The following is a 115343-nucleotide window of genomic DNA, read 5'->3' on the forward strand; positions in this document are numbered from 1 at the left end:
GTCAGGTCAATGGACGGCGTCGGGGAGCGTGATCACACCGGTCTGCACGAGCTGGACGTCGCGGACCTCGCGCCCCATCAGACGGTTGGCGAGAGCCGTGAACTCGGCGGTCGAAGCGCCCGTGGCCTCGTAGACGTACGAGGCGGTCGCATCGGCGGGCGCGAGGAGGTCTCCCCGCACGAGCTGGCGGTATACATCGCCGGCGGTCTCGTCGTCACTCGACACCAGCGTCACTCCCTCGCCCATCACGTAGCTGATCGCACCGCGCAGGAACGGGTAGTGCGTGCACCCGAGAACGAGGGTGTCGACGTCGGCCTCCCTGAGCGGGGCGAGGTACTCCTCAGCGGTGGCGAGCACCTCGGGGGTGCCGGTGATGCCGGCCTCGACGAACTCCACGAAGCGGGGGCAGGCGGCGGTGAAGACCTGCAGCCGCTCGTTGACCTCGAGCATGTCCTGGTAGGCACGCGAGCCGATGGTGCCGACCGTGCCGATCACACCGACACGGCCGTTGCGGGTCGTCGAGACGGCTCTGCGCACCGCGGGGCCGATCACCTCGACCACCGGCACGTCGTAGCGCTCGCGGGCGTCGCGCAGCATCGCGGCGGATGCCGTGTTGCAGGCGATCACCAGCATCTTGACGCCCTGATCCACGAGCGTGTCGAGCACCTCGAGCGAGTAGCGGCGCACGTCGGCGATGGGCTTCGGTCCGTACGGCGAGTGGGCCGAGTCGCCGATGTAGACGAACGACTCGCGGGGCAGCTGGGCGCGGATGGCCCTCGCCACCGTGAGCCCGCCGACACCGGAGTCGAAGATTCCGATCGGCGCGTCGTTCATGACTCCCCAGCCTAGTCCGGCGCACCGACATGCGCGGCGTTCCCTGCGTCGGCCGTCACTAAGCTGAGCGCATGACGACGTCCACGGCGCTTCTGACCGATCGTTACGAGCTGACCATGCTCGCCGCCGCCCTGCGCGACGGGACGGCCGCACGGCCGAGCGTCTTCGAGTTGTTCTCGAGAAGACTCTCCGGTGGGCGTCGCTTCGGCGTCGTCGCAGGCACCGGACGCCTGCTGACGCTCCTGCGCGACTTCCGTTTCGGCGACGACGAGCTGCGATTCCTGCGCGACGGCCAGGTCGTCGATGCCGACTCCCTGAGGTACCTCGAGTCGTACCGCTTCACCGGCAGCATCCGCGGCTACCGCGAGGGCGAGCTCTACTTCCCCGGCTCCCCGATCCTCACCGTCGAGGGCAGCTTCGCGGATGCCGTCGTGCTCGAGACCCTCGCTCTGAGCGTGCTCAACCACGACTCCGCCGTCGCGACCGCGGCATCGCGGATGAGCATCGCCGCAGGAGAGCGTCCGCTCGCCGAGATGGGATCGCGACGAGCGGCGGAGCGTTCGGCCGTCGCCGCCGCGAGGGCCGCGTACATCGCGGGCTTCGGCGCGACGAGCAACCTGGAGGCGGGCCGCCAATGGGGCATCCCCACCATGGGCACCGCCGCGCATTCCTGGACGCTGCTCCACGACAGCGAGGAGGCCGCGTTCCGCTCGCAGATCGAGAGCCTCGGCACCAACACCACCCTGCTGGTCGACACGTACGACATCCGCACCGGCGTCGAGACCGCGATCCGGGTCGCGGGCACCGGACTCGGCGGGGTGCGCATCGACTCGGGCGACCTGCCGATCGTGGCCGCCGAGGTACGGGCGCAGCTCGACGAGCTCGGCGCCACGGCCACCCGCATCACCGTGACGAGCGACCTCGACGAGTACGCGATCGCCGCCCTCGCCGCCTCCCCCGTCGACGCCTACGGCGTCGGCACGTCGGTGGTCACCGGGTCGGGGTACCCCACCGCCAGCATGGTCTACAAGCTCGTCGCGCGGCAGGATGCCGACGGCTCCTGGGTGGGTGTCGCGAAGGCCTCGACCGACAAGGCCTCACACGGCGGATGCAAGGCCGCCTTCCGCACGCTGTCCGATGGCGTGGCCACCGCCGAGACCGTCGTCGTGTCTGATGGATTCGAGGAGCTCGGAACCGCCGCGGAGCACCCGGACGGTCGCGCCCTGCAGACGACGTTCGTCGACAACGGCGACATCGACACGGCGTTCGAGGGCGCGGCGGGGACGACGTCGGCGCGACAGCACCACCTGCGGGTCCGCGAAGAGCTGCCGGTACGAGCGCTCGCGCTCAGCAAGTCGGATCCGGCGATCCCGACGGTCTTCGTCGACGCCGAGTGACGGCGGTCGGTCAGCCGACCATCGACTCGTAGATCTCCTTGCAGGTGGGGCAGATCGGGAACTTCTCCGGGTCGCGACCCGGCGTCCACTTCTTGCCGCACAGCGCCCGCACCGGCTTGCCGGTGATCGCGGACTCGAGGATCTTGTCCTTCTTCACGTAGTGCGAGAAGCGCTCGTGGTCGCCCGGTTCGAGATTCTCCTCCCGGAGGAGCTCTTCCAGTTCGCGATCAAGCGTTGCCACGCCGCCCTGATCGGGGCTGTCCAGCGGAGTACTCATGACGAGATTCTAGCCGCGCGTGCACGACGTCGGGCGGGCGTCATGCCGTCTCGACGAACTCCATCAGCCGTTCACCGCCGCGCTCGAAGATCAGACCGCCGACGGTCACGCCGATCGCGAGCACCGCGACGCCCGTGCCGAGCCCCGTCCAGAAGGTCGCAGGCGCGTACTCGGAGCCCTCGAAGACGGTCATCGCGAACAGCCACGCCGTCGGAGCGCTGACGATGATCGCTCCGAGGAACGCCGCCGCCGGGCCGAAGACTCCGCGGGATGCCGCACGCTGCGGCTGCTGGAACGGACTGTCACCCGGGCGTGAGACGGCGTAGGGCGCGACGGCCGAGACGATGCTCGAAAGCCCGAGACCGGCGAGCAGCAGGCTCGCTCCGAGACCCACGAGCGGGAGCAGGAGCCGCCAGTCGTCGATCCACAGCAGGGTGAGCGGCACGGCGATCGCGAGAACCGGCACAGCGACGAGCACGACGGGGACGAGCCGGCCGAGACGGTCCGGAGCGCCGCGTACCCCGCTGGCCACATGCGTCCACAGGGCTGTGGAGTCGTACGCGACGTCGTTGTGCGGCAGCCAGCCGAAGAACAGCGCCATCACCGGCACGGGGAACAGCGCGGCGATCTCGAGCGGCACGCCGGCGACGAGCAGCGGGAGCACCGTGAGGACGCCTGCGATCGGCACGACGATCACGTTCATGATGTAGCGGCGGTCGCGCAGCCAGTACACGAGACTGCGCGCGGCGATCGCGCCGAAGGCGTTCGACGGCAGCAGGCCGAACCACCCGAGGCCCGTGCGCTCACGGGAGGCCGCTGGGCGCTCGGTGGTGGTGAGCAGGCGACGGACGAGCCATGTCCAGAGGACCCAGAGCACGGCGGCGGTGGCTGCAGCGATGAGGCCGCTGATCCACGAGCTGGACGTGTCGCCGGCTGCCGCCGCGAACAGGAACCGCGGGGCGGCCGCGATCGGCGTGAGCCCGACGACCGCCGTGACGTTCGCGACCGAGGCGGGAACCTGTCCCTCCCAGTTGAGCGACGCGAGGAAGACGGCGACGGGGAAGGCGACGACCAGCACGGCGAGCGCGAAGACGGCCGTGAGCTCGCGCGAGCGCCGCTCCGGGAGCAGGAGGGCGTTGAGGGCCATCCCGATGCGGGCCACCACGACGGTCGAGAGCACCGCGAGGACGCTCATCAGCACGGCAGCCGGCCACGGCGCTCCGAGGCGGATGGCGACGATGCACACGCTGCAGTGCACGGCGAGGACGGCGAAGCTCGGCACGCTCACGAGCGACGCGAGCGCGAGGATCCACGGCATCCGACGTTCATCGACGCCGAAGACCGCGAAGCGCCGCGGGTCGAGCTGATCGGTGGCGCCGACGAGCAGCGGGCCCACGAGGAAGCCGAGGAACAGCGCGCCGCTGCCGAGCACGATCACGGTGCGCGCGACCTCGACCGGCGCGTCGTCGAGACTCAGGATCGCCGAGCACACCACCACGGTGAGCGCCACGACGACGACGAACATCAGCAGGGTACGCACCCGTCGTTCGCCGCGCAGCGACCCGATCAGGAGCGCTGCCCTCAGTCGGAGAACGTGTGCAGCCACTCGAGCCCCTCCACCTCGCCGATGCCGCCGGAGAGCTCGACGAACCGCGCCTCGAGCGTCTGGCCGGCCCGCACCTCGTCGATGGTCCCCTCGGCGAGCACGTCGCCGCCGACGATGATCGCCACACGCGAGCACACGCGCTCGACGAGGTCCATGCCGTGGCTGGAGAGGATGACGGTGCCGCCGTGCGCCACGTACGCGCGGAGGATGTCGAGGATCACCGCAGACGACACGGGGTCGACGGCCTCGAACGGCTCATCGAGCACCAGCACCCGGGGCGAGTGGATCATCGCACCCGCGAGCATGATCTTCTTCGTCATACCCGCGGAGTAGTCCGACACCACTCGTCCGAGCGCGTCGCCCAGGTCGAAGGCCCTGGCGAGGTCGCCGACGCGCTTCTCGATCACGTCGGAGGCCAGCCCGCGCAGCAGGCCGTAGTAGTAGAGGAGTTGCCGACCGGTCAGCCGATCGAAAGTGCGGAGCCGGTCGGGGAGCACGCCCATCATGCGTTTCGCCGCCAGGGGCTTGGCCGCCTGGTCGATGCCGCAGATCACGACCTCGCCGCCGTCCGACCGGAGCAGACCGGCCACGATCGACAGGGTCGTCGTCTTGCCTGCGCCGTTGGGGCCGACGATGCCGTAGAACGATCCGGCCGGAACCGTGAGGTCGATGCCGTTCACCGCCGTGTGGTCGCCGAAGTTCTTGACCAGACCGCGGATCCGGATGGCCTCGGTGCCCGGTTCGATCGTGGGCTCGCCCGACGCGCGCTCCTGCGGACTGGTCGATTCCTCTTCGGGATCGAGCGCCCCGTCGACGGTCTCGACGGACGTGTCCGCCGCTTCTGCGGGAGCGTCGGCCGCTGGCACCTGAACGTCCGTCGTCGGCGCGGCCTCATCCTCGGGCGATGCGACCGCGGGCTCGGCCGTGGTCTCTGGCTCGGCCGTGGTCTCCGGCTCGGCGGGGGGCGCCGACTCGACTGCAGGCTCGATCGTGGGCTCCGGCTCACCCGCCGGGTCCGGGTCGAGCGTGGGCTCCGGGTCGACCGCGGGCTCAGGCTCGACGGCGACAGCGCCGACGGGTTCAGGCTCGTCGGCGACAGCCGTCTCGGCGACCGGCTCGGCCGCGGCCTCGCGCTGATCGCGCCCGGTGGCTTCCACGGCCGAGACCTCCTCCTCCGCAGGTCTCCGCTCGGCTGACGCCGCCTCCGCAGTCTTCCGTTCTGCCTCGGCAGCCTCCGCAGCCGCCTTCGCTGCGGCGGCGTTGGCGGCCCTGGTCTGGGCGGCCTTCTTCGCGGCTGCGGACCTGGCCGCGGCCGTGCGCGCCGCGCTCGTGCGGGCTGCCGACTTCGCCGCCGCGCTCTTCTCTGCTGCGGACTTCGCCGCTGCGGTCTTGGGAACCGACCCGGAGGCCGGGGTCTTCGGTGCCCGCGCGGTCGAGGCGGTCGAGCTCTTCGCCGTGGTGGCCGAAGACGGACGCGCAGCGCTCTTCGAGGCGGGAGACCCCTTGGCCGCGGCCGGTTTCCCCGCCGCGCCGGTCCTGGCCGAGTTCTTGGCCGCGGCAGCGCGGGCCGCGGCAGCGGCACTCGGCTTGGCGGGCGTCTCGGAACTGGCGGGACGAGTGACGGGTTCCGCGACCACCTCGACGGTCGGCGCGGCCTTCTCGGCCGCGGAGCGGCTCGGCGCGCGGCGCGCCGGCGTCTTCTTCGCGGGGGTCTTGCGGGCCGGCGTCTTCTTCTCAGACGAGCTCGCGGAGTCAGCCACCTGATCGGTGCGGTCGTCGGGGGAAGCAGTCACCGTCCTACGGTATCAACGGGCACGACATTCTCCACGGCCCACCGCAACATTGCCCAGCGGATCAGACGAAACGCCGTCGCGCAAGGCTCTGGACGAATCTGAGCGTCCGGTGTGTAGTGGGTCACGAAACGGCAACAGGAGTGCCCGACCCCGGGCGTTCCCAGGCTCTATCGCTAGCATGACTCACGGCACGACGAAGTGTCCGGTCGGTGAACCGACCGTGAACACCAATCCTTTAGGAGCACTCGTGACTCTTCAGACCGTCATCCTCGCCGCAGGCATGGGCTCGCGCCTCGGCCGTGCGCTACCCAAGCCGCTCACCGAACTGAGCGACGGCCGCACGATCATGCGTCAGCAGCACGACAACATCCGCGCCGCCTTCGGCTCAGACGCCCGCATCACGACCGTCGTCGGCTACCGCGCCGAGACCATCATCGAGGCGTTCCCGAACGTCAACTACGTGCACAACGAGCGCTACGACGAGACCAACACCTCGAAGAGCCTCCTGCGGGCCCTCGGCGCGACCGGCAAGGCGGGTGTCCTCTGGATGAACGGCGACGTGGTGTTCGACCCGATGATCCTCGGCCGCGCTGCCGCGTACATCGAGCGCGACCAGTCGTTCGTGACCGTCAACACCTCCAAGGTGAGCGATGAGGAGGTCAAGTACACCGTGACCTCCGAGGGCTTCATCAAGGAGCTCTCCAAGACCGTCAAGGGCGGCCTCGGCGAAGCGGTGGGCATCAACTACATCTCGTCCGCTGACAAGAAGGCGTTCATGCGCCAGCTGCAGCGGGTCGAGGACCAGGACTACTTCGAGCGCGGCCTCGAGCTCGCAATCGCCGAGAACGGCCTGCTTCTCGAGCCGATGGACGTCTCCGACCTGTACGCGGTCGAGATCGACTTCGCGGAAGACCTGGAGCGGGCGAACCTCTTCGTCTGACCACTCGGACTCTGCACGAAAGCCCGGCCCCGTCAAGGGAGTCGGGCTTTCGGGTTTTTCGCGGCGGGGATTCCTATGATCGGCTCATGGCTCCGAAGGTGCACAAGATCCACTCCCTTCCCGACGACTCCCCCTGGGACAAAGGGGTGCCGCCGGTCGGTTCGACCGAGCATCCGCTGATGGTGCGCGGTCTCGACCGCGTCCTCGCCATCCAGCGCCCTCTGGTCCTCGCCCACATCCGCAGCATCCGGCTCCGGAACCCCCAGGCGACCCCGGCGGAGATCATCCGCATCCTCGAGCGTCGCTACCTCGCGGCTGTGACGGCGGGCGGCGCCGCCGTCGGCGCGACGGCCGTCGTCCCCGGCATCGGCACCGGGATCACCCTCGCGCTGTCGGGTGTCGAGACGGTCGGCTTCGTCGAGTCGACGGCCCTGTACGCCCAGTCGGTCGCCGAAGTGCACGGCATCCCCGTCTCCAACCCCGACCGCGCCCGAGCGCTGGTCATGACGTTGATGCTCGGCAAGGAGGGCGTCGACCTCGTCGGTCAGCTCGCCGGTCAGGCTGTCGGGCGGGGTGGATCGCGCTCGTCCTACTGGGGTGAGCTCGTGACGAAGTCGCTCCCCCGCGCCGCGGTCGGCCCGCTTGCGGACCGGCTCAAGAGCGCGTTCATCAGGCAGTTCGCAGCCAGGGGTGGTGCGTCGTTCCTCGGCAAGGCCCTGCCGTTCGGCGTGGGCGCTGCCGTCGGCGGCGCGGGGAACCACATCCTCGGCCGCCGCGTTCTCACCACCTCGCACAAGGCGTTCGGGGCGGCGCCGTTGGAGCTGCCCGCGGAACTCGAGCCCGTCCCCGGATCCGAGAGGCTCGAGCAGCGCGTCCTTCGTGGAGCGCGCTTCGGCGGCAGCGCCGTCGCCGGCGCGGCGGGCTCCGCGGCGCGCGGGCTGGGATGGGCCGGTCGACGGCTGGGCGAGATCACCACCCGGAGCGGACGTTCGGGCGACAGCCATGACCCCGAGGAGCTGCGCGGAGGGCACCACCTCCCCGGTGTCGCCTCCTCCGACTCGTCGCCGGCGGGGCAGATCGCGGATCGCTGAGCCTCCTGCTCGGCGATCCGATACCCCGGGCGGATCCTCCCGAAGTCACCAAAGGATCGGGCGTGCCGTTGTGTCGAGCATCCAACGGGCCGCGCCGACCCGACGATAGGGTGGAATCCGTGACGGAACAGCCCGAACTCTCGACCACCGCCGGCAGACTCGCAGACCTCCGCGCTCGCTACAACGAAGCCGTTGTCGACGCCGAGAAGATCGCGCAGGAGAAGCAGCACGCCAAGGGCAAGATGACCGCCCGCGAGCGCATCGAGCTGCTCGTCGACCCGGGCAGCTTCGTCGAGTTCGACGAGTACGTGCGGCACCGCACCACGGCCTTCGGCATGGACCGCAACCGTCCGTACGGCGACTCCGTCGTCACCGGCGTCGGCACGATCCACGGCCGGACCGTCGCCGTGTACTCACAGGACTTCACGACCTTCGGCGGGTCCCTCGGCGAGGTGTCCGGCGACAAGATCATCAAGATCATGGAGTTCGCGCTCACCAACGGCATGCCGATCATCGGCATCCTGGACTCCGGCGGCGCGCGCATCCAGGAGGGCGTGCTCGCCCTCAGCAAGTACGGCGAGATCTTCCGCCTCAACACCCGCTCGTCGGGTGTCATCCCGCAGATCTCGATCATCATGGGTCCGGCGGCCGGCGGCGCCGTCTACGGCCCCGCGCTCACCGACTTCGTCATCATGGTCGACAAGACCAGCCAGATGTTCGTGACCGGCCCCGACGTCATCAAGACCGTCACGGGCGAGGACGTCGGCATGGAGGAGCTCGGCGGCGCGCTCACGCACAACACGCGCTCCGGCGTCGCGCACTACCTCGCGCAGGACGAGGACGACGCGCTCGACTACGCACGCACGCTGCTGAGCTTCCTGCCGGACAACAACATGGCGGAGATCCCCGGCTACGAGAGCGGCTTCGAGTGGGAGACCACGGATGCCGACCGCTCGCTGAACACGATCATCCCCGACTCCCCCAACCAGCCCTACGACATCCACTCGGTCATCGAACACGTGGTCGACGCCGGCGACTTCATCGAGGTGCAGCCGCTGTTCGCGCCGAACATCGTGATCGGCTTCGGCCGCGTCGAGGGCCGCTCCGTGGGCATCATCGCGAACCAGCCGTCGCAGATGGCCGGGACGCTGAACATCGAGGCGGGCGAGAAGGCGAGCCGCTTCGTGCGCTTCTGCGACGCGTTCTCCATCCCGATCGTGACGCTCGTCGACGTCCCCGGCTACCTGCCGGGCACCGACCAGGAGTGGACGGGCGTGATCCGCCGCGGCGCGAAGCTCATCTACGCATACGCCGAGGCCACCGTGCCGATGGTCACCGTCATCCTGCGCAAGGCCTACGGCGGCGCGTACATCGTCATGGGCTCCAAGCAGCTCGGCGCCGACGTGAACCTCGCGTGGCCCACAGCGGAGATCGCCGTGATGGGCGGACAGGGCGCCGTGAACATCCTCTACCGCAACGAGATCCGCAAGGCCGAGGAGGCGGGTGAAGACGTGGCAGCAGTGCGCACTCGGCTCGCGAACGAGTACACCTACAGTGTCACCTCGCCGTTCCTGGCCGCAGAGCGCGGCGAGATCGACGGGATCATCGAACCGGCGAACACGCGCGTGTCGATCGCGAAGGCACTGCGGGCCCTCCGTGGCAAGCGCGCCGAGCTGCCTCCGAAGAAGCACGGGAACATCCCGCTGTGAGCGCGCCATCGGATGCCGTCGCGGCGACGGGCGAACAGCCCCCGACGATCGAGATCACGCGCGGGAACGCCACGGAGGAGGAACTCGCCGCGCTGATCGCCGTGGTCAGCGATGCGTACGCGCAGGAGTCGGCGGAGGCCGTGGCGGAGGAGCCGCAGGTGTCGGCGTGGATGAGGACGCAGCGATCCCTCCGCAAGCCGCTGCGGCGTGATATCCCCTGGGGGCGCTTCTCCGGTTGAGACCGGGCACACGGGCCGAGCCTGCGGGCCCGTGAGCCCCCCAGCTCACGGGCCGCGCAGAGAGTCTCCGCTGTGCACGCGGGGACCCACCCCCCGGATTCACCCCAGTCGGCGCACCGGTTTCGATAGTACATCGACTGGACTTATCCCTCCGACCGCGACACCGATATACCGGTATCTCAGGTGAAGACCGATTCAGTCGTCGAGGTAGAGGTCTGACGCGCGGGGGGTGAGCACGGCATCGAGCACCACACAGGCCGCCCCCACCGCCCCGACGTCCTCGCCTACGACGGTGCCGTCGATGGGGATCGATCGCAGCGCTCGGGTGGCGCTGCGGCGATGCACCATCTCGGGGAGGATCGGCAGATAGAGGTCGCTGAGAATCGCCCAGCACGGCCCGCCGAGCACGACGCGGTCGACGTCGAGCAGGTCTGACAGCACGGCGATGAGGATCGACAGATGCGCGGCCGCGGTCTCGAGCGCCGCCACCGCCGCCGGCTCCCCGTCCGTCGCCCGCTCGCACAGGCGGGTGAACCGTGCTTCGACCGCCTGAACGTCCTCGGGATCGACGGTGTCCGCGAACAGGCCTGCGCGCTCCGCCCGCTCCACGATCGCCTGCGGAGTGCACACCACGTCGACGCACCCGCGCGCGCCGCACGAGCACGCCGGCCCCGCCGGGTCGACGATGATGTGACCGATCTCCCCGAAGTTGCGCGAGCTCCCCCTGATCGCATCCCCGTCCCGCACCAGGGAGGCACCGATGCCGGTGCCGAGGTACACGAAGACGAACGAGCCGTCAGCCGCCCACCGCCCGGTCCACTGCTCCCCCACGGCGGCGGCGACCGTATCCTTCTCCAGCATGACGTCGAAGCCCGACGCCTCGGCCACGACTGCGCGAAGCGGCACCCGACGCCAGCCGCGCAGCTTGGGCGGGTCGATCACCGTACCCCTCTCCGCGTCGAGCGGCCCGGGAACGGCCACGCCCACGCCGGCGACCAGTCGACGGTCGACCGCGGAGTCCTCGACGACCGTCTCCACCGTGTGCGCCATCGCGTCCGCGATGCTCTCGGGTGCCTTGTCTCCTGTCCGCACGGATCGACGCCGCCGAACGGCGCCCGACATGTCGAGCAGCACGACCGTGATGACGGCCGGGTCGAGGTGCACGCCCACGGCGAAGCGGCTCTCGGCGACGAGCCGCAGCGTCACCCGTGGTTTCCCCGGCCCGTTGATCGTGCGGCCGGCTTCGGCGATGAGCCCCTCATCGAGCAGGCGTCGCGTGATGTTCGTCACCGTCTGGGCGGACAGGCCGGTCGCGTCCACGAGCTCGATGCGACTGAGCCCGTCGACGGAGCGGCGGATCGCTTCGAGAATCACCGACTGGTTGAAGTCGCCCATCCGCGGCAGGTTGGTACCCCGGCGCATTGCCATGTCCCATCTTCTCGCACGAAGGCCGATCCGTGTCCCCCAAAATACCTACAGACAACGTCGTCGAGAACCGTGAGACTATAGGGGACGCTTCGCGTTCGGCTGGTCTCTCTGTCCCAGGGTAGATAGACGCAGACCGGTCATCGGCGGACGGTTTTCGGGTAACTGTTCCGCACGGCGAGGGGCTGGCGGTTTCGCCGCCCCTCGCCCATTCTCTTACCGCCCTCGCCTCCGATCACCTCCCCCGGTCGGAGTCGAGGCGCGCGCGTCGAGGCGCGCTCCCGAGTCACGGCGCGGCCGATCAGCGCGGTCGTCCAGTGCGTCCGTCAGCGCGGGATCTCGTGCCAGACGTCGACCGCGTCGTCGTCGCTGGCCCTTCCCGCGCTCGCCCTGCCGACCACGGTCACCGCGGTCCGCGGATCCCTGGCCGCCCGGATGATCCATCTCTCGGCATTCGCCGCGCGCAGCACCTCGGCGAGCTCGTCGCGGATCTCCGCCCGTCTGGCTTCGGTCACGTCGTCGAGCCCGCCCTCGTCGAATACTGTGACGACGGCACCCCTGCGCCTGGCCTCCTCGATGGCATCCCGCACCGCGTCGTTGAGCAGATCCGCCCCTCGGAGCTCGTCCCGGAGCCGGCCCTCGGCGAGGCGGGCCTCCACACGCTCCTCGGGGTCGAGCTCGCCGTGGGTCGCCACAGCGCGGCTCAGCAGTGGACCGGCTACGGCCACCGCGAACTGCGTGCGCAGGCGCCGCTCTTTCTGCCGCACCTGCTGCGTGGCGTGCCACGCCGACACGGCCTGCTGGATGCCCGCGAGGCGCTCGGTGTCGCGGACGGCGCGATCCCAGAACATGACGAGCAGATGCGCGACGGCCACCCACATCACCGAGCCCACCAGACCCAGCGACAGGGCGACGAAGAACCCGAGCGCGGCTGAGGACGCGGCGATCAGCACGACGATGACCAGCCATCCGATCACCAGTCTCCGCCGCACGACGCAGACGATGCCGAGCAGCCCGAGCGCTCCGATGTACCAGGTGGCGAACGGCGCGATGAGCGTGACCGGGTCGAGGGACAGCGTGACGAGCGCGGGTATCGCCGCACTCGAGAGGAGCGCCAGCACCGCCGTCCAGAGCGGCATCCGCACCGACGTCGCGGAATCCCACAGGATGGCGGCGCACACGACGACGAGGTACAGACCGATCGCGGCGACCATGAGCAGGGGCGCCGTCGGCTGTTCGATCCACCACACGCCGCGCGCCACGAAGTACATCGCGAACCCGACGGCCAGCGAGGTCGCGACGCTGCGCACCGTCCTGTTCACGAGCGCTCCCACCCGAGGGTGACCGTCGTGCCCAGTTCCGACGAGTCGATGTCCGCGGTCCCGGCGACTCCCGCCATGCGCGCGAGGATGGAAGCCCGGATGCCGAGACGGTCGGCGCCGATCGCGTCGAGGTCGAAGCCGGGGCCGGTGTCCGAGATCTTCACGGCTATGCGCTCGTCGCCGCCCGCTTCCACCAGGATGTGCACGCCGCGGCCGTGCGCGTGCGTCACGGCGTTCCCCAGCGCCTGCCGCGCGGCGAGCACGAGCGCCCGCGCGACCCTGCCGGGCAGGAGCCCGGTCGCACCGCGCTGCTCGACGATCGCGTCCGCCCCCAGCTCGGAGAGGGCGCGACGCAGCTCGGCGACGATCTGATCGGTCGCCACCGGCTCGTCGCTGCCCTCCTGAGCGACCGCGGCCTCGGTGTTCGCCAGTCGGGTGAGGGCCTCGCGCGCCATGCCGACGGCGAGCTCTCGGGCTCGCTCGCCCTCCGCGCGTTCCACAGCGATGAGTGCGGCCAGCACACTGTCGTGCATGAGGGCCGACATCGCCACCCGCTCCTCCTCCGCGGCGGCTGCGGCTGCGGCATCCGCGTACGACGACACCGCGCGCGCCCTGGCCTCGTCCACTCCCGAGGCCACCGAGCGGAACATCCAGCCGAGCGAGATGATCACGATGCCGAGGATGAGGGTGAACGAGACGTCGAACGCCGTGGTGACCCAGAAGTCGCGCGAGAAGCCTCCCTCGACGAGCCGCACGTATCCGTACACGAGTGGAAGGCCGACGGCCCACGCGAACTGCAGCCACAGGGGGAACGCGAGCATCGCGGCGACCACCCCGACGTTCACGAGGAAGAAGATCCAGGGCTGGGTGGCCGAGCCCGCGGACACGCCGACCAGACTCGGCCATGCGCCGAGAGCGAGCACGTACACGATCGCGAAGAGACCGGATGCCGTGCGCACGCCGCGTCCGACCAGGCACGCGACCAGCATGAGGGCGAACGGGATGTAGACCGCGAGCAGCGTGACCACGCGGGGCGCGTCGCTCCAGGACGTCGTCGGAATGGCGGCGAAGAGGGCTTGGACCCCCAGAACCGAGGACCCGATCGCGACCACGGTCGCGAGGATGCGCTCCATGCGCTTGCCGGTGAAGCGCTCGAACTCGGTCTCCACGCTGCCCGGGGAGGGGATCTGACCCCAGGCCTCGCGGATGCTGAGCGGCTCAGTGGGCACTCGGCGTCCCGTCGGCGGCGACGATCCCGTCCTCCATCGCGCGCCGGAGCAGGTCGACCTTGGTGGGCGCGGGGCGACCGACGTCGACGTATTTCACGCGGATGCGGGTGATGTTCTCCTTGGCGGTCGAGTACGCAACTCCCAGCCGCTCGGCGACGGCCTTGAGCGGCAGACCCGTCGCGTACAGGCGCAGCACCTCACGCTCGCGCGACGACAGCTGCGCGTCGGCGAAGTCGCGGTCCCCATCGACGGCGCTCGCCCACTCGACGTTGTTCAACGCCTCGCCCTGAGCCACGGTGCGGATGGCCTCGAGCACGTCGTCGAGCGCGGAGGACTTGCTCACCACGCCCGCGGCGCCGGCGACGAGCGCCTCTCGGACGGCTGCGGGACGGTCGGCGACGCTGTGGATCACGACGCTCGCTCCGTCGGCCACCAGCGACGACACGTTCTCGGTGACGGTCGTGCCGTCGCCGAGCGTCAGGTCGAGGACGACGACATCGGCGGGGGCCGCGGAGGTCGCCGCACGCCAGTCGAGGTACGCGCCGACGGTGCTGCCGGAGAAGACCACGGTCCCTGCGCCGTCACGCGCACATGCCGCCTCGAGTCCCAGACGGACGGACTCGTGATCATCGATCAGTGCGACCCTGCTCATCCGCCCAGCCTACTGATTAGTCGAGTCGTTGGAGATCGGCGGTCAGCGGGTGAGCAGCGCCACGACCTCGAAGTGGTGCGAGTGCGGGAAGAGATCGAAGGCGCGCAGCCGCGGCACCTGCCAGCCGTGCTCGCGGAACGTACCGAGATCGCGCGCCAGCGCGACAGGGTCGCAGGCCACGTAGGCGATCGCCTCCGGCGCGAGTGCGTTCAGCGCCTCGACGACCTGGCGTCCCGCGCCCGCACGGGGCGGATCGAGCACCACGGCGCCCGCCCCGGCATCCGTCGGCAGAGCTGTCAGGAAGCGGTCGACGCGCGCCGTGACCGCTGTCACGTCCAGCGGGGCGAGGTTCGCCGCCGCATGCGCGGTCGCCCTCGCGTTGGCCTCGACCGTGACGATGTCGGTTCCGCCGAGGTCGGCGAGCGTCGCGGCGAACAGTCCGACTCCGCCGTAGAGGTCGTAGTGGGTGCGGCCCTCGTCGACGTGTCCGTCGAGGATGCCGTACACGGCCGCGTCGAGCACCGAGGCCGCGCGCGGGTGCACCTGCCAGAACCCGCCGGCGTCGAGCTGGAACCGCCGATCGCCGACCTGCTCGAACACGATCTCCGGGTCCGGTCTGCGGCTCGTGCCGCGTCGAGGGCGCTCGGTCCGGGCGTCGCGGCGGATGACGCGGACCTCTCCGTCCGCCGGCTCGACCAGCTCGACGCTCCCCGGACGCGCGCCGTCGAGTCCCCGCGCGGCGTCCGCCACCGCGGGTCGGGCGAGCGGATGTGATTCGACCGGGATGACGCGGTGACTGCGGGCAGCGTAGGGGCCGATCACACCGTCGTCGTCGACGTGGAGTGTGACCCGGGAGCGCCACCCCGTCCCATCGCCGGAATCGACGGCTTCGACCTCGGGCGCTACGAGCCCCGCCCCGGCGAACCTGTCCAGCGCCTCGCTGAGCACCTGACGCTTCACCGTGCGCTGGTGCGCGAGATCGATGTGACCGAGATCGGCGCCGCCGGCCCGCTGCTCGGGCGCCCGCGACACGTCGGCCTCCGCCCAGACATGCGGTCGACGGTGCGGGGAGGCATCGAGCACCTCCACGGTCTCCGCACGCCAAAAGCTCTTGGAGGAGCCCGCCGAGTCGGCGTCGAGGCGTGCCCGGACGCGCTCCCCGGGGATCGCGTCGGAGACGAACACGACGCGCCCCTCGTGGCGGGCGATGAACGTGCCGCCGTGCGCGATTCCCGTGATGTCCAGATCGAGCAGGTCGGGGGAAGAAGTCATCCTTCGAGGATACGGTGGTGCACATGCGCGTCTGCCTGGCCTCCACCTCCCCCGCCCGTCTCATGCTGCTCCGGCAGGCGGGCATCGAGCCGCTGACCGAAGCACCCGGGGTCGACGAGGAGGCACTGGCCGCGTCGGCAGCGGCCACGCGCGGATCCGAGCTCCCTCCTGCCGAGCTCGTGCTGCTGCTCGCCAGGGCCAAGGCCGCGGACGTCGCGCACCGGCTCGCATCCGAGGGGTCGTTCGACGGGATCGTGATCGGCGGCGACTCGATGTTCGCGCTCGGCGGCCGGGTCTACGGCAAGCCCTACACGCCCGAGGAGGCCACTCGGCGGTGGCGGGAGATGCGGGGCGCGACCGGCATCCTGCACTCCGGGCACTCCGTGTTCCGTGTCTCGCCTGGTGTCGATCCGGTGGAGGCGACTGCGACGGCCGAAGCGTCCGTGACGTTCGCCGACGACGTGTCCGATGCCGAGATCGAGGCCTACGTCGCCTCCGGCGAACCCCTGCACGTGGCGGGCGCCTTCACGGTCGACAGCCTGGGCGGCGCGTTCATCACCCGTGTCGACGGCGATCCGTCGACGGTGGTGGGCATGTCGCTGTCGACCGTACGGCGTCTGGCCGCTGAACTCGGCGTCCGCTGGACCGACCTCTGGTCGTAGGGTCCCCTCCACGTTTCTCCGTCTTTCTTGTGGGGAGTCGTCAAAGCGATCGGCCCTCTTCTCGCTAGGCTGGCAACCATGCCTGATATCGCCAAGGTGCTCATCGCCAACCGCGGCGAGATCGCCGTACGCATCATCCGTGCCGCCCGGGATTCCGGAATCGCATCGGTCGCCGTCTACGCCGACCAGGACCGCGATGCGCTGCACACCCGTCTCGCCGACGAAGCCTACGCCCTGGGCGGTGCCACGAGCGCGGAGACCTACCTGCAGATCGAGAAGATCCTCTCGGTCGCCCGACGCGCCGGCGCCGACGCCGTGCACCCGGGCTACGGCTTCCTCGCGGAGAACGCCGACTTCGCGCGGGCCGTCATCGGTGCGGGCATGACCTGGATCGGACCGTCCCCCGAGGCCATCGAAGCGCTCGGCGACAAGGTCACCGCGCGACACGTCGCCGAGAAGGTCGGCGCACCGCTCGCCCCCGGAACGCCCGGCCCCGTCTCCGGCGCCGACGAGGTCGTCGCCTTCGCACAGGAGTACGGCCTGCCCATCGCCATCAAGGCCGCGTACGGCGGCGGCGGACGCGGCCTCAAGGTCGCCCGAGAACTCGACGAGGTCGCCGAGCTGTTCGAATCGGCGACCCGCGAGGCCGTCGCCGCCTTCGGCCGCGGCGAATGCTTCGTGGAGAAGTACCTCGACAAGCCCCGGCACGTCGAGACCCAGTGCCTCGCGGATGCCGCGGGCAACGTCGTCGTCATCTCGACGCGCGACTGCTCGCTGCAGCGCCGTCATCAGAAGCTCGTCGAGGAAGCCCCGGCCCCGTACCTCACCGAGGAGCAGAACGCTCAGCTCTACGCCGCGTCGAAGGCGATCCTCAAAGAGGTCGGCTACGTCGGCGCCGGCACCTGCGAGTTCCTCATCGGCGCAGACGGCACGGTCTCGTTCCTCGAGGTGAACACCCGCCTGCAGGTCGAGCACCCGGTGTCGGAGGAGGTCACGGGGATCGACCTGGTCCGCGAGCAGTTCCGCATCGCAGCCGGCGGCACCATCGACTACGACGACCCCGCACCGACCGGGCACTCCTTCGAGTTCCGCATCAACGGCGAGGACCCTGGTCGCGGCTTCCTTCCCCAGCCCGGACCCATCCACGTCTTCAAGACGTTCGGCGGCCCCGGCATCCGCCTGGACTCCGGCGTCACCGCCGGCGATTCCGTCTCCGGCGCCTTCGACTCGCTGCTCGCGAAGATCATCGTGACCGGCAAGGACCGCGCCGAGGCCCTCGAGCGCTCGCGTCGTGCCCTGGAGGAGTTCGAGGTCGCGGGCCTCCCCACCGTGCTCCCCTTCCACCGCAAGGTCGTCAACGACCCGGCGTTCACGGCGGAGAACGGCGAGTTCGGCGTCTTCACGCGCTGGATCGAGACCGAGTTCCACAACGACATCCCCGCATGGGACGGAGAGCTGGAGTCCCCCGCCGCCGAGTCGGGCCGTCACACGGTCGTCGTCGAGGTCGGAGGCAAGCGCCTCGAGGTCAGCCTCCCCGATCGCGTCGCGGTCGCCGCAGGCACCGTCGGACGCCCGGCCGCCGTGCCGCCGTCTCGTCGCAGCCATGCCACGTCCGTCAGCGCCGGCGCCTCGGGCGATGCCGTGAAGTCGCCGATGCAGGCGACCGTCGTCAAGGTCGCCGTCGAAGAGGGGCAGCAGGTCGTCAAGGGCGACCTCGTCGTGGTCCTCGAGGCGATGAAGATGGAGCAGCCGCTGCAGGCGCACAAGGACGGCGTGATCGGCAACATCAACGCGGATGCCGGTGCCACCGTCTCCGCGGGACATCAGCTGCTCACGATCAGCTGACGGCATCCGCCGACGAGAAGAGCCCCCGCCGCGGCGGGGGCTCTTCTGCGTGCGACGACGCTCGCGCTAGTTGATCTTCGCGTTGACGAGGTGCATCGCGCGGCTGGCGTCGGTGATGCTGCTCGACAGCGACGGGTATGCCGCGAAGACGCGCGAGACCTGGTCGACGGTGAGTCGGCGCTCGACCGCGACGGCGATCGGGTAGATGAGCTCCGAGGCCTTCGGCGCCACGATGACGCCGCCGATGACCGTGCCCGACCCCTTGCGGGCGATGAGCTTCACGAAGCCGTCCTTGATGCCCATCATCTTCGCTCGGGGATTCGCGGCGAGAGGAAGCTTGTAGACGAGGCCGTCGGCCACCCCTTCCTCGACGTCCTTCTGCGAGTACCCGACGGTCGCGATCTCGGGCGCGGTGAAGATGTTGGAGGTGATCTTGATGAGCTCCAACGGGATCACGATGTCGCCCAGGGCGTGGAACACCGCCGTGCGCCCCTGCATCGACGCGACGGAGGCGAGCGGAAAGAAGTTCGTGCAGTCGCCGACCGCGTACACGTTGGGCACCGAGGTGCGAGCGACGCGGTTGACCCGGATGTTGCCCTGCTCGGTGAGCTCGACGCCCGCGTCCTCGAGCCCGATGCCCTTCGTGTTCGGGATCGAGCCGACCGCCATCAAGCAGTGGCTACCCTCGACCGTGCGGCCGTCGGCGAGCGTCACACGGACGCCGTCGTCGATCACCTCGACCTTCTCGGCACGGGCTTTCGACAGCAACTCCATGCCCCCGCGCTTGAAGACCTTCTCGAGCACCTTCGCCGCGTCCTGGTCCTCGCCGGGCAGCACCTGCTCGCGGCTGGAGACGAGAGTCACCTTCGATCCGAGGTTCATGTACGCGGACGCGAACTCGGCACCCGTGACGCCCGACCCGACGACGATGAGGTGCTCGGGGAGCGCCTTCATGTCGTACAGCTGCGTCCAGGTGAGGATGCGCTTGCCGTCGGGCTTCGCGGAATCGAGCTCACGCGGCGACGCTCCGACCGCGACGACGATCGTGTCGGCCTCGATGCGGTCGAAGTCGGTGCCGTCCTGCCCGGTCGAGACGACGATCGCGTTCGGACCCTCGAGGCGCCCGTGCCCGGAGAGGATGCGCACGCCCGCCTCGAGCAGGGTCGAGCGCATGTCCTCGGACTGCTGGCCGGCGAGCGCGATGAGCCGCTTGTTGACGGCGGCGAGGTTGATGGCGATCTCGGGCTTGAGCGGCTTGCCGTGCTCGCCCTTGGCATAGAACTGCACTCCGAGGTCGGAGGCCTCCGAGATCGCGACGGCCGCGTCGGCGGTGGCGATGAGGCTCTTCGACGGGACGACGTCGGTGAGCACGGCCGCTCCCCCGACGCCCACCCGCTCGACGAGCGTCACCTCGGCTCCGAGCTGGGCTGCCGCGAGGGCCGCCTCGTATCCGCCGGGGCCGCCGCCGAGCACGGCGACGCGCTGAGTGCGTTCGAAGGGGGTGGAAGACATGCCTCCCATTCTCCCGCAATCCTGGCACCCGGCCGTCCACCTTCCTAGAGTGGATCCATGCCTGAAAACCACAGCAACCCCCTCGACGACCCGAATGCGAACCCCTTCGAGGTCGCAGCCGCAGCAGCCGCGGACATCGCCCGGCTCACCGGCGTCGAGAAGCACGACATCGCCCTGACGCTCGGCAGCGGGTGGGGCAAGGCGGCCGACATCATCGGCGAGACCGTCGCCACGATCCCGGCGACCGAGGTCACCGGCTTCTCGAAGCCGGCGCTCGAGGGACACGTCGGCACGCTCCGCAGCATCCGCACGCCCGACGGCAAGAACGTCCTCGTGATCGGCGCTCGCACGCACTACTACGAGGGGCACGGTGTCCGTCGTGTCGTCCACTCCGTCCGCACCGCCGCGGCCACGGGGGCGGGGATCATGGTCCTCACGAACGGCGCGGGCGGCGTGCGCGAGACATGGAAGCCGGGCCAGCCGGTGCTCATCAGCGACCACATCAACCTCACGGCCGACTCGCCGCTCGAGGGCGCGACCTTCATCGACCTCACCGATCTGTATTCGTCTCGCCTGCGCGACGTCGCGCGGAGCGTCGACCCGTCCCTCGACGAGGGCGTGTACACGCAGTTCCGCGGACCGCACTACGAGACGCCGGCCGAGGTGCAGATGGCGAAGCACATCGGCGGGCACATCGTCGGCATGTCGACCGCCCTCGAGGCGATCGCCGCGCGCGAGGCGGGGATGGAGATCCTCGGCTTCTCGCTGATCACGAACCTCGCCGCCGGCATCCAGAAGACCCCGCTCAGTCACGCGGAGGTGATCGAGGCGGGCCGTGAGGCCGAGCCCGTCATCTCCGCACTGCTGGCCCGAGTGGTCGAGGCACTGTGAGCGAGCAGCGCCTCGAGCAGGCGCGCGCCTGGCTGCGGCAGGACCCCGATCACGAGACCCGCGACGAGCTTGCCGGAGTGATCACTCGTGCGGCCTCCGGTGACGCAGCGGCGGCCGCCGACCTCGACGATCGGTTCGGCTCGCGCCTGGCGTTCGGCACGGCCGGACTCCGCGGCGCGCTCGGCGCCGGCAGCAACCGGATGAACCGGGTGCTCGTCGCGCAGGCGGCCGCCGGGTTCGCGTCCTACCTCCGCGAGCGCGCGGAGGGCGGCACGCCGACGGTCGTCATCGGGTACGACGGACGCCGCAACTCGCGTGTGTTCGCGACCGACTCCGCCGAGCTGTTCGCGGGGGCGGGACTCCGGGCGATCATCCTCCCCCGCCTGCTCCCGACCCCCGTGCTCGCGTTCGCGGTGCGGCACCTCGGTGCGGACGCCGGTGTCATGGTGACCGCGTCGCACAATCCGCCGAACGACAACGGCTACAAGGTGTACCTCGGTGGAGCGGACCAGGGTTCGCAGATCGTGTCCCCCGCGGATGCCGAGATTGCGGCGCACATCCAGCGCATCGCCGACGCCGGCGATGTCGCGGCGCTCCCGCGCTCGACGGCGTACGAGACGGCCGGCGAAGAGGTCGTCGAGGCGTACGTGACCGCGACGGCGTCCGTCGCACCGGCCCCGGCGTCGGCATCCGAGCTCCGCTGGGTCTACACCGCCATGCACGGCGTGGGATGGGAGACGGTCTCTCGCATCGTGCGCGCCGCCGGATACCCGCAGCCGATGGTCGTCGGCGAACAGCTCGAGCCGGACGCGACCTTCCGCACCGTATCGTTCCCCAACCCGGAGGAGCCGGGCGCGATGGACCTGTCGTTCGCGAAGGCGCGACGGGTGCAGGCCGACTTCATCCTGGCGAACGACCCCGACGCCGACCGCCTCGCGGTGGCGATCCCCGATGCGAACGCCGAGAACGGCTGGCGCAGGCTGTCCGGCAACGAGGTGGGTCTGCTGCTCGGCGCCCGCGCGGCACGCGCTGCCGCAGGGACACCGGGCGCCTCCCTGGCCTGCTCGCTCGTCTCGTCGCCCGGGCTCGGAGCGATCGCCGCGCACCACGGACTCGACTTCCACGAGACCCTCACGGGCTTCAAGTGGATCTCCCGCGCTCCGGGCATCGTGTTCGGCTTCGAGGAGGCCCTCGGCTACCTCGTCAACCCCGGCACCGTGCGGGACAAGGACGGGATCTCGGCCGTCGTCGCGATCCTCGGCCTCGCCGCCGAGGCGCGGGACCGCGGCACCGACCTCGCGGGCCTGCTCAGCGAGCTCGGCGACACCTACGGCCACTACTCCAGCGGTCAGGTGTCCGTGCGCGTGGACGACCTGTCGGTGATCGGGAAGGTCATGTCCTCGCTGCGCGCATCGGCGCCCACCGGCTTCGGGTCGCAGGCGGTCGCGTCGGCGGACGACCTGCTGCGCGCGGCGGAGGGGCAGCCCTCCGGCGACGTCCTGCGCTATCGGCTGGCCGACGGGTCACGCATCATCGTGCGCCCCAGCGGCACCGAGCCCAAGCTCAAGGTCTACATCGACGCGGCGGGCGAATCCGCCGCGCAGGCGGCCGAGCGGGTGCACGAACTCGAGAACGCGGTGCGGGCACTCCTGGCGGAGCGCTCCTAGGACGCCATGCCGAAGAGACACGTGGTCATCAGCGCGCACAACGGCGTGCACGCCCGGCCCGTCGCCGAACTCGTCCGACTCGTGCAGGCGCACCCCCACCCGGTGACGCTCACGACGACGACGGGCTCGGTGGTCGACCTCAGCAGCGTGCTCGCGATCATGGACCTGGGCCTCGCCGAGGGCGACGCCGTCGTGCTCGAGACGGCCGAGTCGACGCGCGCGGATGCCGTGCTCGACACACTCGTCGAGGTGCTCGACCCCCGTCGCTGACCGGACCCGTCGTAGAGGCCGAGCGATCAGCCGTCGATCACGGCCACGAGCTCGTCGAGGAAGGCCTCGTAGGTCGTGCCCCGGCGCACGATGCGCTGCACGCTCTCGCGCTCGCTGAACACCTCGACGAGCTGCTCGAACACGGTCTGGAACGCGGCGCGGTCGCTCTCGCTGAACGCGGCGAGCGCGACGACCTGCACGCGCCCCTCCCCCCATGCCGCCGATCCGTCGGCGACGCCGATCGCGATGGCGGTGCGCGCCGCCGTCATCTGCAGAGCGTGGGGCACGGCGAGAGCATCCGTGAACGCGGTCGAGGACATGCGCTCCCTGGCGATGGTGTTCTCGATGTAGTCCGCGCCGATGAGTCCTGCGTTCGCGAGCAGTCCGCCGAGGCGTCGGATGATCGCCTCCTCGCCCTCGTCGGGGAGCGGATGCACGAACGCCTCGGCGACGAAGTAGCGCGCGAGCTCGGTCCGCAGTCGCGCGAGACGGCGCGCCCGCCGCACACGGGCGGCCGCCTGCTGGATGCGGTCGACATCGGCATCCGTGAGGAAGGGCTGGATGCGCACGAAGCGATCGCCGGTCGCGCCGGGCTCGATCGTGCTGAGCACGAGGTCGGTGTCGAACGACGCCCAGTCTGGATCGACGTTGGTCACGACGCTCGTGACCTCGATCGCCGAGCCGAGCGAACGGTCGACGCTGGACCGCAGCAGCTCGTGCAGCTCGTAGTAGCCGGGGCAGACGATCGTGGCCGTGAGGATCGACTCGGCCTTGCGGCTGCGTTCGAGCCTGCCGCCCACGTGCATGGCGATGTAGGCGATCTCGTCGTCGTGGATCGGTGTGCCGAGCCGGTCGTGGAGGCCGCTCGCGATCGAGACGGCGACCTCGAAGATCATCGGGTAGGAGGTCTTCAGCGACCGCGTGAGCGGATTGCGGGTGAGCGCGCTCTCCTCCGCCCGCCGCAGCAGGTTCTGGACGTGCAGGGCCAGCCGCAGCACGAACGTCTCGTCGAGCAGATCGACCTGGAAGTCGTCGGCGGCGCGGACGATCTCGTCGCGGACGGCGGACTCCACCGCCGGGTCGACGCCGCTGCGCGCGACCTCCCTCGTCGCGTCCTGACCCGGCGCGACGATGCGGGTGAGGACGAGCGACGCCAGGTGCCCACTGTCGCCCTCTCCCAGCGCGACGGCGAAGTGGTCCTGAGCGAGGCGGGCGATGATCGCGCCGACCTCGGGGATCTCGGGACGCGCAGTCGTGGATGCCGATTCGAGGGCGTGCCCGGATGCCACCCGATCGGCGGCGATCGCGATGTGCAGCAGGACGTCGGAGATGGCGAGCTCGTTCACGAAGTAGCCGAGTGCTCCCAGCTCGCGGACGAGCTCCGACTTGAAAGGAGCGACGGCCTGTGCCGATACGGCGCTGCCGGCGAGCGCGCGGCGGAAGGTCTCGGGGTGGAACGACGCGGCATCCATCTCGTCGTGTGCGAGCCTGCTCAGCAGACGGCGCTGTGCCGCTTCGTTGCCCCGCAGCCGGACCACCTCGCGGTCGCGGTCGAGCGCGAGGTCGGTGTCGTCGAGCAGACCGCGCACGCGAGCCAGATCTGACTCGAGCGTCGCCTCGCTGACGTGCAGCCGTTCCGCCATGGCGAAGACGTCGATCCCGGAAGGATCGTCGAGCAGCGCGCGGATGAGCGCGTGCAGACGGTCGCGCGGTGCCGACTCCCCCGCCTGTCGTGCGCGCAGTGCGTCGCGCGCCGCCGGACCCGCACGGTACCCCGCCGGCCCTGATTCGATCGCGTCGGCTCCCGGCGTGCGCGCGTTCACGGCCGAGACGTACGACCGGACGCTCCGCGGCGTCACGCCCAGCTGGTCGGCGAGACTCGCCGCCGTCGCCCACGACGCCTGACGCAGCAGGGTGGAGAGGAGCTGGTCCTGGCGCTGCCGCGACATGATCCTCCCCGCTCCCGTGCTGACTGCACTGTCCGTGACGTGATTCCCATGATGTCAGCTACCGGAGCGGCATGCGTCGGAACGGGCGTTCCGCGGGGGCGGAAAGGAACGTGTTGGCACCTCAGAAGCATCTGTTCCCAGAATGTTCTCAGGAAGGTGGCATCGATGAGGATCCTCGTGGTGTGCGGCGCCGGCGCGTCGAGCACGTTCGTCGCGCAACGATTGCGGCGTGCAGCGGCCGACGCCGGGCTGGAGTGGCAGGCGAAGGCCGGCACCGAGCAGTCCGTGTACGGCGGCGACCACGACCTCGTCCTCCTCGGTCCTCACTTCGCCGACCGTCTCGACAGCATCCGCGACGCCGTCATGGCGCCCGTCGCCGTGCTGCCCGCAGACGTCTTCGCGGACAGGGACGGCACGCGCACGCTCGCGTTCGCCCGCTCGATCATCGACGTCAGGAACACCCCGAAAGGAACACCATGACCGTTTCCCGTACCGTCCGGATCGGCTCGTCGCACGGCCTTCACGCCCGCCCCGCAAAGCTCTTCGCGCAGGCGGCGAAGGAGTCGGGCATCGCCGTCACCATCGCGAAGGACTCGGGTAAGGCCGTCAACGCCGCCAGCATCCTCGGCGTCATCGCCCTCGCGATCGAACACGGCGACTACGTCACGCTCACCGCCGACGGCGACAACGCCGAGAGCGTGCTCGACACGCTCACGGAGCTGCTCACGACCGACCACGACGAGGCGACCGTATGACCGAGCTCCGCGGAGTCGGTATCGGTCTCGGTGTGGCCCTGGGGCCGGTCGTCCGGATGACCGAGGCGCTGCCCGCGCCCGACAGCACGCCGAGCACGCAGGGCGCCGATGCCGAGCGCACCCGCGTCCGCGAGGCGATCGCCGCCGTCGCGGCGGAGCTGAACGCCCGCGGGGAGACCGCCGGCGGATCGGCGCAGGAGGTGCTCGAGGCTCAGGCGATGATCGCCGAGGATCCGACGCTGCAGGACGAGGTCGACGCCCGCATCGACGACGGTGCGACGGCCGAATGGGCCGTGCACGACGCGTTCGCGGGCTTCCGCGCGACCCTCGAGGCCGTCGGCGGGTATCTCGGCGAGCGCGCCGCCGACCTCGACGACATCGCCCAGCGCGTGCTGGCCCGTCTGCGCGGCGTCGACGCGCCCGGTGTCCCCGATCCCGGTCACCCGTTCGTGCTCGTCGCCCGCGACCTCGCGCCGGCCGACACGGCGCTGCTGAACCTCGATCAGGTGCTCGCCCTCGTCACGTTCGACGGCGGTCCCACCTCGCACACCGCGATCCTCGCCCGCGAGAAGGGCATCGTCGCGATCGTCGGCGCGGCCGCCGCATCCGATCTCGCGACCGGCCAGCCGGTCATCGTCGACGCAGCGGCCGGCATCGTCACGGTCGACCCGTCAGACGACGAGAAGGAGCGCGCCGAACAGCGCGCCGCGGCCCGCCGCTCGGCGGACGCCGCACCCCTGACTCCCGGCGCCCTCGCCGACGGCACGCTGATCCCGCTGCTGGCGAACCTGGGGAAGCCTGCAGACGCAGCCGATGCCGTCGAACGCGGGGCCGAGGGCGTCGGGCTGTTCCGCACCGAATTCCTGTTCCTGTCGTCGTCGCAGGCGCCGACGGTCGCGCAGCAACGCGAGGCGTATCGCGAGCTGCTGGCCGCGTTCCCCGGCAAGAAGGTCGTCGTGCGCATGCTCGACGCCGGCGCCGACAAGCCCCTCGCGTTCCTGAACGACGCGCACGAGGAGAACCCGGCTCTCGGACTGCGCGGGCTCCGTGCGCTCCGCGCCAGCGAGGACATCCTCCGCGAGCAGCTCACTGCGCTCGCGGAGGCGGATGCCGAGACCGAGGCCGAGCTGTGGGTCATGGCCCCCATGGTCGCCACCGTCGAGGAGACCGCCTACTTCACCGGTCTCGCGCGCGAGTACGGGCTCAAGACGGCCGGCGTCATGGTCGAGGTGCCGTCCAGCGCTCTCCTCGCCGACCGCGTGCTCGCACACGCCGACTTCGCCTCCATCGGCACCAACGACCTCACGCAGTACACGATGGCCGCCGACCGCCTCCTCGGTTCGGTCGCCGGTTTCCAGGACCCGTGGCACCCCGCTGTGCTGCGCCTGGTCAGGGAGGTCGGTGACGCGGGCGCTCGCCTCGGCAAGCCCGTCGGCATCTGCGGCGAGGCGGCGGCAGACCCGCTGCTCGCCGTCGTGCTCGTCGGCCTCGGCGCGACGAGCCTGTCGATGGCCCCGTCCGCCCTGGCGGACGTGCGCCACACCCTGTCCCAACGAACCCTCGACGAGGCGCGGAGCCTCGCCGAAAAGGCACTGGCGGCCGACGACGCCGCCGGAGCCCGCACCGCGGTGGTCGAAGCCACAGCTACCCTCCCTCACCAGAAAGAGACGACATCATGACGACGACGTCACCGGCCGCCACCAGATCAGGCGGCCTCCGCACAGGCGTGCAGCGCTTCGGCACGTTCCTGTCCGGAATGATCATGCCCAACATCCCCGCGCTGATCGCGTGGGGCATCATCACGGCGTTCTTCATCCCGGTGGGGTGGACACCGAACGAGCAGCTCGCCACGCTGGTCAGCCCCGTCATCCACTACCTGCTGCCGATCATCATCGCGTACACCGGTGGAACCATCGTCTACAAGACCCGAGGCGGCGTGGTCGCCGCGATCGCCGTCATGGGTGCGATCGCCGGTTCCGACTACCTCATCGCCCAGGTGAACGCCGATCTCCCCGCCGACAACCAGCTCGGTCAGATCCACATGTTCATCGGCGCGATGATCATGGCGCCGCTCGCGGCGTACACGATGAAGTGGCTCGACTCCCTCTGGGAGGGCAAGATCAAGGCCGGCTTCGAGATGCTCGTGAACATGTTCTCGGCCGGGATCTGGGGCTTCGTGATGGTCGTCGTCGGGTTCTACCCGATCGCGTGGCTGGTCAACGGCTTGATGAACGTGCTCTCCACGGCGGTCAACTGGCTGGTGGAGACGAACCTCCTGCCCTTGACCAGCATCCTGATCGAGCCGGCCAAGGTCTTCTTCCTCAACAACGCCATCAACCACGGTGTGCTGACCCCGCTCGGCACCCAGCAGGCGGCGGAGAGCGGCAAGTCGATCCTGTTCCTCCTCGAGGCGAACCCGGGTCCGGGTCTCGGTCTGCTCCTCGCGTTCACGATCTTCGGCATCGGCGCCGCCCGGGCGTCCGCACCCGGTGCAGCCGTCATCCAGTTCGTCGGAGGCATCCACGAGGTGTACTTCCCGTTCGCGCTGATGAAGCCCGTGCTGATCGTGGCGCTCATCGCGGGTGGCATGACCGGAGTCACGACGAACATGCTCCTGGGGACGGGCCTCATCGCACCGGCCGCACCGGGAAGCATCATCGCGGTTCTGGGGCAGACGTTCCGCACCGACTACCTGGGGGTGATCCTCTCGGTCGTCCTGTCGGCTGCGGTGACCTTCATCATCTCGATGATCATCCTGCGGGCGAGCCGCAAGAAGGATCTCGCCAAGGAGGACGCGTTCGCGGCCGCCGTCGCGCAGACCGAGGCCAACAAGGGCAAGTCCTCGGACGCGCTGAGCGGTCTCGCGTCGAAGGCCGCGGCGACCACCGCCGTCGCGACGACCCCGATCCAGAACGTGGTGTTCGCGTGCGACGCGGGCATGGGTTCGTCGGCGATGGGTGCGAGCGTGCTGCGCAACAAGCTCAAGAAGGCGGGCATCGAGGGCGTCACGGTCACCAACCAGGCGATCGCCAACCTCGACGGCACGGCCGACCTCGTGATCACGCAGCAGCAGCTCACCGACCGTGCGAAGGCGCAGTCGCCGAACTCCGTGCACGTGTCCGTGGACAACTTCATGAACGCGCCGCAGTATGAAGAAGTCGTCGAGATGGTGCGCGAGCAGCGCGAATCCGGCGAATGACAGACCGGGCGGGGCGGGTGCCACGGCATCCGCCCCGCCCCCATCTCCGCAGAATCCTCGGAAAGGAATCACCATGAGCGTTCTCACCCTCGGCCAGGTCCGCATCCACTCCGGCTCCAGCACTCGGGAGGCCGCGCTGCAGGAGGCGACCGACATCCTCGTCACCGCGGGAGCCGTCACGCCCGCGTACGCAGACGCCATGCGGCAGCGCGAGGAGACGGTGTCGACGTACATGGGCAACGGGCTCGCCATCCCCCACGGCACCAACGACGCCAAGGATGCGATCCTCGGCTCCGCGCTGTCGGTCGTCCGTTACGACGGCGGCGTCGACTGGGCCGGGGAACAGGCGACGTTCGTCATCGGCATCGCCGGCAAGGGTGACGAGCACCTGGAGATCCTCTCGCAGATCGCGATCCTCTTCTCCGACGAGGACGACGTCGCGAAGCTGAACGCCGCGCAGACCCCCGACGAGCTGTTCGCGCTGCTCTCGGCCGTCAACGAGTGATGGGCGACCGTTCGATGAAGGCCGTCCACTTCGGCGCAGGGAACATCGGCCGTGGATTCGTCGGCCTGCTGCTCAATGAGGGCGGGTACGAGGTCGTCTTCTCCGACGTCGCCGATGCGCTGGTCGACGCGATCAACGCCGTCGACTCGTACACGGTGCACGAGGCGGGCCCCGGGGGCACCGACCACGTGGTGACCGGCTTCCGCGCCGTCAACAGCAAGAACGACCCCGAGGGCGTGGCCGACGAGGTCGCGACGGCCGACGTCGTCACCACCGCGGTCGGGCCCACGGTGCTGCGCTTCGTCGCGCCGGCGATCGTGGCAGGGCTCGCCCGCCGCTCCCCCGACGCCGCGCCCCTGCAGGTCATGGCCTGCGAGAACGCCATCGGGGCGACGGACACCCTGCGGGCGGAGGTCGAGAAGGCGGCGGGAGCGGATGCCGCCGAGCTGCTCTCCCGCGCGGTGTTCGCCAACACTGCGGTGGACCGCATCGTCCCGGGCCAACCCGCAGACGGTGGCGTCGACGTCACGGTCGAGCCGTACTACGAGTGGGCCATCGAGGCGGGCGCTTTCGGCGGGAGCCTGCCGAGCATCCCCGGAGCGCACTTCGTCGACGATCTGGCGCCCTACATCGAGCGCAAGCTCTTCACCGTGAACACCGGCCACGCGGCCACGGCGTACTTCGGAGCCCGCGCCGGCATCGAGCGGATCTCGGACGCGCTCGACGATCCCGATATCGCCGCGCGCGTGTCGGCCGCTCTCGAGGAGACCTCGGCTGTCCTGGTGGCCGAGCACGGCCTCGACCCCGCAGAGCTGGCGGACTATCGGGCGAAGATCCTGGAGCGCTTCCGCAACCCGTCGCTCGTCGACACCGTGCAGCGCGTCGGCCGACAGCCGCTGCGCAAGATCTCGCGTCACGAGCGGTTCATCGGCCCGGCGGCGATGGCCGCCGAGCGGGGCCTGCCGACGATCGCCCTCGTCGGGGCGGTCACGGCCGCTCTCGAGTTCGAGGAGCCGGAGGACCAACAGGCCGTCGAACTGCAGGCGTTGCTGCGCACGGAGGATGCCGAGGCGTTCACCACCCGCACGACCGGACTCGACCCCGAGCACCCGCTGTTCCCCGCCGTGCGCGACGCGGTCGCCTCGCGGCAGACGGCGCTGCGCGCCTCCTGATCCGCAGCTCTTCCGGACCACGCCCCCTGCCGCCCCGATCGGCAGGGGCGTTCTGCGCTCCGGCGCCCGCACAACCGACGACACTCGGCGGCGCGCAGGTGCAGGACGTACGGTTGATGCGTGCAGAAGAAACGTCGCCGGGTCCTGAAATCCGTCGTGTGGGGCCTCGTCGGGGTGATCGTGCTCGGCGCAGCGGGCATCGTCGTGTGGAGCCAGGTCGGCGTCATGGCGGCCGAGCCGGAGCCGCTCGCCGACGTCCGCGCCAACAGCGCGATCGACGTGGCCGACGCTCCGCAGGGCATCGTGATGACCCCGGCCGGCGGGGAATCGGACCTCGGGCTCGTGTTCGTCCCGGGCGCGAAGGTCGACCCCTGGGCGTACGCGCCGATCCTGCAGAGCCTCGCCGAGGACGGCGTCACGGTCGTCATCACCCGTCCGTGGCTGAACCTCGCGTTCTTCGACCTGCGCGGACTCGATTCCTTCACCTCCGCCGCCCCCGACATCGACGACTGGGCGGTGGGAGGTCACTCCCTCGGCGGCGTGCGCGCCTGCCAGCTCGCCGCCGACGCCGAGGCGCTGGTGCTGTTCGGCTCGTACTGCGCCGGCGACGTGTCGGCATCCGACCTCCGCGTGCTCAGCATCTCCGGCAGCGAGGACGGTCTGTCGACGCCCGCCAAGATCGAGGACGCCCGGCACCTGCTCCCCGCCGGCGCCGAGATGGTGGAGATCGACGGTGCGTCGCACGCCTCATTCGGGGACTACGGTCCGCAGGCCGGCGACGGCACTGCGACGATCTCGGACGAGGTGATGCACGCACAGGTCGCGGAACTCCTCCGGACGTTCTTCGCCGAACTGCCCGCGGGATGACACACGCGGCTCGTCCTGTCGTCAGCCGATCCGCGTGATCAGCGCCTCGAGTCCCATGCCGTAGTCGATGCGAACCACCGGCAGCGCGAGCTTGTCGGTGCCGATGGTCACGTACCCCGGTTCGATCGTCCTCGCCATCTCGAAACCGGCCATCGCGACGCCCTGCTTGGCCGTGTCGTTGTAATGACCGAACGGGTAGGCCATGACTTGGCGCACGCCCAGGATGTCGCCGGACGCGTTCATGTCGGCCGCGATCTCCTCGGCCGTCCAGTTGACCATGCGGCCCTTGCCGTTCTCGCCGGCCTGATGCATGTCGTTCGTGTGCGAACGACGCTGCACGTAGATCGACGGCGCCGGATCCTGCCCGTACGCGGTGATCATGAACGAGGTCGACAGCAGCTTGTACTTGTCGATCACCGGGACGGCGAGGTCGAACCAGGTCTGATCCGCATCGTCGTCGGTGATGATGACGGAGTGCGCGGGGAGGAAGAGCCGTCCGTCGATGAAGGCGCTCAGCTCGTCCCACGTCGGCAGGTAGAAGCCCGTGGTCGCGATGTGGTTCATCTGCGCCTCGAAGTCGCCGATGTAGGCGTAGTTGCCGCGCAGCCACCCGGACTCCCCATCGGGGTTCGTCGTGAACTGGTGATACATGAGGATCGGGATCTTGGCGTTCTCGGCCGCGTTCGCCTCGGGGGTCGTCCACCCTGCGAAGAGCTCGACCTGCTGGTCGACGCAGACCACGGGATCGGCGCCGTTGACGCGGACCGCCGTCGACAGCGCGGCGGCATCGGCTTCCGTCGGGTACCAGCCCGCGAAGACGCGCCCGTCTTGAGCGGGGATGGGCAATCCTGCGTACAGAGCGTGCTGCCACTGCAGCATCGGGTCGACCGGAGCCCCGTCGCCGAGGAACGTGACCGCACAGGCGAGCGGGTCGTCGGCATCGACCACGAGCTGCTGCGCGGGCGTCAGCGGCCTCTCGATCGGCTGCGCCTCGATGCGCGGGAAATTCACCTCCGGCGGGCGATTCAGCGACGCGAATGCGACAGCGCACGCCCCTGCGACGACCAGCACGGCACTGACTGCGACGACGACGCCGATGCGGCGCCTCTTCTTCCCCCCGGAAGCCACGACCCTCCTCCTCGCGGCTCAGCCGGAGAAGCCCTCGCCGATCATCTCGACGAGCTCTTCGCGTTCCTCGACCGGCAGGAACGCGGCGGAGGCGGCGTTGAACTGGAAGGTCTCGAGGTCGTCGAGGTCGTACTCGAACGCCTCCACGAGCAGCGCGAGCTCACGCGTCAGAGAGGTGGCGCTCATGGTGCGGTTATCGACGTTCACGGTCACCGCGAACCCGAGCTGGTACAGCAGGTCGAACGGGTGGTCGGCGAGAGTCTTGCCCCATGCCGCCACAGCCCCCGTCTGCAGGTTGGAGGAGGGCGAGAGCTCGAGCGGGATCTCCCGGTCGCGCACCCACCGTGCGAGGTCGCCGAACTGCACCTGCACCTCGTCGCCCTCCTGCGTGATCACCTGCAGGTCCTCGGCGATGCGGACGCCGTGTCCGAGACGCAGAGCACGTCCGTCGAGCAGTGCGGAGCGGATCGATGCGAGCCCCGCAGCCTCTCCGGCGTGCACCGTGACGGGGAAGAAGTTCTCGGCGAGATAGTCGAAGGCCGCGCGGTGGCCGGACGGCGGAAAGCCGTCTTCGGGGCCGGCGATGTCGAAGCCCACGGCCCCGCGGCCGCGGTACGACACGGCGAGCTCCGCGATCTCGCGGGCACGGTCGGTCTGGCGCATCGCGGTGATCAGCTGACCGACGCGGATGCTGTGGCCGGAGCGATCCGCGGCATCCTCGCCCTCCTCGATCCCCTGCTGCACCGCCTCGACCGCGTCGTCGAGCGAGAGGCCGCGCGCGAGGTGCTGCTCGGGAGCCCAGCGGACCTCCCCGTAGATGACGCCGTCCTTCGCGAGGTCCTGCACGAACTCCTTGGCGACGCGGGTCAGCCCCTCCTTCGTCTGCATGACGGCGATCGCGAGGTCGAAGGTCTTGAGGTACTCGACGAGTGAGCCGGAGTCGCTCTTCGACGCGAACCACCGCCCCAGCTTGCGGGGGTCTGATTCCGGCACCTCGACGCCGATGGCGTCGGCGAGCTCGATGATCGTCGCGGGGCGCAGCGCGCCGTCGAGATGGTCGTGCAGCGACACCTTCGGCAGGGCGCGCAGAGACGCCCCCTGGATGGTGACGTCGCCGTTCGCGTCGATCGACATGTGTTTCCTCTCGGTCGCGGATCGGTCAGTTCAGGGTAGCGCTCGAAGCAGCGCACCCCCGGACGCCGCTCAGGCGGTGATGCGCTCGCGCACGATGGGACCCGACTGCGGGGCGCTGTCGCCGACCTCCCACGACCCCTCGAGCGCTTCGAGCGCGCGCGAGAAACGAGCCTCGTCGGCGGCGGAGAGCGTGAACAGCGGCTGCCCCTCCGTCACCCGATCGCCGGGCTTCGCGTGCAGGTCGATCCCCGCCTCGAAGATCACCGGGTCCTCGGCGCGAGCGCGTCCCGCGCCCAGACGCCAGGCGGCGATGCCGAACGGCAAGGCGTCCATGCGTGTGACGACGCCGTCGGCCGGGGCTGTGACGACGTGGGTCTCGCGCGCCGTCGGGAGTTCGGCGTCGGGATCGCCGTCCTGCGCGCGGATCATCGCCTTCCAACTGTCCATCGCGCGCCCGTCGTCGAGAGCGGCCTCGACGTCGGCATCCGGCTGTCCGGCGAGCGCCAGCATCTCCCGCCCCAAGGCGATCGTGAGCTCTCGCACGTCGGCGGGACCGCCGCCGGCGAGGACCTCGACCGATTCGCGCACCTCGTTGGCGTTGCCGATCGCGAAACCGAGCGGCACGTTCATGTCGGTCAGCAGCGCGGTCGTCGCGACGCCCGAGTCCGTGCCGAGCGCGACCATCGTCCGGGCGAGCTCGCGGGCGCGGTCGATGTCCTGCATGAAGGCGCCTGAGCCGAACTTCACGTCGAGCACGAGCGCGTCTGTGCCCTCGGCGATCTTCTTCGACATGATGCTGGACGCGATGAGCGGGATCGCCTCGACGGTCCCCGTGACGTCGCGCAGCGCGTAGAGCTTCTTGTCGGCGGGCGCGAGACCGGACCCCGCGGCGCAGATCACGGCGCCGACGTCGCTCTTCATCTGCGCGAACATCTCGTCGTTGCTGAGCGCCGCGCGCCAACCCGGGATCGATTCGAGCTTGTCCAGGGTGCCGCCCGTGTGACCCAGACCTCGACCGGAGAGCTGCGGCACGGCGACGCCGAACACCGCCACGAGCGGAGCGAGCGGCAGCGTGATCTTGTCGCCCACGCCGCCCGTCGAGTGCTTGTCGACGGTCCTCTTGCCGAGGCGTGCGAAGCTCATCCGCTCGCCCGTCGCGATCATGGCGTCCGTGAGGACACGGATCTCGTCGCGCTCCATCCCCCGCTGGAAGACGGCCATCGCGAACGACGCCATCTGCGCGTCGGAGACGTATCCGCGGGTGTAAGCGTCGACCATCCAGCGCAGGGCCGGTTCGGACACCGCTCCCCCGTCGCGCTTCGCGCGGATCACGTCGACGGCGTCGAAGGGCTCAACGCTCATCGGGCGTCCTCCAGGTCTCGGGGGCCGAACGCGTCCGGCAGGACTTCGTCGATCGTGCGGATGCCGGAGACGGTCTCCAGCAGCATCCCCGGCATCGCGTGCTCGAACAGCAGCTGGCGGCAGCGGCCGCACGGCATGATGGTCTGCCCGTCGTTGTTGACGCACACGAAGGCGACGAGCTGACCACCGCCCGACATGTGCAGATCGCCCACCAGCGCGCATTCGGCGCACAGGGTCACGCCGTACGAGGCGTTCTCGACGTTGCAGCCCGCGACGATCCGCCCGTCGCCGACGAGTGCCGCGGCTCCGACCTTGTAGCGCGAATAGGGCGCGTACGCCTTCGTCATCGCGTCGGTCGCGACCTGACGCAGTTCATCCCAGTCGATATCGGTCATGTCTCTCTCGACTCCTCGGGTGTCAGGACTTGATGTACGGGATGCCGTCGGCAGCGGGGGCGCGCGACTTCCCGACCGCGCCGGCCACCACGAAGATGGTCACCAGGTACGGCAGCATCAGCATGAACTCGCTCGGCACCGGCGACCCGACGACCTTCAGCGTGTTCTGCAGGTTCGAGGCGAAGCCGAACAGGAGTGCTGCGAGAGTCGCTCGCAGCGGGTGCCACTGTCCGAAGATCACGGCGGCCAACGCGATGTAACCGGCTCCCGCGGTCATCTCCTGGTTGAAGGCGATTCCATTGCCCACGGTGAAGACCGTGCCACCCGCACCGGCGATCGCGCCGGCGAGGAGGACGTTCCAGAACCGCGTCCGGCCGACGTTGATGCCGACGGTGTCGGCGGCCTTCGGGTGCTCGCCCACCGCGCGCATCCGCAGTCCCCACCGGGTGTGGAACATCGCGAAGTACACGGCGAAGATCGCCACGTACATGATGTAGACGAGGATCGTCTGGCGGAACAGCACCGGTCCCAGCACGGGGATGTCGGACAGCAGCGGGATCGGGATGCGGTCGAAGCGCGGCGGGGTGTTGAGCTGTGCGGCATTGGGCTGCAGCACCTGCGAGTACAGGAAACTCGTCAAGCCCGTCACGAGCACGTTGAGCACGACACCGACGATGACCTGCTCGACGAAGTACACGATCGCGAAGGCCGCCAGCACGGATGCCACGAGGGCGCCGGCCACCATCGCCGCGATGAGACCGAGGAACGGCGACCCCGTGAGCGTGGCGACCACCGCGGCTGTGAACGCGCCGCCGAGCAGCTGGCTCTCGATCGCGATGTTCACCACACCGACCCGCTCGCCGATCACGCCGCCGAGTGCGCCGAAGATCAGCGGCACGGCGAGCGCCAGCGACCCGGCGAGCAGTCCGGGAACGGGGATGGTCTGCCCCGCGGCCGCCCAGGCCAGGAACGCGAAGACGAGAACGACGACGAAGACGGTCGTCAGCCAGAGCGGGACCTTGCGGTGGCGCTGGACGAAGACCGCTGCCAGCCCGGCCAGGGCCGCGGCGATCGCGATGCAGATCCAGACCGCGGCGATGACGGGCACGATCAGATCGGGCAGGACGATCGCATCGCTGCCCGTGGAGATCCGGAACGTCGTCTCGCCGTCGCGTGGGGCGAGCACGACGAGGATCGCGAAGATCACCGTGAAGATGCCCAGCACGATCGGCGCCTTCCAATTGCGCGTGACCAGCCCTGTCTCGACGGCGGGCGGGGTCAATGGCGCGCTCAGCGTGTTGATGCTCACCGGGCGACCTCCTTCGCTGCGAGGGCGGCTTCACGCCGCAGCTCCCGCTTCCGGCGCCGCGCCTCGCGCTTGCGAGTGCGCTCCGGTGAGGGGAGGAAGAAGATCGCGCGCACCAGAGGCGGAGCGGCGATGAACAGGACGATGAACGACTGGACGACTGTCACGATCTCGAGGGGGATCTGCTCTGCGGCCTTCATCGTGAAGCTTCCGGCCTTGAGCGCGCCGAACAGGAGCCCGGCGGCGAAGGTCCCCCACGGGGTGGAGGCACCGAGGAGTGCGACGGTGATGGCGTCGAAACCCACGCCCGCATCCACCCCCGAGGTGACACCCGTGGTCGATGCGCCGAGCACCTGGTTCACACCCGCCAGTCCCACGAGGCCGCCGGCGATGAGCATGCCCACGATGTACATGCGATTCACGTTGATACCGGCGACTCGGGCTGCATTCGGGTTCTCACCGACGGCTCGGAACTGGAAACCGAGGCTCGAGCGGTTCAGGATCCACCAGACGAGGATCGTCGCCAGGACTGCGAGGACGAATCCGAAGTTCAGATTGAACTGATCCCCCAGCAGCTTGGGGAAGACCGCTGTCGTGTCCATCGGCGGCGATTTCGGGTTGTTCGATTTCGGATCCTGAAGGAGTCCCGGCGTCCGCAGCAGGTACGACACGAGGTAGAACGCGACGTAGTTGAGCATGATCGTGACGATCACCTCGTGGGCGCCGGTGCGAGCCTTGAGCAGACCGACGATCCCGCCCCAGAGCGATCCGGCGATGATGCCGACGATCAGGGCGACGAGCATGTGCAGCCCCCAGGGGAGGTCGACCGCGAAGCCGACCCACCCTGCAGCAGCCGCCGCCACGAGCATCTGACCGCGGCCACCGATGTTGAACATGCCGATGCGGAAGGCGAGCGCGACGCCGAGGCCGGCCGCGATCAGAGGCGTGGCGAACGTCAGGGTCTCGGTCAACGGCTTGATCGCCCTGACGAACGTCGGTGCCTCGTAGTTGAAGATCGACCCGCGGAAGAGAGCCGAGTACGCGCCGAAAACGCTGTTCCAGATCGCGGCGATCGTGTCTCCCGGGCGGGCGAAGAAGTACCCGGATGCCGCCTGAACGTCCTTGTCGGTCGCGGCGATCATGATTCCGCCGATGATGAACGAGAGCACGACGGCGAGGAAGATGATCAGGCCGTTGCTGCGCGTGATCTGCTGGAGCAGCGCGTGATAGCGAGGCGGTTCAGGGACCGCCGCGTCGGCCGCCTGCTTGTGCGGTGCGGTGTCGGTCATGCCGCTGTCCCCTCTTCGACGGGGTTCTCGCCCGCCATCATCAGTCCGAGCACGCTGCGAGGCGTGTCGCCGGGCACGATGCCGACGATACGGCCCCGGTACATCACCATGATGCGGTCGGCGAGCGCGCTCACCTCGTCGAGCTCGGTCGACACGACGACCACCGGGACGCCTGCGTCGCGCGTGGCGATGATGCGCTTGTGGATGAACTCGATCGACCCGACGTCTACGCCTCGCGTGGGCTGAGCCGCGACGAACAACTGCAGGTCGCGGCTCAGCTCACGGGCGAGCACGACCTTCTGCTGGTTACCCCCGGAGAGGCGCCCGACCGCGACGTCCACGCTCGAGGCACGCACGTCGAACTCGTCGAACTTCTCCTTGGCGAATGCCTGGAGGACATCGCGACGGATGGTGCCCCGTCGCACGAACGGCTCACCCTTCGTGCGGTCGAGCATGAGGTTCTCGGCGATCGAGAACTCCGCGACGAGCCCGTCGACGTTGCGATCCTCCGGAACGAACCCGACACCGGCGTCGAGGATCTGCCTGACGGTCGCGCCCGTGACCTCGCGGCCGTTCAGCGAGATGCTGCCGAGGACCTTGGGCTGAAGGCCGAGGAGGGCCTCGGTCAGCTCCGTCTGGCCGTTGCCCTGGACACCCGCGATGGCGAGGACCTCGCCGGCACGCACCGCGAAGGACACGTCATCGACGACGGACTGACCGTTCGGGGCGATCACAGTGAGATTCTCGACGGCAAGGGCGACAGCGCCCTCGCGGGGAGGCTCCTTGCTCACCGTGAGCGACACATTGCGCCCCACCATGAGCGTGGCGAGCTCTTCGCTCGACGCAGTCGGGCTCGCCTCGCCCACGACCTTGCCCAGACGGATCACCGTGATCCGATCGGCGACGGCACGGACCTCGCGGAGTTTGTGGGTGATGAAGACGATGGCCGTGCCCTCGTCGCGCAGCTGACGCATGATGCCCATCAGCTCATCGGTCTCCTGCGGGGTGAGGACCGCGGTCGGCTCGTCGAACACGAGGATCTTCGCGTCGCGAGACAGAGCCTTGATGATCTCGACGCGCTGCTGCACCCCCACGGGGAGGTCTTCGACGACGGCATCAGGATCGATGTCGAAACCGAAGCGCGCGGAGATGTCCCGCACGCGAGCACGCGCGGTCGGCAGGTCGAGGAGCACGCCACCCTTCGTCGGCTCGTGACCGAGCATGACGTTCTCGGCGACCGTGAACACAGGCACGAGCATGAAGTGCTGGTGCACCATCCCGATTCCGGCCCGCATGGCGTCGCCGGGTCCGCTGAAGCTCTGAGGGAGGTCATCGAGAAGAATCTCCCCCTCCTCGGCTCGGTAGAGACCGTAGAGAACGTTCATCAGCGTCGATTTGCCGGCCCCGTTCTCGCCGAGGAGGCAGTGGATCTCCCCCGGCTCGACGACGAGGTCGATGTGATCATTCGCTGTGAACGTTCCGAACCTTTTCGTGATGCCACGGAGTTCGAGCTTCATGGGCCGATCCTATTCACTGCAAGAAGTTCTCTGAAAGCGCGAAAGAGGGGCGGGGTCGCCGCGAACGACGCCCCCGCCCCCGGGGTCGGATCACTCCGACAGGTAGGACTTCACCGGGATGGAACCGTCGATGATCCCAGCCGTGATGGTGTCGAGCTGGTCCTGCAGATCTGCGGGGACCTTGGACTCGAAGTCGTGGAACGGAGCGATGCTGACGCCGCCGTTCTCAAGCGTTCCCACGTACGGCGAGCCATCGAAGTCGCCCTTGGCGGCAGCTTCGACGACGTCCTTGACCGAGACGTCCATGCCCTTGCGGACCGAGGTGAGGAGCAGGTCGCCGACCGAGGGGTCGGACTCGAAGACGTCGGCGTCGGCGCCGATGAGCGCGATGTCCTTGCCCGAGTCGCGGATCACCGAAGCAGCGCTCTGGTAGATCGGACCACCAACGGGGAAGAGAACGTCGACGTCCTGGTCGACAATGCCCTGAGCGGCGTTGATCGCGTCCTGGTTGGCGTCGAAGCCGCCCGTGAACACGCCGTCGCTGCCGTCCCATCCGATGACCTGGACGTCACCGCTGTTCTCGGAGTTCCAGTACTCCACACCCTGCTTGTAGCCGTCCATGAAGACGCTCACGGTGGGGATGTTGACGCCGCCGAACGTGCCGACCTTGCCGGTCTTCGTGTAGGCCGCAGCGGAGTAGCCGGCGAGGAAGGCCGCCTGCGCCGTGTCGTACACGAGCGGCTTCACGTTCTCGGAGTCGGTCTTTCCGTCGCCGTCGGTGTCGACCATGTCGTCGATCGAGACGAACTCGACGTCGGGGTTGGCCTTGGCCGCAGTCGCGGCCTCGGGAGCCAGCAGGAAGCCGACCGTGATGATCAGGTTGCAGTTCTGGTCGATGAGGCTGTCGATGTTGCCCTTGTACTCGGACTCGTCCTTCGACTCGACGGTCTTCGGCTCGACGCCCAGATCCTCGCCGGCCTGCATCAGCCCTTCGTAGCCGAGCTGGTTGAACGACTTGTCATCGAAGCCTCCCGCATCGGAGACCATGCAGGGCAGGAAGTCGGATGCAGCGTCGCCGCCTCCGTTGTCGCCCGATTCCGTCGGAGCCTGGCCGCAGCCGGCGAGTGCGAAGACGACGCCCGCGGCGATGGTGGCGCCGAGAAGCTTCTTGGTGGTGGAGATGGTCAACTCATGCCTCCTCAACGAACCCGCGGCCCTCGCGGATCGATCAAAGTTACCTACTGTTTCGCCGATTCCGTATATCGGCGAGCGGGCCGGTAGGGAATGGTTACAAACCTGAAATCAAGCCGACGAGTGAGCACGGATGCGCGCTCATCTGCGCATCAGAGCACGTCTCCGCGCCCCGTGAGCTTGAGCGACTCCACCACGCCCTTCACCCGCTGCGCATGCTCGACCGTCGTCACGAGCAGTGCATCGGGGGTGTCGACGACGACGATGTCCTGTACTCCCACCAGGCTGATCACGCGCGTCGTCTGCGAGACCAGGATGCCGCTCGCGGCATCCGACAGCACTCGCGCCTTCGGACCGAGGACGGCGAGGTCGTTCTTGCGCCCGTTCGTGATGAGTTTGGTCAGCGAGGCGAAGTCGCCGACGTCGTCCCAATCGAAGTGCCCCGGCACGACCGCGAGCCGCCCGCGCCTCGCGGCGGGCTCGGCGACGGCGTAGTCGATGGCGATCTTCTTCAGACGGGGCCAGATACGGTCGACCGCCGGACCGCGGCGCTCACGGTCGTCCCACGCCTCCGCGAGCTCGAGGAGGCCCGCGTGCAGCTCGGGCTCGTTCGCCGCGAGCTCGTCGAGCAGCACGCTCGCTCTGGCGATGAACATGCCGGCGTTCCACAGGTAGTCCCGGCTCGCGAGATAGGCCCTCGCCGTGTCGATGTCGGGCTTCTCGACGAAGCTCTCCACCAGGGCGGCCTCCCGGGCGCCGTCGACGACGAGCTCCGGGCCCCTCTTGATGTAGCCGAAGCCCACCGCCGGCTCGGTCGGAGAGATGCCGATCGTGCAGATGTACCCTTCGCGCGCCACCTCGACGGCATCCCGCACCGCGAACTCGAACACGCGCGTGCCCCGGATCACGTGATCGGCGCTGAACGATCCGATGATGACGTCGGGGTCGCGCCGGTGCAGGATCGCGGCCGCGAGTCCGATCGCGGCCGCGGACTCGCGCGGCTCCGACTCGAGGAACACGTTGAGGTCGGCGATGCCCGGCAGCTGCGCCTCGACGGCCGCGCGATGGGCGCGACCCGTGACCACAGCGATGCGATCGGGACCGGCGAGCGGCTCGAGCCTGTCCCAGGTGTCTCGGAGCAGCGAATGCCCGGATCCGGTGAGGTCGTGCAGGAATTTCGGTGCGTCCGCCCGCGAGAGCGGCCACAGCCTGCTGCCGATGCCTCCGGCAGGGATCACAGCGTAGAAGTTATCGATCGGTCCAGTCACCATGCCAGGGTAGCCCGTCCGGAAATCTCGACATCGAGAGAGTTAGGTTCCCCTTCGTCGCCCGCACCCTCCGTGCGGGAATAGGATGGTCATCGATCGGCCGTGCCTCGCGGTGACGGGATCCTGCCCGGACCACGCAGCGCACGCGACCGAGTCACATCGATCCAGGGAGGACGATCGTGTCCACAAGCGCTCGCTTGACACCGTCGATTTCGGAAACCACGTCAAAGACCCCCCGCGGCACCCTCTACCGGGGTCGCGAAGGCATGTGGTCGTGGGTGCTTCACCGCATCACCGGAGTCGCCATCTTCTTCTTCCTGTTGGTGCACGTGCTCGACACGGCACTCATCAGGGTGTCGCCGGAGGCGTACGACGCCGTCATCGGCACGTACAAGAACCCCGTCATGGCGCTCGGCGAAGTCGTGCTCGTCGCGGGCATCGTCTTCCACGCCATGAACGGTCTGCGCATCATCGCGGTCGACTTCTGGTCGAAGGGCGCCCGCTACCAGCGTCAGCTCTTCTGGGGCGTGCTGCTGGTGTGGGGCATCATCATGGCGGGCTTCGTGCCGCGCCACCTCATGCTCGCGTTCGCCGGCTTCGGAGGAGGACACTGATGACCGCTCAGACCGTCGCCGCCCCCACCCGTGCACGCCGCGGAGTCAACCTCGAGAAGTGGGGCTGGGTCTTCATGCGGGTCTCGGGCATGGTGCTCGTGATCCTCATCTTCGGCCACCTGTTCATCAACCTCATGGTCGGCGAGGGCATCCACGCCCTCGACTTCGCGTTCATCGCGGGCAAGTTCGCCACCCCGTTCTGGCAGTGGTGGGACGTGCTGATGCTGTGGCTGGCGCTGATCCACGGCGCGAACGGCATGCGCACGATCGTCAACGACTACGTCACCAACGCCACCGCGCGCAAGGCGCTGATCTGGGCCCTCGGCCTGTCGGCCGCACTGCTGATCATCCTCGGCACCCTCGTGGTCTTCACGTTCGACCCGTGCCTCGGAGTGACCGAGTCGAGCACGCTGTGGGAACAGTGCCAGACGCTGGGCAAGTAGAAGAGAAGGCATAAGAAGAAGTGACTACAGAGACCCAGGACTCCTTCGTGCGCGACGGCGTGCACTACCACCAGTTCGACATCGTCATCGTCGGCGCCGGCGGCGCGGGAATGCGCGCCGCGATCGAGGCCGGTCCCGGCGCGAAGACCGCCGTGATCTCCAAGCTCTACCCGACGCGGTCGCACACCGGCGCAGCGCAGGGCGGCATGGCGGCGGCCCTCGCGAACGTCGAGGAGGACAGCTGGGAGTGGCACACCTTCGACACGGTCAAGGGCGGCGACTACCTCGTCGACCAGGACGCGGCCGAGATCCTCGCCAAGGAGGCGATCGACGCGGTCATCGACCTGGAGAACATGGGCCTCCCCTTCAACCGCACGCCCGAGGGCAAGATCGACCAGCGCCGCTTCGGCGGGCACACAGCCGAGCACGGCAAGACGCCTGTGCGCCGCGCCTGCTACGCCGCCGACCGCACGGGACACATGATCCTGCAGACGCTGTTCCAGAACTGCGTCAAGCTCGGCATCAACTTCTTCAACGAGTTCTACGTGCTCGACCTCATCACGGTGAAGGATGCCGCGGGCAGGACGCAGGTCGCCGGTGTCGTCGCCTACGACCTGTCGACCGGCGAGCTGCACGTCTTCCAGTCGAAGGCCGTGATCTTCGCCACCGGCGGCTTCGGCAAGATCTTCAAGACCACCTCGAACGCGCACACCCTCACCGGTGACGGCGTCGGCATCGTCTGGCGCAAGGGCCTCCCTCTGGAGGACCTGGAGTTCTTCCAGTTCCACCCGACCGGTCTCGCCGGTCTCGGCATCCTCCTCACCGAGGGCGCGCGCGGCGAGGGCGCGATCCTCCGCAACGCCTCCGGCGAGCGGTTCATGGAGCGCTACGCCCCCACCATCAAGGACCTCGCTCCCCGAGACATCGTGGCGCGCTGCATGGTGCAGGAGGTCGCGGAGGGCCGCGGCGCCGGTCCGCACAAGGACTACGTGCTGCTGGACTGCACGCACCTCGGAGCCGAGGTCCTCGAGACCAAGCTCCCCGACATCACCGAGTTCGCGCGCACCTACCTCGGCGTCGACCCCGTCGTCGAACCGGTGCCGGTGATGCCGACCGCCCACTACGCCATGGGCGGCATCCCCACCAACAACAACGGCGAGGTGCTCGCCGACAACGACACCGTCGTCCCCGGCCTGTACGCAGCCGGCGAGTGCGCGTGCGTCTCGGTGCACGGCGCGAACCGCCTCGGCACGAACTCGCTGCTCGACATCAACGTCTTCGGCAAGCGCTCCGGTCGCAACGCGGTCGAGTACGTCAAGACCGCGGACTTCGTCCCGCTGCCCGAGAACCCCGCGGCGTTCGTCTCCGACATGCTCGAGGGCCTGCGCAACAACCAGGGCACCGAGCGCATCGCCGTGCTGCGCAAGACGCTGCAGGACGAGATGGACAAGGGCGCGCAGGTGTTCCGCACGCACGAGTCGCTGCAGCACGTCCTCGGCGTCATCGCCGAGCTGCGCGAACGCTACAAGAACGTGCACGTCGACGACAAGGGTCAGCGATTCAACACCGACCTCCTCGAGGCGGTCGAGCTGGGCTTCCTGCTCGACATCGCCGAGGTCGTGGTCTACGCGGCGCAGAACCGCGAGGAGAGCCGCGGCGGTCACATGCGCGACGACTTCCCGAAGCGCGACGACGAGAACTACATGCAGCACACGATGGCGTACCTCACGGGCGACCCGCATTCCTCCGACCCGAGCGACCACATCAAGCTCGGCTGGAAGCCCGTCGTCTTCACCAAGAACGAGCAGGGCGAGTTGAACTACCCGCCGATGGAGAGGAAGTACTGAGAATGTCGAACGCACTCGCCGAGGCCCCCGCAGAGGCCACGGAGGACACCGGCATCCAGTCCTTCATCGTCACGTTCAACATCCGCCGCTTCGACCCCGAGGTCGACGCGGAGCCGCACTGGGTCGACTACGACGTGGAGCTCTACTCCACCGACCGTGTGCTCGACGCGCTGCACAAGATCAAGTGGGAGGTCGACGGCTCGCTCACGTTCCGCCGCTCGTGCGCCCACGGCATCTGCGGCTCCGACGCCATGCGCATCAACGGTCGCAACCGCCTCGCCTGCAAGACGCTGATCAAGGACCTCGACATCTCGAAGCCGATCTACGTCGAGGCGATCAAGGGCCTGCCGCTGGAGAAGGATCTCGTCGTCGACATGGAGCCGTTCTTCGCGTCGTACCGCGAGGTCCAGCCGTTCCTCGTCGCGAACTCCGTGCCGGAGAAGGGCAAGGAGCGCACCCAGTCGATCGCCGATCGCGAGATCTTCGACGACACCACGAAGTGCATTCTCTGCGCCGCGTGCACCTCGTCGTGCCCCGTGTTCTGGACCGACGGACAGTACTTCGGCCCGGCCGCGATCGTGAACGCGCACCGCTTCATCTTCGACTCCCGTGACGACAACGCGGACGTCCGCCTCGACATCCTCAACGACAAGGAGGGCGTCTGGCGCTGCCGGACGACCTTCAACTGCTCCGAGGCGTGCCCCCGTGGCATCGAGGTCACCAAGGCCATCGCCGAGGTCAAGCAGGCCGTGCTTCGCGGCCGCCCCTGACGGCTTCCGCTGTCGGGCGGGCGGTCTCCTTCGGGAGGCCGCCCGTCTGCTTTTTCCGCCCGCGTCCGCCGATAGGGTGAAGACGTGTCGGACCGAGATCGAGCAGCAGGCGAGCCCGAGGCGGGGCGGATCGACGCCGCCGTGGAGCGCGCGACGACACTGACCCGACGCACGCTCGGACTGTTCCCGGTGCGGGTCTGGCGGCACTTCCTGCAGCACAACGGCTTTCTGCTCGCCGCGGGCGTCAGCTATCAGGCCCTGTTCGCCATCTTCGCCGCGATCTACCTCGCGTTCGCCGTCGCCGGCCTCTGGCTCGGAGCGAGCGAAGAAGCCGTCGACGCCCTGATCGACGTGATCAACAGCTACATCCCGAACCTCATCCAGGACGAGGGCGGACTCTTCACCCCCGATCAGGCGCAGGAGATCGCCGCGAGCACCACCGGCGTGCTCAGCGTCACCGGCCTCATCGCGCTGGGCACGGTCATCTGGACGGCCATCGGATGGGTGACGTTCTCGCGTCGGGCGACTCGAGACATCTTCGGGCTTCCGCCGGATCTGCGGAGTTACGTGATGCTGAAGGCGCGGGATCTCCTCGCAGCGCTCATCTTCGGTATCGCCCTGCTGGCGGGATCCCTGCTCAGCTCGGCGAGCGCAGCGGCTCTCAGCTGGCTACTCGGTCTCGTCGGGTGGGACACCGGGTCGACCGGACTGACCCTGAGCATCCGTCTCGGCACCGTGGTGGTGTCTTTCGCGCTGCTCTCAGGGGCGCTGGCGGCGATGGTCCGGTTCCTGACAGGTACCTCCCTCGCCTGGCGGACGATCTGGCCGGGTGCCCTCCTCGGCGGAGCGGCGATGACAGTGCTCCAGTACGGAGCCGGGTTCCTGCTGAGCTACACCCCGAGCAACCCCCTGCTGGCCACGTTCGCCATCTTCATCGGCCTCCTGCTGTGGTTCCGCGTCAACGGCGTGGTGATGCTGGTCGCCTCCTCGTGGATCGCCGTCGCCGCGCGGGATCGCGACCTCCCGTTGATGCACGAGACGGATGCCGAGCGGCGCGCCGCCGAGCACCGCACTCTGGTCGCTGCGGCGGAGATCCGCCTGCGCGAGGCCGTCGAGGAGCATGACTCGGCGCCCTGGTTCCGGACCTGGACGACGGCGCACGGCGTCCGCGTCGCCGAGGCGGAGCTGGACGAGCTCCGGGCGGCAGCTCCTCCCCTCCCCGACCCTCCACCGACGTTCGTGCAGCGGCTGCGCGCCGAGCGGGACCGTCCGCCCCGCGATGTCGGAGGCGCTCGTTAGGCTGGGGATCATGCCTCATCTGCGTATCGCCTCTGTCAACGTCAACGGGATCAGGGCGGCGGCCCGCAACGGGATGAGCTCGTGGCTCGATGCCGCAGACGTCGACGTGCTCACCCTCCAAGAGGTGCGCGGGCAGGACGAGCACCTCGAGGCAGCGCTCCCGGGGTGGACCTTCGTGCACGACGAGGCGAGCGCCAAGGGCCGAGCGGGCGTCGCGATCGCGAGTCGTGTTCCCGCTCTCGCCTCCCGCACCGACTTCGGTCCGGCCGAGTTCGATTCGAAGGGCCGGTGGATCGAAGCCGACTTCCTGATCGGCGACCGGCCGCTCACCGTCGTGAGCGCGTACGTGCACTCGGGCGAGGCCGACACTCCGAAGCAGGAGGAGAAGTGGAAGTTCCTCGACGCATTCGGGGTGCGACTCGCCGAGCTCGGACAGGATGACGCCCTCGCCCTCGTGACCGGCGACCTCAACGTCGGGCACCGCGAGCTCGACATCAAGAACTGGCGGGGCAACCGCAAGAAGGCCGGCTTCCTCCCGCGCGAACGCGCGTACTTCGATCGCTTCCTTGGTCCTGCCGGCGAACAGGTCGAGGGAGTCGACGGCACGACCGGCCCCGGGCTCGGGTGGGTCGATGTGGGTCGGCGCTTCCACGGCGAGGTCGAGGGCCCGTACACGTGGTGGTCGATGCGCGGGCAGGCGTTCGACAACGACTCGGGATGGCGCATCGACTACCACCTCGCCACTCCGGCGCTCGCCGAGCGCGTCACCGCCTACCACGTCGCCCGCGCGGCAGCGTACGACCAGCGGTGGAGCGACCACGCGCCCGTCGTCGTCGACTACACCTACTGAACTCTCGGGCGATGCCGTCGCCCATAGGATTGATACCGTGACCAAGCCTCGTCTCTACTCCGGAATGCAGCCCTCAGCCGACTCCCTTCAGATCGGCAACTACATCGGGGCGCTGCTGCAGTGGCGGGACCTGCAGACATCGTTCGACGCGTTCTTCTCCGTCGTCGACCTGCACGCCATCACCGTCGCCCAGGACCCGGCGGAGCTCCGAGAGAAGACCCGGCGGACCGCCGCGCAGTACATCGCTGCCGGCATCGAGCCCTCGCAGTCGACGCTGTACGTGCAGTCGCACGTCCGCGCTCACGCCGAGCTCGCCTGGATCCTCTCGACGATCACCGGCTTCGGTGAAGCGGGCCGGATGACGCAGTTCAAGGACAAGTCGGCTCGCTACGGCGCGGACTCCACGAGTGTCGGCCTGTTCACCTACCCGGTGCTCATGGCCGCGGACATCCTGCTCTACCAGACCGACGTGGTACCCGTCGGCGACGATCAGAAGCAGCACGTCGAGCTCACGCGTGACCTTGCCGAGCGCTTCAACTCTCGCTTCGGCGAGACCTTCGTCGTGCCGAAGCCGGTGATCCAGAAGGACACCGCTCGCATCTACGACCTGCAGAACCCGACGTCGAAGATGTCCAAGTCGGCTGAGAGCGACGCCGGCGTGCTGTGGATGCTCGACGACCCGGCGAAGTCCGCGAAGAAGATCATGCGCGCCGTCACCGACAACGAGGGATCAGTGCGCTTCGACCGCGAGAACAAGCCCGGCGTCTCGAACCTCCTGACCATCTACGCGGCCCTCACGGGTCGCCAGGTGGCGTCGATCGAAGACGAGTACGCCGGCCGCGGCTACGGGGATTTCAAGAAGGGTCTCGCCGAGGTCATCGTGAACGAGTTCGAACCCGTGCGCGCTCGCGCGCTGGAGCTGCTCGACGACCCGGCCGAGCTCGACCGCATCCTCGCCTCGAACGCCGCACGAGCCGACGAGGTCGCCGACGCGACCCTCGCGACCGTGTACGACCGCGTCGGCCTGCTGCGCCGAGTCTGAACCGGGGCGCACCTAGGATGGGGGCGTGAGCGATCCGCAGCAGCCCCCGTACGGTGACGTCCCCCCAGTGCCTCCGGCACCCGCCGCGTACCCTCCGGCGCCTCCCGCATCACAGGCTCCGCCGGCGCCACAGGCTCCGCCGGCACCACAGGCGCCGCCGGCACCACAGGCGCCGCCGGCCTACGCCGCTCCCCCGTCCTACGCGGCACCCGCCGCCTACCCGGCCGCTCCCGCGCAGGCGCCCCTGCCTCCGGGCGTCCCGCCGGCATCCGCCGCGGCCGGTGCTCCGACGTTCCCCGCTCCCGGCGGACCCGGGTTCCCGCAGGTCGCTCCCCCCGGGGCGTATCAGGTACCGGTCGGAGGGTACGCCGCCCCGGCCGGCGCGTACCAGGTGCCTCGCCCGACCGAGAAGAAGTCGGCACTGCTCGGCATCCTGTCGCTGATCTTCGCCGCCGTGTCCTCCGTGGTGACGCCGATCGTGGTCGGCGTCGCCGGCTACGAGATCGGACGCCGCATTCCCAGCGGCCTCGACACCACCGACCCCGACTTCCTGTCGCTGCTGTCCCCCGCCCGCGACCAGGTGCTCTGGGCCGAGATCTCGTTCTGGACCGGGACGATCCTCGGGATCGCGGCGATCGTGGTCGGCATCATCGCCATCCGCCGCAATCAGGGACGCGGCGCCGGCATCGCCGCGCTCGTCGTCGCCGTCCTCGGACCGATCATCTTCTGGGTCGTGCTGCTCTTCGCGGTCTCCACCGGGACCGCTGCGGGCTTCCTGCCGACGACCTGATCGGCGCCCAGCGCCCAGCGACGGGCGCCGCCCGCGGGTCAGCGCGGCGCGTGATGCTTCTGCTGTGCCGCGACGAGTCCCTCTGCGACGAGCAGCTCGACGGCGTCCGCACCGTCCGACACCAGGAGGGGAAGGTTCGCGCGCTCGTCCTTGCCGAACGGCGACAGCACCCAATCCGCCGGGTCCTGTCGACCGGGAGGGCGTCCGATTCCGACCCGCACCCGCGGGAAGTCCGGCGTCGTGATGGCGCTCGCGATGTCGCGCACACCGTTGTGTCCGCCGTGGCCGCCGCCGGTCTTGAGCTTGATCGTGTCGAAGGGGATGTCGAGTTCGTCGTGCACGACGACGACGCGCTCCGGCGGCACGGAGTAGAAGCGCGCGAGGGCGGCGACGGGCGTCCCCGAGACGTTCATGAACGTGTTCGGCTTCGCGAGCACGAGCTTGTCTGCCCCGGGTCGCAGCCACGTCTCGACGACCCGCGCACCGGCCTTGTGCTCGCGGAAGGTCTCGCCGCGTCGCGCGGCGAGCTCGTCGACGACCATCTGCCCGACGTTGTGCCGGGTGACCTCATATCGCGGGCCGGGGTTGCCGAGCCCCACCACGAGCCAGGTGGATGCCATGTCGTCGTCCTCTCGGGGGTTCGGACCGTGCGCTCCGCGGTCCGGATCGGGATACGACGGAGGGGACGCGATGACCTCGCGTCCCCTCCGTTCTGAAGCTGTCGGAGATTACTCCGCGGCGTCCTCCTGGGCGGCCTCTTCCTCGGTCTCGCCCTCGGCGGGCTCCTCCGCGGTGTCGTCCGCCTCGACCTCGAGGACCGGCACCGACACGGCGACGACGAGGACCTCGGGGTCGGTGAGCAGGGTCGAGCCCTTGGGGAGCGTGACGTCGGCGGCCGTGATGTGCGCGCCCTCCTCGAGCCCCTCGACGGAGACCTCGACGTTCTCGGGGATGTGCGTGGCCTCTGCCTCGATCGACAGCGTGGTCGCGTCGAGCGTGGCGATGGTGCCGGCGAAGGGCTCACCTGTGACGACGACGGGAACGTCGATCGTGACCTTCTCGCCCTTCTTCACGACGAGGAGGTCGATGTGCTCGATGATCTGGTGCACCGGGTCCTTCTGGACGTCCTTGACCAGCGCGAGCTGCTCCTTGCCCGCGATGTCGAGCTCGAGCAGTGCGTTGGCGCGACGGATGATCAGCGAGACCTGGTGGCCGGGCAGAGCCACGTGCACGGGCTCGGTGCCGTGACCGTAGATGACGGCGGGGATCTTGCCGGCGGCGCGGAGGCGACGGGCGAAGCCCTTGCCGAAGCTCTCGCGGAGCTCGGCGACGACCTTGGTGTCTTCAGACATAGGGGTTCTCCTTCGGGGCACGCAGCGAGGCTGCGCGGTGGTCTTGGAATTGTTCTCGAACGCAGACACGTGAGGGAAGCCACCGGGCTTGCTTCGCCGCGTCGATAACGGATGTGCTGCGCACGCGCAGAAGCATCCCTCGCCGAGGTACTCCCCTCATGGTAGCAAACGACCCGTTAGGCTGAGGACACCGGTCCCTTCTGCAGAAAACGGAGTCCCCATGTTCGACGGCGCCTTCTTCTCCCACGTGATCGCCTGGGTCATCGGCGCGATGACGGTGTGCGCGGCCGCCGCCACCTTCGGGGCCCTCTTCTCGCTGGGCCGCTCCGGCTACCGCAAGGACTGACGCCGACACAGACGCGGCCGGGCCCCGCGCACCGCGATAATCTGAAGGCATCCCAACCTTCACGATCGAGGAGCCCTCTGTGCCCGAAGCATCAGCCAACATCGGAGTCGTCGGACTCGCCGTCATGGGGTCGAACCTCGCCCGCAACCTCGCGAGCCGCGAAGGCAACACGGTGGCGATCTTCAACCGCAGCTACGAGAAGACCGAGACGCTCGTCTCCGAGCACCCCGAGGCCGGCTTCCTCCCCGCGCAGACCTACCGGGAGTTCGCCGACTCGCTGCAGAAGCCGCGGACCGCGATCATCATGGTCAAGGCCGGTCGTCCGACGGATGCCGTGATCGACTCGCTCCTCGAGGTCTTCGAGCCGGGCGACATCATCGTCGACGGCGGCAACGCCTACTTCCCCGACACGATCCGCCGCGAGAAGGCCGTCCGCGAGACGGGCGTGAACTTCGTCGGCGCCGGCATCTCCGGCGGTGAGGAGGGCGCCCTCACCGGACCGTCGATCATGCCCGGCGGCTCGGACGAGTCGTGGGTCACGCTCGGTCCGATCCTGAAGTCGATCGCCGCGGTCGCGGAGGGTGAGCCCTGCGTCACGCACGTCGGTCACGACGGTGCCGGTCACTTCGTGAAGATGGTGCACAACGGCATCGAGTACGCCGACATGCAGCTCATCGCCGAGGCGTACGACCTCATCCGCCGCGGCACGGGCAAGAGCCCCGCCGAGATCGCCGACATCTTCGCCGAGTGGAACACCGGCGAGCTCGAGTCGTACCTGATCGAGATCACCGCCGAGGTGCTCCGCCAGGTGGACGCCGAGACCGGCAAGCCGCTCGTCGACGTCATCCTCGACCAGGCGGGCGCCAAGGGCACCGGCGCGTGGACCGTGCAGACCGCCCTGTCGCTGGGCGTCCCGGTCTCGGGCATCGCCGAGGCCACCTTCGCCCGCTCGCTCTCCTCGCACCCCGAGCAGCGCGCTGTCGCATCCGCCCTCCCCGGCCCCGACGACGAGTTCACCGTCGCCCCGGAGGACGTCGACGCCTTCATCGAGGACGTGCGCCTCGCCCTGTACGCCTCGAAGATCGTCGCCTACTCGCAGGGCTTCGACGAGATCCGTGCCGGCGCCGCCGAGTACGACTGGAACATCGACCTCGGCGCGATCTCGAAGATCTGGCGCGGCGGCTGCATCATCCGCGCCCAGTTCCTCAACCGCATCGCCGACGCCTACGCGGCCGAGCCCGGTCTGCCGGTGCTGATGACCGCGCCGTACTTCGCCGAGGCGCTGACCCGCGGCCAGGCCGCGTGGCGGCGCGTGGTCGTCACGGCCGCGCAGGCCGGCATCCCCGCCCCGGCGTTCTCGTCGTCGCTGTCGTACTACGACGGCATCCGCGCCGACCGCCTGCCCGCAGCCCTCGTGCAGGGCCAGCGCGACTTCTTCGGCGCCCACACCTACAAGCGCATCGACAAGGAAGGCACCTTCCACACGCAGTGGTCGGGCGACCGCACCGAGATCGAGGCGGAAGACACGCACTGAGCGCACCCGCTGACGAGGGCCCCGGATCGTGGATCCGGGGCCTTCGTCGTTCTCAGCCAACGCATAACGCTCTCCATAGAAATCACATAGGAGATTCCGCAGAATGGAGTCATGAGCACCGACCTGCCCGAACTGCGCCGCCCCGACGGCTCCCCCCTGCGCATCCTCGCCGTCGACGACGAGCAGATGCTCACCGACCTGCTCGCGATGGCCCTGCGGATGGAGGGCTGGGAGGTGCGGACCGCATCGTCAGGACTCGAAGCCCTGCAGGTCGCCCGCGAGTTCGAGCCGGATGCCCTGGTGCTCGACATCATGATGCCCGACCTCGACGGCATGTCGGTGCTGCGGCGACTCCGCGAGGCGGGGAACCTGGTGCCCGTCCTGTTCCTCACCGCGAAGGATGCCGTCGGCGACCGCGTCGCGGGCCTCACCGCCGGCGGCGACGACTACGTCACCAAGCCCTTCAGCCTCGAAGAGGTGATCGCGCGCCTGCGTGCGATCATCCGCCGCACGGGCCACGCCACCGCCGACGACGGCCAGTCGATCCTCCGCGTCGCCGACCTCTCGCTCAACGAGGACAGCCACGAGGTCGTGCGCGACGGCACCGAGATCGAGCTGACCGCCACCGAGTTCGAGCTGCTGCGCTTCCTCATGCGCAACGAACGGCGCGTGCTGTCGAAGGCGCAGATCCTCGACCGGGTGTGGAGCTACGACTTCGGCGGCAAGTCCTCGGTGGTCGAGCTGTACATCTCGTACCTCCGCAAGAAGATCGACGCGGGCCGCACTCCCCTGCTGCACACCGTGCGCGGCGTCGGCTACATGATCAAGGCGCCTCAGTGACCACTCCCCGACTCGCGGCACGGCCGATGAGCCTGCAGACCCGGCTCATGACGGCCGTGATCGGGTTCGTGTCGCTCATCCTCGTGATCGTCTCGATCATCACGAGCGCGATCCTCGGCCGCACCCTGGAGGGACAGCTCGACCAGAAGATCGAGCAGTATGCCGGGCAGCTCACCTACCTGGTCAACAAGTTCCCCTCGAACATCGGCACCGCAGCCGACATCTTCTCAGCCACCACCTCACCCGAGTCGGGGCTACTGGTCGCGGTGTCGAACCAGGCGGGCGTCAGCGGCGTGGTCCTCAACAGTCCACGGGACGAGATGAGCACCGGCCCATCGGTCTTGAGCTCGAGGCAGCTCGACCAGATCGAGACAGGTCTGCACGGCGGCCCCAACGCGACCGTGACGATCGACGGGCTCGGGTCGTATCGACTCGTCGTGGCGACCGCGCCGCAGACCGGGGCGACCGTCGTGACGGGTCTGCCGCGCGACGAGATCCAGAACCAGCTCACGACCCTCCTGACGGTCATCGTGCTCGCGACTCTCGGCGGGCTGATCCTGCTCGCCCTGACAACAGCGATCACGATCAGGGTGAGCCTGCGTCCGCTGCGGGCCGTCGCGGCGACCGCCACCCGCGTCGCGAACCAGCAGCTGGATCGCGGCCAGGTCGAGATCACCGAACGGGTTCCTGCGTACGAGGCCGATCCGCGCACCGAGACCGGTCTCGTCGGCGCATCGTTGAACAAGCTGCTCGATCACGTGAACACGTCGCTGGCCGCACGCCAGAAGAACGAGGAGCGGATGCGACGGTTCGTCGCGGACGCGAGCCACGAGCTGCGGACGCCGCTCGCCAGCATCCGCGGGTACTCCGAACTGTCGCTCAAGGCCCTCAGCCAGCAGCAGGGGCCTGCGGCGATCGAGGGAACCACGACCTCGCTCGAGCGCATCCAGGCGCAGTCGCTGCGCATGTCACGGCTCGTGGAGGATCTGCTGCTCCTCGCGCGGCTCGACGAGGGCCGGGAACTCGTGCACGGCACCGTTGACCTCACCCAGCTCGCCTTGGAGGGCCTCTCTGACGCCCGGCCGACGGCGCCGGAGCACCACTGGAACATCGAGGTGCCCGACGAGCCGCTCGTGATCGTCGGCGATGCCGGCCGGATGCATCAGGTGGTCGCCAACCTGCTCGCGAACGCCCGCACGCACACGCCCGCAGGCACCCACATCACGCTGCGCGTCGACCGCGAGGGCGACGACGCGGTGCTGCGCGTGCACGACGACGGCCCCGGCATCGACCCGAGTGTGCGCGACGAGCTGTTCGCCCGGTTCGCCAGGGCCGACACCTCGCGAGCCAGACAGACCGGCGGCACCGGGCTCGGACTCGCGATCGTGAAGGCGATCGTCGAGGGGCACGGCGGGCAGATCACCGTCGACAGCGAACCCGGCGACACGACCTTCACGGTGCGGATCCCGATGCACCACGAATCACCCGCGGACGACGACTCCTCGGATCAGTAGCCGGCGAACGCGTCGGTCGTGAGCGACCTGGCCTTCTGCAGCGCAGGGGCGAGGTCGGCGATGAGCCGCGGCGGACCGGAGATGTACGCGTGGCGGGAGCCGAGGTCCGGCACCCACTGATCGAGGCCGGCGCCGTCGAGGCGCGCACCCTGCGCCCAGCTCCAGTGCGCGGGCAGGTCGGCTGGTTCGTCGCGGGTGAACACGACCACCCGCGCACCCGTCGCCGCGAGCTCGTCGCGGAAGGCCAGCTCGCCGCTGTCGGCGGCGACGTACACGAGCACCACGTCACGCTGCCGACCGGTCTGGTGCAGCTGCCGCAGTTGCGACACGAACGGCGTCACGCCGATGCCCGCTGCCACCATGAGCACGGGCGCGTCGGAGCGCGGGAGGAGGAAGTCGCCCCAGGTGCCCGTCACAGCGAGTGAGGCGCCCGGCTGGGCCGCCGCGAGGGCGCGCTTGTAGCTCGACGGATGCTGCTGATCGCCGTCCTTGTACGCGATGCGCAGTGTCGGCAGGTCGGCGGGCGCCGAGACGATGCTGAACTCGCGTCGGGTGCCTCGGGCGTCGGGCCGCCGGTGCGGCACGTCGAGTTCGAGGTACTGGCCGGGAAGGAAGCGCACGGTTCCCCGGGCGCGGAAGGTGAGTTCCTGCGCCGTGGGGGTGAGCGACCGCCGCTGCTCGAGCACGAGACGCACCGACCCCCGCAGTGCGAACGCGAAAGCGAGCAGGTTGCCGATCAGGAGGGCCCGTTCCTGACCGAGCGTGAACAGCGACCCGATCGCGATGGGCCACCCGGCGAGAACACCGACCAGGGCGGCCACCGAGAACTGCTGCCAGCGCCTCGGCGGCATCGTCAGGGGCTCCGACAGCATGAACGCGCCGAGGAAGAGGAAGGGCGACTGCAGCACGGCGAACGAGAGCGCGGTGCCGAGGTCGAACGCGATCGCGAATCCCTGCGCCTGCACCGCCTGCCGCAGCACCGACACGGCGATCGCGATCACGAGGAAGGCGAGCACGATGCGCACCTTCTCGGTGCGCCACAGCACCGCGAGACCGAGGACCGCGACGGGGAGGAACAGCGAGGGCGTGCCGACCCACCACGACGACGAGGTGCCCAGCCACTCGAAAGCACCGAACGACCCGAGGATCGACACGACGGACGCGCCGAACGCGGCGGGGTTGAGGATGTGCCGGCCACGCCACGCGATGAGGTACTTCGACAGGCTCGCGAGGGCGCCGGCGATCGCGAGACCCAGCAGTGCGGTGCCCTCGACTCCCGGACGCAGGACGAACAGCAGGATGAGAGCGGTCACCAGCGAGGACTCGAGACGCCACGGGAGGCGGAGCAGACGCTGTACGGCGGCGTCGACGGCCGCGATGACGACCGCGAGCACGGCGAACGACGCGACGATCTCGAGGGGCGTCGGCGAGACGATCACGCCGAGCGCCGAGAGCGCGATCGCGATCACGGCGAGCGCGAGCAGGGCGAACAGCACGAGACGGTACATCGAGATGCCGCCGAGGAATGCCAGCGCGCGCTGCCGCAGTGCGGTGAGGGAGGTGATCACGGTTCTCCTCTTCCCTGATCGATGACGGCGCCGAGGGCCATGCCCCTACGCCTTGACGGTGAACAGCTCGGCCGGGCACCCCGCAGAGCGCTCGGCGCGCCCATCGGTCGACATGCGCACCCACTCGACGCCCCAGTCGGCGGCGAGCTCGGGGCCGCCGTCGAAGAAGAGCGCCGTGGCGACGGCATCCGCTCGCATCGCGTCCGAGGCGATCGCCCAGGTCGCCGCCCAGGTGCGCACGGGGACGCCGGTGCGCGCGTCGAGCACATGGTGCAGGCCGTCTCCCCAGGCGCGGCGGTTGACCGCCGAGGCGCAGAGCGCGGCATCCTGCAGCTCGACGACGCCGATCGCCTTGGTCGGGTCGTACGGGTGCTCGAGGCCGATGCGCACCCCGGCTCCGCGCGCCCGGATGTCGCCGCCGGCGTCGACGACGAGATCGCCGGGCACACGCGACAGCACGTCGACCACGAGGTCCACCAGTCGGCCCTTCCCGAGAGCGCCGACGTCGAGCAGAGCGGGAGCGGATGCCGTGGCCTCGGCCGCCGTCCAGCGCACGAGTCGCTGCCAGTCCGAGGGAGCGACGACCGGCGGGCCGGCCGTGAGAGAGTATGCGGCGTCATAGCCCACGGCTGCGAGGCTGTCGCCGACGAGAGGGTTCACGGCACCGCGCGTCGCGGCCCAGGCGTCGCGGTACGCGTCGAGCATGGGGGCGGCGTCGCGTGAGCGGATCGACCCGCCCTCGCGGCCGACCCGCGTGACGGCCGAGTCGTCGCGGAACCTCGACCACTCCCGGTCGAAGCGCTCGATCTCCGCGCTCACGGCCTGTCGCGACGCGTCGTCGAGGTCGGACGCGCTCTCGATCTCCCACCGCGTGCCGATCGCCTCGAAGCGCCAGATGGCCATGGCGGTCAGGCGCCTCAGGCGGCGGCCTGCTCCTTGATCGACGCGACGGCCTCGTTGAATCCGCCGCTCGTGAGCGAGGAGCCGGCGACGCGGCTCACCGAGATGTCGTCGAGGGACTTGCCCACGACCTCGTCGGAGATGCCGTCGATGAACTGGCCCTGGTACTGCTCGGTCTCGCGGGCCTTGGGGTCGCCCGTGACCTCGACGGATTCGACGACGCCGTCGGCGATCGTCAGCGACACCGAGATCGTCTCGACGGTCTCGGGGGTCTGATACGAGCCCTCGGCCTCGTATGTGCCGTCCTTGTACTCGCCACCGGTGGCGGCCGAGTCCGACGACGGCGTGCTTCCGTTGTCGCCGGTCGAGGGCGACTGCGCGTCACCGGTGCCGGAGCACCCGGCGAGGACGAGGAGTCCGGCGACGCCGAGGAGCGCGGAACCCTTGCGGACAGTGGTCGGTACGGTCGTGCGGATCATGATGGTCCTCCGGCTCTGCTCGAGACAACTGCATGTCGTTGAATCGACCGTAGGGATGCGTCCTATGTACCGGCTGTGCCGTGACGCTGCGTCTCCTACGCGTCGCCGCCGAACATGCTCGTGACCGAGCCGTCCTCGAACACCTCGTGGATGGCGCGGGCCAGCAGCGGCGCGATCGGGAGGATCGTGAGCTTCTCCCAGCGCCGCGACTCCGTGAGCGGGATCGTGTCGGTGATGACGACCTCGTCGATCGAGGCGTCCTGCAGCCGCTCCGACGCCGGGTCGCTGAAGATCGCGTGCGTGGCGGCCACGATCACGCGATGCGCGCCGTTGGCCTTGAGCGCCTGCGCGGCCTTCACGATCGTGCCGCCGGTGTCGATCATGTCGTCGACGAGGAGGCAGGTGCGCCCCTCGACGGCGCCGACGATCTCGTGCACCGAGACCTGGTTCGCGACCTTCGGGTCACGGCGCTTGTGGATGATGGCCAGGGGCGCACCCAGGCTGTCGGACCAGGTGTCGGCGACGCGGACACGGCCCATGTCGGGCGAGACGACCGTGAGGATCTCGCGGTCCTCCGGGCTCAGCGTGCGCTGGAAGTGGTCGAGCAGCACGGGCTTCGCGAACAGGTGGTCGACGGGGCCGTCGAAGAAGCCCTGGATCTGGGCAGCGTGCAGGTCGACGCTCATGACGCGGTCGGCGCCCGCCGTCTTCAGCAGGTCGGCCACGAGACGGGCGCTGATCGGCTCACGACCGCGGCCCTTCTTGTCCTGTCGCGAATACGGATAGTACGGCGCGACGACCGTGATGCGCTTGGCCGACGCGCGCTTCGCGGCGTCGATCATGATGAGCGTCTCCATGAGCCACTCGTTGACCGGCTCGCCGAAGGTCTGGATGAGGAAGAGGTCGCACCCGCGGATCGACACCTCGAACCGCGCGTAGATCTCGCCGGAGGCGAAGGTGCGGTGCTCGACCGGGGCGATCTCGGTGCCGAGCGCCGCAGCGACGGCGGCCGTCAGCTCCGGGTGCGATCGACCACCGGCGACGACGAGCCGCTTCTTGGTCTTCGCGACGAGACCCGGCGCGATGCCGTTGTCCCGGTCCAGGTCGACCGTCTTCTTCTTGCGCGCCATCAGTCCGCCTACTCCGCCGTCCGAGCCCGTGCTGCGGCATCCGCCGCACCCGTGCCTGCCCTGTTGTTCTCGACCCAGCCCTCGATGTTGCGCTGGGGGGCGACGCTCATGGCAAGGGCACCGGCCGGGACGTCCTTGCGGACGACGGCGCCGGCACCTGTCTTGGCGCCAGCACCCAGCCTAACGGGCGCGACCAGGGTCGTGTGCGAGCCCGTGTGCACCTCGTCCTCGACCACGGTGCGGTGCTTGTTCACATCGTCGTAGTTCGCGGTGATGGTGCTCGCGCCGAGGTTCACGCCCCGGCCGATCGTGGCGTCGCCGACGTACGACAGGTGCGGCACCTTGCTGCCCTCGCCGATCTCGGCGTTCTTCGTCTCGACGTAGGCGCCGATCTTGCCCTTGGCGCCGAGCACGGTGCCCGGTCGCAGGAACGAGAACGGCCCGACGGTGGCCTCGGCGCCGATCACGGCGAGGGTCGCGTCGGTGCGGCGCACGGTCGCCCGCTCCCCCACCTCGCAGTCGACGAGGGTGGTGTCGGGGCCGACGGTCGCCCCCTCGGCGATGGTCGTGGCGCGCAGGATGTGCGTGTTCGGGAGGATCGTGACGTCGGGTGCGAGCGTCGCGTCGTCGTCGATCCAGGTGGTGGCCGGATCGATGACGGTGACCCCCTCGAGCTGCCAGCGGCGCACGATGCGCTCGTTCAACAGACGGCCGACGAGCGCGAGCTGCGCGCGGTCGTTGACGCCGAACGTCACGGACACGTCGGAGACGACGGATGCCGCGACGCGGTCGCCTGCGGCGCGCAGCAGACCGGGCACGTCGGTGAGGTACATCTCCCCCTGCGCGTTGTCGACGCCGACCTGGGGCAGGTAGCGGCGCAGCACCTCGGCACGGAACACGTACATGCCCGCGTTGATCTCGCGCACGGCGGCTTCGTCGGCGGTCGCGTCCTTCTGCTCCACGATGCGGTCGACGCCGCCGTCGGCATCGCGGATCACTCGCCCGTATCCGGTCGGGTCGTCGACGACCGCCGTCATCAGGGTCGCCGCGGCTCCGGCATCCCGATGCTCGGCGAGGAACGCGCCGAGGGTGTCGGCGTCGGCCAGAGGGCAGTCGCCGGAGAGCACGAGCACGTCTCCCTGGAAGTCGGGGATCGCGTCGATCGCCACCTGCACGGCACGGCCGGTGCCCGGCACGTCGTCCTGGTCGACGAACACGGCGTCGGGATAGTCCTCGCGCAGCGCGGCGACCACCTGGTCGCGCTCGTGACGCACGACGACCTCGACGTGGTCGGCGGCGAGCCGCGCGGCGGTGGTCAGCACGTGGCCGACGAGGGGTCGTCCACCGATCGGGTGCAGCACCTTCGGAAGGCGGGACTTCATACGCGTGCCCTGTCCTGCGGCGAGAACGATGATGGCGAGGTTGTTCCCTGTCATGCTCCGCCGCCAGGACTCGAACCTAGACCTCACAGCTCCAAAGGCTGTCGTGCTGCCATTACACCACGGCGGACCGCGGCACCCGGGGGGGGCGGCCGCCCGTCAAGTCTGCCACGTCCGCCCGTGTGCCAGCGGCGATCGCGCGCCCACCCGCGATAATGGACGGATGAGCCAGGCGGATGAGGTCGATCGCATCGTCGGTGCCTGGAACGCCCAGCGCCCCGATCTGGACTTCTCTCCCCTGGAGGTGCTGTCGCGCGTCGACCGCCTCACGCGTCTGCTCGACCGCGCCAGGCGCGATGTCTTCCGCCGCAGCGACCTCGAGCCGTGGGAGTGGGACGTGCTCTCCGCCCTGCGCAGGGCCGGCTCGCCGTTCCAGCTCTCACCCAAACAGCTGCTGCAGCAGACGCTCGTCTCCAGCGGCACGATGACCAACCGCATCGACCGTCTCGTCGGGCGGCGGTTCGTGCGTCGAGAGGCCGACCCCGCCGACGGACGCAGCGTGCTCGTCACGCTCACCGACGACGGACGCATCCGCGTGGATGCCGCGATCACGCGTCTCGTCGATGTCGAGGCCGACCTGTTGCAGGGGCTCTCGCGAGGCGACCGCGACCGCCTCGCAGCGCTGCTGCGCAAGCTCAGCCTCAGCTTCGACGTCTGACGGCACTCACACGGCGGTGCGGGCCGGCGGTACCGGCCCGCACCGGGAGGCGCGTCAGATCCCCGGATCGACGATGACGGCGACCTTGCCCGTCGAGCGTCCCGTCTCCACCCGCTCCTGCGCCGCGGCGAGCTCGTCGAGCGGATAGCTCGAGTCGAGGTGCACGCTCACGCGACCCGCTTCGGCGAGCGTCGCGATCTCCGACAGGTCTGCGCCGTCGGCATGGACGAGGATGCGCTGCACGGGCGATGCTCCCCACGCCCCGAGCTGGGCCGTCTGCGCGGCGGACAGGCCGGTGATCGTGATCACCGACGTCCCCTCGCGCACGGCACCGCGTGGCGGCAGCGTCGCGTCGACAGTGACGATCACGGCGTCGACGGGGGCGATGGCGGCGAGGCCCTGCTCGTCGCGGTAGTCGACGACCTCCGCCGCTCCCCAGCCCCGCAGCAGCTCGTGCTTCGCCGGGCTGCCCGTCGTGACGACCTCTGCTCCGCGGGCGACGGCGAGCTGGATCGCCAGGTGACCGACGCCTCCGGCGCCGCCGAGGACGAGGACGCGCTGCCCGTCGCGCACCCCCGCGGCATCCAGCGCCTGCCAGGCCGTGAGAACAGCGAGCGGGGCGGCGCCGGCCTGCGCCGTCGACCACGTGCTCGGGATCGGGGCGAGGTCGCTGGCGGAGACGAGCGCGTACTCCGCCAGCGTGTGCGCGATGTCGGGGAAGGCGGCGAGCGCGTGGACGCGGTCGCCGGGCGCCCAGCCCGCGACCTCGGGGCCGACCTCGGCGATCACGCCGGCGACGTCCCACCCGGGGAGATCGGAGTAGCGGATGACGCCGAAGTCGTGCGCTGCCGCCCGGATCTTCACGTCGACGGGGTTGAGGCCGGCTGCTCCGACCCGGAGGAGGACCTGGCCGGGCCCCGGGGTCGGTGTCTCGACCTCGACGATCGAGATCACGTCGGCGGCCGAGCCGGGGCCTGAGTACTTCGCTGAACGCACTGGTTTGCCTTTCTGGTCTGCGGATCATCTGATCGCAGAGATCAGCATGATCGCCGGGACGGACGGTCACCAGTGACCCGAAGGACAACATGTGTCACGATAGAGCCATGCATCGGATCGCCGTCGTCGCCCTCCCCGGCGTCTTCCCCTACGAGCTCGGGGTGCCCGCCCGCTTCTTCCGCGCGGCTCAGCGCGACGGCGAGCCCCTGTACTCCGTCACCACCTGCACGCTCGACGGCCTCCCCGTCGCGACGAACGCCGACTTCGCGATCACGCCGGCCGCCGACCGTCGGATCCTGGAGACGGCCGACACCATCATCGTGCCGCCCTGGAGCGACGCGGAGATCGCCGGAGACCCCATCGGACTGGCCGAGTACGCCGACCGACGCATCGTGAGCTTCTGCACCGGTGCGTTCACCCTCGCGGCAGCGGGGTTGCTCGACGGCAAGGAGGCGACGACGCACTGGTGCGCGTCCGACGAGTTCGCCCGCCGGTTCCCCCGGGTGCGGCTGCGCGAGGACGAGCTCTTCGTCGACGAGGGTTCCGTGCTCACCGCCGCCGGCGCATCCGCCGCTGTCGACGCGACCATGCACCTCATCGCGAGCGACCACGGCGCGGCCGTCGCCGCTCTCGTCGCGCAGACCACGCTCGCCGCGCCGCACCGCGGCGGAGGTCAGCGGCAGTTCATCGCGCGTCCGCCGGTGCCGCAGACTCCCGTCGGATCGGCGGGCGACATCCAGGCCTGGCTGCTGGCCCACGTCGAGGAGCCGCTGTCGCTGGCAGCGGTCGCCGCGCACTTCGGCATGAGCGTCCGGACCCTCACTCGACGGTTCCGGAGCGAGACGGGCCGCACGGTCGGCGACTGGTTCGCCGACGCCAGGGTCGACCGTGCGCGAGAGCTGCTGGAGACGACCGACCTGCTGATCGACGATGTCGCCCTGCGCTCGGGGTTCGCCACGGCGGCCGCTCTGCGCAAGCACTTCCGTGACCGGCTGGGCCTCGCGCCGCAGCAGTACAGGTCGCGGTTCGCGCGGGCCGCGTAGGCTGATCCGAATGGGCATGCTCTCCCCCCTCCCGATGCGCGACGGCGTCGGGGCGACCCGTCTGCACGTTCCCCTGACGGGCGAGTGGCCCACGATCGCGGCCTACATGATCGAGCGCTTCTTCCACCTCGACCCCGAGCGCCTGCTGGTCCGGTTCGACCGCGGCGAGATCGTGGCGCGCGACGGGAGGGCGCTCCCGCGGGACACCCCGCTCGGGGCGGAAGAGTTCGTCTGGTACTACCGCGAGCCGCCGGAGGAGCGCGAGATCCCGTTCCCGATCGAGGTGCTGCACCAGGACGACGACCTCGTCGTGATCGACAAGCCGCACTTCCTCCCCACCACCCCGGGCGGCAAGTACGTGCAGAACTCGGCCCTCGTGCGGTTGCGCAATCTGCTCGGCATCCCGGAGCTGACACCGATCCATCGCCTCGACCGCGCCACCGCCGGTCTGCTGATGTTCTCCGCGCGGCCGGAGACGCGAGGGGCGTACCAGCTGATGTTCGAGAACCGCGAGGTGCAGAAGACCTACGAGGCGGTGTCCGCACGCCCGGGGAGCTGGGAGCAGGATGCCGCGCGCTTCCCCCTCGTGCACCGCAACCACATCGTGAAGCCGCGGGCGCAGTTGCGCGTCGAGGTCGTGCCGGACAGGGAGCCGAACGCGGAGACGCTGATCGAGATCCAGGATGCCGACGATCGCGTCGTACACACGCTGCTGCGTCCACACAGCGGCAAGATGCACCAGCTGCGCGTGCATCTCGCAGCGGTGGGGCTCGGCATCCTGCACGACCGCTTCTACCCCGTACTGGAGCCCGAGACCCCCGATGACTTCGACCAGCCGCTGCAGCTGCTGGCTCGCGAGCTGCGCTTCGTCGACCCTCTGACCGGCGCCCCGAGGGAGTTCACCACGCGACTCTCGCTCGCCTTCGCCCCGGACGCCCGCGGGCGCTCCGGCGCGAGCGCGGTCAGCGACGCATGATCTTGCGCGCGAGCCTCGTGCCGAGCAGCTGCACCAGGTGCACGAACACGACGATGAGGATGATCGCCGCCCACATCACGACCGGCTCGAACTGCCGGAACCCGTAGACCTGCGCGAAGGCTCCAAGGCCTCCGCCGCCGATCAGACCGGCCATCGCCGTCATGTCGATGAGAGCGACGACGATGAAGGTGTAGCCGAGGATCAGCGGGCCGAGGGATTCGGGGATCGCGACGGTGAAGAGGATGCGCAGCGGGCTCGCGCCCATCGCGCGGGCCGCTTCGATCACGCCGGGCGACACCGAGACGAGGTGCTGCTCGACGATCCGCCCGATCGCGAACGCGGCCGCGATACCGATCAGGAACGCGCCGGCGGTCGTGCCGATACCGGTGCCGACCACGACACGGGCGAACGGCTGCGCGACGGCGACGAACAGCACGAACGGGATCGGGCGGAAGAAGTTCACCGCGAGGTTGGCGATCGCCGAGACGACGGAGTTCTGCATGAGCCCGCCGGGGCGGGTGACGTAGAGCACGACGCCGATCACGAGTCCGAGCACGCCACCGAGCACGAGCGCGAAGGTCGTCATGTAGAGGGTCTCGAGGGCGGCGGACCAGAACTCCGGGCCCAGTTCGATCAGGCGATCCATCAGCGGGTCTCCTCTCCGGCGAGCTCGGTCACTTCGACGCGTTCACCGATCGTCGCGAGCGCCCGGTCGATGGCTGCGGCGTCGCCGCGGATCGCGAGGGTGAGGTGTCCGAACGCGCGACCCCGGATGTCGTTGATGCCGCCGTACACGAGCTCGAAGTCGAGCCCGGCGGTGGCGAGGTCGAGGAACACCTGCGCCTGCGAGGAGTCGCCGTCGCGGAACGAGAACGTGACGATACGTCCGTGGTGCCGGTCCCGCAGCACTGCGAGCTCGGCCGGCGACGGGATGCCTTTGACCACCGTTCCGACGAAGCGCTGGGACGCCGGGTTCTGCGGTGCGGAGAAGACGTCGAACACGTCGCCCTGCTCGATCACCCGTCCGCGCTCCATCACGGCGACCTTCGTGGCGATGGTCTGGATCACATCCATCTCGTGCGTGATGACGACGATCGTGACGCCCTGCTCCCGGTTGACGCGGCCGAGCAGATCGAGCACCTCGTGCGTCGTCTGCGGATCGAGGGCGCTCGTCGCCTCGTCGGCCAGCAGGATCGCGGGCTTCGTCGCGAGGGCGCGCGCGATGCCGACGCGCTGCTTCTGACCGCCCGAGAGCTGCTCGGGATACGCCTTGGCCTTGTCGGACAGACCGACGAACGACAGCAGCTCGGTGACGCGCTCCTCGATGTCGGCCTTCGACCACCCAGCCAGCTTGAGGGGGTAGGCGATGTTCGCATTCACCGACCTCGACGAGAACAGGTTGAACTGCTGGAAGATCATGCCGATTCCGCCGCGGACCTTGCGCAGCGCGCTCTCCGAGAGCGTCGTGATGTCGACGCCGTCGACGAGGATCGTGCCCGCCGTGGCCGGCTCGAGGGCGTTGATGAGTCGTACGAGGGTCGACTTGCCCGCGCCCGAGTACCCGATGATCCCGAAGACGTCGCCCTTCTCGATGTCGAGGGTGACGTCGTCGACCGCGACGATCTCGGCGTCGCGCGAGGTGCGGGAGGGGTAGGCCTTCGACACGTTGGTCAGGCTCACGATCGGCATGGTTGCTCCGGTGATGGGGTGGGTGGCGGAACGACGAATCGGGTGACGCGCGTGGCGCCACCCGATTCTCGCGCATCGGCGTGGGGCGGGTCTCACCCCGGCTGACTCACTTCTGCGCTTCGGTGTCCTTCTCGACCTTCTTGAGGGAGTCGACGAGGTCCTTCACGGGAGTCTGCAGCGGCACAGCGGTGTCGCCCGACGACTCGAGCAGACCGGCCTGCACGTCCTCGTTCGTCTGGAAGATCTCGACGAGCTTGAGGTACGTCTCGTTGTCGGCGTCCTCGGCGCGCGCGGCGAAGACGTTCACGTACGGCAGCGCGTTGGGGTCCTCCGGGTCGTCCTGGGCGATCGCGTCGTCGAACGTCAGGCCCGAGTCCTCGACGAAGTCGTTGTTGATGATCGCCGCGGCCACATCGGGCAGCGACGTCGGGATCAGCGCCGCCTCGAGGGCGGTGACCTTGACCTTCGACTTCTCGGTGTCGACGTCGGCGAGATCCGAGAAGATCGTTCCACCGCTCTTCAGCTCGACGAGGCCGGCGGACTGCAGCACGAGCAGAGCGCGGGCCTGGTTGGACGCGTCATCGGGGACGGCCACCGTCTCGCCCTCGGGGATGCTCTTCACGTCGTCGTACTTCTTCGAATACAGACCGAGCGGGTAGATCGCCGTCGAGCCGATGGGCTGGAGGTCCGAGCCGGAGCTCACGTTGTAGTTCGCGAGGTACACGATGTGCTGGAACTGGTTGAGGTCGATCTCGCCCTCGCTGAGCGCCGGGTTCGGCTGCTCGTAGGAGCCGAAGTCGACGAGCTCGACCGTGATCCCCTCCTCGGCCGCTGCCTCGACGAACGGCGCCCACTGCGGGTCGCCCTTGCCGACGACGCCGATCTTGACGGTCTCGTCGGTCCCGGAGTCACCGCCGGACCCGGCGTCGGAGGATGCTGTCGCGCAGCCCGAGAGGGCGACGAACAGCGGCACCGCGGCGAGCGCGGCGATCAGGGAAGTGGTGCGGCGTGACATGGGAAGGGTTCCTCTCTGGGGGGACTCGAATACGTTAGGCAGCCGCCGCGCCCGCCCGACAATCGAGCGTCACAGAGCGTCACGAGCGCTGTATCGGAACACCAGAGACCGTCGCCCGTGGGCGTCGATGCATCAGTCGAACTCTTCGATCCCCTGCAGACGCACCTGCTCCAGGTCGAGCCGCGCCGAGATCCGCCTCACCACGAGGTCGTCGACCCTGCCCGATCGACGGAGCCCCAGCAGCACCTCGCGCTTGCGATCGATCAGCGCGAGCTTGAGCCGTGTGTGCTCGTCGTGGCGCACGAGCGGCGACCGCTGCATGACGTCGACGTCGGGCGACGTGGCGATCATCTGCAGGGTCCTGACCTCGCCCTCCGCGCCGTCGTCGCCGAGCACGGCGTCGCCGTCGGTGACCGCCGCATTCATGCCCGACGGGGAATCCGCTCCCCCGATCCCCGTGACGACGCGCGCACCACCCGTGCCGCTGCCGCCGAGCGGGTCGGGCTCGTCGAGCATCTCGTCGAGGGCGCGCGCCTCGGCATCCACGATCGCCTGCTCCCTGGCGAGCGCTCGCGCGTTCGAGAACTCGAGCATCTGGTAGCCCTCGGCGCGCACCTTGTCGCGGATCTCCTGCCCGACGCCGTGCTCCGCGGCCAGATCGTCGAGAGCGGCGAGGGCCGCGCCCGAGATGGTGCGCTCGGCGAGCTCGTACTCCTCGTCCTCCGCATGATCGACGGGGAACCGGGCCCACCGCACGATCGCAGGAAGGAGCGGTGCCTGCACCAGCAGGCTGAGCAGGATCACGCCCGCCGTGACGAACACGATCTGGTCGCGACCGGCAAGCTCGCCGCCGGAGGAGCTCGCCGCCGGGACCGAGAGCGCGATCGCCAGAGACACGGCCCCCCGCATGCCCGCCACCGTCGAGACCGCACGCGCGCGGGAGCGCGCCCCGCGGGCCTGCCCGGCTCCGGGCTGCCGCTGGAACACTGCGTTGAGCAGCTGGAAGACATAGCGGACGACGAGCAACGTGACCCACACGGCGAGAGTGACCAGCACGAGGCGCCCGATCGCGGCAGCCGAGATCTCGTGCACCACGAACTGCACCTCGAGCCCGATCAGCACGAACAGGGCGCCGTTGAGCAGGAACACGCCGAACGGCCACGCGGCGTCGGCCTGGCGGCGGGAGGATGCCGTCGTCACCCGCGGCGACACGTAGGCGACGATCAGACCGGCCACCACGACGGACAGCACTCCGGACGCGTGCACGATCTCGGCGAGCAGGAACGAGGTGAACGGGATGAGAAGCAGCGTGACGTTGATCACGACCGTGCGCGACGTGCGCCGCAGCAGCAGATACCCGAGCGCCGCGACCACGACGCCCGCGGCGACCCCTCCGACGTACGAGATGAGCACCGACAGGGTGACCGACCACGGCGTGATGTTGCCGCCCAGCGCGAGCGAGACCGCGATCGCGTAGAGGACGAGCGCGGTGCCGTCGTTGGTGAGGCTCTCCGCCTTGAGCTTCATGAACATGCGGCGCGGCAGCAGACGGCCGAGCGCCGCGACGGCGGTGGCGTCGGGAGGGGCGACCGCGGCGCCGAGGATGAGCGCGATCTCCCACGGGATGCCGAACAGCACGCCGATGCCGGCGACCGCGAACGCGGACGCGACGACGAGCAGCGTGCTCATCGGGAGGATGTAGCGGAAGTCACGGCGGATCGACCGCAGCGACGTCGTGAGGCTCTCCCAGAACAGCATCACCGGGAGGAACAGGAGCAGGACCGTCTCGGGCGGCAGCTGGATCTCGCGCAGCTGCGGGACAAATCCCCACGCGAGTCCGAGGATGACGAGCACGAGCGGCAGAGCGAGGCGGATACGGGGAGCGAGCAGCGCTCCGACGAGGATCGTGAGTCCGATCAGGACGGTTACTTCGAGGCCTTCCATCCCTGTCTCCCAACGTCGGTGAGAGCAGGATATTCCTCCCTCAGCGGTGCGACCAGCGCGGGATCACGAGCGGGCTCCCCGATTCGGGGTCGGTGATGACCCTCGCGTCCAAACCGAACACCTGGGCGACGAGCGCTTCGGTGATGACCTCCGCCGGGCTGCCGCTCGCCACGACCGCCCCGTCCTTCATCGCGATGATGTGATCGGCGTATCGGGCGGCCTGGTTGAGGTCGTGCAGGACGGCGACGAGCGTGTGGCCCTGGGTGCGATTCAGCGCGCGACACAGCTCCAGCAGCTCGACCTGGTGGCTGAGATCGAGGTACGTGGTCGGTTCGTCGAGCAGGAGGATGGGCGTCTGCTGGGCGAGAGCGACCGCCATCCAGACGCGCTGCCGCTGGCCGCCGGAGAGCTCGTCCACCAGGCGACCCGAGAGGTGCCGCGTGCCGGTGGCGTCCATCGCCTCGGCGACGGCCGCCTCGTCCTCGGGCGACCAGGGCGAGAATAAGCGCTGGTGCGGGTACCGCCCGCGGGACACGAGATCGATCACCCGGATGCCGTCCGGCGCGACGGGCCCCTGCGGGAGCAGCCCCACCTCGCGCGCGACGTGCTTGGTGGGCAGTCGGTGCAGGCTCTGCCCGTCCAGCAGGACGCGACCTCCGGCCGGTTCGAGCAGGCGCGTGAGGCTCTTCAGAAGTGTCGATTTACCGCATGCGTTCGGGCCGACGATCACGGTGAAGGCCCCGTCCGGGATCTCGACGGAGACGTCGTCGCAGATGACCCGGTCGGCGTATCCGAGAGTCGCCTCCTCGACGGCGAGACGTGTCATCTTCTCTTTCCCTCTCTGATGAGCAGCCACAGGAAGTACAGCCCGCCGACCGAGACGGTCACGATGCCGACGGGCAGCGGGGAGTCGGGGTGTATTCGCTGCGCGGCGACGTCCGCGAGCAGGAGCAGGAGAGACCCCACGGCTGCCGTCGGCCCCAGCGCCAGCCCGTCGGAGCGGACGATGCGTCGCGCGATCTGCGGCGCGGCCAGCGCGATGAACGAGATCGATCCGACCATCGCCGTCGCGAGGGCGATGAGTCCGACACCGACGATGATCGCGCTCACCTGCACGAGCCGGACGTTCAAGCCGAGGGCCGTCGCGAACGGCACCCCGACCTGCATGACGCGCATCGGGCGGCTCAGCGCCAGCGCCCCGATGATGAACACCCCCGACCCCGCGAGGGTCGCCCCGACCGCGGGCCACGACATGCCCGACAGGTTCCCGGCACCCCAGAGTCCGGCCATGATCGCATCCTCGACCGTGGCGCTCAGCAGGATCCAGACGTTCACCGACGCGAGCATGGCGCTCACCCCGATGCCGACGATGATCAGCCGCACTCCGCGGACGGCGCCCTTCTTCGATGCGAGGAGGAAGACGAGGAAGGCGGTGACGATGCCTCCGGTCAATGCACCGCCCATGGTCGCGGCTGTGCCTCCGCCGAGCAGCAGCATCACGACGAGCGCGCCCGTGTAAGAGCCGGTCTGGAAGCCGATCACGTCCGGCGACCCGAGGGGGTTGCCGGTGAGGTTCTGGAAGATCGCGCCGCTCATGGCGAGGCAGGTTCCCAGCAGCACGGCCATGACGATGCGCGGCGCTCGCCACTCGAGCACGACCATGGTGATGTAGTCGTCCCCGCGACCGATGAGCGCCGCGAGCGCCTCGGAGAGCGAGATCTGCGCGGAACCAGAGAACACGGCGAAGACGGCGAGCGCCGCCGTCGCGACCCACAGCCCCACGCAGATGTGCAGAGACCGGGCATCGACGAACAGCAGCGGCCGCTCGGCACGCCCCACGCGCAGCATGCGACGCCCGAAGTCGAGATCGACCATGCGTCACACCTCCGAGACCCGGAAGCGCCGGACCATCCAGATCAGCACCGGCGCCCCGATGAACGCGGTCACGACGCCGACCGGCACCTCGCCCGCGGTGATGACGCGGCCGAGCACGTCGGCGAATCCGAGCACGATCGGAGCGATGAGGACGGAGTAGGCCATGATCCATCCCAGGTGCGGTCCGACGATCATCCGCGCGACGTGCGGAGCGAGCAGCCCGAGGAAGCCGATCGGCCCGGCCGCCGCGGTCGCGCCGCCGGCGAGCAGGGCGATCGCGATGAGCGCGACGACGCGGATCCGGTTCGGATGAGCGCCCATGGCGACGGCTGACGCCTCACCCAGCGACAGGACGTCGAGTGCCCGCGAGCTGAGCAGGGCGATCACGAGGCCGACGACGATGAACGGCACGATCGCGGCCGTGGCATCCAGAGGCTGGGAGGCCGTGGTGCCCGCCGACCACCCGCGCATGCGCTCGAGCACTGCGGAGTTCGACAGCAGCACGGCGGAGCTGAATCCGGTCAGCACGGCACCGAGGGCGACTCCGGACAGCGTCATCCGCACGGGGTTCCCGCGGGCGGCGCCGGTGTTGCCGATCATGAACACCGCCACCGAGGTGAGCATCGCGCCGGCGAACGACCACCACATGTACTGCGAGATGTCCGTGACGGCGAAGAACGCGATTCCGACGACGACCGCGAGGGAGGCGCCGGCGTTCACCCCGAGGATGCCGGGGTCGGTCATCGGGTTGCGGGTGACGGCCTGCATCAGCGACCCGGCGACGCCGAGCGCCGCCCCCGCCACCAGCACGAGCACGGTGCGCGGCACCCGCGAGAACCAGACCGTCTGCGATATCGCGTCGTCGGGACCGGGGTGCAGCAGCGCGTTCAGCACGTCGGCGGGCGGCACGGCGCGCGATCCGACCAACATGCTGGCGGCGAGCGCGAGCACGCACAGGATCACGAGCGGCACGAGTCCGACGAAGCGACGGGGGGCGCGGGTCTGCACGCCGTCGCGCTGCGCCTCGACGAGCGAGACCTGCGACATCATGGGGCGGTCTGTGTGGGGCGGGAAGGTCAGGCGACCTTGGCGGATGCCGAGACGAGCTCGGCGACATCGGTCAGCCACTGCGCGTACGTCGACGCCGTCATGGCCCCCTTCGAGCTCCACGCGCCGAGCTGACCGGCCTTCACCGCGGGGAGCGCATCCCACAGATCCGCCGAGAACGAGAAGTCATCGGTGTAGCCCTCGACGAGCACGACGTCGGCCGGATAGCTCGACGCGTCCTCCCAGGCCACCTGGCCCCAGGGGTTACCCGTCGCGGGCGCCTCGGCACCGACGACCGTCGCCCCCAGCTCTTCGAGGAGGTCGGCCTGCGCGAAGCCGACTCCGGTGTACAGCATCTCCTTCGTGGGGCTCGCGAGCATGATGCCCAAGCCGTTCTCGGCGACCGCGGCGCTGACCGCCGTCTTCGCCGCGTCGAGCGCCTCGTCGGAGGCGAGGATCTCCTCCGAGGCGACATCGCCTCCGAAGAACTCCGCGATCTCGCGGGTGTCGGCGATGCGCTCGTCGATGGTTTCGCTGCCGGGCAGCGCGACGAACGGCGCCACACGGGTGATCTGCGCGTTGACGTCCTCGTCGAACCACTGCCAGCCGTCGGCCGTGCCCTGACCGATGATCGCGTCGGGGCGCAGTTCGGCGAGCTTCTCGACGTCGATCTCACCGTCCTTGCCGACCACCGGGATGCCGCTGACGTCGGCGTCGCCCATCACGAAGGCGTTGTCGCACTCGAACCCGAAGAGGGCGATGGGCTCGATGCCGTATTCGTGGAGCGAACTGTACGCATAGCAGTCCATGACGATGTCCTCGGGCTGCGCGTCGAAGTCGATCTCGAGCCCGTCGAGCGTCGGGTGCACGAGGGTGACGCCGTCTCCTGCGTCGGCCGCCTGCCCTTCCGCCACGTCGCCTGAGGCGCACGAGGCGAGCAGGAGCGCGGAGGCGGAGACGAGGGCGGCGAGGGCGAGGCGGCGATTCACGGCATGACCATTTCTGTCGTCGAACGGGGATGCCCCGAGGCTAGCAACGACAACTTAGGGTAGCCAAACCTAAATGTATCTCCCGGCGTGTCGCCGCGATCAGCCGATCTGCTCCGTCAGCTCGAACCAGCGCAGCTCGAGCTCCTCGATCTCCGCCTCCTGCTCGCCGATCTTCTTCATGCGATCCCCGAGGCCCGCGTAGTCAGACTGATCGTGGTCGGCGAGCGCGTGCTTGGCCTTGTCGACCTGGTCGGTGAGCTTCTGGATCCGACGCTCCAGCGACGAGATCTCCTTCTGGGCCGCGCGCAGCTCGGCGCCGTCAAGACCGGACGGCGCCGCCGCGGCATCCGTCTTCGCCGCGGTCGCCGGGGTGGCGTCCTGCAGCTGACGGAGACGCAGGTACTCGTCGACGCCGCCGGGAAGGTGACGCAGCCGGCCGTCGAGGATCGCGTACTGCTGATCCGTGACCCGCTCGAGGAAGTACCGGTCATGGCTGACGACGAGGAGGGTTCCGGACCACGAGTCGAGGAGGTCCTCGATCGCCGCGAGCATGTCGGTGTCCATGTCGTTGGTCGGCTCGTCGAGGATCAGCACGTTGGGCTGATCGAGCAGCACGAGGAGGAGCTGCAGCCGTCGCTGCTGGCCTCCCGAGAGGTCCTTCACAGGGGTGGAGAGCTGCGCCGACGAGAACCCCAGACGTTCGAGCAGCTGCCCCGGCGTGAGATCCTGCGCCTTCGAGCCGGTCCCCATCGTGTACGAGGTGCGGAGACCGGAGATCACGACGCGCACCGGATCGTTCCAGTGCTGCTCGAGCTCGTCGAGGCGCTGCGTCAGGGTCTTCACCTTGACCGTGGTGCCGCGCTTGATGCGGCCCTCGGTCGGTTCCACCGTGCCCGAGATCAGTCCGAGGAGGGTCGACTTGCCGGCGCCGTTCACCCCCAGGATGCCGGTGCGCTCGCCCGGTGCGATGCGCCACTCGACGTCGGACAGCACGCGCTTCGTGCCGCCGTCCTCTGTCGGGTACGTGACTCCCACGTCGAGCAGGTCCACGACGTCCTTGCCGAGGCGCGATACGGCGAGCGACTGCAACGACACGGTGTCACGGATCTCCGGTACGTCGGCGATGAGCTCGTTGGCGGCCTCGATGCGGAACTTCGGCTTGCTCGTGCGGGCGGGGGCGCCGCGGCGCAGCCAGGCCAGTTCCTTGCGCGCGAGGTTCTGCCGCTTGGCCTCGGTGGCCGCCGCCATGCGATCGCGCTCCACGCGCTGCAGGATGTACGCCGCGTAGCCGCCTTCGAAGGGCTCGACGAGGCGGTCATGCACCTCCCAGGTCTCGGTGCAGATCTCGTCGAGGAACCACCGGTCATGGGTGACGACGAGCAGCGCGCCGGAGTTCGCCGCCCACCGCCGCTTCAGATGTCCGGCGAGCCAGGTGATCGCCTCGACGTCGAGGTGGTTGGTCGGCTCGTCGAGGGCGATGACGTCCCAGTCCCCCGCGAGCAGCGTGGCGAGCGACACCCGCCGGCGCTGTCCTCCGCTGAGGGAGCCGATGCGCGCATCCCACGGCAGATCCGTGAGGAGTCCGGCGATGACGTCGCGCACCCGCGCGTCGCCCGCCCACTCGTGCTCGGGCGTGTCGCCCACCACCGCCTCGGCGATCGTGACGTCGTCGCCGAGGGTGTCCGCCTGGGAGAGGACGCCGATCGTGGTGCCGCCGCGTACCGTGACGCGGCCCGAGTCGGGCTCCTTGGTGCCGGCGAGCATGCCAAGCAGGCTCGACTTGCCGTCGCCGTTGCGGCCGACGATGCCGATGCGGTCGCCCTCCTCGATGCCGAGGGTCACGGAGTCGAAGACGACCCTGGTCGGATATTCGAGGTGCAGGGCTTCAGCCCCGAGAAGATGTGCCATGTCGTCTTCCAGGGTAGTCGCGCGGGACGCCGCCGCCGCGCGGGCTGGTCAGTCGCCCGCGGTCGCGGTGATCTGCGCGATCCAGTCGACGGCCGCCAGCGCCTCGCGCCGCTGGAAATCCCGCAGCGCGTCCATCCCCGGGGGCGCAGGCCATCGGCACTTCTCGAACCACCCGCCCCCGATCGCGGCGAGGAGCGGGATGTGGTCGGCTGCGGCCGAGCCGTCGAACACCGGGTGAGAACGCAACGACTCGACATCGGCTGCGGGGTCCTCCACCCGCAGGTCGAGTAGATACAGGAGCGCGTCCTCCCACCCTGCTCCGCGAGCAGCCCACGGCCAGTCGAGCAGACGGGCGCATCCGGCTCCGTCGATCAGGATGTTGTCCGCGCGGAGATCGCCGTGCACCAACCGCTCCCCCGCAACCGCAGACCCGACGCGTCCCGCATGCTCCTGAAGGAGAGCGACGTTCTCGATGCACCACGGTGTGGTCGTGCCGAGGAGGTCAGCGCGTGCCAGCCGCTCCCACGAGCCCGCATCCTCGGCGAGTTCGTCGGCGAGACGCGGGAGAGACGCGGGAGGTTCCGCAGCGGCGAGCGCGGCGATCGCGTCGAGCACGAGGGCGGTGTCGAGCGGCGAGTCCTTCCGCGGATGCCGGCCGTCGACGTCCTCGATCGTGAGCACCGCCCAGTGGTCGTCGTCGAACGCGTCGATGAGGTGGGCCGCGGGCAGGTCACGCGGGATCATCCGCAGGATGTCCGCCTCGCGTCGATAGAGATCGAAAGTGCCGGAAGACGATGCATGCACCGCCTTGACGAAGCACCGTTGCCCATCGGCGAAGAACACACGCGATGCCAGGCCTGCGGAGAAGCCACCGTGTTGGGTGCGAGCCTCTTCGACCGTCGACCCAGCGGACTGCTCGACGCGCGTGCGGACGTCTGAGGGGAGTTCCGACCACTCAAGACGCGCCATCGAGCCACCCTATCGAGCCCCGGGAGCTGCGCCGGATCACCGCGCTCCTGCCGCGCGGGACGAAGATCCGGTATTCCGCGAATAGCAAGTCGAATCTTTGTTCCAACGTCGGTGGTCGGTGGTTCACTGAGGTCATGTCAGCTCTCCTCGACGCAACGGACTCGCAGATGGCGGCGCTCGCCGGCCTCGTCGAGACACTGCGCGTCGCGGATCAGACGCTGGCCGCGATGCAGGCGGCGCGCGATGGACTGCTCGCGGTCGCCGGCAAGCTCGCGATCGACATAGCGAGGCAGAGCGAGCACCCTGACGGTGGAGACCATGCGATCAGGTCGGTCGCGGCGGAGATCGGAGCCGTGCAGCGGGTGAGCGACCGCACCGTCGAGCGTCGTATCGCCGACGCGACACTGCTCGTCGACCAGTTCCCGACCGTCTGGGCGGCGCAGGGCGCCGGCCGACTGAGCGCGGCCCACGCGCGGGTGATCGTCGACGCCGGCGCACACCTCGTCGACGATGCCCATCGCGCGGCATACGCCGCGGTCATGATCCCGCTTGCCGAGGCTGAATCGCCGAACCGCCTCCGACCGCTCGCCCGCCGCGTCGCCGAACGTTTCCTCATTCGCTCGGTGGATGACCGGCACCGGGACGCACGCTCCGCCCGCCGGGTGTGGATGACCGACAGCGAAGACGGTATGGCCGACCTGCACCTGCAAGCTCCGGCGGCGCTGGTTCATGGCATGTTCGATCGGCTGTCGCAAGCGGCGCTCGCCCTGCGCGACGAGAACCGCCGAGCCTCGCGCGCCGCGGCTCGAGAAGGGACCGAGCACGACGGCGATGAACGGACCGTCGACGAGATCCGCGCCGACCTGCTCACCGATCTCGTGCTCACGGGCTCGCCCTCCGGACATGACACGGCCGACGGGATGCTGGGGGCGATCCAGGCTCACGTGGACATCACGGTGCCCGTGCTGACTCTCATCGGCGGCGGCGCGGCGGACGCCGCAGCATCGCCGCCCGCCGAGCTGGACGGCGTGGTCCCCGTGGATGCCGACACCGCCCGCGTCCTCGCCGGGAGCGCCTCGGGATGGACCCGCGTTCTCACCCATCCTGTGAGTGGACAGATGCTGGCCGTCGACCGGTACCGACCGACCGAGCACCTCCGACGGCACCTGCGCGTCCGCGACCAGCGCTGCCGCTTCCCGGGTTGCCGGATCGCCGCCCGCAAATGCGACCTCGACCACAATCACGACGCGGTGACCGGAGGTCCGACGTGCGACAGCAATCTGGCGCACTTCTGCCGACGCCATCACGTACTGAAACACCACTCCCCCTGGCACGTGGAGCAGGTACACGGCGGCGTGCTGCGCTGGACGAGTCCCACCGGTCGGACCTACATCGACACCCCACCCACGCCGAACACGGTCGTGTTCCGACAAGCCGACGATGTCGGGGCGATGCGCGACACCGACGGTGCTCCGGTGATGAACGACTCCGAGCCTGCGGGGACGGCCACCGGTATCTGGGCGAGGATTCCGGTCGCGGCACCCTTCTGACGCAGACCGCCGACCGCAGACCGCCCCACGGCGTGCGGCGTGGCGCGACGGCGCCACGGCGCGCGGCGTGGCGCGACGGCGTGCGGCGTGCGGCGTGGCGCGACTCTCGACTCCGCGCTGGGCCGCACGGGAATCAGGCCCGCGACGGGACCTCGACCGACTCGATGCCCCGAGCGGCGAGCGCGGCGCGGTCCGACGCCGTACGCGACGTCACGACCGTGACCGCCACACCCTGCTCGCGCAGGTCGTGCCAGCGCTCGAAGACGCGGCCGCCCGGGGCGAGGTCGGTCCTCGACAGCGGCAGGTCGTCGGCATCCACGTCGACCACCACGGCGACGGTGCGCGGGACGACGCGCGCCCCGGCATCCGCCCGCGCCTGCGAGACCAGCTCGGCGAAGCGCCGCCCGAGCGGCTTCACAGCGTTGTCGACGTCGAGAAGTCCGAGCGAGTACTCCAGATCCTTGTAGTCGCCGAGGGCGCGCGACACATCATGCGAGCACCACCAGGTGATCCCGTACAAGCCCTCGGTGGTGAGCGCCGCCTCCACCGTGCGAGACGCGAACTCCGGCATCTGATCGTCCGAGAGGTTCATCGACGGCGCACCGACCTCCTGCAGCCACACCTGGCGCTGCGGGTCGGAAGCGAAAGCCTTCGACAGCTCGATCATCCACTCCGCATGGCGCACCGACTGCGGCGACAGCCCGCCGTACATCGCGGCGGTTCCGTTGAAGATCCAGGAGTGCACGGTCGTGACGTCACCCAGCCGGGTCGCGTGCACAGGCAGGAACGGGTGCTCGTCGCGGTACCAGAGGTGATCGTTCTCGCTGTGCACGATCACGTGCCGCGGGTCGGGATCGACCGGCGCCGCCAGCAGCGACCGCAGCCAGTGAGCGATCTGATCGCTGCTCGCCGGCATCGCGGCGGGGTTCGGAAGCTGGAACTGGTTGAGCTCGTTGCCGAGGGTGAGACCGAGGAGGTTCGACCGGTCGCGCACAGTGTCGTAGACCGCTCTGACGAGGTCCGCCTGCGCCTGAATGGCCGGCTCGTCGACGAACATGTTTCCGTCATGCCAGTTCACGAGCCAGGCCGGGACGAAGTCGAACCCCGACATGTGCCCCTGGATCACGTCGACCGCGATGTCCAGGTCGAACTCAGCGGCGATGTCGGCGACGAGCGCGATGTCGTCGAGAGCCTTCCCGCGGATGAGTGTGCGATTCGGCTGCAACGTCGGCCACAGCGGGAAGACACGGACATGGTCGAGACCCAGGCCGGCGAGCGCCGCGAAGTCCGCGCGGACCACGTCGGCATCGATGCTCATCCACTGGAACATCCAGTCCTTCGACGGGGTGTAATTCGCACCGAAACGGGGCGCAGCAGAGGAGGAAGAGGAGAAGAGGTCGGTCACTGAGAGTCCTTCATGTGTGGTGCGGTCTTCGTCAACGTTCGGTGTTCTCGTGCCGGATCGGGGCCGGACCGCTCGATTCCCGGACGACGAGACGCCGCGCCGAGACCGTCTGCGAAACGGCGTCCTCGCCGTTCGCGAGCCGGGCCAAGAGCGCCACCGCCGTGCGCGCGCTCTCCTCGACAGGGGCGTCGAGAGCCGTGAGCCGCGGGCGCACGAGCGACGACACCCACGAGTCCTCCCAGGCGATCACCGACAGCTGCTCGGGCACGCGCACACCGATCTCCGGGGCGTGGGCCACGATCTCCGCCGCCATCGCCTCGCTGTCGACGAGCAGGGCGGTCGCTCCTTCCGACCGACGGAGCAGATCGGCGACCGGATCTGCTGCCGCGGCATCCCACTGCAGCACGAACGGCACGATCCCCCGCCCCTCGGCCGCATCGACGAAACGCCGGTCGCGATCCCGCGAGTGCACGAGACCCGGCGAATCGCTCACGCGCGCGATCCCGCGGTGACCGAGATCCTGCAGATACCCGAGCACCGAGTCATACGCGGCATCGTCCTGCACGGTGACCGCCGGAACGGCGTCGTCGACGGGCGCGCCCAGCAGCACGGCCGGGGCACCGAGCTCCCGGACGAGCGCGACGCGGGGATCGCCGTCACGCAGGTCGACGAGCAGGAACGCATCGACTCGCTGCTCGCTCCACCACTCGCGGTACACGCCCTCCTCGTCATCCGCCTTCACGAGTGTGAGGGCGAGCGACCAGCCGATCTCGGCCAGCGGCGACGTGAGTCCGGCGATGAGCCGCATGAAGAACGGATCGCGTTCGAACGTGTCGCCGGAGCGCGCGACGACGAGTCCCAGACTGCGCCCGCCGCGACCGCTCACCTTGCGGCTGGCATAGTTCGGCCGCCAGTGGAGTTCGTCGGCAGCACGGCGGATCCGCTCGGCCGTAGCGGCCGACACGTTGGGGCGCCCATTGAAGACATGCGACACCGCCGACGGCGATACCCCGGCGCGGGCGGCGACCGCGGCGATGGTGGCGCGGGCGGGCTTCTTCTCGTTCATCACCACCGAGATTAGGGTGTTGACCGCCCGATGTAAAGCGGTATACATTAATCGCACGTTGACGTGTACCGCTTTACAAGAGCGACGCGACGGCATCCCGAACCCGCAGACGCACCGCAGCTCTCAGGAGGTCTCATGACCGCAGGCACCGCATCCCCCGGCATCAGCAGACGCACGTTCCTCGGGGCCGTGCTCGGCACGGGGGTCGCCCTCCCCCTGCTCACGGGCTGCGGCCCTCTCATGCCCGCGTCGAGCGCACGCGGCTCGATCGCCGTGCACACGCAGCTCAGCGGAGCAGTCTCCGGCGCACAGGTCTTCTCGGATGTCGTCGCCGCCTATTCCCGTGCGAACGACCGGCCCGTCGCACTCCTCAAGAACGGATCCGATCTGCCGATCGTGTTCGAGACGAGCTCGCTCGCGGGCAAGGAAGCCGACATCGCCATGGTGAACCTCCAGGGGCGCACGCTCTCGTGGACGCGGCTGGGCGCGACCATCCCCGTCGAGGAACTGCTCGACGAGTGGGGACTGCGCGACAAGATCATCCCCGAGGCGCTCGAGGAGTGGACCGACGACGAGGGACACCTGCGCGCCTTCCCCTTCACCAGGACCAACTGGCCGGTCTCCTTCAACACCGGCCTGCTCGACGAAGCCGGTGTCGCGATCCCCACCACCTCGGACGAGCTGATCGCCGTCGCGGATGCGCTGCGGTCGAAGGGCATCGGACCGGTGACCGTCGGCGGCTCCGACTGGAGCGGTCAGAAGATGTTCCTGCAGATCCTGCAGGGGTTCCTGACCCGCGAGGAGGCGACCAGGGCCTTCTCCACCGGCCGACTCTCCGAGATCCCGGGTGCAGTGGCAGGCGTCGAGCACTTCGTCGAGCTTCGCGACGCCGGCGTCTTCGTCGACAACGTCCAGGGGTACACGTCCGATTCCGAGCTCACGCAGTTCAACACCCGGAAGGCCGCGATCGTCCCGGCGATGTCCTCTGCGCTCTCGCTCGTACCGGCCGAGCGCGCGGCCGAGGTCACAGTCGGCGGCTGGCCGGTACCGTCGCGCGGCGGAGTCGTGTCGCACCCCACGGTCATCCAGAGCTACAACGGCCACGGCATCTGGATCAGCGCGAACGGGGCCCAGAAGCTCGACCTGCTGAAGCCGTTCATCCAGAACCTCTACACCCCCGAGGTCACGAGCGAGTTCATCCTCGGATCCGGCCGAGACATGAGCCGCATCACGGATGTCGTCAGCAAGGACTTCCCGCTGGTCGCCCAGGCGTCGCAGCTCACCCCCGAGCAGGTGACACCGGTCATGCTCCCCGACCTCCTCATCCCCGACGCCGTCTTCGAGCCGATGATCCGCGCGACGGCGATGGCCTACGGCAACGCGTCGGCCGACCAGATCATCGACCGTTTCGAGAAGGCCTACGACGCGGCCTGACGGCCCGAGAGGACACCATGACCGCGATCGCCCCTCCCCCGACCACGGAGCAGATCACCACCGCTGCCCCTCTTTCCGGACGCCCGCGCCGCTCTCCGCTGCGCGAGCGCTTCCCCGGCCTCGCACTGCCCGCCCTGATCTGGTACGCCGTGTTCATGATCGGCCCCGTGGTGGCGATCTTCGTCATCTCGTTCCTGCGCTGGCCCGGGATGCTGGAGACGCCCACCTTCGCGGGATGGGACAACTTCCGCGCGGTGTTCTCCGACGCCACGTTCTGGGCGGCGCTCGGCAACTCCGCCGTGCAGATCATCGTCGGCCTGCCGATCATGATCGTGCTCGCGTTCCTCCTCGCCTTCTACGTCGTGCAGAAGCCCCGCGGCCACAAGGTGCTGCGATACCTGCTCTTCATCCCCGCGCTGATCTCGGCTCCGGCGACCGCCATGGTCTTCTACGCCATGCTCAACCCCGACGGCCTCGTCAACGGCGTGCTCGCGCCGCTCGGCCTCGCCGGCAACGCCTGGCTCGCCGACCCCGCGACCGCCCTCGGCGCGATCATCGCCGTCGAGTTGTGGAGCGGCATCGGCTACTCCGCGGTGCTCATCGCAGCCCGCCTCGACGGCGTCGACACCGAGATCGTGCAGGCGGCCAGGGTCGACGGCGCCGGAGACTGGCGTGTGGCGTGGCGCATGTACTGGCCCATCGCGCAGGACTTCATCGGCGTCGTCACGATGCTGCAGTTCCTGTCGCTGCTGTTCAACTCCGCGCAGACAGTGCTGCTGCTGACGCAGGGCGGACCGGGAACCTCGACGATGACGCTGTCGTACCTCATCTACAGCAAGGCGTTCGTCGAGACGAATCTCGGCTACAGCCAGGCCGTCGGCGTCATCCTGTTCATCCTCGGACTGTCCGGCATGTGGCTGATCCGGCGCACTCTGCGCGCCACCCACTGACCGGACGAAGGAGACTCCCCCATGGCATCACGCACCGTCATCCCGCTCCGCGACCGCATCGGATCGATCACGAGCGGCACGCTCGCCTGGCTCTACGCGGCCGTGCTGATCATCCCGTTCTACTACTTCATCTCGTCGTCGTTCAAGACGAACGAGGAGATCTTCGAGTCCCCCTTGGCTCTGCCGAGCACGTGGGACTTCTCGAACTTCGAGACGGCTCTGCGGCAGGCAGACCTGGGACTGGCGGTCGCCAACTCCGCCCTGACGACCGTCGCCGCTCTCGTGCTGACGCTGCTGCTCGCGCTGCCGGCCGCGTTCGCGCTCGCCCGCGCGCAGGGACGCGTCGGTCGGATCATCGAGACCGTGTTCAGCCTCGGTTTCCTGATCCCCTCGTTCGCCGCACTGTTCCCCACGTTCCTGCTCGCAGCCTCGCTCGGACTGTTCCACACGCGCACGTTCGTGGTGCTGCTCCTGCCGGCCACGGCCCTGCCGTTGTCGATCGTGATCCTCACGGCATTCATGCGCACCATTCCCCGTGAGCTCGAGGAGGCCGCGTCCATGGACGGCGCCACCACGCTCCAGGTGCTGCGCCAGGTCTATCTCCCCATCTGCATTCCCGGGATCGCGACCGTGCTGCTGCTGAACTTCCTGTCGTTCTGGAACGCGTACCTCTACCCGCTCATCCTCATCGGACCGGATACCGCGCAGCGCACGATCCAGGTGGCGCTGCCGACCCTCAAGGTCGACGCGGGTACCGATTACGGCGTGCTGATGGCCGGCACGCTGCTGACGCTGCTCCCCGTCTACCTCGTGTACACCGTGCTGCAGCGGCAGATGCAGCGCGCACTCGTCTCCGGGGCGATCAAGGGATGACGGACGGCAGCCCGCGTACGTCCAGCGCCGCGCTCCCCCTGCGCGAGCGCGTAGGTCAGATCAATCAGCGCCTCAAGGGCTGGGAGGCCGTCCGCTGGATCGACGGCCGCCCGCGCATCACCGACATTCTGCGCCGAGAGGTCGATCGCTGGGGAGGGATCGGCGCTGTCTACGGCGTGCTGCGGGCCGACCCCTGGTCGCAGGTGCGGTGGAGCAACGGCATCCCCCCGGAGCGTAGCGCCGAGGCCTATCGTGCCGTGCAGGATCACATCGTCAGCCACGGCAGCGGGCTGCCCGCGCTCTTCGTCGAGGAGGTGCCGCACGGGCTGATGGCACTCGGCGGCACGACGCTTCCGGTGAATCTGGCGCTCGGGGCCGGTATGGACCCCGATCTCGCCGAGCAGCTCGCCGCGCACGTCGCCGCCGAGACCCGCGCGAGGGGCGCACACGTCGCGCTCGTATCGGGGCTCGACATGCTGCGCGACCCGCGCTGGGGTCGCGCAGAGGAGTGCTTCAGCGAGGACCCGGCGTTGGCGGCGCTCCTCGTCGCCGCGACCGTCCGAGGGATGCAGGGCCCCGGCGAGGGTGCTGCGCGCATCCCCGACGACCGCATCGCGGTGGTCGCGAAGCACCTCGCAGGGCAGGGCTCGGGCATCGGCGGCCGCAACGGCTCCGGGGCGCCGATCGGACAGCGCGAGCTCGGCGAGATCCACCTCCGGCCGGCGTACGCCGCCGTACAGGCGGGTGTCGCGGGCTTCATGGCCGCGTACAACGACATCGACGGCATCCCCTGCAGCGCGAGCCGCGACCTGCTCACCGGGACGCTTCGGGATGAATGGGGGTGGCTGGGGCTCGTCATGGCAGACGGCACTGCGATCGATCGCCTCCGCGACAGCACCCCCGATCCCGGGAGCGCCGCGGCCCTCGCGCTGGAAGCCGGCGTGGATCTCAGCCTGTGGGACGAGGCCTTCACCCATGTGGAAGAGGCCGTCGACCGCGGGCTCGTCGACGAGGAGGTCGTCACCCAGGCGGCGAACCGCGTGCTGGCGCTCAAGAGCAGACTCGGCCTGCTCGACGATGGCCGGGATGATGCGTCAGATCCGGATGCAGCGGATGCGGTTCCGGCAGCGCGATCGGATGCCGACGCGCGCACCGCGCGTGCATTCGCGACCCTCGTCGATCGTGCTGCCGCGCAGTCGGTCGTCGTCGTGCACGATCACGGCGGTCTGCCCCTTCCCGCGGTCGGCACTGTGGCGGTCATCGGCCCCGGCGCAGACGACCTCGACGCACAGCTGGGCGATTACACTCCGCCGCGTCCGACCGACGACCCACGGTCGTCGACCGTGCGCCGTGCCCTCGTCGCGCGGCTCGGAGCGGGATCGGTCCGGTTCGCGCAGGGCTCCCGGTATCGACAGCCGCTCGACGGCGGAACGGACGCCGTGCACGCGGCCCTCGATGGCGCCGACACCGCGGTCGTCGTGCTGGGCGGCACCAGTCGTCGCAGCTACGACGACGAGTTCGCCGACAACGGGGCTGTCGACGCACCGGCACCCGACACGACCAACGGCGAGGGCGTCGACCTGTCGCAGCTCGCGCTCCCCGACGCGCAACTGGCCCTCCTGCGCGCGGCGCGCGAGACGGCACCTCGCGTCATCGCCGTGGTGATCGACGGCCGACCCCGCCCCCTTCATGACGTTATCGAGCTCGCGGATGCCGTGGTGCTCGCACCGTTCCCCGGCCCGACGGGCGGAGCGGCGATCGTCGACGCGCTCTTCGCGGGCGTCGGCGGCGGCCTGCTCCCGGCGACGCATCCCCGCACGGACGGCGTTCTCCCCGTGGCTCACGACGAACGACGCGAGACGGCCCGCGGCTACCTCGACGCCCGGCACCCGGCGGGACTCCTGCTGGGCATCGGGACGCCGACCGGTCTCTCCGTGCGCCTCGCTGCAGCAGAGGTCACCGTCACCATGGCCGCGCTCGCCGGAGGAGGCACGATCACCATCGACGCGGAGGTCTCCAACACCTCCGGCGCGGAGATCGCGATTCCCATCCCGCTGTACGGACGCCGCTACGAGCGCGGCGTCCGCCCGCGTCGCCGCAGCCTCCTGGCTGTGCGACGTGTGCGCCTCGCCCGTGGGACGAGTACTGTGATCCGATTCGAACTGGGCCTCGACGAGCTGGGCTCCTGGGCCACAGGACGCCCGCTCGCCGCTCGCACCGAGATCCACGTGTGGGCGGCGCCCGCAGCCGACCCGAGCGATGACGCCCTCGTGCTCCACGTCGTCGACGAGGAAGGACGCACCGGATGGGACAGCTGACGCCCTTCGAGCCCGACGAGACGACCCGAGCGCAGCTCGCGTCGGCCGCTGACGGCGTCCGTCGTACGAGCGGGCAGCGCATCGGCGACCTCACCGAGACGGCGCTGCTGCGCACGCTCACCGACACCGTCGGGTTCGACGCAGACGGGCGGGTCTTCGTCATCACCGGCGACATCCCCGCGATGTGGTTGCGGGACTCCACGACGCAGCTCACTCCCTACCTGCGCTTGCTCGACGGCAACACGCAGATCGCGGATCTCGTCGAAGCCGTCGTCCGCCGCCAGTTCGGCTTCCTCGCCCACGACTCGTACGCCAACGCCTTCAACGACGGCCCGACCGGCGCGCACTACGACCCGAACGACGTCTGCGAGGATCCGGAGGTCTGGGAGCAGAAGTACGAGATCGACAGCCTGTGCTATCCCGTCTCGCTCGCGCATGAGCTGTGGCGCCGCACCGGCCGAGCCGGATTCCTCGACGACACGGCGCACGACGTGCTGCGCACCATCGTCGCGCAGCTCCGCGCCGAGCAGGATCACGACTCCTCTCCGTACCGGTTCGAGCGAGAGACGACGATTCCGACCGAGACGCTCGCCCGCGGTGGCCGCGGCACGGCGGTCGGCCGTTGCGGCCTGACCTGGAGCGGCTTCCGACCGTCCGACGACGCGTGCACCCACGGCTACAACATCCCCGCGAATCTCTTCGCCGCCCAGGCGCTGCGCGCCCTCGCCGAGCTCGCCGAGAAGGCTCTGGGCGATCAGTCCCTCGCGGCCGACGCCCGCTCCCTGTCGGAAGAGCTGCGCCGCGCGGTCCACACACACGGCGTCGTCTCCGGACCCGACGGCTCGCCGATCTATGCCTACGAGGTCGACGGCCTCGGCGCCGTGCTCGTCATGGACGACGCGAACACGCCGTCGCTGCTCTCCCTGCCGCTCCTGGCGCCGGACGTGATCGACAGGGAGGTATGGGAGGCGACGCGCGCCGTCATCCTGAGCCCGGCGAACCCGTACTGGTTCACGGGAACCGCGCTCCAGGGGATCGGAAGCCCGCACACCCGTGAGCACCGGGTCTGGCCCATCGCCCTCGCCGTCGAGGGACTCGTGGGCACGCCGGACGACCGCATCCGCCTGCTCGCGACGATCGCGGAGACGGATGCCGGCACCGGCCACGTGCACGAGAGCATCGACGTCGACGATCCCACGATCTTCACCCGACCGTGGTTCTCCTGGGCCGAGTCGATGTTCTGCGAGCTCGCGCTGCACGTCGCGGAGGATGCGAGAACCGCCCGAGTCTGACGACCCGGGCGGTTCTCGACCTCGAAGCGATGTCGCTTACTGGTACGACTTCACGATCTCAAGCAGGCTCGGGACGTTCGCGTACGCCTCAGCGGCGTTCTCCTTGGTGACGATCACCGGGTCGAGCAGGTACGAGTCGACGACCTTGACGCCGTTGTCGTAGGACTCGGTGTCGTTCACGTCGACCTCCTCGCCCTTCTGCAGCTCCTGGACCATCTTGATGGACTGCTGGACGAGCAGAGTGGTGTCCTTGTTGATCGTGGAGTATTGGATGCCCTCCATGATCGACTTCACGGACTCGACCTCGGAGTCCTGACCCGTGACGACCGGAACCGGCTTGCCGGCCTGCTGCACCGAGGTGATGATGGCGCGGGCGAGCGTGTCGTTCGGGGACAGCACACCGTCGATCACGGTGTCACCGCTGTACGACGAGGTGAGGATCGTGTCCATGCGGTTCTGCGCGTTCTCCGGCAGCCAGCCCTCGGTCGCGGTCTGGGCGATCTCGGTCTGACCCGAGACGACCTTCAGCGTGCCGTCGTCGATCTTCGGCTGCAGGACCTCCATGGCGCCGTCGAAGAAGACCTTCGAGTTGGCGTCGTCCGGCGAGCCGGAGAAGAGCTCGATGTTGTACGGAGCCTCGTGACCCGCGCGCTCGGCGAGACCGTCCAGCAGGGCCTGACCCTGCAGCTGGCCGACCTTGAAGTTGTCGAACGCGACGTAGTAGTCGACGGCCTCGGTGTTCTCGATGAGACGGTCGTAGGCGATCACGTACGCGCCGGCGTCCTTGGCCGCCTGCACCTGCGTGGCCAGCTGCTTGCCGTCCTTCGCACCGATGATGATGACCTTGGCGCCGTTGGTGACCATGGCCTGGATCTGGTTCTGCTGCTCCGCGACCGTGTTGCTGGCCGGGGCGTACTGCACGTCGGCCTTGAAGCCGGCCTTCTCCAGACCGTCGGTGAAGAGCTGGCCCGCGAGGACCCAGTTCTCACTGGTCTTGTCGGGGAGCGCGACGCCGATCGTTGCGTCGGCCGCGAAGCCCTTCGTGGCCTCGTCGCCCGAACCCGAGCCGGCGTCGCCGCCACGCTCGGCCGAGCACCCGGTCAGGGCGAAGGCAGCCGTCGCGACGAGCGCTGTCGCTGTGACGATGATCTTCTTCATGTGATCTCTTTCTGTGTGATGTGACGGATCCTGCGCGCGAGCACTGCGCGAGGACTCGCTTACTCGCCCCGCGTCTTCTCGACGGGTGGGGCCTGGTAAGTCTTGTTGGGCTCGAACACCGGCGACGCCTCGGGGTCGTCCTTCCGACCCCAGCGACGCGTCATGAAGCCGATGATCGACGGGCGACCCTGCTGCTTGTTCCAGACGTCGATGCCGACCGCGAGCAGGAGCACGAGGCCCTTGATCATCGAGACGACGTCGGCGCCCTGGCCGAGCAGCGCGAGGCCGTTGTTGAGGAAGGCCATGACGAGACCACCGATGATCGAGCCGATCACGGTGCCGATACCGCCGGCCACGGCCGCGCCGCCGATGAAGACCGACGCGATGGCGTCGAGCTCCCAGCCGGTGCCGTCGTTCGGGCCGGAGGCCTGGGAGCGGGCCACGAAGATCATGCCGGCGAGAGCGGCCATGACCGACATGTTCATCATGACGAAGAAGTCGACCCAGCGATCCTTCACACCCGAGAGGCGCGCCGCCTGACGGTTGCCGCCGACCGCGTAGATGTGACGGCCGAACACGGTGTTGCGGGTGACGAACGAGTAGATGATGACGAGAGCCAGCAGGATGATGCCCGGGACGGGGAAGCTCGTGCCGGGGCGACCGGTCGCGAACATCCAGCCGGCGGCGAGCACGACGATCGAGAGCAGCACGACCTTCACGGTGCTGACCCAGACGGGGGCGGAGTCGGAGCCCATCTTGTGCTGGATGCGGCGCGTGCGGATCTCCCAGAAGATCAGCCACGCGACACCGATGAGCGCGAGGATCATGGTCGGCACGTTGAAGGGCAGCGGCAGTGCGATCTCCGGCAGGTAGCCAGTACCGATGTACTGGAAGCCCTTAGGAACCGGGATCGTCTGCGCGTCGCCGATGAACTGCTGCGCGCCGCGGAAGAAGAGCATGCCGGCGAGCGTCACGATGAACGCGGGCACCCCCACATACGCGACCCAGAATCCCTGCCAGGCACCGACCAGAGCTCCGACGGCGAGGCCGAGCAGGATGGCCGCAGGCCAGGGGAGGTTCCACTCCGCCATCGACTTCGCCACGATGATCCCCGTGAACGCCGCCACCGAACCGACCGACAGGTCGATGTGGCCCATGATGATGACCATCACCATGCCGATCGCCAGGATCAGGATGAACGAGTACTGGTTGATGACGTTGATGACGTTGCCCGGAGTGAGCGTCGCGCCGTTCGGACCGTTCCGCAGCAGCGTGAAGATCTCGAACAGGACGATGATGACGATCAGGCTGCCGAGGATGCCGAACTGGCGCAGCGACGAGGTGCCGTTGCTTCCGAACATCTTGCGGATGTCGCCGAAGTGGAAGCCACGCTTCGTTGTCGTGAGGTCGGTGGTCATGCGGATGCTTTCTGAGTCGCGGAGGTCATGCTGCGCATGAGTGCCTCGGGTGTTGCCTGATCGGCCGGGATGCAGTCGGTGACCCGACCTTCGAAGACGGTGTAGATGCGGTCGGAGATGCCGAGCAGCTCGGGCAGCTCGCTGGAGATGACGATGACGCCCTTGCCCTGCGAGGCCAGCTCGTTGATGATCGCGTAGATCTCGTACTTGGCGCCGACGTCGATGCCGCGGGTCGGCTCGTCGAGGATCAGCAGGTCGGGATCCGTGAACATCCACTTCGCCAGCACGACCTTCTGCTGGTTACCGCCGGACAGCTTGCCGACGCCCTCCTCCACCGACGGGGTCTTGATGCGCAGAGCCTTGCGGTAGCGCTCGGCGACCGAGAACTCCTCACGCTCGTCGACGACGCCTCGGTGCGTGATCTTCGAGAGCTTCGCGGCCACGACGGAGCGCTTGATCGTGTCGAGCAGGTTGAGTCCGAGCACCTTGCGGTCCTCGCTCACGTACGCCAGCCCGTGCTTGATCGCGGAGGCGACGTCGGGGATCACGATCTCCTGTCCGTCCTTGATGATCGTCCCCGACTGGAAGTTTCCGTAGGAGCGGCCGAACAGGCTCATCATGAACTCGGTGCGGCCGGCGCCCATGAGGCCGGCGATGCCGACGACCTCGCCGCGGCGCACGTCGATGCTGGAGCCCTTGACGACCATGCGCTCGGCGACCGACGGGTGCTGCACCCACCAGTCCTTGACCTCGAAGAACACCTCGCCGATCTCGGGCGTGCGGTCGGGGTATCGGCTCTCGAGCGAACGGCCCACCATCCCGCGGATGATGCGGTCCTCGTTGATCTCGCCGCGCGAGATGTCGAGCGTCTCGACGGTTCGGCCGTCGCGGATGATCGTGATCTCGTCGGCGATCTGCTCGATCTCGTTGAGCTTGTGGCTGATCATGATCGACGCGATGCCCTTGGCCTTGAGGCCGAGGATCAGGTCGAGCAGGTGCTGCGAGTCGTTCTCGTTGAGAGCGGCGGTCGGCTCGTCGAGGATCAGCAGCTTGACGTCCTTGTTGAGCGCCTTCGCGATCTCGATGAGCTGCTGCTTGCCGACACCGAGGGTCTTGATCGCGACGTCCGGGTCCTCCCGAAGCCCGACGCGGGCGAGCAGCTCTGTGGCGCGCTGGCGCTGGGCCTGCCAGTCGATGCGGCCGAAGCGGCGGATCTCGTTGCCGAGGAAGATGTTCTCGGTGATCGAGAGCTCGGGGATGAGAGCGAGTTCCTGGTGGATGATCGCGATGCCCGCCTGCTCGCTGGCCGCGATGTCGCGGAAGCGCTGCTCCTCGCCGTACAGCAGGATCTCCCCGTCGTACGAGCCGTACGGGTACACGCCCGAGAGCACCTTCATGAGGGTGGACTTCCCTGCGCCGTTCTCGCCGCAGATCGCGTGGATCTCTCCGGCGCGGACGGTGATGGAGACGTCAGACAGCGCCTTGACTCCCGGGAACTCCTTGGTGATGCTGCGCATCTCCAGGATGGGGCCAGACACGACCGGCAACGTTGCTGTGGTGCTCACGGATCTTCCTCGCTACGTGCGGTCACTGTCGATGTGACCGTTCACATTGGTACATAGTCTACGCTCGCTGAGTCGGTGTCAAGACCGCGACGCGAATTGTTCGCTTATCGAGCTGCGGCCGATTCCCGGGTCCGCAGCGTCGTCTGCAGCGCCCCGAACACGGGCGGATCCTCCCCACGGATCTGCGCCAGCAGCAGCCGCACCGCACGGCGGCCGAGCTCGGGGAAGTCCTGGTGCACGGTGGTCAGCGTCGGCGCGACATGTGCCGAGACGGGAATGTCATCGAACCCCACGACGCTCACGTCCTCGGGCACGCGGATGCCGGCATCCCGGAACCCGTGCATGAGCCCGATGGCCATCTGGTCGTTGGCCACGAAGATCGCCGTGAAGTCGCGCCGGCGCGCCAGCTCCTGCCCCGCGAAGTAGCCGAAGTCGGCTGTCCAATCGCCGCGGATGGGCGGGAAGGTCGGCAGGTCCGCCTCGCGCAGCGCCTCGAGGTATCCGCGCATGCGCGACTCCGCCTCGATCCAGTCCTGCGGCCCCGCCAGGTGGATGATGTCGCTGTGCCCGAGCGCGATGAGATGCTCGGTGGCGGTGCGGGCGCCGGCGACCTGGTCGGCCGACAGGCTCACGCCGTCGGATCCCGAGGCGGTCTGCAGCGAGACGAAGGGCGTATCGCTCGCCATGGCTCTCAGCACGTGGAAGACCCTGACCTGCGGCGCGAGCACGACGATCCCGTCGACCTGCTCGCGCGCGAGCTGGCGCAGCGCGCTGCCGATCGCCTCGGGCGAGGTCGCGGACAGGTTCAGCGTCGAGACCGAGTACCCCTCCTCGCGCGCGGCATCCTCGATGCCCACGATCGACGAGGTGGGACCGAACTCCCCCACGGTCGCCGACAGGATGCCGAGCATGTTCGACTTGCTCGTGACGAGCGCGCGAGCGGCGAGATTCGGCCGGTAGTCGAGCACCGAGATCGCATCGAGCACCTTGGCCTTGGTCTCCGGCCGGATGCTGGGGTGATCGTTGAGCACACGCGAGACGGTCTGATGCGAGACCCCGGCGAGACGCGCGACATCGCGGATGCTCGGCATCCTGGCACGCTCGGAGGCAGTCGACACCGCAGGCCTCCTCGCATGTGCACGGTCACATCGTCACACCATTATGTATCCGCGCGAGCGTGAACGCACTTCGATGACGCCGTGGGCGCCCCTCGGCGAGCGTCGGCGGCGCCAGCCGTCAGGCGACGATCCGCGCGCCGGCGACCGGACCGTGCACGTGCAGCGCGTCGATCCCGCGCTCGTCGAGCGACGCCTGCACTGCCCGCGCGGCATCCGCACTCGCGCAGAGCAGCGCGACGGTCGGCCCTGAGCCCGACACGATGCCCTGCAGCGCGCCCGCATGGATGCCGCGGAGGATCGTCGTCTCCAGTTCCGGCCGCTCGTGCAGGGCGGCCTCCTGCAGGTCGTTGTAGATGCTCTCGGAGAGCAGTTCCGGATCGCCCGACCGGAGCGCCTGCAGCACCGGGATGGGCACGTCGAGGGACAGCGGCGGGTCGTCGGCCAGGGCGCCCTCGTCTTCGCGCAGCGCATCGAGCCGCGCGTAGACCAGCGGCGTCGAGAGCCCCTCGTCGCTCGGCACGAGCACCCAGTCGAAGCGGCCGCGCGCGAGAGCGGGGTTCAGCTGGTCGCCGCGGCCGGTCCCCACTGCGGTGCCGCCGTGCAGCGCGAACGGCACGTCAGCGCCCAGTCGAGCCGCGAGCTCGTGCAGCCGGGCCGTCGAGAAGCCGGTGCCCCAGAGGGCGTCGCACGCGACGAGGGCCGCCGCCGCATCCGCCGATCCCCCGCCCATACCTCCCGCGACCGGCACGCTCTTGCGGATCTCGAGCGCGACGCCGCCGTGGTAGTCGGCCGCCGCCGCGAGCAGCTTGGCCGCGCGCATCGCGAGGTTGCGGTCGTCCAGCGGCACGGCGTCCGGGTCGTCGACCCCGGACACCGTCAGCGAGAAGTCGTCGGCGTGCCGGGCGATGACGTCCTCGTAGAGCGAGACCGCCTGGAACACCGTCGCCAGCGCGTGGTATCCGTCGTCATGACGGCCGCCCACGCCGAGGTAGACGTTGATCTTGCCCGGTGCACGCACGTGCACGGACTCGACGGGGGCGGCGAACGTCATGACGGGGCCGTCAGAGCTCGGTGGAGGTCGCCCAGAGGTCGACGTCGATCGAACCGGAGAGCTCGTCGATGCGCGACAGCTCCGCGTCGGTGAAGGCGGCACCGTTCACGGCCGCGATGTTCTCGTCGAGCTGCTCAGGGCGCGAGGCGCCGATGAGCGCGGAGGCGACGACGGGGGTGCGGAGGGTCCACTGCAGCGCGAGCTGCGCGAGAGACTGGCCGCGCTCGCGAGCGATCTCGTTCAGCGAGCGCAGGATCTGCAGCGCCTCCTCGCCGAGCGGAGCGTCCGGCAGCGATCCGCGCTTCTGTGCGCGATCGGCCGTGCCGTCGCCGAGGTACTTGTCGGTGAGCAGCCCCTGGGCGAGCGGTGTGAAGGCGATCGCGCCGAGACCGGACTGCTCGAGAGTCTCGGTCAGACCGTCCTCCACCCAGCGGTTGAGGATGGAGTAGGCGGGCTGGTGGATGACGAGCGGCGTGCCCAGATCCTTTGCGACGGCGACGGCCTCCGCCGTGCGCTCGGCGCTGTACGACGAGATGCCCACGTACAGGGCCTTGCCCTGGCGCACGAGAGTGTCGAGCGCGCCGACCGTCTCGGCGATCGGCGTGACGGGGTCGACGCGGTGCGAGTAGAAGATGTCGACGTAGTCCAGACCCATGCGGGTGAGCGACTGCTCGGCGCTCGCGAGGATGTACTTGCGGCTCGCGAAGTCGCCGTACGGGCCCGGCCACATGTCCCACCCGGCCTTCGACGAGATGATGAGCTCGTCGCGGTACGGGCGGAAGTCCTCGGCGAAGATGCGGCCGAAGTTCTTCTCGGCCGAGCCGTACGGCGGTCCGTAGTTGTTGGCGAGGTCGAAGTGGGTGATGCCTCGGTCGAACGCGTGGCGCAGCAGCGTGCGCTGATTGTCGAGCGGGATGTTGTCGCCGAAGTTCCACCACAGGCCCAGCGAGATCGGCGGCAGGTACAGACCGGACGAGCCGACCTGACGGTACTCGAACTGCTGGTAGCGGCCCTCGTCGGCGGCGTACGGGCGGTGGAGTTCTGGGACGTTCGGGCGGAAGCGAGGAGAGTCGGTCACGGTGCCAGATTAGTCCGTGGCGGCCGGCCCGCCGAGCGCGACGACCTGCTGCGCAACACGCTGGTAGTCGTCGACCGTGAGGTCCTCGCCGCGTGCGGTCGGCGCCACGCCCGCCGCGATGAGGGCATCGGAGGCGGCGGCCGAGCTGCCGAACACGCCGGACAGGGCCTGACGCAGCATCTTGCGGCGCTGGTTGAACGCGGCATCCACGATCTGGAAGGTGCGTCGGCGCTCCTCCTCCGAACCGCGCTCGCCGTCGGAGCGGTCGAACCCGACGAGCAGGCTGTCGACATTCGGCACCGGCCAGAACACCTGACGCGAGACGGTGCCGGCGAGTTTCCACTCGCCGTACCAGGCCGCCTTGACGCTCGGCGACCCGTAGATCTTCGACCCCGGCTTCGCGGCGAGACGCTCTGCCACCTCGGCCTGCACCATCACGACCCCGCGCTGCAGGTAGGGGAACGTCTCGAGGAAGTGCAGCAGCACCGGTACCGACACGTTGTACGGCAGATTCGCGACCAGCACCGTCGGCTCGCCGGGAAGCTCCGTCACGCGCATGGCGTCGGCATCCACCACCGTCAGACGGTCCGGCTCCACGCCGTGGTCGACCGCCGTCTGCGGCAGCCGGGCCGCGAGACGATGGTCGATCTCGACGGCCGTCACCGCTGCTCCCGTCTCGAGGATGGCCAGCGTGAGAGAGCCGAGCCCCGGGCCGATCTCGACGACGCGCTCCCCGGCATCCACCCGCGCCGCCTGCACGATCTTGCGGACCGTGTTCGCGTCGACCACGAAGTTCTGGCCGAGCTTCTTCGTGGGGGTGACGTCGAGCTCGGCGGCGAGGCGACGGATCTCGGTGGCGCCGAGGAGGGTGACGGTCATTGGTCCATTCTCCCCCACCCCGCAGCGCGCCTCAGTCGTCGTCGAACGAGCCGTAGACGCGGAGGGTGTTGGCGGCGAGCTGTGCGGAGAGCTCGTCGACCTCCAGCCCCAGCTCCGCAGCCATGAAACGCACCGTGATCGGCACGAGGTAGGGCGCGTTCGGACGCCCGCGCAGCGGGGTCGGCGTGAGGAACGGCGCGTCGGTCTCGACGAGGACGCGGTCGAGCGGCGTGACCTTCAGGGCATCCCGCAGATTCTGGGCGTTCTTGAACGTCACATTGCCCGCGAACGACAGGTGGTAGCCGGCGTCCGCGCACACCCTGGCCATCGTGTCGTCGCCCGAGAAGCAGTGGAACACCGTCTTCTCCGGCGCCCCGACACGCGTCAGCGTCTCGAGCACCGCCTCGTGCGCGTCACGATCGTGGATCTGCATCGCGATGCCGTGCTTCTTCGCGAGAGCGATGTGCGCCTCGAACGAGGTGAACTGCGCGTCGCGGCGCTCGGGCTCGGTGCGGAAGAAGTCGAGCCCGGTCTCGCCGATCGCCCGGGTGCGCGGGTGCGCGGCGAGCTCGTCGACGACCGCGATGGCCTCGTCGAGTCGCCCCTCCTCGGCGTACGTCGGGGCGTCGTTGGGATGGATGGCCACAGCCGCGAGCACGCGGTGATCGGATGCCGCAGCCTCCACCGCCCATCGTGAGGACTCGATGTCGCCCGACGCCTGGACGACGCCCGCGATGCCGACGGCCTCGGCCCGGTCGAGCTGCTCGGTCAGCGACAGCGGTTGGTCGCCGTCGAGGATCTCGAGATGCGCGTGATTGTCGTACACGGCGACGGCGAGGGGCTCGGGAGCCGCGGGGTACCGCAGATCCCTGCGCCCGTCGCCGTCACGCCGCTGCACGTAGGTGTCCGGCACGGCAGCTCTCCGTCAGGCCTGCTCGACGCGCGGGAACAGCGGGGCGAGCCCGTTGACGCTCGTACCGGGTTTCAGCGCACCCCACGCGCCCGCCTCGCGGATCGGCTGGTCCTGCAGACGGCCGAGGCTCTCGGCCGCGCCCAGCGCGATCCATAGCTTCTCGGTCGACTGCGGCATCACGGGCGACAGCAGCACAGCGAGCGCGCGGAGTCCTTCGGCACACGTGTAGAGCACGGTGCCCAGGCGCTCGCGCTGCGCATCGTCCCCCGCGGCGGCCTGCTTGGCCAGTGCCCACGGCTCGTTCGCCGTGATGTAGCCGTTGAGCGCGTCGACGACGGTCCAGATGGCGCGGATCGCCTCGTCGATGCGGAACTGCTCGATCGCGGCATCCGCATCCGTCGTCGCGCGCGCGACGAGACGCTGGATCACCAGGTCGCCCTCGAGATACTCCCCCGGCGGCGGCACGACGCCCTCGAAGTACTTCTCGATCATCGCCGTCGTGCGCGAGGCGAGGTTCCCGAACCCGTTCGCGAGCTCCGCCTGGTAGCGCGCGGCGAGGTCCTCCCACGAGAACGAGCCGTCCTGACCGAACGCGATCGCCGAGAGGAAGTAGAAGCGGTAGGCGTCGGATCCGAAGACATCGGTGATCTCGGTCGGCGCGATACCGGTGAGCTTCGACTTCGACATCTTCTCGCCGCCGACCAGCAGCCAGCCGTGTGCGAAGACGCCCTTGGGCACGTCGAGTCCCGCCGCCATCAGCATGGCCGGCCAGATCACGGCGTGGAAGCGGAGAATGTCCTTGCCGACCACGTGATACGCCGGCCAGCGACGGTCGAACGTCTCGGGGTCCTCGCCGTATCCGACCGCTGTCGCGTAGTTGAGCAGCGCGTCGACCCACACGTAGATGACGTGCGAGCTGTCCCACGGCACCTCGATGCCCCAGTCGAACGCCGACCGCGAGATCGACAGGTCCTTGAGTCCCTGCCGCACGAACGAGACGACCTCGTTGCGCGCGGACTCGGGACGGATGAAGTCGGGCTGCGTCTTGTAGAGCTCGAGGAGGCGGTCCTGGAACTCGCTGAGCTTGAAGAAGTAGTTCTTCTCCTGCAGCAGCTCGAGCGGCTTCGAGTGGATCGCGCACACCTTCAGCCCCTCGAAGGGGCCGGTGCCGTCGAGGATCTCGGACTCCGGCTTGAACTCCTCGCAGCCGACGCAGTACAGCGCCTCGTACTCGCCCGCGTAGATGTAGCCGCGGTCGTAGATCGCCTGCACGAACTTCTTCACGCGCTCCTCATGGCGCTCCTGCGTCGTGCGGATGAAGTCGTCGTTCGCGACGTCGAGGGTCTCGAGCAGCGGGAACCACGCCTCGGCCACGAGCTTGTCGACCCACTCCTGAGGCGTGACGCCGTTCGCGGCGGCGGCGCGGAGCATCTTCTGTCCGTGCTCGTCGGTGCCCGTCAGCATCCACGTGTCGTCGCCGCCCTGACGGTGCCAGCGCGCGAGCGCGTCGACCGCCACCGAGGTGTACCCGTGGCCGATGTGAGGCACGTCGGACGGGTAGTAGATGGGCGTCGTGATGTAGAAGGATTCGCCTGCGGGCATGGAGCAATTCTAGGCGCGATGCCGGGGGCGGTTACGCCGCGGCGGCGGGCCTCAGCCGACGGTCACCTGCACGCGGTGCCAGCCCTGGGCGCCGTCCGGGGCCGGTGCCGCCGGCTCGGAGGTCTGCGTGTCGCCCTCGGCGCTCACCGCGCGGCACTCGATGGTGTGCGTACCCGCCTCGGCGGTCCACGGCAGACGCCACTGCACCCACGTGTCGGCGGAGATGGCGGTCGCGAGCTCGGCCGCCTGCCACGGCCCGTCGTCGATGCGCACCTCGACGCCCTCGACGCCGACGTGCTGCTGCCAGGCCATGCCCGCGATCACCGTGTCTCCGGGCTCCACGGTCTGACTGCGCCGCGGCACGTCGATGCGCGACTGCAGCTTGATCGGCCCGCGGTCCGACCAGCCGCGGGTCGTCCAGTACGCGGTCGCCCGGTCGAACCGCGTGACCTCGAGATCCGTCACCCACTTCGTCGCCGACACGTACCCGTAGAGGCCGGGGACGACCATCCGCACCGGGAAGCCGTGTTCGAGGGGCAGCGGGTCGCCGTTCATGCCGACGGCGAGCAGCGCGTCGCGGTCGTCGGTCAGCGCCTCGATCGGCGTGGAGGCCGTGAAGCCGTCGGACGACGTGGAGAGCACCATGTCGGCATCGGGGTCGACCCCGGCCCGCGCCAGGAGCTCGCGCACCGGGTGACCCAGCCAGCGGGCGTTGCCGATGAGATCGCCGCCCACCGGGTTCGACACGCACGCCAGGGTCACGTGCGACTCCTGCATCGGCAGTGAGAGCAGTTCGTCCCAGCCGATCTCGACCTCGCGCTCCACCATCCCGTGAATGCGCAGCCGCCAGTCGGCCGGGTCGATACGGGGCACGATCAGGGCGGTGTCGATGCGGTAGAACTCGGCGTTGGGCGTGACGACCGGGGCGAGACCCTGGATGCCGAGGTCTGCACCCGCCGCGACGGGGGCGGCGGACCGGACGGGCTGCGGCAGGCGGAGCGCAGAGCGCACCGCCTCGATCGACCGCGTCGCGCCGCGAGCGACGCCCGCGATGAGGAGCGCGGCGACGCCGGAGGCCGCGACACCGGCGGTCCACAGCAGGAAGCGGCGACGCTCCTCCGGCTCGGTGCGGACGTACGGGATCGGCTGCACCGTGCGCATGAGCAGCCGCAGCGCCACCACGGCGACGACGGCCGCGATCAGTCCGGGCAGCCATGCGAACGGCCCGGCACCCGGCCGGATCATCGCGACGACGAGGGCCAGCGCCCCGAGCGCGCCGAGGACCACCGACCCGAGCGCCGCCCGGCGTGCCTCGAGGATGCCGGCGAGGGCGGCGACCACGGCGAGCACGATGGCGATGCCGGTGATCAGGGCCGCCTTGTCGCCCGTGCCGAACAGGGCGATCGCGGCATCCTTCGCCCAGCTGGGTGCGAGATCGATGAGCCCGCCGCCGATCACGGCCATCGGACTCGCCGCAGGCTCGACGACAGCCGCGACGAGCTCGCCAGCGCCCACGGCGACCGCCGCCGCGCTGAGTCCTGCGGCCGCCGCGCGCAGACGGCTGCCGCGGCGCGCGGTCATCGGATGGCTCATGGACCGAGCGTAACCCCGGCGCAGCCGTCCGAGGGCCGTGCAGCCCCCGGACGACCGACCGTCAGAGCGCGTTGCGGCGCGCGACCTCTCCGAGCCACGCGAGCGACGGCTTCGGCGAACGGGCGAACGTCTCGCGGTCGAAGCCGATCAGGCCGAAGGTCGGGCCGTAGCCGCTCGCCCACTCGTAGTTGTCGAGCGCGCTCCAGTGCTGGTAGCCGCGCACGTCGATGCCGTCCGCGATCGCGCGGTGCAGCCCCTCCAAGGCGCCCTGCGTGTACGCGACGCGACGGGTGTCGTCGCCCGTGGCGATGCCGTTCTCGGTCACGAGCACCGGTACGCCGCCGCTGCGCTCCCACGCACTGCGGACGCCGAGCTCCAGCGCGGCCGGGAAGAACTCCCATCCGGTGAGCGTGGTCTCGACGTCGGCCGCGACGGGGCGCGGACCCTCCGGGCCGATGAACGTGCGGGTGTAGGCCTGCACGCCGACGAAGTCGTCACCGGCGGACTGCTCCAGGTACCAGTGGTCGCGGGGGTCGCCGTACTCGGCCAGCATCTCGTCGGCGCCCGGTTCCCCGGTGGAGTGGAACGCCTGCGTGGCGATCGTCCACCCCGCCTGGATGCCGGATCGGGAATGCAGGATGTCCGACGCGCGGTGGTGCGCGTCGAGCAGCGTGTCCGCCACCACGAGGTCGGGGTTGGGGAGGCCGTAGGCCACGAGGTTCGCGGCATCCTCACCCCCGGCGAGCATGGCGGCGATGTTCGGCTCGTTGATCGTGCAGACGTACGTGACGTCGTCGAGGATCGGGAGCACCGTCTCGACGTACCGTCCGAACAGGTCCACGGCGTCGGACGCCCGCCAGAAGCCGTCCTTCTGGAACCACTGCGGCACCGTGAAGTGCATGAGCGTCACGGTCGGGTCGAGACCGTTGTCGCGGGCGGTGTCGATCATGCGCCGGTAGTGGTCGAGCATGGCGCGCGACACGAAGCCGCGCTCCGGCTCGATCCGGGCCCACTCCACCGAGAACCGGTAGGAGTTGAGCCCGGCCTCCGCGAGCAGACGCATGTCCTCCGGATACCGGTGGAAGTGGTCTGCGGCGTCGCCGGACGGCTCCACCATCGGCGACCCCGGTGCGTGCTCCATAACCCACCAGTTGCTGGTCGTGTTGTTCCCCTCCACCTGATGGGCTGCGGTGGCAGCGCCCCAGAGAAAGCCATCAGGGAATGCGAGCACGAGTGCTCCTTTCGATAGTGCGGGTGGTTCTGTTCAGCGTTCGGCGCGCGCGGGGTTGGGCACCGCGTCGAGCAGCTGGACCGTGTACGGGTCCTCCGGATGCTGCAGCACCTGAGCGGTCTCGCCGCGCTCGACGACGCGACCGCCGTTGAGCACGAGGATGTTCTCGGTCACCAGACGCGCGCTCAGCAGGTCGTGCGTGATGTAGAGCATGCTGATACCCCACCGCTCACGCAGGTCCTCCAGCAGCGCGAGCACCCCCGCCCGCAGCGAGACGTCGAGCATCGACACCGGCTCGTCGGCGATCAGCACCTGCGGATCGCTGGCGAGGGCCCGCGCGATCACCACGCGTTGACGCTGACCGCCGGACAGCTGATGCGGGAGTTTCGCCGCGAACTGCTCGACCGGCGTCAGGCCGACCGTCTCGAGGAGCTCGAGCACGCGCGCCCGCGCCTCGGCTCCGCGCAGGGCGGTGTAGTTGCGCACCGGTCGACTGAGGGTGTACTCGACCGTGTGCAGCGGGTTCAGCGCCGCATACGGGTCCTGGAACACCATCTGCACGTCCTTGCGGAGGTCACGCAGACCCCCGCGTCGCAGTGAGGCGACGTCGACGTCGCCGAAGCGCACCGATCCGTCCGTGGGCTTCTCGACTCCGGTGATGAGCTTCGCGATCGTGGACTTGCCTGAGCCGGACGCCCCGACGAGCGCGAGCGCCTCGCCCGGCTCCAGCCGGAACGACACGTCGTCGACCGCCGTGACGGGCTTCTCGCCGCGCCGGCGGGCGGGGTAGACCTTCGACACACCCTGCAGCACGATCGCGGCATCCGCCCGACGCGTGTCGCGCTGCGAGACCGTCGGCACCGTCTCGGTGACGTCGGTGCGCGCGCGACCCTCGCGGCGGCGCGTGCCCAGATCGACGAAGCCGGGGATCGAGATCGACTCGGCGCGGGGATCGGCGTAGTGGCTGAGGAGCATCCTCGTGTACTCGTCCTGCGGACGGTGCAGGATCTCGAGGCTCGGCGCGTCCTCGACGATCCGCCCCTCGTGCATCACCATGACGCGGTCGGTCGCCTCGAGCACGATGCCGAGGTCGTGGCTGATGAGGATCGCCGTGAACCCCTCGCTGCGCTGCAGGTCCTTGATGGTGTCCATGACCGCATGCTGCACGAGCACGTCGAGCGCCGTGGTCGGCTCGTCGAACACCATGAGCTGGGGGTCCAGCGACAGGGCGAGCGCGATCGAGGCGCGCTGCCGCATACCGCCGGAGAGCTCGCCGGGGTAGCTCGCCAGCACGCTCGGATCGAGACCGACCTTGCCGACCAGCTCCCGCGCCCTGGCGTCGCGGTCGTCTCCGGCGACATGGCCGTGCGCGGCGAAGATGTCGCGGAAGTGGTCGCCGACCCTGCGCACGGGGTTCAGCGCGTTCATGCCCGACTGCAGCACCATCGCGAATCCGCCCTGGCGCTGACGGCGCAGCTCCTCGGCGTCCAGCTCGCGGATGTCGCGTCCTCCGAAGAGGATGCGTCCGGCGCTGATGCGCGCCGGCAGCTTCTGCAGGCGGGTGAGGGCGAAGCCGAGGGTCGACTTGCCCGACCCGGACTCCCCCACGAGCCCCACGAATTCGCCTCGACGCAGGGTGAACGACACGTCGTCCACGGCGGCCACGGGGGCGACGCCCGGAGAGGCGTACTCGACGGAGAGGGATTCGACCTGCAGCAGGACGTCGTTCTCGGTCATGGCGCTCATCGGCCCTTCCCTTCGCGGAGGCGCGGATTCGAGATGCCGTCCACGCCGAAGTTGATGAGTGTGAGGCTCAGCGCCAGCAGCGCGATGCAGAGTCCGGGCGCGAACAGGAGCAGCCACTGCCCGGTGAGCAGCGAGTTGGAGTTCTGCGCCCAGTAGAGCATCGTGCCCCAGCTGACGATGCTGGAGTCGCCGAGACCCAGGAACTCGAGCCCGGCTTCGGCGAGGATCGCCGCGGTCGCCGCACCGAACAGGGTGCCGGCGATGATCGACGTCATGTTCGGCAGGATCTCGCGGAACACGATGCGCGCCGGGCTGTCTCCCGAGAACTGCGCCGAGGCGACGAAGTCGTTGCCCCGCAGGGACTGCGTCTGGCTGCGGAGCACCCGCGCGCCCCACGCCCATCCGGTGATCACGATCACCGCGATGATCATGAGGATGCCGCCGTTCTGCAGGTACGCCGCGATGACGATCATGAGGGGCAGTCCGGGGATCACGAGGAAGAGGTTCACGATGAAGCCGATCACCTCACCGGCGAAGCCGCGGATGTAGCCCCAGCTGAGGCCGATCAGCACGGCCACGACGGTGGACAGGATGCCGGCGGCGAGTCCGACCAGCAGGCTGACCTGCGAGCCGTAGATGAGCTGGCTGAGGACGTCCTCCCCTGCGGCGGTCGTGCCCAGCCAGTGCGCGGGCGACGCGTCGGCGTTGCGCTCGAAGCTGTTGTCCTTCGCTCCGTACGGCGCCAGCAACGGCGCGAACACGGCGACCAGCACGAACAGCCCGAGGATGATGAGACCGAGCCGCGCCTTGCCGTTCGACCACAGCGTGCCGACCATCCTGGCGAACGCGCGCCAGGGGCTGGGTGCCGCGATCCGGTCGGTGGGCACCTTGACGTTCATGGTGGAGGTCATCGGCGAGTCCTCGGGTCGAGTGCGCAGTGCAGACAGGGACGGGAGAGGAAGTTCATCATCGGCGAGTCCTCGGGTCGAGTGCCCCGTAGAGGATGTCCACGAGGAAGTTGGCGATGAGCACGCTCACGGTGATCATCAGGAAGAGCGCCTGCATGAGCGGGTAGTCCTGCCCGATCACGGCGTTGAAGAGCAGGTACCCGATACCGGGGTACTGGAACACCTGCTCCACGAGGATCGATCCGCCGACCACGCCTCCGAGCGTGAGGCCGAAGCCGGTGAGGTTCGGCAGGATCGCGTTGCGGGCGGCGTAGCGGAGGGCGATCGTGCGGCCGCGCAGGCCGTTGGCCTCCGCGAAGGTCACGTAGTCCTCCCCGAGCGTGTTGATCATGGCGTTGCGCATGCCGATGATCCAGCCGCCGAGTGATGTCAGCAGGATCGTCAGGGCGGGCAGCACCGCGTGCCGCAGCAGGTCGGCGAGGAAGTCGCCGGTGAACCCGGGCGTCGTGGTCGCCGCGTACGCCCCGGTCGTCGGGAACCAGTGCAGCACGTAGCCGAGGAAGAAGAGCAGCAGCAGGGCCGTCCAGAAGTACGGGAAGGTGCTGAGGAAGGACCCGGTCAGCGTCGGCAGCGTGTCGAGCCAGGTGCCGCGACGCCAGGCCGCCGTGACGCCGATCAGTGTGCCGATCACGAACGCGAGCACCGTGACGATCCCGACGAGGCCGATCGTGTACGGCAGCGCGGTCGAGACCATGCTCGAGACGCTCTGCGGGTAGAACGTGTACGAGACGCCGAAGTCGAGTCGGACGACCTGCCCGAGGTAGGCCACGTACTGGTCCCACAGCGATCCGGTCGGGACGCCGAGCTGTGCCTCGATGGCACGCCGCGTCGCATCCGACACGGGACCGTTCTGCGAGAGCTTCGCGATCGCGGCATCCGCCGGCGACCCCGGCATCATGCGAGGGAGGAAGAAGTTCAGGGTGACCGCGGCCCACAGGGTGAGCACGAACAGGCCGAGCTTCTGGAGAACGTACTTCACTTGTCGTCTCCCTTCACGCGCTCGAGCTTCGTGAAGATCAGCAGCGGTGCCGAGTCGTAGTTCTGCGGGATCATGTACGGGTCCTCGGCGCTGGGCCATCCGGTGAACTTCGCGTCGTTGAACAGTCCCCAGATACCGCCGTAGTACATGCCGATCACCGGGAGCTCGTCGTAGACGATCCCCTGCAGCTCGTGCACGATCTCCGTCTGGCGGGCGGGATCGATCGTCTCGCGGTACTCGGCCAGCAGCGCGTCGGCCTCGTCGGAGCGATAGCGCTCGAAGTTGTTGGCGGTCTGCTCGCCGGACGGCACGTAGAACTCGCTGGAGAGCAGGTTGTTGTAGGCCTGGTACGGGTCGCCACCGCCCATTCCGCCGATCGCCATCTCGAAGTCGCCGTTGCTGATGGCGCTCTGGTACCCGGCGGGCTGCGGGAGTTTCAGGGTGACCTTCACGCCGACGTCGGCGAGCTGGCGCTGCACGGTCTGCGCGGCGCGGGTCCAGTCGGAGTAGCCGTTCGCGGTGGTGAGCGCGAACTCCAGCTGCTCGCCGTCCTGGCCGACGAGGCGGTCGCCGTCGAGCGTGTAGCCCGACTCGGCGAAGGCAGCCAGCGCGGCATCCCTGTCCTGCGTGATCATGCCGCCGTCGGGGATCGACGGGTCGAGGTACTCCTCCTGGTTGGGGAGGATGAGGCCGGTCTGCCCGGCCGGCTGCATGTACCCCTCGGAGGCCGTCTCGGCGATCTCGTCGCGGTTCAGCGCGAGCGCGATGCCGCGGCGCACGTTGACGTCGTCGAACGGGGCGACCTCGAGGTTCGGGAGCAGTGCGATCACGCCGCCCGGCGGGAACCACCAGGTGTTGTGGTCGCTCGCGGCGCCCCATGTGCCCTCGACGTCGGAGATGAACGAGTACGACCAGTCGTACCCACGCGTGACCGTGTCGAGCTGCGTGTTCGTCGCGGGCAGGATGATGTGCTCGATCTGGATCTTGTCGGCCTGCCAGTAGTCGGGGTTCTTGTCCATCGAGTACTGCTGGTCGTTGTAGTTGCCGAGCACGAACGGTCCGGTGCCGACCGGCTCCTCGTTGCGGAACGTGCCGGGGTCCTTCACGTCGGACCAGATGTGCTCCGGCACGATCATGGTGAGGCCGAGGATCGACAGCGACGGCGCATCGTCGCCCTGCAGGTGCATGATCACGTCGTCGCCTGAGGTCTCGACCGACTCGAGGTGCTGCCAGGCGCCCTTGATGTCGAGCGAGGGGTTGTCCTTGAGCAGCTGGAACGTGAAGGCGACGTCCTCGGGGGTGAGCTGCTCGCCGTCACTCCACTCGACGTCGTCGCGGATGGTCATGACGACGGTCCGCGCGTCGGGCTGCGACCAGGACTCGGCCAGCCACGGGTTGAGCGTGTTGTCGAGTGGGTTCACGAGGATGAGCGGCTCGTAGATCCAGCGCGACGCCGTGCGCGTGTTGGTCAGGTAGGGGTTGAAGTTCCGCGTGAAGAACGGATTCCCCTTGTCGGCGTTGATCAGCATCGTGTCGTCGCCGATCGACGGGTCGGGCTGCGAGCTGATCTGGATGCTGCAGCCGCTGAGCACCACGGCCGCTGCCGCCAGTCCCACGATCGCCGCCCTGCGCCAGCGTCGGAGCATGTGCGTCTTCGCCACACTGCCACCTCATGTCGTCTCTGTCATGAAGGGGTCCCGCGGGTCGGGACGCCCTGCGGCCGAGGCCGCATGAGCGATTGTAAGCGCATACATTTTGCGGATGCAACCCCTTGACGCCGTCGGCGCCGGGGATCGCGGGCGATCGACGCTCGTCAGCTCCGCGGCTCGCGGAGGGCGTCGACCATGCTCCGCAGGGCCTGCAGCGCGGCGGAGCGCTGAGCGTCCGTGAGCCCCGACAGCATCCTGAGCTCGACCGACCGCACCGCGGCGCTGGCGGCGTCGAGACTCCTCCGTCCGCGGTCCGTGAGCTGCGCCGGGAGCGCCTTCCCCACCGCAGCCTCCCGCGGTCGGGAGACGAAGCCGTCGCGCTCGAGCGCCTGCAGGAGGACGTTCATCGACTGCCGCGTCACGAAGGCGCCCCGCGCGAGCTCGGAGTTGGTGAGGCCGGGGCGCTGCGCCAGCAGCTCGAGGCAGGAGTAGTGCGTGATGGTCATCCCGAGCGGGCGGAGCACGTCTTCCATCGCCGCACGGAGAGCACTCGACGCCTCCTTGACGAGGTAGCCGAGCGAGGTGTCGAGATCGATGCCGTCTTGACGCATGTCAGTATTCTGACATAGAGTCAGCCGTGTCAGATAACTGACACACCTCTCTCCCCGAAAGGCTCATCATGCCTGCCACCGGCCCCGATTTCCTCTCCCTCCAGGTGCACGACCTGGCAGCGAGCCACGCCTTCTACGAGCGCTACCTCGGCCTCGTGCGCTCCCCTGCCGGCCCGCCGCACGCCGTGGTCTTCGACACCGCGCCGATCGCGTTCGCGCTGCGCGACATCGTCGAGGGCACCGACATCGACGCCGGCCCCCACCCGGGCATCGGCGCGGCGATCTGGCTGCACGCGACCGACGTGCAGGAGATCCACGACGCGCTCGCGGCCGACGGGCACGCCATCGTCGCGGCTCCCACCGACGGCCCGTTCGGGCGCACCTTCACGTTCGCCGATCCCGACGGGTACCGGATCACGCTGCACGACCGCGTCTGACCCGAGCCGGAGGCGGCACGCGTCTCAGGCGCGCGGGTGCGAGCTCTCGCGCAGCAGGATCTGCAGCGGCAGCCGCACGGTCACCGGCGCGGCATCCGGGCGCTCGAGCCGCCGCGCGAGCAGCTGCACCGCGGCGCGGCCCAGGTCGATCATGGGCTGCCGCACGGTCGTGAGCGCGGGGCGCGCGAGCGCGGCGGCCTCGATGCCGTCGAAGCCCGTGACGCGCACGTCGTCCGGCACCCGCAGCCCCGCCGACCGGAACGCGTCGATCGCTCCCAGCGCCATCTGATCGTTCGCCGCGATCAGCGCCGCCGGTGGGGCGTCGGCGATCAGCTCCTCACCGGCGCGTCGCCCCGACGCCCGCGTGAAGTCCCCGTGCAGCACCGTCACGTCGTCGGCCGCGATCCCCGCCTCGGCGAGCGCGGCGGCGAAGCCCTCCCAGCGCTGCGCGCCGTCGGGCGAGTCCTCGGGCCCCGCGAGGAACGCCAGCCGTCCGGGGGCCGCATCCGCGAGCACGAGGCGGGTGAGCTCGGCCATCGCCTCGGCGTTACTGACGGTCACGTGGTCGTAGTCGTCACCCCGCGACGGGCCGGACAGCACCACGACCGGGATCCGCTGCGCGAGCCGCGCCAGCACGTCGTCCGGCACGCTCTGCGCGAGCACCATGAGCCCGTCGACGCGGCCCGCGATGTCGCGCACCGTCTCGCGCGTCGGGTCGTCGCGACCCACCCCGATCATGAGCACGAAGCCCTGCTTCCACGCCTCGAGCTCGGCACCGCGCAGCACCTCGTCGAGGAACAGCATGGTCGGAGCCTGCACGGGCTCGGTCGACTCCTCGGCGACCGCGAACGACGGACGGCTCCGGTCGCCGAGCACGTCGAGCGGCGGCGCGTCCTCCGCGGCGTCGAAGCCCGGGAAGTACAGCCCCAGCACACCGGTGCGCCGCTCGGCGAGACCCCGCGCGCTGCCGCTCGGCACGTAGCCGAGGGCGGTCACGGCGTCGAGCACCCGTTCGCGGGTCGCCGGGCGCACGGCATCCGGCTGCCGCAGCACACGGGAGACGGTCGCGATCGACACGGCAGCGCGTTCTGCGACGTCGTAGACCGTCGCTTTCCTGCTCACGCTCGCTCCTTCTCGCTCGGGTGAGCACCAGGCTAACCCGCTCCGCCTCCGCCGAACGCTCCGGTGTCAGGAGCGTCGGGCGATCAGCGATCCATGCGGACGCGCGCTCATCTCGCCCGGTGCGCGCCCACGCCTCTCAGACGCCACGACCTCGAAGCCCGCATCGCGGAGCAGGATGCCGAGCGCCTCCGCCGACCAGGAGTACGCGATCGTCACGGCGTGCGCGAACGGCTCCCCCGGCTCCCCGTCGAAGAATCCGACGAGCAGGGAGCCACCGGGTCGGAGTGCCCGGGCGAACTCGCGCAGCACGGCCGGCACCTGCGCAGGCGGGGTGTGGATCAGCGAGTACCAGGCGAGGATGCCGCCGAGCGCCCCATCCTCGACAGACAGGTCGTGGAAGGAGCCGGTCTCGAAGGGGATGCCGGGGTGGCTCCGCCGCGCAGAGGCGACGAACTCCCGGGAGAGGTCGATGCCCCGGACATCCCGTGCTCCTTCGGCGAGAAACGCAGTCCAGTGTCCGGGTCCGCATCCGGCATCGCGCAGCGCGCCGTCCGTGCTGTCGCGCCACGCCCGGATCGTCGCGACGTCCCGGGGGTCCATCTGGGAGAGCGTTCCGCCCACCCCGATGTACTCCGCGGCCCGCGCGTCGTAGGCCAGGGCGATCAGGTGACCGCTGTCCGTCACGGGCGTCGCGCGGCGAGCGCGGACTGGTAGAGATCACGAGACGACAGGCCTGTCGCGGCGGCGACCTCGGCGCAGGCGTCTTTGAGACGGATGCCGGAGGCCACGAGCTCCTGCACCTGCCCCAGAGCGTCGTCGGCGGAGACGGTCCGCCGCTGCGCCCCCTCGACCACGACCACGATCTCGCCCTTCACGCCCGCAGCCGCCCACGCCGCGAGCTCGGACGCCGTGCCGCGGCGCACCTCCTCGAACAGCTTCGTGAGCTCCCGGCACACCGCGATGCGGCGGTCGGCGCCGAAGGCTGCACCCATGTCGGTCAGCGTCGACGCCAGGCGCGACGGAGACTCGAAGAACACCGTGGTCCGCGGCTCGGCGGCGAGCGCTGTGAGCGTCGAGCGCCGCTCCCCCGGCTTGCGCGGCAGGAAGCCCTCGAACGTGAACCGGTCGGTCGGCAGCCCCGAGATCGCCAGCGCCATGAGCACAGCACTCGGGCCGGGGATGGCCGTCACCGTCACGCCCTGCGCGACCGCCTCGGCGACCAGGCCGTAACCGGGGTCGCTGATCGCCGGCATCCCCGCATCGCTCACGACGACGACGTCGTGCTCCTGAGCGAGGGCGGCGAGCTCGGCGGACTTCTGCTTCTCGTTGTGGTCGTGCAGGGCGATCAGTCGCGGCCGGTTCGCGATGCCCAGCGCCTGCAGCAGACGCCCGGTCGTGCGGGTGTCCTCCGCCACCACGACCTCCGCGTTCTCCAGCACCTCGACGAGGCGGCGGGAGGCATCCCCGAGGTTTCCGATCGGCGTCGCAGCGAGGATGATCACCCGCCCAGCCTAGACGCGGCGGCTGACCCGGTTGTCTAGGCTGGAGCGGTGATCGAGCCCGTCCCTCTGCTGCCTCCCCCCGAGGACCGGCTGACGCGCTACGGACGGCTGCGCGACCGCATCCTGCTCGATCCCGACTGGGGACGGATGCCGCGCTGGTTCGCCCCGCTCGTGGTCACGGCGCTGGCCGCGGTGCTGCGTCTGATCAACCTCGGGCATCCTCATCAGCTGGCGTTCGACGAGACGTACTACGTCAAGGACGCCTGGTCGCTGTGGCTGCTGGGCTACGAGGGCACCTGGGGCGAGAACGCGAACGAGGCGTTCATCACGCTGCAGGAGCTTCCCCTGTCCGACGTCGGATCCTTCGTCGTGCACCCGCCGCTCGGCAAGTGGCTGATCGCTCTGGGGATGGCGCTCGGGGGCCCTGACAACACGGTCGGATGGCGTCTCGCCACCGCGCTGCTCGGCACCGCGACCGTGCTGCTCGTCTATCTCGTCGCTCGGCGCCTGACGGGATCCATCGTCGTCGGCACCGTCGCCGGCACGCTCCTCGCCGTCGACGGACTCAGCATCGTCATGAGCCGCACCGCGCTGCTCGACGGCCCGCTCACGTTCTTCCTCCTGCTCGGCGCGCTGTTCGTCCTGTACGACCGCGACCGCACGATCCCGATCCTCGAGCGCCACGACCTCGACGGCCCCGACCCGATGTGGGGGCGCGTGCTGTGGCGTCGGCCCTGGCTCGTCGCCGCCGGGGTCGCGCTGGGCGCCGCCTGCGCCGTCAAGTGGTCGGGCCTCTACGCGCTCGCGGCCTTCGGACTGTACATCGTCGTCACCGACGCGCTCGCCCGCCGTCGCGCCGGCGTCGTGCTGTGGCCGACGGCCGCCGCGTTCACGCAGGGCCCCGTCTCGTTCGTGCTGCTCGTCGTGCCGGCCGCCGCGACCTACCTCGTCAGCTGGACAAGGTGGCTCGTCACGGCCGGCGGCTACGCCAGGCAGAGCGACCCGAACCCGCTGATCGCCCTGTGGAACTATCACAAGGCGATCCTCGATTTCCACGTCGGCCTCACCCGCGGGCACCCGTACGCGAGCCCCGCGTGGGAGTGGCCGTTCCTGCTCCGCCCGACAGCGGTGTGGGTGGGCAGCGATCCCGACCCCTGCGGGGTCGACCACTGCATCGCGGTGATCTCGACGATCCCCAACCCGCTGATCTGGTATGTGAGCGTCGCCGCCGCTGTCTACCTGCTCTACCGCCTCGTCCGGGCGTGGATCACGCGGCGTCCGGTCGGCGGGCCCGCGCTCACGTTCCCACTCGTCGGACTCGCCGCGACGTACGTGCCGTGGCTGATGTTTCCCGAGCGCACGATCTTCCAGTTCTATACGGTCGCCATGGCGCCGTTCCTCGTCATCGCCCTCGCCGTCGTGCTGCGACAGATCGCCGGGCGCCGGGAGGATCCGCTGCGCCGACGGCAGTCCGGCGAGCGCACCGTGCTGATCTTCCTGGGCGTCGTCGTGCTCGTCTCGGCGTTCTACTACCCGGTGTGGACGGGCGTGAGCGTGCCGTACGAGTTCTGGCTGCTGCACAACTGGCTGCCCGGCTGGATCTGAGTTCAGCGCTCCCGCGGCAGCTCGGCGGGATCGCTGACCGGCAGGCGGCACACGAACGATCGGCAGTCGAACGCCAGGCCGGAGGCGTCGGCGCTGCCGGACGCATCGGCCTTGCCCTCGAACAGCTCGAAGCCGGCGTCCGCGAACGCTCTGGCCTGCGCCGGGGTGACGATCGCCACGACATCGGCCTGGGCGCCGCGCGCGGCAGCCGCCAGAGCGCCGTCCGGTTCGTCCGTCACGACGACGATCTGGCGCGGTCCGTCGAGCAGATCGGCGGCGACGCGCAGCAGACTGCCGTGCGCGAACGGCTGGCCGACGGCCGCTGCCGCATGCGCGCGGACGGCCTCCTCCGCGACAGCGCGGTAGCGGTCACCCGCTCCCAGCCGCCACGCGGTGAGGCCGGCATGGGCGAGGGCGGCGGATGCCGAGGGCAGGTCTCCGTCGGTCTGGTCCGGCGCCGCCGCGATGCCGCGCGCCGCGAGCAGCGGGTCGCCCTCGAGGCCGGCCACGGCGAGGTCGAGCAGGCTGCGAGCCTCGACCGCCCAGCGCGCCTCGCCCGTGGCGACGGCGAGGGCGAGCAGGCCGTCGGCGAGCAGCGCGACATCGGCCGTGGTCGCTGCGGCGGGTGATGCCGCCCCGCCGAGCGAGGCGCGCACGATCAGACCCCGAGGGTCACGGTTGACGCGCAGCACGTGATCGGCGGCCGCGGCGGCCGCCGCGATCCAGCCCGGTTCGCTCAGGGCGGCCCCGGCGCGGGCGAGCGCGGCGATCGCGAGCCCGTTCCACCCGGTGATGACCTTGCCGTCGACCGCGGGCGGCTCGAGTCCACGGCGCTGCTCCATCGGACGGAGGTAGAACCCGCCCTCGTCGCGCACGCCGTCGATCCACGACTCCGAGTCCTGGGCCGCGCCGAAGCCGCCGCCCTCACGACGCAGTGTCGTCAGCAGGAACGCCGCGACGCCGCGAGCGGTGGCCTCGTCGCGCGCCGCGAGCGCGATGTCGAGCAGCTGCGCGTTGTCGGTCAGCATCCGCTCGTAGTGCGGCACCGACCAGTCGCGCTGGGTGGCGTAGCGGAAGAAGCCGCCGTCGTCGTCGTGAAGGTCGGATGCCGCCATCGCGGCGAGCGCGCGGGCGGCGGCCGCCGCGGCATCCGGCGCCTCGCGTTCGACGAGAGGCGCCTGCAGGAACGACAGCGTCGTGGCCACGGGGAACTTCGGCGCCCCGCCGAATCCGCCGTGCACGGAGTCCTCGCGGGCGGCGATCGCGCGGGCGGCCGCCGCGATCGCCGCGGCATCCGGCAGGTCGGAGGGAGTGGATGCCGCGGCCTGCCGCAGCGCCTCGGTCACCGCATCCGCCGACTCCTCCGCCTGCTCCCGACGCTCGGTCCACGCCTCCCGCACGGCGGCGAGCACGTCGCGGAAGGCCGGCATCGGCCCTCGTGCGAGCGGCGGCCAGTACGTGCCCGCGTAGAACGTGCGACCGCGCGGCGTCGTGAAGACGGTGAGCGGCCACCCGAGGTTCTGGGTGAACGCCGAGGCGGCGGCCATGTACGCCGCGTCGACCTCCGGGTGCTCCTCGCGGTCCACCTTGACCGCGACGAAACCGTCGTCGATGAGCGCGGCGATCGCCGGATCGGCGAAGGACTCCCGCGCCATCACGTGGCACCAGTGACAGGTGGAGTAGCCGATCGAGATCAGCAGCGGCACGTCGCGCCGCTCGGCCTCGGCGAACGCCTCGTCGCCCCACGGGTACCAGTCGACGGGATTGTCGGCGTGCGCGCGGAGGTACGGGCTGAGCGTGTCGGCGAGCCGGTTCGTCATGTTTCCACGCTACGCGCTGCACGGCGTCGGGGCGCCGGGCGGGGCCTGCCGGTGGGTCCGCTCCGCCGGTGGGGTCCGCTCAGGAGACGAGCAGCGTCTCCGCGGGGCGGGAGGCCGCATACCCGACGAGGGGCAGCGCACGGTCGGCAGCGAGGTCGATGCGCGAGCGGAGCACGTCCGAGGCGATCGTGTAGCCGTCGAAGTCGGTGTCGCTCGCGTAGACGCCGAGCGGCAGGGTGAGCGCCTGGAAGAACGCGAACAGCGGACGCAGCTGGTGCTCGATGATGAGCGCGTGCCGCTCGCCTCCGCCGGTGGCGGCCAGCAGGACGGGCTTGCCGACGAGCTCGTACTGACCGACGAAGTCGAACAGGTGCTTGAACAGCCCCGTGAACGACGCCCGGTAGACAGGGCTGCCGACGATCAGCAGGTCGGACGCCTCGATGGCCTGCAGCTTCTCCTCGACCTCGGCGGGGAGCTGGTCGCGACGCAGCGCTCCCGCGAGCGACGGCCCGATCGCGGTGAGCTCGATGAGCTCGACCTCGACCTCGGCACGCTCGGCGACGGCCTCGGCGATCGCACGCACGAGAGCCGTGGTCTTGCTCGGCTCGTGCAGGGAGCCGGACACGGCGACGACACGGTAGGGGGCTGTCATGCCGACGACGCTACTCACGAGCGAGGCCGCTGTCGCGACGAGCGACACACAACGACATGAGCCGTCATCACACGACGGGCGCGCCCTGCTCGGTCTTCCGACGGGGCGGAGACGCCATCGCGACGGCCGCCCGACCGACCAGACGTTCGAGCGGGCCACGGCCGACGAACACCGACCAGAGGGTGGTCACCAGCAGCAGCGCGACCGCGGTCCCCGCCCAGAACAGGTTGTCGGTGAAGAACCCGCCGGGGCCTCCGATCAGTGCCACGGAGACCACATGCGCGGTGTATGCCGACAGCGGCATGGACCCGAGCGCGCCGAACGGTAGGAGGACCCAGCGGAGGGGACGGCTGAGCAGGATGCACAGCGCGATCACCGTGACGGCGAAGCCTCCGGAACCCAGGATCTCGGCGGTTCCCCCGGAGTGCGGGTCCACCCCGAAGACCGCCGACAGGACCGCTCCGAGAGGATCGGCGGCGGCCACCGCCTCGGGGTAGGTCTGCCACCCGGCAGCTGAGCCCGCCATCGATCCCTCCCCCGGAGCCCACGACGTGATGCCCGAGACCGCTCCGACGAGGCCGAGTCCGTAGCCGACGACCATGAGGCCGACGCCGGCTCCCAGAGCCACCGCAGCCGTGTGGATCCGCTCGATCCCGAGTCGGCCGAGCGCCATCCCGGCGAAGACGAAGGCCAGCCAGACCGTGATCGGGTAGGAGCCGTACAGGACCAGGCCGATCCCGGCGCCGTACGGGTACATCGCGAGGATGGCGATGAGGGCGAGGACAGCCGGTCCGGCGAGCGCGAGCACGCCCGCGGCGATGAGCAGCGTCCGCGGCCGCCAGCGCAGGAACGGGATGACGGCCACGTAGAGGAGACCGTAGAGCGTGAGGATCACCGCGATGGGAGTGTTGAGCAGCTCCAAGGCGAGCCCGATGAGGAAGATCACCGCGCCTCGCCCGACCAGTTGCAGGCGGATGCCGGGCATGCGCTCGGGATCGGGGAGGTCACGGCGCCCCGTCATGAGCGCGATGGACACGCCTGCGAGCACCGCGAAGAGGATGGACGAGCGACCGTGCACGAGATCGAGCCACGTCGAGGGATCGAGCGGGTCGAACGCCGACGTCTCGCCGATGTGCGCGCCGGCCATTCCGAGGATGGCGAGAGCACGGGCCACATCGAGACCGAGGATGCGGGGAGGACGCCCGAACGTGCGGAACCAGTGCGTCACGGGCAGCGTCGTCGGCCCGGCTGCAGTTCCGGGAGGAGGCGAGGTGGTCACGCATGAATCGTAAGTCGCGCACCCGTCACCCGGCCGTGTGCCGTGCGGGCGAGCCCACCCGCATATCGTCATACGATGGAGGGCTATGTCCTCCCCCGTGATCTCGTACCCTGCCGAGCTGCCTGTCAGCGCTGCCCGGGGCGAGATCGCCGACGCGATCCGCGATCATCAGGTCGTGATCGTGGCCGGCGCCACCGGCTCGGGGAAGACGACGCAGCTGCCGAAGATCTGCCTGGAGCTCGGCCGCGAGCGGATCGCGCACACGCAGCCGCGACGCCTCGCCGCGCGCACGATCGCGGAGCGCGTCGCCGAGGAGATGCACGTCGAGCTCGGTGGTCTCGTCGGGTACAAGGTGCGGTTCACCGACCAGGTGTCGGACGAGACACGTATCGCGCTCATGACCGACGGCATCCTCCTCAACGAGATCAATCGCGACCGACTGCTGCGGCGATACGACACGATCATCATCGACGAGGCGCACGAGCGGTCTCTCAACGTCGACTTCCTGCTCGGCTACCTCGCGCGGCTGCTGCCCGAGCGCCCCGATCTCAAGGTCGTCATCACCTCGGCGACCATCGACCCCGAGAGCTTCGCACGGCACTTCGCGGCGGCCGACGGCACGCCGGCCCCGATCATCGAGGTCTCTGGGCGCACCTACCCGGTGGAGATCCGCTACCGCTCTCAGACCGATGACGAGGCGGGCGCCGAGACCGGCCGCGAGGCGCAGGAGGTCGACGAGGTCTCGGCGATCGTCGCCGCCCTGCGCGAGCTCGACCGGGAGGCGCCGGGCGATGTGCTCGTCTTCCTCCCCGGTGAGGCCGAGATCCGCGACGCTGCCGACGCGGTGCGCGGCGCCTACGCGAACGACCGGTCGCCGACCGAGGTGCTCCCGCTTTACGGGCGGCTGTCGGCCGCCGAGCAGCACCGCGTGTTCGAGCGGAGC

The 115343-nt window shown here is 69.6% G+C and carries 104 protein-coding genes and 1 tRNA gene (1 of these 105 running past the window's edge); 42 read left to right on the forward strand and 63 right to left on the reverse strand.

Going from position 1 to position 115343, the window contains the following annotated elements; genetic code table 11:
* Nucleotides 1–6: 6 nt before the first annotated feature.
* Nucleotides 7–834, reverse strand: a complete 828-nt coding sequence (murI, locus tag RAC69_RS10260; RefSeq protein WP_341933948.1) for a glutamate racemase — start codon at nucleotides 832–834, stop codon at nucleotides 7–9.
* Nucleotides 835–905: 71 nt separating this feature from the next.
* On the opposite strand from murI, the gene RAC69_RS10265 reads away from it, so the two are divergent.
* The gene (locus RAC69_RS10265; protein ID WP_375086732.1) at nucleotides 906–2231 is read left to right on the forward strand and encodes a nicotinate phosphoribosyltransferase; all 1326 of its coding nucleotides are present in this window, start codon (nucleotides 906–908) and stop codon (nucleotides 2229–2231) included.
* Nucleotides 2232–2241: 10 nt separating this feature from the next.
* On the opposite strand, the gene RAC69_RS10270 is transcribed toward RAC69_RS10265, so the two are convergent.
* Genes RAC69_RS10270 through RAC69_RS10280 form a run of 3 tightly spaced genes read right to left on the reverse strand, consistent with a single transcriptional unit; the run spans nucleotide 2242 to nucleotide 5271 of the window.
* Nucleotides 2242–2508 (reverse strand): DUF3039 domain-containing protein, encoded by a 267-nt coding sequence (locus RAC69_RS10270; RefSeq protein ID WP_028503536.1) that lies wholly within the window; start codon nucleotides 2506–2508, stop codon nucleotides 2242–2244.
* 40 nt (nucleotides 2509–2548) lie between these two features.
* The gene (locus tag RAC69_RS10275) at nucleotides 2549–4114 is read right to left on the reverse strand and encodes a hypothetical protein (protein WP_375086733.1); all 1566 of its coding nucleotides are present in this window, start codon (nucleotides 4112–4114) and stop codon (nucleotides 2549–2551) included.
* Nucleotides 4090–5271 carry an ATP-binding cassette domain-containing protein gene (locus tag RAC69_RS10280; RefSeq protein ID WP_375086734.1) on the reverse strand — a complete coding sequence of 394 codons (1182 nt, stop codon included), beginning with the start codon at nucleotides 5269–5271 and terminating at the stop codon, nucleotides 4090–4092. The genes RAC69_RS10275 and RAC69_RS10280 overlap by 25 nt, the downstream gene beginning before the upstream one ends.
* Here RAC69_RS10280 and RAC69_RS10285 point away from each other — a divergent pair.
* The 5 genes from RAC69_RS10285 to RAC69_RS10305 all read left to right on the forward strand — a co-directional run bounded on the left by RAC69_RS10285 (nucleotide 5261) and on the right by RAC69_RS10305 (nucleotide 9886).
* Nucleotides 5261–5878 carry a hypothetical protein gene (locus tag RAC69_RS10285; protein ID WP_375086735.1) on the forward strand — a complete coding sequence of 206 codons (618 nt, stop codon included), beginning with the start codon at nucleotides 5261–5263 and terminating at the stop codon, nucleotides 5876–5878. The genes RAC69_RS10280 and RAC69_RS10285 overlap by 11 nt on opposite strands.
* A gap of 276 nt (nucleotides 5879–6154) precedes the next feature.
* Complete coding sequence (locus RAC69_RS10290; protein WP_341933944.1) at nucleotides 6155–6847, forward strand: phosphocholine cytidylyltransferase family protein; 693 nt, start codon at nucleotides 6155–6157, stop codon at nucleotides 6845–6847.
* Between the two features lie 86 nt (nucleotides 6848–6933).
* The gene (locus RAC69_RS10295) at nucleotides 6934–7938 is read left to right on the forward strand and encodes a hypothetical protein (RefSeq protein ID WP_375086736.1); all 1005 of its coding nucleotides are present in this window, start codon (nucleotides 6934–6936) and stop codon (nucleotides 7936–7938) included.
* 119 nt (nucleotides 7939–8057) lie between these two features.
* Nucleotides 8058–9647 carry an acyl-CoA carboxylase subunit beta gene (locus RAC69_RS10300; RefSeq protein WP_375086737.1) on the forward strand — a complete coding sequence of 530 codons (1590 nt, stop codon included), beginning with the start codon at nucleotides 8058–8060 and terminating at the stop codon, nucleotides 9645–9647.
* Nucleotides 9644–9886 carry an acyl-CoA carboxylase subunit epsilon gene (locus tag RAC69_RS10305; protein WP_375086738.1) on the forward strand — a complete coding sequence of 81 codons (243 nt, stop codon included), beginning with the start codon at nucleotides 9644–9646 and terminating at the stop codon, nucleotides 9884–9886. The genes RAC69_RS10300 and RAC69_RS10305 overlap by 4 nt, the downstream gene beginning before the upstream one ends.
* A 195-nt stretch (nucleotides 9887–10081) precedes the next feature.
* On the opposite strand, the gene RAC69_RS10310 is transcribed toward RAC69_RS10305, so the two are convergent.
* The 5 genes from RAC69_RS10310 to RAC69_RS10330 all read right to left on the reverse strand — a co-directional run bounded on the left by RAC69_RS10310 (nucleotide 10082) and on the right by RAC69_RS10330 (nucleotide 15786).
* Nucleotides 10082–11314 carry an ROK family transcriptional regulator gene (locus tag RAC69_RS10310; RefSeq protein WP_375086739.1) on the reverse strand — a complete coding sequence of 411 codons (1233 nt, stop codon included), beginning with the start codon at nucleotides 11312–11314 and terminating at the stop codon, nucleotides 10082–10084.
* A gap of 323 nt (nucleotides 11315–11637) precedes the next feature.
* Nucleotides 11638–12633 (reverse strand): hypothetical protein, encoded by a 996-nt coding sequence (locus RAC69_RS10315; RefSeq protein ID WP_375086740.1) that lies wholly within the window; start codon nucleotides 12631–12633, stop codon nucleotides 11638–11640.
* Complete coding sequence (locus RAC69_RS10320) at nucleotides 12630–13862, reverse strand: sensor histidine kinase (RefSeq protein ID WP_375086741.1); 1233 nt, start codon at nucleotides 13860–13862, stop codon at nucleotides 12630–12632. Before RAC69_RS10320 ends, RAC69_RS10315 begins: the two co-directional genes overlap by 4 nt.
* Nucleotides 13852–14514 carry a response regulator transcription factor gene (locus RAC69_RS10325; RefSeq protein ID WP_341933936.1) on the reverse strand — a complete coding sequence of 221 codons (663 nt, stop codon included), beginning with the start codon at nucleotides 14512–14514 and terminating at the stop codon, nucleotides 13852–13854. The genes RAC69_RS10320 and RAC69_RS10325 overlap by 11 nt, the downstream gene beginning before the upstream one ends.
* A gap of 42 nt (nucleotides 14515–14556) precedes the next feature.
* Nucleotides 14557–15786 carry a class I SAM-dependent RNA methyltransferase gene (locus tag RAC69_RS10330; RefSeq protein WP_375086742.1) on the reverse strand — a complete coding sequence of 410 codons (1230 nt, stop codon included), beginning with the start codon at nucleotides 15784–15786 and terminating at the stop codon, nucleotides 14557–14559.
* Between the two features lie 23 nt (nucleotides 15787–15809).
* Between RAC69_RS10330 and RAC69_RS10335 the strand changes: the two genes are divergently transcribed.
* Together RAC69_RS10335 and RAC69_RS10340 are read left to right on the forward strand one after the other, a co-directional pair.
* On the forward strand, nucleotides 15810–16448 hold the full coding sequence (locus tag RAC69_RS10335) for a Maf family protein (protein ID WP_375086859.1): 639 nt from the start codon (nucleotides 15810–15812) through the stop codon (nucleotides 16446–16448).
* Nucleotides 16449–16526: 78 nt separating this feature from the next.
* Nucleotides 16527–18293 carry an acetyl/propionyl/methylcrotonyl-CoA carboxylase subunit alpha gene (locus tag RAC69_RS10340; RefSeq protein ID WP_375086743.1) on the forward strand — a complete coding sequence of 589 codons (1767 nt, stop codon included), beginning with the start codon at nucleotides 16527–16529 and terminating at the stop codon, nucleotides 18291–18293.
* A gap of 66 nt (nucleotides 18294–18359) precedes the next feature.
* Here RAC69_RS10340 and RAC69_RS10345 read toward each other — a convergent pair whose 3' ends face one another.
* Complete coding sequence (locus RAC69_RS10345; protein WP_341933933.1) at nucleotides 18360–19814, reverse strand: NAD(P)H-quinone dehydrogenase; 1455 nt, start codon at nucleotides 19812–19814, stop codon at nucleotides 18360–18362.
* 48 nt (nucleotides 19815–19862) lie between these two features.
* Between RAC69_RS10345 and RAC69_RS10350 the strand changes: the two genes are divergently transcribed.
* The 3 genes from RAC69_RS10350 to RAC69_RS10360 are packed head-to-tail and all read left to right on the forward strand — an operon-like array spanning nucleotide 19863 to nucleotide 22633.
* Nucleotides 19863–20696, forward strand: a complete 834-nt coding sequence (locus tag RAC69_RS10350) for a purine-nucleoside phosphorylase (protein WP_341933932.1) — start codon at nucleotides 19863–19865, stop codon at nucleotides 20694–20696.
* Nucleotides 20693–22363: a phospho-sugar mutase gene (locus tag RAC69_RS10355; protein WP_375086744.1), complete on the forward strand. Its 1671-nt coding sequence runs from the start codon at nucleotides 20693–20695 to the stop codon at nucleotides 22361–22363. Before RAC69_RS10350 ends, RAC69_RS10355 begins: the two co-directional genes overlap by 4 nt.
* Nucleotides 22364–22369: 6 nt before the next feature.
* Nucleotides 22370–22633, forward strand: coding sequence for an HPr family phosphocarrier protein (locus tag RAC69_RS10360; protein ID WP_251587425.1), 264 nt, complete (start codon nucleotides 22370–22372; stop codon nucleotides 22631–22633).
* A 26-nt stretch (nucleotides 22634–22659) separates the two neighbouring features.
* Here RAC69_RS10360 and RAC69_RS10365 read toward each other — a convergent pair whose 3' ends face one another.
* On the reverse strand, nucleotides 22660–24582 hold the full coding sequence (locus RAC69_RS10365) for a BglG family transcription antiterminator (protein ID WP_375086745.1): 1923 nt from the start codon (nucleotides 24580–24582) through the stop codon (nucleotides 22660–22662).
* Between the two features lie 165 nt (nucleotides 24583–24747).
* On the opposite strand from RAC69_RS10365, the gene RAC69_RS10370 reads away from it, so the two are divergent.
* The 7 genes from RAC69_RS10370 to RAC69_RS10400 all read left to right on the forward strand — a co-directional run bounded on the left by RAC69_RS10370 (nucleotide 24748) and on the right by RAC69_RS10400 (nucleotide 31080).
* A complete protein-coding gene (locus RAC69_RS10370) occupies nucleotides 24748–25062 on the forward strand; it encodes a PTS sugar transporter subunit IIB (RefSeq protein WP_375086746.1) in 315 nt (104 codons plus the stop codon).
* A complete protein-coding gene (locus RAC69_RS10375; protein ID WP_096713712.1) occupies nucleotides 25059–25337 on the forward strand; it encodes an HPr family phosphocarrier protein in 279 nt (92 codons plus the stop codon). Before RAC69_RS10370 ends, RAC69_RS10375 begins: the two co-directional genes overlap by 4 nt.
* Nucleotides 25334–27016 carry a phosphoenolpyruvate--protein phosphotransferase gene (ptsP, locus tag RAC69_RS10380; RefSeq protein ID WP_375086747.1) on the forward strand — a complete coding sequence of 561 codons (1683 nt, stop codon included), beginning with the start codon at nucleotides 25334–25336 and terminating at the stop codon, nucleotides 27014–27016. The genes RAC69_RS10375 and ptsP overlap by 4 nt, the downstream gene beginning before the upstream one ends.
* On the forward strand, nucleotides 27013–28536 hold the full coding sequence (locus RAC69_RS10385) for a PTS mannitol transporter subunit IICB (protein WP_375086748.1): 1524 nt from the start codon (nucleotides 27013–27015) through the stop codon (nucleotides 28534–28536). The genes ptsP and RAC69_RS10385 overlap by 4 nt, the downstream gene beginning before the upstream one ends.
* A 73-nt stretch (nucleotides 28537–28609) precedes the next feature.
* Nucleotides 28610–29041 carry a PTS sugar transporter subunit IIA gene (locus RAC69_RS10390; RefSeq protein ID WP_375086749.1) on the forward strand — a complete coding sequence of 144 codons (432 nt, stop codon included), beginning with the start codon at nucleotides 28610–28612 and terminating at the stop codon, nucleotides 29039–29041.
* A gap of 14 nt (nucleotides 29042–29055) precedes the next feature.
* On the forward strand, nucleotides 29056–30213 hold the full coding sequence (locus RAC69_RS10395; RefSeq protein ID WP_375086860.1) for a mannitol-1-phosphate 5-dehydrogenase: 1158 nt from the start codon (nucleotides 29056–29058) through the stop codon (nucleotides 30211–30213).
* Nucleotides 30214–30333: 120 nt separating this feature from the next.
* Nucleotides 30334–31080, forward strand: a complete 747-nt coding sequence (locus RAC69_RS10400) for an alpha/beta hydrolase (RefSeq protein ID WP_375086750.1) — start codon at nucleotides 30334–30336, stop codon at nucleotides 31078–31080.
* Between the two features lie 21 nt (nucleotides 31081–31101).
* On the opposite strand, the gene RAC69_RS10405 is transcribed toward RAC69_RS10400, so the two are convergent.
* From RAC69_RS10405 to RAC69_RS10445, 9 genes are all read right to left on the reverse strand, one after another.
* A complete protein-coding gene (locus RAC69_RS10405) occupies nucleotides 31102–32208 on the reverse strand; it encodes a polysaccharide deacetylase family protein (protein ID WP_375086751.1) in 1107 nt (368 codons plus the stop codon).
* An 18-nt stretch (nucleotides 32209–32226) separates the two neighbouring features.
* On the reverse strand, nucleotides 32227–33342 hold the full coding sequence (locus RAC69_RS10410) for an adenosine deaminase (protein WP_341933923.1): 1116 nt from the start codon (nucleotides 33340–33342) through the stop codon (nucleotides 32227–32229).
* A gap of 69 nt (nucleotides 33343–33411) precedes the next feature.
* Nucleotides 33412–34704 carry a thymidine phosphorylase gene (locus tag RAC69_RS10415; protein WP_375086752.1) on the reverse strand — a complete coding sequence of 431 codons (1293 nt, stop codon included), beginning with the start codon at nucleotides 34702–34704 and terminating at the stop codon, nucleotides 33412–33414.
* Nucleotides 34701–35099, reverse strand: coding sequence for a cytidine deaminase (locus tag RAC69_RS10420; RefSeq protein ID WP_096713717.1), 399 nt, complete (start codon nucleotides 35097–35099; stop codon nucleotides 34701–34703). The genes RAC69_RS10415 and RAC69_RS10420 overlap by 4 nt, the downstream gene beginning before the upstream one ends.
* Nucleotides 35100–35121: 22 nt before the next feature.
* Nucleotides 35122–36402 (reverse strand): ABC transporter permease, encoded by a 1281-nt coding sequence (locus RAC69_RS10425; RefSeq protein WP_375086861.1) that lies wholly within the window; start codon nucleotides 36400–36402, stop codon nucleotides 35122–35124.
* A gap of 2 nt (nucleotides 36403–36404) precedes the next feature.
* Nucleotides 36405–37694 carry an ABC transporter permease gene (locus RAC69_RS10430; RefSeq protein WP_375086753.1) on the reverse strand — a complete coding sequence of 430 codons (1290 nt, stop codon included), beginning with the start codon at nucleotides 37692–37694 and terminating at the stop codon, nucleotides 36405–36407.
* On the reverse strand, nucleotides 37691–39211 hold the full coding sequence (locus RAC69_RS10435; protein ID WP_375086754.1) for an ABC transporter ATP-binding protein: 1521 nt from the start codon (nucleotides 39209–39211) through the stop codon (nucleotides 37691–37693). The genes RAC69_RS10430 and RAC69_RS10435 overlap by 4 nt, the downstream gene beginning before the upstream one ends.
* 90 nt (nucleotides 39212–39301) lie before the next feature.
* Complete coding sequence (locus RAC69_RS10440; RefSeq protein WP_375086755.1) at nucleotides 39302–40399, reverse strand: BMP family protein; 1098 nt, start codon at nucleotides 40397–40399, stop codon at nucleotides 39302–39304.
* Nucleotides 40400–40554: 155 nt separating this feature from the next.
* Entirely contained in the window at nucleotides 40555–41673 is a 1119-nt protein-coding gene (locus RAC69_RS10445; protein ID WP_375086756.1) for a mannose-1-phosphate guanylyltransferase, read from the reverse strand.
* A 176-nt stretch (nucleotides 41674–41849) separates the two neighbouring features.
* On the opposite strand from RAC69_RS10445, the gene sdhC reads away from it, so the two are divergent.
* The 8 genes from sdhC (at nucleotide 41850) to RAC69_RS10485 (ending at nucleotide 49325) form a co-directional block, all read left to right on the forward strand.
* Nucleotides 41850–42284: a succinate dehydrogenase, cytochrome b556 subunit gene (gene sdhC / locus RAC69_RS10450; RefSeq protein WP_096713723.1), complete on the forward strand. Its 435-nt coding sequence runs from the start codon at nucleotides 41850–41852 to the stop codon at nucleotides 42282–42284.
* Nucleotides 42284–42727: a succinate dehydrogenase hydrophobic membrane anchor subunit gene (locus RAC69_RS10455; RefSeq protein ID WP_341933915.1), complete on the forward strand. Its 444-nt coding sequence runs from the start codon at nucleotides 42284–42286 to the stop codon at nucleotides 42725–42727. Before sdhC ends, RAC69_RS10455 begins: the two co-directional genes overlap by 1 nt.
* Nucleotides 42728–42747: 20 nt before the next feature.
* Entirely contained in the window at nucleotides 42748–44574 is a 1827-nt protein-coding gene (sdhA, locus tag RAC69_RS10460; RefSeq protein ID WP_375086757.1) for a succinate dehydrogenase flavoprotein subunit, read from the forward strand.
* 2 nt (nucleotides 44575–44576) lie between these two features.
* Entirely contained in the window at nucleotides 44577–45344 is a 768-nt protein-coding gene (locus tag RAC69_RS10465) for a succinate dehydrogenase iron-sulfur subunit (protein ID WP_341933913.1), read from the forward strand.
* Nucleotides 45345–45428: 84 nt separating this feature from the next.
* The gene (locus RAC69_RS10470; protein WP_375086758.1) at nucleotides 45429–46643 is read left to right on the forward strand and encodes a YihY/virulence factor BrkB family protein; all 1215 of its coding nucleotides are present in this window, start codon (nucleotides 45429–45431) and stop codon (nucleotides 46641–46643) included.
* A 10-nt stretch (nucleotides 46644–46653) separates the two neighbouring features.
* The gene (locus tag RAC69_RS10475; RefSeq protein WP_341933911.1) at nucleotides 46654–47493 is read left to right on the forward strand and encodes an exodeoxyribonuclease III; all 840 of its coding nucleotides are present in this window, start codon (nucleotides 46654–46656) and stop codon (nucleotides 47491–47493) included.
* A 37-nt stretch (nucleotides 47494–47530) separates the two neighbouring features.
* Nucleotides 47531–48535: a tryptophan--tRNA ligase gene (trpS, locus tag RAC69_RS10480; protein WP_341933910.1), complete on the forward strand. Its 1005-nt coding sequence runs from the start codon at nucleotides 47531–47533 to the stop codon at nucleotides 48533–48535.
* A 25-nt stretch (nucleotides 48536–48560) separates the two neighbouring features.
* Complete coding sequence (locus RAC69_RS10485) at nucleotides 48561–49325, forward strand: hypothetical protein (protein ID WP_375086759.1); 765 nt, start codon at nucleotides 48561–48563, stop codon at nucleotides 49323–49325.
* 38 nt (nucleotides 49326–49363) lie between these two features.
* On the opposite strand, the gene pth is transcribed toward RAC69_RS10485, so the two are convergent.
* Both pth and RAC69_RS10495 read right to left on the reverse strand, forming a co-directional pair.
* Nucleotides 49364–49945: an aminoacyl-tRNA hydrolase gene (gene pth / locus RAC69_RS10490; protein ID WP_375086760.1), complete on the reverse strand. Its 582-nt coding sequence runs from the start codon at nucleotides 49943–49945 to the stop codon at nucleotides 49364–49366.
* A gap of 108 nt (nucleotides 49946–50053) precedes the next feature.
* Nucleotides 50054–50677 carry a 50S ribosomal protein L25/general stress protein Ctc gene (locus RAC69_RS10495; protein ID WP_375086761.1) on the reverse strand — a complete coding sequence of 208 codons (624 nt, stop codon included), beginning with the start codon at nucleotides 50675–50677 and terminating at the stop codon, nucleotides 50054–50056.
* Between the two features lie 220 nt (nucleotides 50678–50897).
* On the opposite strand from RAC69_RS10495, the gene RAC69_RS10500 reads away from it, so the two are divergent.
* The 4 genes from RAC69_RS10500 (at nucleotide 50898) to RAC69_RS10515 (ending at nucleotide 54911) form a co-directional block, all read left to right on the forward strand.
* The gene (locus RAC69_RS10500) at nucleotides 50898–51023 is read left to right on the forward strand and encodes a hypothetical protein (RefSeq protein ID WP_256999418.1); all 126 of its coding nucleotides are present in this window, start codon (nucleotides 50898–50900) and stop codon (nucleotides 51021–51023) included.
* A 79-nt stretch (nucleotides 51024–51102) separates the two neighbouring features.
* Nucleotides 51103–52557: an NADP-dependent phosphogluconate dehydrogenase gene (gene gndA / locus RAC69_RS10505; protein ID WP_375086762.1), complete on the forward strand. Its 1455-nt coding sequence runs from the start codon at nucleotides 51103–51105 to the stop codon at nucleotides 52555–52557.
* A gap of 111 nt (nucleotides 52558–52668) precedes the next feature.
* On the forward strand, nucleotides 52669–53397 hold the full coding sequence (locus tag RAC69_RS10510; protein ID WP_096713734.1) for a response regulator transcription factor: 729 nt from the start codon (nucleotides 52669–52671) through the stop codon (nucleotides 53395–53397).
* Nucleotides 53398–53423: 26 nt separating this feature from the next.
* Nucleotides 53424–54911 carry a sensor histidine kinase gene (locus RAC69_RS10515; protein WP_375086862.1) on the forward strand — a complete coding sequence of 496 codons (1488 nt, stop codon included), beginning with the start codon at nucleotides 53424–53426 and terminating at the stop codon, nucleotides 54909–54911.
* Here RAC69_RS10515 and RAC69_RS10520 read toward each other — a convergent pair.
* The 6 genes from RAC69_RS10520 to RAC69_RS10545 all read right to left on the reverse strand — a co-directional run bounded on the left by RAC69_RS10520 (nucleotide 54905) and on the right by RAC69_RS10545 (nucleotide 60497).
* Nucleotides 54905–56479: a flavodoxin reductase gene (locus RAC69_RS10520; RefSeq protein ID WP_375086763.1), complete on the reverse strand. Its 1575-nt coding sequence runs from the start codon at nucleotides 56477–56479 to the stop codon at nucleotides 54905–54907. The two genes, RAC69_RS10515 and RAC69_RS10520, sit on opposite strands and share 7 nt — an antisense overlap.
* Nucleotides 56480–56524: 45 nt before the next feature.
* A complete protein-coding gene (locus tag RAC69_RS10525; protein ID WP_375086764.1) occupies nucleotides 56525–57382 on the reverse strand; it encodes an FAD:protein FMN transferase in 858 nt (285 codons plus the stop codon).
* Nucleotides 57383–57396: 14 nt separating this feature from the next.
* Nucleotides 57397–57858 carry an FMN-binding protein gene (locus RAC69_RS10530; protein ID WP_341933902.1) on the reverse strand — a complete coding sequence of 154 codons (462 nt, stop codon included), beginning with the start codon at nucleotides 57856–57858 and terminating at the stop codon, nucleotides 57397–57399.
* Between the two features lie 95 nt (nucleotides 57859–57953).
* Complete coding sequence (locus RAC69_RS10535) at nucleotides 57954–58988, reverse strand: ribose-phosphate diphosphokinase (RefSeq protein WP_341933901.1); 1035 nt, start codon at nucleotides 58986–58988, stop codon at nucleotides 57954–57956.
* Nucleotides 58989–58996: 8 nt separating this feature from the next.
* Nucleotides 58997–60424 (reverse strand): bifunctional UDP-N-acetylglucosamine diphosphorylase/glucosamine-1-phosphate N-acetyltransferase GlmU, encoded by a 1428-nt coding sequence (gene glmU / locus RAC69_RS10540; protein WP_341933900.1) that lies wholly within the window; start codon nucleotides 60422–60424, stop codon nucleotides 58997–58999.
* 1 nt (nucleotide 60425) lies between these two features.
* Nucleotides 60426–60497: transfer RNA gene (locus RAC69_RS10545), tRNA-Gln, on the reverse strand.
* A gap of 93 nt (nucleotides 60498–60590) precedes the next feature.
* Between RAC69_RS10545 and RAC69_RS10550 the strand changes: the two genes are divergently transcribed.
* The gene (locus RAC69_RS10550) at nucleotides 60591–61085 is read left to right on the forward strand and encodes a MarR family winged helix-turn-helix transcriptional regulator (RefSeq protein WP_096713740.1); all 495 of its coding nucleotides are present in this window, start codon (nucleotides 60591–60593) and stop codon (nucleotides 61083–61085) included.
* 54 nt (nucleotides 61086–61139) lie between these two features.
* On the opposite strand, the gene RAC69_RS10555 is transcribed toward RAC69_RS10550, so the two are convergent.
* Nucleotides 61140–62081 (reverse strand): NADP-dependent oxidoreductase, encoded by a 942-nt coding sequence (locus RAC69_RS10555; RefSeq protein ID WP_375086765.1) that lies wholly within the window; start codon nucleotides 62079–62081, stop codon nucleotides 61140–61142.
* Nucleotides 62082–62188: 107 nt separating this feature from the next.
* Between RAC69_RS10555 and RAC69_RS10560 the strand changes: the two genes are divergently transcribed.
* Nucleotides 62189–63124 (forward strand): GlxA family transcriptional regulator, encoded by a 936-nt coding sequence (locus RAC69_RS10560; protein ID WP_375086766.1) that lies wholly within the window; start codon nucleotides 62189–62191, stop codon nucleotides 63122–63124.
* 16 nt (nucleotides 63125–63140) lie between these two features.
* Nucleotides 63141–64100, forward strand: a complete 960-nt coding sequence (locus RAC69_RS10565) for a pseudouridine synthase (RefSeq protein WP_375086767.1) — start codon at nucleotides 63141–63143, stop codon at nucleotides 64098–64100.
* Here RAC69_RS10565 and RAC69_RS10570 read toward each other — a convergent pair.
* From RAC69_RS10570 to RAC69_RS10615, 10 genes are all read right to left on the reverse strand, one after another.
* A complete protein-coding gene (locus RAC69_RS10570) occupies nucleotides 64087–64746 on the reverse strand; it encodes a methionine ABC transporter permease (RefSeq protein WP_375086768.1) in 660 nt (219 codons plus the stop codon). The two genes, RAC69_RS10565 and RAC69_RS10570, sit on opposite strands and share 14 nt — an antisense overlap.
* Nucleotides 64746–65789 carry a methionine ABC transporter ATP-binding protein gene (locus tag RAC69_RS10575; protein WP_375086769.1) on the reverse strand — a complete coding sequence of 348 codons (1044 nt, stop codon included), beginning with the start codon at nucleotides 65787–65789 and terminating at the stop codon, nucleotides 64746–64748. Before RAC69_RS10575 ends, RAC69_RS10570 begins: the two co-directional genes overlap by 1 nt.
* Nucleotides 65790–65895: 106 nt before the next feature.
* Nucleotides 65896–66804, reverse strand: coding sequence for a MetQ/NlpA family ABC transporter substrate-binding protein (locus tag RAC69_RS10580; RefSeq protein WP_375086770.1), 909 nt, complete (start codon nucleotides 66802–66804; stop codon nucleotides 65896–65898).
* A gap of 132 nt (nucleotides 66805–66936) precedes the next feature.
* A complete protein-coding gene (locus RAC69_RS10585; protein ID WP_375086771.1) occupies nucleotides 66937–68748 on the reverse strand; it encodes a Na+/H+ antiporter in 1812 nt (603 codons plus the stop codon).
* A gap of 40 nt (nucleotides 68749–68788) precedes the next feature.
* Nucleotides 68789–69574, reverse strand: a complete 786-nt coding sequence (locus RAC69_RS10590; RefSeq protein WP_375086772.1) for an ABC transporter ATP-binding protein — start codon at nucleotides 69572–69574, stop codon at nucleotides 68789–68791.
* A complete protein-coding gene (locus RAC69_RS10595) occupies nucleotides 69571–70623 on the reverse strand; it encodes a FecCD family ABC transporter permease (protein ID WP_375086773.1) in 1053 nt (350 codons plus the stop codon). Before RAC69_RS10595 ends, RAC69_RS10590 begins: the two co-directional genes overlap by 4 nt.
* A gap of 3 nt (nucleotides 70624–70626) precedes the next feature.
* Nucleotides 70627–71673, reverse strand: coding sequence for an iron chelate uptake ABC transporter family permease subunit (locus RAC69_RS10600; RefSeq protein WP_375086774.1), 1047 nt, complete (start codon nucleotides 71671–71673; stop codon nucleotides 70627–70629).
* A 26-nt stretch (nucleotides 71674–71699) separates the two neighbouring features.
* Nucleotides 71700–72659, reverse strand: a complete 960-nt coding sequence (locus tag RAC69_RS10605) for an ABC transporter substrate-binding protein (protein ID WP_375086775.1) — start codon at nucleotides 72657–72659, stop codon at nucleotides 71700–71702.
* 99 nt (nucleotides 72660–72758) lie between these two features.
* Entirely contained in the window at nucleotides 72759–74567 is a 1809-nt protein-coding gene (locus RAC69_RS10610) for an ABC-F family ATP-binding cassette domain-containing protein (protein WP_375086776.1), read from the reverse strand.
* Between the two features lie 48 nt (nucleotides 74568–74615).
* Nucleotides 74616–75536 (reverse strand): phosphotransferase, encoded by a 921-nt coding sequence (locus tag RAC69_RS10615; protein ID WP_375086777.1) that lies wholly within the window; start codon nucleotides 75534–75536, stop codon nucleotides 74616–74618.
* Between the two features lie 134 nt (nucleotides 75537–75670).
* On the opposite strand from RAC69_RS10615, the gene RAC69_RS10620 reads away from it, so the two are divergent.
* The gene (locus RAC69_RS10620) at nucleotides 75671–77086 is read left to right on the forward strand and encodes a DUF222 domain-containing protein (protein WP_375086778.1); all 1416 of its coding nucleotides are present in this window, start codon (nucleotides 75671–75673) and stop codon (nucleotides 77084–77086) included.
* 133 nt (nucleotides 77087–77219) lie between these two features.
* Here the strand turns inward: RAC69_RS10620 and RAC69_RS10625 are convergent, their stop codons facing one another.
* Together RAC69_RS10625 and RAC69_RS10630 are read right to left on the reverse strand one after the other, a co-directional pair.
* A complete protein-coding gene (locus tag RAC69_RS10625; RefSeq protein ID WP_375086779.1) occupies nucleotides 77220–78491 on the reverse strand; it encodes a glycosyl hydrolase in 1272 nt (423 codons plus the stop codon).
* A gap of 31 nt (nucleotides 78492–78522) precedes the next feature.
* Nucleotides 78523–79557, reverse strand: a complete 1035-nt coding sequence (locus tag RAC69_RS10630) for a LacI family DNA-binding transcriptional regulator (protein ID WP_375086780.1) — start codon at nucleotides 79555–79557, stop codon at nucleotides 78523–78525.
* Between the two features lie 135 nt (nucleotides 79558–79692).
* Between RAC69_RS10630 and RAC69_RS10635 the strand changes: the two genes are divergently transcribed.
* The 5 genes from RAC69_RS10635 to RAC69_RS10655 are packed head-to-tail and all read left to right on the forward strand — an operon-like array spanning nucleotide 79693 to nucleotide 86424.
* Nucleotides 79693–80991, forward strand: a complete 1299-nt coding sequence (locus tag RAC69_RS10635) for an ABC transporter substrate-binding protein (RefSeq protein ID WP_375086781.1) — start codon at nucleotides 79693–79695, stop codon at nucleotides 80989–80991.
* Between the two features lie 17 nt (nucleotides 80992–81008).
* Nucleotides 81009–81941, forward strand: a complete 933-nt coding sequence (locus tag RAC69_RS10640) for a carbohydrate ABC transporter permease (RefSeq protein WP_375086782.1) — start codon at nucleotides 81009–81011, stop codon at nucleotides 81939–81941.
* Nucleotides 81942–81962: 21 nt separating this feature from the next.
* Complete coding sequence (locus RAC69_RS10645) at nucleotides 81963–82814, forward strand: carbohydrate ABC transporter permease (RefSeq protein ID WP_375086783.1); 852 nt, start codon at nucleotides 81963–81965, stop codon at nucleotides 82812–82814.
* A complete protein-coding gene (locus tag RAC69_RS10650; RefSeq protein WP_375086784.1) occupies nucleotides 82811–85132 on the forward strand; it encodes a glycoside hydrolase family 3 protein in 2322 nt (773 codons plus the stop codon). The genes RAC69_RS10645 and RAC69_RS10650 overlap by 4 nt, the downstream gene beginning before the upstream one ends.
* Nucleotides 85120–86424: a glycoside hydrolase family 125 protein gene (locus tag RAC69_RS10655; RefSeq protein WP_375086785.1), complete on the forward strand. Its 1305-nt coding sequence runs from the start codon at nucleotides 85120–85122 to the stop codon at nucleotides 86422–86424. Before RAC69_RS10650 ends, RAC69_RS10655 begins: the two co-directional genes overlap by 13 nt.
* A 36-nt stretch (nucleotides 86425–86460) precedes the next feature.
* Here the strand turns inward: RAC69_RS10655 and RAC69_RS10660 are convergent, their stop codons facing one another.
* From RAC69_RS10660 to RAC69_RS10735, 16 genes are all read right to left on the reverse strand, one after another.
* Complete coding sequence (locus RAC69_RS10660; protein ID WP_375086786.1) at nucleotides 86461–87582, reverse strand: substrate-binding domain-containing protein; 1122 nt, start codon at nucleotides 87580–87582, stop codon at nucleotides 86461–86463.
* Between the two features lie 59 nt (nucleotides 87583–87641).
* Nucleotides 87642–89000 carry a multiple monosaccharide ABC transporter permease gene (gene mmsB / locus RAC69_RS10665; RefSeq protein ID WP_375086787.1) on the reverse strand — a complete coding sequence of 453 codons (1359 nt, stop codon included), beginning with the start codon at nucleotides 88998–89000 and terminating at the stop codon, nucleotides 87642–87644.
* Complete coding sequence (gene mmsA, locus RAC69_RS10670) at nucleotides 88997–90517, reverse strand: multiple monosaccharide ABC transporter ATP-binding protein (RefSeq protein ID WP_375086863.1); 1521 nt, start codon at nucleotides 90515–90517, stop codon at nucleotides 88997–88999. Before mmsA ends, mmsB begins: the two co-directional genes overlap by 4 nt.
* A 152-nt stretch (nucleotides 90518–90669) precedes the next feature.
* The gene (locus RAC69_RS10675) at nucleotides 90670–91683 is read right to left on the reverse strand and encodes a LacI family DNA-binding transcriptional regulator (protein ID WP_375086788.1); all 1014 of its coding nucleotides are present in this window, start codon (nucleotides 91681–91683) and stop codon (nucleotides 90670–90672) included.
* Between the two features lie 118 nt (nucleotides 91684–91801).
* The gene (locus tag RAC69_RS10680) at nucleotides 91802–92734 is read right to left on the reverse strand and encodes a 4-(cytidine 5'-diphospho)-2-C-methyl-D-erythritol kinase (RefSeq protein WP_375086789.1); all 933 of its coding nucleotides are present in this window, start codon (nucleotides 92732–92734) and stop codon (nucleotides 91802–91804) included.
* 10 nt (nucleotides 92735–92744) lie between these two features.
* Nucleotides 92745–93812, reverse strand: a complete 1068-nt coding sequence (gene mgrA / locus RAC69_RS10685; RefSeq protein WP_375086790.1) for an L-glyceraldehyde 3-phosphate reductase — start codon at nucleotides 93810–93812, stop codon at nucleotides 92745–92747.
* Nucleotides 93813–93821: 9 nt separating this feature from the next.
* Nucleotides 93822–94691, reverse strand: a complete 870-nt coding sequence (gene rsmA / locus RAC69_RS10690; RefSeq protein WP_375086791.1) for a 16S rRNA (adenine(1518)-N(6)/adenine(1519)-N(6))-dimethyltransferase RsmA — start codon at nucleotides 94689–94691, stop codon at nucleotides 93822–93824.
* Between the two features lie 31 nt (nucleotides 94692–94722).
* Nucleotides 94723–95604 carry a TatD family hydrolase gene (locus RAC69_RS10695; protein WP_375086792.1) on the reverse strand — a complete coding sequence of 294 codons (882 nt, stop codon included), beginning with the start codon at nucleotides 95602–95604 and terminating at the stop codon, nucleotides 94723–94725.
* A gap of 12 nt (nucleotides 95605–95616) precedes the next feature.
* The gene (gene metG / locus RAC69_RS10700) at nucleotides 95617–97206 is read right to left on the reverse strand and encodes a methionine--tRNA ligase (protein WP_375086793.1); all 1590 of its coding nucleotides are present in this window, start codon (nucleotides 97204–97206) and stop codon (nucleotides 95617–95619) included.
* Nucleotides 97207–97257: 51 nt separating this feature from the next.
* Entirely contained in the window at nucleotides 97258–98799 is a 1542-nt protein-coding gene (locus tag RAC69_RS10705; RefSeq protein WP_375086794.1) for a molybdopterin-dependent oxidoreductase, read from the reverse strand.
* A gap of 61 nt (nucleotides 98800–98860) precedes the next feature.
* Entirely contained in the window at nucleotides 98861–100030 is a 1170-nt protein-coding gene (locus RAC69_RS10710) for a glycoside hydrolase family 1 protein (RefSeq protein WP_375086795.1), read from the reverse strand.
* A gap of 33 nt (nucleotides 100031–100063) precedes the next feature.
* Nucleotides 100064–101767, reverse strand: a complete 1704-nt coding sequence (locus tag RAC69_RS10715) for an ABC transporter ATP-binding protein (RefSeq protein ID WP_375086864.1) — start codon at nucleotides 101765–101767, stop codon at nucleotides 100064–100066.
* 5 nt (nucleotides 101768–101772) lie between these two features.
* A complete protein-coding gene (locus RAC69_RS10720; protein ID WP_341933880.1) occupies nucleotides 101773–102687 on the reverse strand; it encodes an ABC transporter permease in 915 nt (304 codons plus the stop codon).
* Nucleotides 102688–102742: 55 nt separating this feature from the next.
* Nucleotides 102743–103723: an ABC transporter permease gene (locus RAC69_RS10725; protein ID WP_375082377.1), complete on the reverse strand. Its 981-nt coding sequence runs from the start codon at nucleotides 103721–103723 to the stop codon at nucleotides 102743–102745.
* Entirely contained in the window at nucleotides 103720–105384 is a 1665-nt protein-coding gene (locus RAC69_RS10730) for an ABC transporter substrate-binding protein (RefSeq protein ID WP_375086796.1), read from the reverse strand. The genes RAC69_RS10725 and RAC69_RS10730 overlap by 4 nt, the downstream gene beginning before the upstream one ends.
* 152 nt (nucleotides 105385–105536) lie before the next feature.
* Nucleotides 105537–105983 (reverse strand): MarR family winged helix-turn-helix transcriptional regulator, encoded by a 447-nt coding sequence (locus RAC69_RS10735; protein ID WP_375086797.1) that lies wholly within the window; start codon nucleotides 105981–105983, stop codon nucleotides 105537–105539.
* Nucleotides 105984–106051: 68 nt separating this feature from the next.
* Here RAC69_RS10735 and RAC69_RS10740 point away from each other — a divergent pair, with 68 nt between their 5' ends.
* Entirely contained in the window at nucleotides 106052–106420 is a 369-nt protein-coding gene (locus RAC69_RS10740) for a VOC family protein (protein WP_375086798.1), read from the forward strand.
* Between the two features lie 24 nt (nucleotides 106421–106444).
* Here RAC69_RS10740 and RAC69_RS10745 read toward each other — a convergent pair whose 3' ends face one another.
* The 3 genes from RAC69_RS10745 to rsmI form a co-directional block, all read right to left on the reverse strand.
* Entirely contained in the window at nucleotides 106445–107542 is a 1098-nt protein-coding gene (locus RAC69_RS10745; RefSeq protein ID WP_375086799.1) for a LacI family DNA-binding transcriptional regulator, read from the reverse strand.
* A gap of 66 nt (nucleotides 107543–107608) precedes the next feature.
* Entirely contained in the window at nucleotides 107609–108226 is a 618-nt protein-coding gene (locus tag RAC69_RS10750) for a class I SAM-dependent methyltransferase (protein ID WP_375086800.1), read from the reverse strand.
* Complete coding sequence (gene rsmI, locus RAC69_RS10755; protein WP_375086801.1) at nucleotides 108223–109044, reverse strand: 16S rRNA (cytidine(1402)-2'-O)-methyltransferase; 822 nt, start codon at nucleotides 109042–109044, stop codon at nucleotides 108223–108225. Before rsmI ends, RAC69_RS10750 begins: the two co-directional genes overlap by 4 nt.
* A 48-nt stretch (nucleotides 109045–109092) precedes the next feature.
* Here rsmI and RAC69_RS10760 point away from each other — a divergent pair, with 48 nt between their 5' ends.
* Nucleotides 109093–110649, forward strand: coding sequence for a dolichyl-phosphate-mannose--protein mannosyltransferase (locus RAC69_RS10760; RefSeq protein WP_375086802.1), 1557 nt, complete (start codon nucleotides 109093–109095; stop codon nucleotides 110647–110649).
* A 2-nt stretch (nucleotides 110650–110651) separates the two neighbouring features.
* Here the strand turns inward: RAC69_RS10760 and RAC69_RS10765 are convergent, their stop codons facing one another.
* The 3 genes from RAC69_RS10765 to RAC69_RS10775 form a co-directional block, all read right to left on the reverse strand.
* Nucleotides 110652–112469, reverse strand: a complete 1818-nt coding sequence (locus tag RAC69_RS10765) for a thioredoxin domain-containing protein (RefSeq protein ID WP_375086803.1) — start codon at nucleotides 112467–112469, stop codon at nucleotides 110652–110654.
* Nucleotides 112470–112548: 79 nt separating this feature from the next.
* Nucleotides 112549–113121, reverse strand: coding sequence for an FMN reductase (gene msuE / locus RAC69_RS10770; RefSeq protein WP_341933870.1), 573 nt, complete (start codon nucleotides 113119–113121; stop codon nucleotides 112549–112551).
* Between the two features lie 67 nt (nucleotides 113122–113188).
* The gene (locus tag RAC69_RS10775) at nucleotides 113189–114400 is read right to left on the reverse strand and encodes a heparan-alpha-glucosaminide N-acetyltransferase domain-containing protein (RefSeq protein ID WP_375086804.1); all 1212 of its coding nucleotides are present in this window, start codon (nucleotides 114398–114400) and stop codon (nucleotides 113189–113191) included.
* A gap of 85 nt (nucleotides 114401–114485) precedes the next feature.
* Here RAC69_RS10775 and hrpA point away from each other — a divergent pair, with 85 nt between their 5' ends.
* Nucleotides 114486–115343 carry the start of an ATP-dependent RNA helicase HrpA gene (gene hrpA, locus RAC69_RS10780; RefSeq protein WP_375086805.1) on the forward strand. 3078 nt of this gene lie beyond the right edge of the window, so the window shows 858 of its 3936 coding nt (coding positions 1–858); the start codon lies at nucleotides 114486–114488; its stop codon lies off the right edge, out of view.

This window comes from Microbacterium sp. LS_15 (genome assembly GCF_041954735.1).
Taxonomy (GTDB): domain Bacteria; phylum Actinomycetota; class Actinomycetes; order Actinomycetales; family Microbacteriaceae; genus Microbacterium.

Coding starts and splice junctions, on each gene's coding strand:
- murI (WP_341933948.1), bottom strand. CDS start 834: ATGAACGACGCGCCGATCGGAATCTTCGACTCCGGTGTCGGCGGGCTC.
- RAC69_RS10265 (WP_375086732.1), top strand. CDS start 906: ATGACGACGTCCACGGCGCTTCTGACCGATCGTTACGAGCTGACCATG.
- RAC69_RS10270 (WP_028503536.1), bottom strand. CDS start 2,508: ATGAGTACTCCGCTGGACAGCCCCGATCAGGGCGGCGTGGCAACGCTT.
- RAC69_RS10295 (WP_375086736.1), top strand. CDS start 6,934: ATGGCTCCGAAGGTGCACAAGATCCACTCCCTTCCCGACGACTCCCCC.
- RAC69_RS10310 (WP_375086739.1), bottom strand. CDS start 11,314: ATGGCAATGCGCCGGGGTACCAACCTGCCGCGGATGGGCGACTTCAAC.
- RAC69_RS10325 (WP_341933936.1), bottom strand. CDS start 14,514: ATGAGCAGGGTCGCACTGATCGATGATCACGAGTCCGTCCGTCTGGGA.
- RAC69_RS10330 (WP_375086742.1), bottom strand. CDS start 15,786: ATGACTTCTTCCCCCGACCTGCTCGATCTGGACATCACGGGAATCGCG.
- RAC69_RS10335 (WP_375086859.1), top strand. CDS start 15,810: ATGCGCGTCTGCCTGGCCTCCACCTCCCCCGCCCGTCTCATGCTGCTC.
- RAC69_RS10340 (WP_375086743.1), top strand. CDS start 16,527: ATGCCTGATATCGCCAAGGTGCTCATCGCCAACCGCGGCGAGATCGCC.
- RAC69_RS10345 (WP_341933933.1), bottom strand. CDS start 19,814: ATGGGAGGCATGTCTTCCACCCCCTTCGAACGCACTCAGCGCGTCGCC.
- RAC69_RS10350 (WP_341933932.1), top strand. CDS start 19,863: ATGCCTGAAAACCACAGCAACCCCCTCGACGACCCGAATGCGAACCCC.
- RAC69_RS10360 (WP_251587425.1), top strand. CDS start 22,370: ATGCCGAAGAGACACGTGGTCATCAGCGCGCACAACGGCGTGCACGCC.
- RAC69_RS10365 (WP_375086745.1), bottom strand. CDS start 24,582: ATGTCGCGGCAGCGCCAGGACCAGCTCCTCTCCACCCTGCTGCGTCAG.
- RAC69_RS10370 (WP_375086746.1), top strand. CDS start 24,748: ATGAGGATCCTCGTGGTGTGCGGCGCCGGCGCGTCGAGCACGTTCGTC.
- RAC69_RS10375 (WP_096713712.1), top strand. CDS start 25,059: ATGACCGTTTCCCGTACCGTCCGGATCGGCTCGTCGCACGGCCTTCAC.
- ptsP (WP_375086747.1), top strand. CDS start 25,334: ATGACCGAGCTCCGCGGAGTCGGTATCGGTCTCGGTGTGGCCCTGGGG.
- RAC69_RS10385 (WP_375086748.1), top strand. CDS start 27,013: ATGACGACGACGTCACCGGCCGCCACCAGATCAGGCGGCCTCCGCACA.
- RAC69_RS10390 (WP_375086749.1), top strand. CDS start 28,610: ATGAGCGTTCTCACCCTCGGCCAGGTCCGCATCCACTCCGGCTCCAGC.
- RAC69_RS10395 (WP_375086860.1), top strand. CDS start 29,056: ATGAAGGCCGTCCACTTCGGCGCAGGGAACATCGGCCGTGGATTCGTC.
- RAC69_RS10410 (WP_341933923.1), bottom strand. CDS start 33,342: ATGTCGATCGACGCGAACGGCGACGTCACCATCCAGGGGGCGTCTCTG.
- RAC69_RS10415 (WP_375086752.1), bottom strand. CDS start 34,704: ATGAGCGTTGAGCCCTTCGACGCCGTCGACGTGATCCGCGCGAAGCGC.
- RAC69_RS10420 (WP_096713717.1), bottom strand. CDS start 35,099: ATGACCGATATCGACTGGGATGAACTGCGTCAGGTCGCGACCGACGCG.
- RAC69_RS10430 (WP_375086753.1), bottom strand. CDS start 37,694: ATGACCGACACCGCACCGCACAAGCAGGCGGCCGACGCGGCGGTCCCT.
- RAC69_RS10435 (WP_375086754.1), bottom strand. CDS start 39,211: ATGAAGCTCGAACTCCGTGGCATCACGAAAAGGTTCGGAACGTTCACA.
- RAC69_RS10445 (WP_375086756.1), bottom strand. CDS start 41,673: ATGGTGACTGGACCGATCGATAACTTCTACGCTGTGATCCCTGCCGGA.
- RAC69_RS10455 (WP_341933915.1), top strand. CDS start 42,284: ATGACCGCTCAGACCGTCGCCGCCCCCACCCGTGCACGCCGCGGAGTC.
- RAC69_RS10465 (WP_341933913.1), top strand. CDS start 44,577: ATGTCGAACGCACTCGCCGAGGCCCCCGCAGAGGCCACGGAGGACACC.
- RAC69_RS10475 (WP_341933911.1), top strand. CDS start 46,654: ATGCCTCATCTGCGTATCGCCTCTGTCAACGTCAACGGGATCAGGGCG.
- pth (WP_375086760.1), bottom strand. CDS start 49,945: ATGGCATCCACCTGGCTCGTGGTGGGGCTCGGCAACCCCGGCCCGCGA.
- RAC69_RS10495 (WP_375086761.1), bottom strand. CDS start 50,677: ATGTCTGAAGACACCAAGGTCGTCGCCGAGCTCCGCGAGAGCTTCGGC.
- RAC69_RS10500 (WP_256999418.1), top strand. CDS start 50,898: ATGTTCGACGGCGCCTTCTTCTCCCACGTGATCGCCTGGGTCATCGGC.
- RAC69_RS10510 (WP_096713734.1), top strand. CDS start 52,669: ATGAGCACCGACCTGCCCGAACTGCGCCGCCCCGACGGCTCCCCCCTG.
- RAC69_RS10515 (WP_375086862.1), top strand. CDS start 53,424: ATGAGCCTGCAGACCCGGCTCATGACGGCCGTGATCGGGTTCGTGTCG.
- RAC69_RS10525 (WP_375086764.1), bottom strand. CDS start 57,382: ATGGCCATCTGGCGCTTCGAGGCGATCGGCACGCGGTGGGAGATCGAG.
- RAC69_RS10530 (WP_341933902.1), bottom strand. CDS start 57,858: ATGATCCGCACGACCGTACCGACCACTGTCCGCAAGGGTTCCGCGCTC.
- RAC69_RS10535 (WP_341933901.1), bottom strand. CDS start 58,988: ATGGCGCGCAAGAAGAAGACGGTCGACCTGGACCGGGACAACGGCATC.
- glmU (WP_341933900.1), bottom strand. CDS start 60,424: ATGACAGGGAACAACCTCGCCATCATCGTTCTCGCCGCAGGACAGGGC.
- RAC69_RS10550 (WP_096713740.1), top strand. CDS start 60,591: ATGAGCCAGGCGGATGAGGTCGATCGCATCGTCGGTGCCTGGAACGCC.
- RAC69_RS10560 (WP_375086766.1), top strand. CDS start 62,189: ATGCATCGGATCGCCGTCGTCGCCCTCCCCGGCGTCTTCCCCTACGAG.
- RAC69_RS10565 (WP_375086767.1), top strand. CDS start 63,141: ATGCTCTCCCCCCTCCCGATGCGCGACGGCGTCGGGGCGACCCGTCTG.
- RAC69_RS10570 (WP_375086768.1), bottom strand. CDS start 64,746: ATGGATCGCCTGATCGAACTGGGCCCGGAGTTCTGGTCCGCCGCCCTC.
- RAC69_RS10575 (WP_375086769.1), bottom strand. CDS start 65,789: ATGCCGATCGTGAGCCTGACCAACGTGTCGAAGGCCTACCCCTCCCGC.
- RAC69_RS10580 (WP_375086770.1), bottom strand. CDS start 66,804: ATGTCACGCCGCACCACTTCCCTGATCGCCGCGCTCGCCGCGGTGCCG.
- RAC69_RS10585 (WP_375086771.1), bottom strand. CDS start 68,748: ATGGAAGGCCTCGAAGTAACCGTCCTGATCGGACTCACGATCCTCGTC.
- RAC69_RS10590 (WP_375086772.1), bottom strand. CDS start 69,574: ATGACACGTCTCGCCGTCGAGGAGGCGACTCTCGGATACGCCGACCGG.
- RAC69_RS10595 (WP_375086773.1), bottom strand. CDS start 70,623: ATGGTCGATCTCGACTTCGGGCGTCGCATGCTGCGCGTGGGGCGTGCC.
- RAC69_RS10600 (WP_375086774.1), bottom strand. CDS start 71,673: ATGATGTCGCAGGTCTCGCTCGTCGAGGCGCAGCGCGACGGCGTGCAG.
- RAC69_RS10610 (WP_375086776.1), bottom strand. CDS start 74,567: ATGGCACATCTTCTCGGGGCTGAAGCCCTGCACCTCGAATATCCGACC.
- RAC69_RS10615 (WP_375086777.1), bottom strand. CDS start 75,536: ATGGCGCGTCTTGAGTGGTCGGAACTCCCCTCAGACGTCCGCACGCGC.
- RAC69_RS10620 (WP_375086778.1), top strand. CDS start 75,671: ATGTCAGCTCTCCTCGACGCAACGGACTCGCAGATGGCGGCGCTCGCC.
- RAC69_RS10630 (WP_375086780.1), bottom strand. CDS start 79,557: ATGAACGAGAAGAAGCCCGCCCGCGCCACCATCGCCGCGGTCGCCGCC.
- RAC69_RS10635 (WP_375086781.1), top strand. CDS start 79,693: ATGACCGCAGGCACCGCATCCCCCGGCATCAGCAGACGCACGTTCCTC.
- RAC69_RS10640 (WP_375086782.1), top strand. CDS start 81,009: ATGACCGCGATCGCCCCTCCCCCGACCACGGAGCAGATCACCACCGCT.
- RAC69_RS10645 (WP_375086783.1), top strand. CDS start 81,963: ATGGCATCACGCACCGTCATCCCGCTCCGCGACCGCATCGGATCGATC.
- RAC69_RS10650 (WP_375086784.1), top strand. CDS start 82,811: ATGACGGACGGCAGCCCGCGTACGTCCAGCGCCGCGCTCCCCCTGCGC.
- RAC69_RS10655 (WP_375086785.1), top strand. CDS start 85,120: ATGGGACAGCTGACGCCCTTCGAGCCCGACGAGACGACCCGAGCGCAG.
- RAC69_RS10660 (WP_375086786.1), bottom strand. CDS start 87,582: ATGAAGAAGATCATCGTCACAGCGACAGCGCTCGTCGCGACGGCTGCC.
- mmsB (WP_375086787.1), bottom strand. CDS start 89,000: ATGACCACCGACCTCACGACAACGAAGCGTGGCTTCCACTTCGGCGAC.
- mmsA (WP_375086863.1), bottom strand. CDS start 90,517: ATGCGCAGCATCACCAAGGAGTTCCCGGGAGTCAAGGCGCTGTCTGAC.
- RAC69_RS10680 (WP_375086789.1), bottom strand. CDS start 92,734: ATGACGTTCGCCGCCCCCGTCGAGTCCGTGCACGTGCGTGCACCGGGC.
- rsmA (WP_375086791.1), bottom strand. CDS start 94,691: ATGACCGTCACCCTCCTCGGCGCCACCGAGATCCGTCGCCTCGCCGCC.
- metG (WP_375086793.1), bottom strand. CDS start 97,206: ATGCCCGCAGGCGAATCCTTCTACATCACGACGCCCATCTACTACCCG.
- RAC69_RS10705 (WP_375086794.1), bottom strand. CDS start 98,799: ATGAGCCATCCGATGACCGCGCGCCGCGGCAGCCGTCTGCGCGCGGCG.
- RAC69_RS10715 (WP_375086864.1), bottom strand. CDS start 101,767: ATGACCGAGAACGACGTCCTGCTGCAGGTCGAATCCCTCTCCGTCGAG.
- RAC69_RS10720 (WP_341933880.1), bottom strand. CDS start 102,687: ATGACCTCCACCATGAACGTCAAGGTGCCCACCGACCGGATCGCGGCA.
- RAC69_RS10735 (WP_375086797.1), bottom strand. CDS start 105,983: ATGCGTCAAGACGGCATCGATCTCGACACCTCGCTCGGCTACCTCGTC.
- RAC69_RS10740 (WP_375086798.1), top strand. CDS start 106,052: ATGCCTGCCACCGGCCCCGATTTCCTCTCCCTCCAGGTGCACGACCTG.
- RAC69_RS10765 (WP_375086803.1), bottom strand. CDS start 112,469: ATGACGAACCGGCTCGCCGACACGCTCAGCCCGTACCTCCGCGCGCAC.
- msuE (WP_341933870.1), bottom strand. CDS start 113,121: ATGACAGCCCCCTACCGTGTCGTCGCCGTGTCCGGCTCCCTGCACGAG.